Origin of the sequence: Paraburkholderia caffeinilytica (assembly GCF_003368325.1) — a bacterium.
In the GTDB taxonomy this organism is placed as follows: Bacteria; Pseudomonadota; Gammaproteobacteria; order Burkholderiales; family Burkholderiaceae; genus Paraburkholderia; species Paraburkholderia caffeinilytica.
This window is the reverse complement of sequence record NZ_CP031466.1, coordinates 342,467-457,809: the sequence shown is the minus strand read 5'-3', so window position 1 is coordinate 457,809 and position 115,343 is coordinate 342,467. Positions and strand designations below refer to the sequence as shown.

94 protein-coding genes and 3 pseudogenes (2 of these 97 running past the window's edge) are annotated in these 115,343 nt (G+C 60.9%); 43 read left to right on the top strand and 54 right to left on the bottom strand.

Features of this window, described 5'->3' with window-relative positions; genetic code table 11:
- Nucleotides 1-4,827, bottom strand: the 5' end (the start) of a protein-coding gene (locus tag DSC91_RS02115; protein ID WP_115776607.1) for a non-ribosomal peptide synthetase. Its footprint begins 5,250 nt before the window's first position; 4,827 of the gene's 10,077 nt are visible here — the first part of the coding sequence; the start codon lies at nt 4,825-4,827; its stop codon lies off the left edge, out of view.
- Between the two features lie 335 nt (nt 4,828-5,162).
- On the opposite strand from DSC91_RS02115, the gene DSC91_RS02110 reads away from it, so the two are divergent.
- Nucleotides 5,163-6,932: a cyclic peptide export ABC transporter gene (locus DSC91_RS02110; protein ID WP_115776606.1), complete on the top strand. Its 1,770-nt coding sequence runs from the start codon at nt 5,163-5,165 to the stop codon at nt 6,930-6,932.
- A gap of 135 nt (nt 6,933-7,067) precedes the next feature.
- On the opposite strand, the gene DSC91_RS02105 is transcribed toward DSC91_RS02110, so the two are convergent.
- The 7 genes from DSC91_RS02105 to DSC91_RS02075 form a co-directional block, all read right to left on the bottom strand.
- Entirely contained in the window at nt 7,068-8,114 is a 1,047-nt protein-coding gene (locus tag DSC91_RS02105; RefSeq protein ID WP_373291905.1) for an ABC transporter substrate-binding protein, read from the bottom strand.
- Between the two features lie 119 nt (nt 8,115-8,233).
- Nucleotides 8,234-9,073: a siderophore-iron reductase FhuF gene (gene fhuF / locus DSC91_RS02100; RefSeq protein ID WP_115776605.1), complete on the bottom strand. Its 840-nt coding sequence runs from the start codon at nt 9,071-9,073 to the stop codon at nt 8,234-8,236.
- The gene (gene fhuB / locus DSC91_RS02095; RefSeq protein ID WP_115776604.1) at nt 9,073-11,181 is read right to left on the bottom strand and encodes a Fe(3+)-hydroxamate ABC transporter permease FhuB; all 2,109 of its coding nucleotides are present in this window, start codon (nt 11,179-11,181) and stop codon (nt 9,073-9,075) included. Before fhuB ends, fhuF begins: the two co-directional genes overlap by 1 nt.
- A complete protein-coding gene (locus tag DSC91_RS02090) occupies nt 11,178-12,056 on the bottom strand; it encodes an ABC transporter ATP-binding protein (RefSeq protein WP_229758263.1) in 879 nt (292 codons plus the stop codon). Before DSC91_RS02090 ends, fhuB begins: the two co-directional genes overlap by 4 nt.
- Nucleotides 12,053-13,069, bottom strand: coding sequence for a TauD/TfdA family dioxygenase (locus DSC91_RS02085; protein WP_115776603.1), 1,017 nt, complete (start codon nt 13,067-13,069; stop codon nt 12,053-12,055). The genes DSC91_RS02090 and DSC91_RS02085 overlap by 4 nt, the downstream gene beginning before the upstream one ends.
- A gap of 53 nt (nt 13,070-13,122) precedes the next feature.
- Nucleotides 13,123-13,380 carry an MbtH family protein gene (locus DSC91_RS02080; RefSeq protein ID WP_115776602.1) on the bottom strand — a complete coding sequence of 86 codons (258 nt, stop codon included), beginning with the start codon at nt 13,378-13,380 and terminating at the stop codon, nt 13,123-13,125.
- Nucleotides 13,381-13,510: 130 nt separating this feature from the next.
- A complete protein-coding gene (locus DSC91_RS02075) occupies nt 13,511-14,182 on the bottom strand; it encodes an RNA polymerase factor sigma-70 (protein WP_162831315.1) in 672 nt (223 codons plus the stop codon).
- 297 nt (nt 14,183-14,479) lie between these two features.
- On the opposite strand from DSC91_RS02075, the gene DSC91_RS02070 reads away from it, so the two are divergent.
- From DSC91_RS02070 to DSC91_RS02060, 3 genes are all read left to right on the top strand, one after another.
- Entirely contained in the window at nt 14,480-15,640 is a 1,161-nt protein-coding gene (locus DSC91_RS02070; protein WP_115776601.1) for an iron-containing alcohol dehydrogenase, read from the top strand.
- Nucleotides 15,641-15,910: 270 nt separating this feature from the next.
- Entirely contained in the window at nt 15,911-17,749 is a 1,839-nt protein-coding gene (locus DSC91_RS02065; RefSeq protein WP_115776600.1) for a collagen-like triple helix repeat-containing protein, read from the top strand.
- Between the two features lie 82 nt (nt 17,750-17,831).
- A complete protein-coding gene (locus tag DSC91_RS02060) occupies nt 17,832-19,100 on the top strand; it encodes an isoprenylcysteine carboxylmethyltransferase family protein (protein WP_115776599.1) in 1,269 nt (422 codons plus the stop codon).
- Between the two features lie 221 nt (nt 19,101-19,321).
- On the opposite strand, the gene DSC91_RS02055 is transcribed toward DSC91_RS02060, so the two are convergent.
- Nucleotides 19,322-20,149 carry an EAL domain-containing protein gene (locus DSC91_RS02055; RefSeq protein ID WP_244218018.1) on the bottom strand — a complete coding sequence of 276 codons (828 nt, stop codon included), beginning with the start codon at nt 20,147-20,149 and terminating at the stop codon, nt 19,322-19,324.
- Nucleotides 20,150-20,633: 484 nt separating this feature from the next.
- On the opposite strand from DSC91_RS02055, the gene DSC91_RS38635 reads away from it, so the two are divergent.
- Nucleotides 20,634-20,912, top strand: coding sequence for a transposase (locus DSC91_RS38635; protein ID WP_115776597.1), 279 nt, complete (start codon nt 20,634-20,636; stop codon nt 20,910-20,912).
- A gap of 95 nt (nt 20,913-21,007) precedes the next feature.
- On the opposite strand, the gene DSC91_RS02045 is transcribed toward DSC91_RS38635, so the two are convergent.
- The 6 genes from DSC91_RS02045 to DSC91_RS02020 form a co-directional block, all read right to left on the bottom strand.
- Nucleotides 21,008-21,427, bottom strand: coding sequence for a histidine kinase (locus tag DSC91_RS02045; RefSeq protein WP_208645728.1), 420 nt, complete (start codon nt 21,425-21,427; stop codon nt 21,008-21,010).
- A gap of 74 nt (nt 21,428-21,501) precedes the next feature.
- Nucleotides 21,502-22,257, bottom strand: a complete 756-nt coding sequence (locus tag DSC91_RS02040; protein WP_115776596.1) for a COG4705 family protein — start codon at nt 22,255-22,257, stop codon at nt 21,502-21,504.
- 216 nt (nt 22,258-22,473) lie between these two features.
- Nucleotides 22,474-23,172 (bottom strand): response regulator, encoded by a 699-nt coding sequence (locus tag DSC91_RS02035; protein ID WP_115776595.1) that lies wholly within the window; start codon nt 23,170-23,172, stop codon nt 22,474-22,476.
- A gap of 25 nt (nt 23,173-23,197) precedes the next feature.
- On the bottom strand, nt 23,198-24,580 hold the full coding sequence (locus DSC91_RS02030) for a sensor histidine kinase (RefSeq protein ID WP_115776594.1): 1,383 nt from the start codon (nt 24,578-24,580) through the stop codon (nt 23,198-23,200).
- 184 nt (nt 24,581-24,764) lie between these two features.
- Complete coding sequence (locus DSC91_RS02025; RefSeq protein WP_115776593.1) at nt 24,765-26,159, bottom strand: sensor histidine kinase; 1,395 nt, start codon at nt 26,157-26,159, stop codon at nt 24,765-24,767.
- Nucleotides 26,149-26,826 (bottom strand): response regulator, encoded by a 678-nt coding sequence (locus DSC91_RS02020; protein WP_115776592.1) that lies wholly within the window; start codon nt 26,824-26,826, stop codon nt 26,149-26,151. Before DSC91_RS02020 ends, DSC91_RS02025 begins: the two co-directional genes overlap by 11 nt.
- A 283-nt stretch (nt 26,827-27,109) precedes the next feature.
- Between DSC91_RS02020 and DSC91_RS02015 the strand changes: the two genes are divergently transcribed.
- The 5 genes from DSC91_RS02015 to DSC91_RS01995 all read left to right on the top strand — a co-directional run bounded on the left by DSC91_RS02015 (nt 27,110) and on the right by DSC91_RS01995 (nt 32,161).
- Entirely contained in the window at nt 27,110-28,129 is a 1,020-nt protein-coding gene (locus DSC91_RS02015) for an ABC transporter substrate-binding protein (protein ID WP_115776591.1), read from the top strand.
- Nucleotides 28,130-28,197: 68 nt separating this feature from the next.
- Nucleotides 28,198-28,992 carry an ABC transporter ATP-binding protein gene (locus DSC91_RS02010; protein ID WP_054035532.1) on the top strand — a complete coding sequence of 265 codons (795 nt, stop codon included), beginning with the start codon at nt 28,198-28,200 and terminating at the stop codon, nt 28,990-28,992.
- A 17-nt stretch (nt 28,993-29,009) separates the two neighbouring features.
- Complete coding sequence (locus tag DSC91_RS02005) at nt 29,010-29,873, top strand: ABC transporter permease (RefSeq protein ID WP_115776590.1); 864 nt, start codon at nt 29,010-29,012, stop codon at nt 29,871-29,873.
- 218 nt (nt 29,874-30,091) lie between these two features.
- The gene (locus DSC91_RS02000) at nt 30,092-31,666 is read left to right on the top strand and encodes an alkaline phosphatase family protein (RefSeq protein WP_373291952.1); all 1,575 of its coding nucleotides are present in this window, start codon (nt 30,092-30,094) and stop codon (nt 31,664-31,666) included.
- 177 nt (nt 31,667-31,843) lie between these two features.
- Nucleotides 31,844-32,161: a DUF4148 domain-containing protein gene (locus tag DSC91_RS01995; RefSeq protein WP_115776588.1), complete on the top strand. Its 318-nt coding sequence runs from the start codon at nt 31,844-31,846 to the stop codon at nt 32,159-32,161.
- A 308-nt stretch (nt 32,162-32,469) separates the two neighbouring features.
- Here the strand turns inward: DSC91_RS01995 and DSC91_RS01990 are convergent, their stop codons facing one another.
- Both DSC91_RS01990 and DSC91_RS01985 read right to left on the bottom strand, forming a co-directional pair.
- A complete protein-coding gene (locus DSC91_RS01990; protein ID WP_115776587.1) occupies nt 32,470-32,718 on the bottom strand; it encodes a hypothetical protein in 249 nt (82 codons plus the stop codon).
- 134 nt (nt 32,719-32,852) lie between these two features.
- Nucleotides 32,853-33,899: a phytoene/squalene synthase family protein gene (locus DSC91_RS01985; RefSeq protein ID WP_115776586.1), complete on the bottom strand. Its 1,047-nt coding sequence runs from the start codon at nt 33,897-33,899 to the stop codon at nt 32,853-32,855.
- Between the two features lie 392 nt (nt 33,900-34,291).
- On the opposite strand from DSC91_RS01985, the pseudogene DSC91_RS01980 reads away from it, so the two are divergent.
- The 5 genes and pseudogenes from DSC91_RS01980 to DSC91_RS01960 all read left to right on the top strand — a co-directional run.
- Nucleotides 34,292-34,441: pseudogene (locus DSC91_RS01980) on the top strand (ATPase domain-containing protein); the annotation flags it as partial.
- A 33-nt stretch (nt 34,442-34,474) separates the two neighbouring features.
- Nucleotides 34,475-34,825 (top strand): response regulator, encoded by a 351-nt coding sequence (locus DSC91_RS01975; protein WP_115776585.1) that lies wholly within the window; start codon nt 34,475-34,477, stop codon nt 34,823-34,825.
- A gap of 123 nt (nt 34,826-34,948) precedes the next feature.
- The gene (locus DSC91_RS01970; protein ID WP_115776584.1) at nt 34,949-36,382 is read left to right on the top strand and encodes an MFS transporter; all 1,434 of its coding nucleotides are present in this window, start codon (nt 34,949-34,951) and stop codon (nt 36,380-36,382) included.
- A gap of 34 nt (nt 36,383-36,416) precedes the next feature.
- A complete protein-coding gene (locus tag DSC91_RS01965; RefSeq protein WP_115776583.1) occupies nt 36,417-37,616 on the top strand; it encodes a CaiB/BaiF CoA transferase family protein in 1,200 nt (399 codons plus the stop codon).
- A gap of 2 nt (nt 37,617-37,618) precedes the next feature.
- On the top strand, nt 37,619-38,443 hold the full coding sequence (locus DSC91_RS01960; protein ID WP_115776582.1) for a citryl-CoA lyase: 825 nt from the start codon (nt 37,619-37,621) through the stop codon (nt 38,441-38,443).
- Here DSC91_RS01960 and DSC91_RS01955 read toward each other — a convergent pair.
- A complete protein-coding gene (locus DSC91_RS01955) occupies nt 38,431-39,195 on the bottom strand; it encodes an IclR family transcriptional regulator (RefSeq protein ID WP_115776581.1) in 765 nt (254 codons plus the stop codon). The two genes, DSC91_RS01960 and DSC91_RS01955, sit on opposite strands and share 13 nt — an antisense overlap.
- A gap of 538 nt (nt 39,196-39,733) precedes the next feature.
- A complete protein-coding gene (gene bla / locus DSC91_RS01950) occupies nt 39,734-40,669 on the bottom strand; it encodes a class A beta-lactamase (RefSeq protein ID WP_115776580.1) in 936 nt (311 codons plus the stop codon).
- 99 nt (nt 40,670-40,768) lie between these two features.
- Between bla and DSC91_RS01945 the strand changes: the two genes are divergently transcribed.
- Complete coding sequence (locus tag DSC91_RS01945; RefSeq protein ID WP_115776579.1) at nt 40,769-41,647, top strand: LysR family transcriptional regulator; 879 nt, start codon at nt 40,769-40,771, stop codon at nt 41,645-41,647.
- On the opposite strand, the gene DSC91_RS01940 is transcribed toward DSC91_RS01945, so the two are convergent.
- Nucleotides 41,644-41,898: a hypothetical protein gene (locus DSC91_RS01940; protein ID WP_115779644.1), complete on the bottom strand. Its 255-nt coding sequence runs from the start codon at nt 41,896-41,898 to the stop codon at nt 41,644-41,646. The genes DSC91_RS01945 and DSC91_RS01940 overlap by 4 nt on opposite strands.
- Before the next feature lie 67 nt (nt 41,899-41,965).
- A complete protein-coding gene (locus DSC91_RS01935; protein ID WP_115776578.1) occupies nt 41,966-42,469 on the bottom strand; it encodes a lecithin retinol acyltransferase family protein in 504 nt (167 codons plus the stop codon).
- Nucleotides 42,470-42,929: 460 nt separating this feature from the next.
- On the opposite strand from DSC91_RS01935, the gene DSC91_RS01930 reads away from it, so the two are divergent.
- Nucleotides 42,930-43,217 (top strand): hypothetical protein, encoded by a 288-nt coding sequence (locus DSC91_RS01930; RefSeq protein ID WP_093637794.1) that lies wholly within the window; start codon nt 42,930-42,932, stop codon nt 43,215-43,217.
- Between the two features lie 5 nt (nt 43,218-43,222).
- Nucleotides 43,223-43,993, top strand: coding sequence for a PP2C family protein-serine/threonine phosphatase (locus DSC91_RS01925; RefSeq protein ID WP_115776577.1), 771 nt, complete (start codon nt 43,223-43,225; stop codon nt 43,991-43,993).
- A gap of 57 nt (nt 43,994-44,050) precedes the next feature.
- On the opposite strand, the gene pdxR is transcribed toward DSC91_RS01925, so the two are convergent.
- Entirely contained in the window at nt 44,051-45,595 is a 1,545-nt protein-coding gene (pdxR, locus tag DSC91_RS01920) for a MocR-like pyridoxine biosynthesis transcription factor PdxR (protein WP_115776576.1), read from the bottom strand.
- 188 nt (nt 45,596-45,783) lie between these two features.
- Here pdxR and DSC91_RS01915 point away from each other — a divergent pair, with 188 nt between their 5' ends.
- From DSC91_RS01915 to DSC91_RS01880, 8 genes are all read left to right on the top strand, one after another.
- A complete protein-coding gene (locus DSC91_RS01915) occupies nt 45,784-46,536 on the top strand; it encodes an SDR family oxidoreductase (protein WP_115776575.1) in 753 nt (250 codons plus the stop codon).
- A 420-nt stretch (nt 46,537-46,956) separates the two neighbouring features.
- The gene (locus tag DSC91_RS01910) at nt 46,957-47,736 is read left to right on the top strand and encodes an acetoacetate decarboxylase (RefSeq protein ID WP_115776574.1); all 780 of its coding nucleotides are present in this window, start codon (nt 46,957-46,959) and stop codon (nt 47,734-47,736) included.
- Nucleotides 47,737-47,751: 15 nt separating this feature from the next.
- On the top strand, nt 47,752-48,534 hold the full coding sequence (locus tag DSC91_RS01905; RefSeq protein WP_115776573.1) for a 3-hydroxybutyrate dehydrogenase: 783 nt from the start codon (nt 47,752-47,754) through the stop codon (nt 48,532-48,534).
- Nucleotides 48,535-48,544: 10 nt separating this feature from the next.
- On the top strand, nt 48,545-49,816 hold the full coding sequence (locus tag DSC91_RS01900) for a DUF3734 domain-containing protein (protein ID WP_115776572.1): 1,272 nt from the start codon (nt 48,545-48,547) through the stop codon (nt 49,814-49,816).
- Nucleotides 49,817-49,924: 108 nt separating this feature from the next.
- The gene (locus DSC91_RS01895; RefSeq protein WP_162831314.1) at nt 49,925-50,464 is read left to right on the top strand and encodes a carboxymuconolactone decarboxylase family protein; all 540 of its coding nucleotides are present in this window, start codon (nt 49,925-49,927) and stop codon (nt 50,462-50,464) included.
- A 43-nt stretch (nt 50,465-50,507) separates the two neighbouring features.
- Nucleotides 50,508-51,512, top strand: a complete 1,005-nt coding sequence (locus DSC91_RS01890) for a DedA family protein/thiosulfate sulfurtransferase GlpE (protein WP_115776570.1) — start codon at nt 50,508-50,510, stop codon at nt 51,510-51,512.
- Between the two features lie 298 nt (nt 51,513-51,810).
- Nucleotides 51,811-52,836, top strand: a complete 1,026-nt coding sequence (locus DSC91_RS01885; RefSeq protein WP_115776569.1) for a LysR family transcriptional regulator — start codon at nt 51,811-51,813, stop codon at nt 52,834-52,836.
- 168 nt (nt 52,837-53,004) lie between these two features.
- Nucleotides 53,005-53,520, top strand: a complete 516-nt coding sequence (locus tag DSC91_RS01880) for an Ohr family peroxiredoxin (RefSeq protein WP_115776568.1) — start codon at nt 53,005-53,007, stop codon at nt 53,518-53,520.
- A gap of 192 nt (nt 53,521-53,712) precedes the next feature.
- On the opposite strand, the gene DSC91_RS01875 is transcribed toward DSC91_RS01880, so the two are convergent.
- The 5 genes from DSC91_RS01875 to DSC91_RS01855 all read right to left on the bottom strand — a co-directional run bounded on the left by DSC91_RS01875 (nt 53,713) and on the right by DSC91_RS01855 (nt 59,468).
- Nucleotides 53,713-54,324, bottom strand: a complete 612-nt coding sequence (locus DSC91_RS01875) for a YbhB/YbcL family Raf kinase inhibitor-like protein (RefSeq protein WP_115776567.1) — start codon at nt 54,322-54,324, stop codon at nt 53,713-53,715.
- A 31-nt stretch (nt 54,325-54,355) separates the two neighbouring features.
- Nucleotides 54,356-55,906 carry a DHA2 family efflux MFS transporter permease subunit gene (locus DSC91_RS01870; RefSeq protein ID WP_115776566.1) on the bottom strand — a complete coding sequence of 517 codons (1,551 nt, stop codon included), beginning with the start codon at nt 55,904-55,906 and terminating at the stop codon, nt 54,356-54,358.
- A gap of 105 nt (nt 55,907-56,011) precedes the next feature.
- Nucleotides 56,012-57,325: an HlyD/EmrA/EmrK family protein gene (locus DSC91_RS01865; RefSeq protein ID WP_115776565.1), complete on the bottom strand. Its 1,314-nt coding sequence runs from the start codon at nt 57,323-57,325 to the stop codon at nt 56,012-56,014.
- A gap of 34 nt (nt 57,326-57,359) precedes the next feature.
- Nucleotides 57,360-58,877 (bottom strand): efflux transporter outer membrane subunit, encoded by a 1,518-nt coding sequence (locus DSC91_RS01860; protein WP_115776564.1) that lies wholly within the window; start codon nt 58,875-58,877, stop codon nt 57,360-57,362.
- Between the two features lie 90 nt (nt 58,878-58,967).
- Nucleotides 58,968-59,468, bottom strand: a complete 501-nt coding sequence (locus DSC91_RS01855; RefSeq protein ID WP_115776563.1) for a lecithin retinol acyltransferase family protein — start codon at nt 59,466-59,468, stop codon at nt 58,968-58,970.
- Between the two features lie 913 nt (nt 59,469-60,381).
- Here DSC91_RS01855 and DSC91_RS01850 point away from each other — a divergent pair.
- Nucleotides 60,382-60,882, top strand: coding sequence for an Ohr family peroxiredoxin (locus tag DSC91_RS01850; protein ID WP_115776562.1), 501 nt, complete (start codon nt 60,382-60,384; stop codon nt 60,880-60,882).
- A gap of 145 nt (nt 60,883-61,027) precedes the next feature.
- Here DSC91_RS01850 and DSC91_RS01845 read toward each other — a convergent pair whose 3' ends face one another.
- Entirely contained in the window at nt 61,028-62,236 is a 1,209-nt protein-coding gene (locus tag DSC91_RS01845; protein WP_115779643.1) for an NAD(P)/FAD-dependent oxidoreductase, read from the bottom strand.
- Nucleotides 62,237-62,778: 542 nt separating this feature from the next.
- On the opposite strand from DSC91_RS01845, the gene DSC91_RS01840 reads away from it, so the two are divergent.
- Nucleotides 62,779-63,453, top strand: a complete 675-nt coding sequence (locus DSC91_RS01840) for a response regulator transcription factor (protein ID WP_115776561.1) — start codon at nt 62,779-62,781, stop codon at nt 63,451-63,453.
- 42 nt (nt 63,454-63,495) lie between these two features.
- Here DSC91_RS01840 and DSC91_RS01835 read toward each other — a convergent pair whose 3' ends face one another.
- Complete coding sequence (locus DSC91_RS01835) at nt 63,496-63,798, bottom strand: response regulator transcription factor (RefSeq protein WP_308422882.1); 303 nt, start codon at nt 63,796-63,798, stop codon at nt 63,496-63,498.
- An 808-nt stretch (nt 63,799-64,606) separates the two neighbouring features.
- Here DSC91_RS01835 and DSC91_RS01830 point away from each other — a divergent pair.
- The 3 genes from DSC91_RS01830 (at nt 64,607) to DSC91_RS01820 (ending at nt 72,533) form a co-directional block, all read left to right on the top strand.
- On the top strand, nt 64,607-65,644 hold the full coding sequence (locus tag DSC91_RS01830; RefSeq protein WP_115776559.1) for a LysR family transcriptional regulator: 1,038 nt from the start codon (nt 64,607-64,609) through the stop codon (nt 65,642-65,644).
- A gap of 207 nt (nt 65,645-65,851) precedes the next feature.
- A complete protein-coding gene (locus tag DSC91_RS01825) occupies nt 65,852-71,359 on the top strand; it encodes a trifunctional serine/threonine-protein kinase/ATP-binding protein/sensor histidine kinase (RefSeq protein WP_115776558.1) in 5,508 nt (1,835 codons plus the stop codon).
- Between the two features lie 499 nt (nt 71,360-71,858).
- Entirely contained in the window at nt 71,859-72,533 is a 675-nt protein-coding gene (locus DSC91_RS01820; protein WP_115776557.1) for a DedA family protein, read from the top strand.
- Between the two features lie 221 nt (nt 72,534-72,754).
- Here the strand turns inward: DSC91_RS01820 and DSC91_RS01815 are convergent.
- A pseudogene (locus DSC91_RS01815) lies at nt 72,755-73,333 on the bottom strand (flagellar hook-basal body complex protein); the annotation flags it as partial.
- Between the two features lie 54 nt (nt 73,334-73,387).
- Between DSC91_RS01815 and DSC91_RS01810 the strand changes: the two are divergent.
- The gene (locus tag DSC91_RS01810; protein ID WP_229758376.1) at nt 73,388-74,092 is read left to right on the top strand and encodes an aminotransferase-like domain-containing protein; all 705 of its coding nucleotides are present in this window, start codon (nt 73,388-73,390) and stop codon (nt 74,090-74,092) included.
- Nucleotides 74,093-74,294: 202 nt separating this feature from the next.
- On the opposite strand, the gene DSC91_RS01805 is transcribed toward DSC91_RS01810, so the two are convergent.
- The 3 genes from DSC91_RS01805 to DSC91_RS01795 all read right to left on the bottom strand — a co-directional run bounded on the left by DSC91_RS01805 (nt 74,295) and on the right by DSC91_RS01795 (nt 76,325).
- Nucleotides 74,295-74,702, bottom strand: a complete 408-nt coding sequence (locus DSC91_RS01805; protein WP_115776556.1) for a cupin domain-containing protein — start codon at nt 74,700-74,702, stop codon at nt 74,295-74,297.
- Nucleotides 74,703-74,773: 71 nt separating this feature from the next.
- On the bottom strand, nt 74,774-75,253 hold the full coding sequence (locus DSC91_RS01800; protein WP_115776555.1) for a carboxymuconolactone decarboxylase family protein: 480 nt from the start codon (nt 75,251-75,253) through the stop codon (nt 74,774-74,776).
- A gap of 178 nt (nt 75,254-75,431) precedes the next feature.
- Nucleotides 75,432-76,325 (bottom strand): RNA polymerase sigma-70 factor, encoded by an 894-nt coding sequence (locus DSC91_RS01795; protein WP_115776554.1) that lies wholly within the window; start codon nt 76,323-76,325, stop codon nt 75,432-75,434.
- A gap of 435 nt (nt 76,326-76,760) precedes the next feature.
- Here DSC91_RS01795 and DSC91_RS01790 point away from each other — a divergent pair, with 435 nt between their 5' ends.
- Both DSC91_RS01790 and DSC91_RS01785 read left to right on the top strand, forming a co-directional pair.
- Nucleotides 76,761-77,762 carry a bestrophin family protein gene (locus DSC91_RS01790; RefSeq protein ID WP_115776553.1) on the top strand — a complete coding sequence of 334 codons (1,002 nt, stop codon included), beginning with the start codon at nt 76,761-76,763 and terminating at the stop codon, nt 77,760-77,762.
- Nucleotides 77,763-77,912: 150 nt separating this feature from the next.
- The gene (locus DSC91_RS01785; protein WP_115776552.1) at nt 77,913-78,353 is read left to right on the top strand and encodes a GNAT family N-acetyltransferase; all 441 of its coding nucleotides are present in this window, start codon (nt 77,913-77,915) and stop codon (nt 78,351-78,353) included.
- Between the two features lie 16 nt (nt 78,354-78,369).
- On the opposite strand, the gene DSC91_RS01780 is transcribed toward DSC91_RS01785, so the two are convergent.
- From DSC91_RS01780 to DSC91_RS01740, 9 genes are all read right to left on the bottom strand, one after another.
- Nucleotides 78,370-79,728, bottom strand: coding sequence for a sigma-54 interaction domain-containing protein (locus DSC91_RS01780; protein ID WP_115776551.1), 1,359 nt, complete (start codon nt 79,726-79,728; stop codon nt 78,370-78,372).
- A complete protein-coding gene (locus DSC91_RS01775) occupies nt 79,725-82,781 on the bottom strand; it encodes a peptidase domain-containing ABC transporter (protein ID WP_115776550.1) in 3,057 nt (1,018 codons plus the stop codon). The genes DSC91_RS01780 and DSC91_RS01775 overlap by 4 nt, the downstream gene beginning before the upstream one ends.
- A gap of 81 nt (nt 82,782-82,862) precedes the next feature.
- Nucleotides 82,863-83,615: a peptidylprolyl isomerase gene (locus tag DSC91_RS01770; protein ID WP_115776549.1), complete on the bottom strand. Its 753-nt coding sequence runs from the start codon at nt 83,613-83,615 to the stop codon at nt 82,863-82,865.
- Nucleotides 83,616-83,652: 37 nt separating this feature from the next.
- Nucleotides 83,653-85,026, bottom strand: a complete 1,374-nt coding sequence (locus DSC91_RS01765; protein ID WP_115776548.1) for a beta-barrel domain-containing protein — start codon at nt 85,024-85,026, stop codon at nt 83,653-83,655.
- A complete protein-coding gene (locus DSC91_RS01760; protein WP_115776547.1) occupies nt 85,004-87,655 on the bottom strand; it encodes an FHA domain-containing protein in 2,652 nt (883 codons plus the stop codon). Before DSC91_RS01760 ends, DSC91_RS01765 begins: the two co-directional genes overlap by 23 nt.
- A 231-nt stretch (nt 87,656-87,886) precedes the next feature.
- Complete coding sequence (locus tag DSC91_RS01755) at nt 87,887-89,371, bottom strand: efflux transporter outer membrane subunit (protein ID WP_229758383.1); 1,485 nt, start codon at nt 89,369-89,371, stop codon at nt 87,887-87,889.
- A 257-nt stretch (nt 89,372-89,628) separates the two neighbouring features.
- A complete protein-coding gene (locus DSC91_RS01750; RefSeq protein ID WP_115776546.1) occupies nt 89,629-89,913 on the bottom strand; it encodes a hypothetical protein in 285 nt (94 codons plus the stop codon).
- Nucleotides 89,914-90,201: 288 nt separating this feature from the next.
- On the bottom strand, nt 90,202-90,645 hold the full coding sequence (locus DSC91_RS01745; RefSeq protein WP_115776545.1) for a DUF4399 domain-containing protein: 444 nt from the start codon (nt 90,643-90,645) through the stop codon (nt 90,202-90,204).
- 47 nt (nt 90,646-90,692) lie between these two features.
- On the bottom strand, nt 90,693-91,196 hold the full coding sequence (locus DSC91_RS01740; RefSeq protein WP_115776544.1) for a DUF4399 domain-containing protein: 504 nt from the start codon (nt 91,194-91,196) through the stop codon (nt 90,693-90,695).
- Between the two features lie 423 nt (nt 91,197-91,619).
- Here DSC91_RS01740 and DSC91_RS38630 point away from each other — a divergent pair.
- Nucleotides 91,620-92,423: pseudogene (locus tag DSC91_RS38630) on the top strand (caspase family protein); the annotation flags it as partial.
- Nucleotides 92,424-92,921: 498 nt separating this feature from the next.
- Nucleotides 92,922-93,602 (top strand): formylglycine-generating enzyme family protein, encoded by a 681-nt coding sequence (locus DSC91_RS38625; RefSeq protein WP_425272042.1) that lies wholly within the window; start codon nt 92,922-92,924, stop codon nt 93,600-93,602.
- A 123-nt stretch (nt 93,603-93,725) separates the two neighbouring features.
- Here DSC91_RS38625 and DSC91_RS01730 read toward each other — a convergent pair whose 3' ends face one another.
- Nucleotides 93,726-95,957: a serine/threonine protein kinase gene (locus DSC91_RS01730; RefSeq protein WP_115776542.1), complete on the bottom strand. Its 2,232-nt coding sequence runs from the start codon at nt 95,955-95,957 to the stop codon at nt 93,726-93,728.
- Nucleotides 95,958-96,372: 415 nt separating this feature from the next.
- Between DSC91_RS01730 and DSC91_RS01725 the strand changes: the two genes are divergently transcribed.
- The 7 genes from DSC91_RS01725 to DSC91_RS01695 all read left to right on the top strand — a co-directional run bounded on the left by DSC91_RS01725 (nt 96,373) and on the right by DSC91_RS01695 (nt 101,751).
- Nucleotides 96,373-96,654 carry a hypothetical protein gene (locus DSC91_RS01725; protein ID WP_115776541.1) on the top strand — a complete coding sequence of 94 codons (282 nt, stop codon included), beginning with the start codon at nt 96,373-96,375 and terminating at the stop codon, nt 96,652-96,654.
- Nucleotides 96,655-96,742: 88 nt separating this feature from the next.
- Entirely contained in the window at nt 96,743-97,027 is a 285-nt protein-coding gene (locus DSC91_RS01720; RefSeq protein WP_115776540.1) for a hypothetical protein, read from the top strand.
- Between the two features lie 183 nt (nt 97,028-97,210).
- Nucleotides 97,211-97,438, top strand: a complete 228-nt coding sequence (locus DSC91_RS01715; protein WP_115776539.1) for a hypothetical protein — start codon at nt 97,211-97,213, stop codon at nt 97,436-97,438.
- Between the two features lie 486 nt (nt 97,439-97,924).
- Entirely contained in the window at nt 97,925-98,209 is a 285-nt protein-coding gene (locus DSC91_RS01710) for a DUF3303 domain-containing protein (RefSeq protein ID WP_115776538.1), read from the top strand.
- Nucleotides 98,210-98,228: 19 nt separating this feature from the next.
- Nucleotides 98,229-99,869 carry an MFS transporter gene (locus tag DSC91_RS01705; RefSeq protein ID WP_229758377.1) on the top strand — a complete coding sequence of 547 codons (1,641 nt, stop codon included), beginning with the start codon at nt 98,229-98,231 and terminating at the stop codon, nt 99,867-99,869.
- 453 nt (nt 99,870-100,322) lie between these two features.
- Nucleotides 100,323-100,538: a hypothetical protein gene (locus DSC91_RS01700; protein WP_229758378.1), complete on the top strand. Its 216-nt coding sequence runs from the start codon at nt 100,323-100,325 to the stop codon at nt 100,536-100,538.
- A 262-nt stretch (nt 100,539-100,800) separates the two neighbouring features.
- Nucleotides 100,801-101,751 (top strand): glycoside hydrolase family 26 protein, encoded by a 951-nt coding sequence (locus tag DSC91_RS01695; RefSeq protein WP_162831313.1) that lies wholly within the window; start codon nt 100,801-100,803, stop codon nt 101,749-101,751.
- Here the strand turns inward: DSC91_RS01695 and DSC91_RS01690 are convergent.
- The 11 genes from DSC91_RS01690 to DSC91_RS01640 all read right to left on the bottom strand — a co-directional run.
- Nucleotides 101,737-102,837, bottom strand: a complete 1,101-nt coding sequence (locus tag DSC91_RS01690; RefSeq protein ID WP_115776536.1) for a glycosyltransferase — start codon at nt 102,835-102,837, stop codon at nt 101,737-101,739. The genes DSC91_RS01695 and DSC91_RS01690 overlap by 15 nt on opposite strands.
- Nucleotides 102,838-102,845: 8 nt before the next feature.
- Nucleotides 102,846-103,790 (bottom strand): glycosyltransferase, encoded by a 945-nt coding sequence (locus DSC91_RS01685; RefSeq protein ID WP_115776535.1) that lies wholly within the window; start codon nt 103,788-103,790, stop codon nt 102,846-102,848.
- The gene (locus DSC91_RS01680; protein WP_115776534.1) at nt 103,787-105,229 is read right to left on the bottom strand and encodes an oligosaccharide flippase family protein; all 1,443 of its coding nucleotides are present in this window, start codon (nt 105,227-105,229) and stop codon (nt 103,787-103,789) included. Before DSC91_RS01680 ends, DSC91_RS01685 begins: the two co-directional genes overlap by 4 nt.
- 4 nt (nt 105,230-105,233) lie before the next feature.
- Nucleotides 105,234-106,394, bottom strand: a complete 1,161-nt coding sequence (locus DSC91_RS01675) for a glycosyltransferase (RefSeq protein ID WP_115776533.1) — start codon at nt 106,392-106,394, stop codon at nt 105,234-105,236.
- Between the two features lie 11 nt (nt 106,395-106,405).
- On the bottom strand, nt 106,406-107,626 hold the full coding sequence (locus tag DSC91_RS01670) for a hypothetical protein (protein ID WP_162831312.1): 1,221 nt from the start codon (nt 107,624-107,626) through the stop codon (nt 106,406-106,408).
- Between the two features lie 5 nt (nt 107,627-107,631).
- The gene (locus DSC91_RS01665; protein ID WP_115776531.1) at nt 107,632-109,857 is read right to left on the bottom strand and encodes a polysaccharide biosynthesis tyrosine autokinase; all 2,226 of its coding nucleotides are present in this window, start codon (nt 109,855-109,857) and stop codon (nt 107,632-107,634) included.
- A gap of 69 nt (nt 109,858-109,926) precedes the next feature.
- A complete protein-coding gene (locus tag DSC91_RS01660) occupies nt 109,927-110,376 on the bottom strand; it encodes a low molecular weight protein-tyrosine-phosphatase (protein ID WP_115776530.1) in 450 nt (149 codons plus the stop codon).
- A gap of 730 nt (nt 110,377-111,106) precedes the next feature.
- Nucleotides 111,107-112,033: a glycosyltransferase family 4 protein gene (locus DSC91_RS01655; RefSeq protein WP_162831311.1), complete on the bottom strand. Its 927-nt coding sequence runs from the start codon at nt 112,031-112,033 to the stop codon at nt 111,107-111,109.
- Between the two features lie 380 nt (nt 112,034-112,413).
- Complete coding sequence (locus tag DSC91_RS01650; protein WP_229758384.1) at nt 112,414-113,550, bottom strand: polysaccharide biosynthesis/export family protein; 1,137 nt, start codon at nt 113,548-113,550, stop codon at nt 112,414-112,416.
- A gap of 517 nt (nt 113,551-114,067) precedes the next feature.
- The gene (locus DSC91_RS01645) at nt 114,068-114,814 is read right to left on the bottom strand and encodes a carboxypeptidase regulatory-like domain-containing protein (protein ID WP_115776528.1); all 747 of its coding nucleotides are present in this window, start codon (nt 114,812-114,814) and stop codon (nt 114,068-114,070) included.
- 19 nt (nt 114,815-114,833) lie between these two features.
- A protein-coding gene (locus DSC91_RS01640; RefSeq protein ID WP_115776527.1) for a YjbH domain-containing protein crosses the window boundary here: on the bottom strand, nt 114,834-115,343 show its end. Its footprint extends 1,875 nt past the window's final position; only the last 510 of its 2,385 coding nucleotides appear in the window; its start codon lies off the right edge, out of view; the stop codon is at nt 114,834-114,836.

Sequence of the window (115,343 nt, the reverse complement as noted above, 5' to 3'; positions counted from 1 at the left end):
TTCGAGCGCGCGCAGCGCCGCGCTCACCTCGCCGGGTTCGACACGATAGCCGCGAATTTTCACCTGATCGTCCAGACGCCCGAGAAAATCCAGCCGACGATCGGCGCGTAGCCGCACGCGGTCACCTGTCCGATAGAGACGCTCGCCCGGCGCGAACGGATGCGGTACGAAGCGTTCGGCGGTTGCGGCGGCACGGTTCAGATAGCCGCGTGCAAGGCCTGGACCACCCAGATACAGTTCGCCAATCCCGCCCGGAGGCACGCTCGCGCCGTGAGTGTCCAGCACGCATGCGTAGGCATTCGGCAACGGCAGGCCGAGCGGCACCGATTGCGCGGTATGTGCGGTATGTGTGGTTTGGGCCGACTGTGCTGACTGTGCTGATTGCGTTGGTTGTACGGATTGCGCGGCATGGCCCGCTTGCAATGAGCGAACATTTCGTGAGCGCAATGCAGCTTGCGCCGGCGCGGACGTGTCGCAGGTCAATGCGCCGACAGTCGCTTCGGTCGGGCCGTAGTGATTGACGACACGGCACGCCGGTTTCAGAACCGCGATGCGTTCCACAAGCGACCAGGGCAGCGTTTCTCCGCCTGTCACCAACGCGTGCGCGGGCAGCACGTCGGCCGCTTGCTGCGCATCGAGCAGCGCGTGCAGATGGCTCGGCACGATCTTCAATATGCCGACGTCGCGCGTGCGCATCTCATGGGCGAAGCGATCGGGATCGAACGCGCATTGAGCCGGCAGCAGATGCAACGTGCGGCCCGAGCAAAGCGCACCGAATAGCGTCGTATGACCGAGGTCGGCGGCGACCGTCGAGACCATCGCCATCGAAGCTCCGGGGGCAAAGGCGAGTTCGTCGAGCATGCCTTCGACATAGTCGGCCAGTGCGCGATGCGAGATCACGACGCCCTTCGGCGTGCCGGTCGATCCTGATGTGAAGATCAGATAGGCGGCTTGATCCGGCAGCGATGCCGCACGCGGGGCGTTGGCGTTGGCGTTGGCGTTGGCGTTGGCGTTGGCGTTGGCGTTGGCCTTCAGGCTAGCGTCCGATCCGGCATTCGGGTTGGCGCTAACTGCAGCACTCAGCCCTCCGAGCGAAGCGCCCTGCGCAAGTGAATCGAGATCGAGCGTCCTGGCATTGCCCACCGCCAGCGAGGCTTGCGCACCGCCCGCGGTCAGCATCCATTGCGCGCCGCAGGCGTCGACAGCCGCAGCCAACCGCTCGTGCGGCGCCGCCGGATCGAGCGGCACCGCGTAAGCGCCCGACTTCATCACGCCAAGCAGCGCAACCGCGAAGCGTACCGAGCGTTCAATGCATACCGCAACCGGCTGCTCAGCGCCAACGTTGCGTTGCTGCAAGGCCAGCGCAATGCCGTCCGACGCGTCATCGAGTTCGGCGAACGTAAGCCGCGTACCGGCGTCCGCAAGCGCGACGCGATGCGGCGTTGCACTCGCGTGACGCGCGAAAAGCGCGAGCACGCTATCCGCCTCGGGCTGAAGTGCCCGTCCATGTCGCGCCGCGCGATATTCAGCCCCGTCCGCGCAATCGAGTTCGGCAATCGCGCGCTGCGGATCACGCACCGCGTCGGCGACCAGCGCCGCATAACTGTTGAGCCACGCCTGCGCGGTCGCTTCATCGATGCCGTCGAGCGCATAGGCGACCACCAGTTCGATGCCGCGTGGATCGTCGGTGAAATCGAGTGCAAGATCGAAGCGGGCGGCGAGGTCGAGTCCCGGCGACATCCGCACCGACGCGCCCGGCAATTCCGCCGTCAATTCCAGATCGAACTGCTGAGCGAATTTCACCTTGAGCCATTCTTCGCCACGCCGCACGGGCGGCTTGACGGCGTCGAGCACCTGATCGAACGGCACGTCCTGATGCGCAAAGGCATCGAACGCCGAGCGGCGCACGCCGTCGAGCAACGCGGCGAACGATTGGTCTGGTGCGACACGCGCGCGCAACGCAAGCGTGTTGAGGAACAGGCCGACTAGCGGCGCGGTTTCCGCACGTTGCCGATGCGCGATGGGCGCCGCCACCACGACGTCGGTCGCGCCGGTCAGTCGATAAAGCCATGCGTCGAAGGCGGCCAGCAGCACGGTAAAGGGCGACGCCTGCGCGCGCCGCGCCGTGTCGCGCACCGCGGCGGAGATCGTTTGCGGCAGTCGCAATGCAAGCCGGCCACCGCGATAGTCGCGTTGCGGCACGCGCGGCCGGTCGAGTGGCAATAGAAGCGGCTCGGGCCCGGCGCGCAATGCATCGCGCCAATACGCGAGCTGTCGCTCGCCCTCTCCCGCGGCGAGCCAGTCGCGTTGCCATTGCGCATAGTCGGCATATTGGACCGGCAGTGCGGACAATTGCGGCTTGCGTCCAGTGGCGAACGAAGTGTAGGCCGCTTGCAGTTCATCGAAGGCGCAGCGCGAGCTCCAGCCGTCGCTGATCGCATGATGCGTCGTCAACAGGAAGCGCTGCGCGTTGTTGGTCAGCGTGATGAGCGCGGCTCGCACGAGCGGACCATTCGACAGATCGAACGCCGCGCCGACGTGTTGCTCCGTCAACGCTGCGAGCCGCGCTGCGCGCTCGGCTTCGCTGCCGGTGTGCAGATCGAATTCAGCAATCCGCACCGGCAGGTCGGCGTGAATGCGCTGCATAACCACGCCATCGCCGGTTTCGACGAGCGTGGTTCGCCAGGCCTGTTGACGCTCGATCAGGCAATCGAGCGCACGTTGCAGCGTGCCGAGGTCGAGCGCGCCCTGCACGTCCCATTGCACGGCGACGTGGTACGCCGAACCGGCATCCTGAGTCTGTGCGAGGACCCAGAAACGCTGCTGGGCGAACGATGCGGCACGGTCGACGAACGCGGCGGTTGTACGCGGCAGCACCGTGATCTGCTGATGCCGATTGACAGCCGTTTCAGCTTCACTGCTGTCGATCAGCGCCGCGAGCGTCTCGAGCGACGGGTCGTCGAACAAGGCGTCGAGCCGTAGATTCACGCGCCATTCGATCCGGATGGCCGCCTGCAATTGCATCGCCGCGAGCGAATCGCCGCCGCGTGCAAAGAACCGATCCGTGCGGCCAACCGGCGTGGGATCGTTCAGAAGCGTTTGCCAGAGACCCGCGAGGCGCTGCTCGGTGACGGTTTGGGGCGCGACATGATCGGCGGATGTCGCAGCCGGCAATGCCGCCACGGCGTCGCGCAAAGCAGCGCGATCGAGCTTGCCGTTCAACGTATAAGGCAAACGGGTGAAGCGAGCGAAGCGATGCGGCAGCCACGCTTGCGGCAAATGCGCGGCGAGATGGGCTTGCAATGCTGCGTCGCTGAGGGCTTCTTCACTGCGTGCTTCTTCACTGCGTGCTTCTTCACTGAGCACCTCCCCACCGCGAGCTTCTTCGCCAGGTGCTGCATCGCCGTCCATTGCGCCGCCTGGCACCTTGTCGCCCTTCACCTCCTTCAGCACCACACAGGCAATCAATTGCGTCCTGCCGCCGGTTGCCTCGGCCAGCACGCCCGCATCGGCAATCGCCGGATGCGTCAGCAGGCACGCCGCGATCTCAGCGGGTTCCACGCGAACGCCGCGCACTTGCACCTGATCGTCGATGCGGCCGAGATAATCGAACGAGCCGTCCAGGCGTTCGCGTGCGAGGTCGCCAGTGCGATAAATCCGCTCGCCTGGCTCGCCGCTTTCGTCCGGCAGAAAGCGTTCGGCGGTAAGCGCCGCCCGGCCGTGATAGCCACGCGCGAGACACACGCCGCCGAGCAGCAGTTCGCCTGCCTCGCCTTGCTTCGCTCCACCCTCGATTCGAGCCACGCGACGCCCGATCGGCCAGCCGATCGGCAGCGATGCAAAGCCGTTGCTCTCCTCCAACACCGGCGTCGCATCCGGGTCGACCGGCCACAGCATCGGCGAAATCACCGCTTCGGTTGGTCCGTAACCGTTGACGAGCCGGACCGACGGGAACACACGCCGAATCTCGTCGAAGCTGTCCTGCGACATCGCTTCGCCGCCGAACAGCAGCACGCGCAGCGAAGGCGGCACGCCAAGGCGCTCGCAAACGTTCGCGAATTCGCGCAGATAAGCAGGCGGCAGCGTGGTGTTGGTGACGCCTTCACGCAGCATGAAGGCATGCGTGGCTTCCGGCGGGAACGGCGGTGGATCGCTGATCACCACACTGCCGCCCACGGCGAGCGGCACCAGCCATGCTTCGATCGAGACATCGAAATTCACCGAAGCGAAATGCAGCACACGATCGCTGCCGTCGATCGGCAACGACTCAGCAAGCGCGTCGCCGTGCGCGGCGAGCGGCCCGTGCTCGACCGCCACCGCTTTCGGCGTGCCGGTCGAGCCGGACGTGTAGATCATGTAGGCAGCCGCACGCGGATGCACCGGTTCGTCATCGCCGTCGAAACGCGCTGCGTCCGCGTCTGTCAAAGCGTCGTTTGCGACGTCGAAGCACTGCGCGAAACGCGCGCGCATGGCGGCGTCGGCGGACGCATCGACAATGCCGTGAGCGAGACCCGCATCCCGCGCGACCCAGTCGAGGCGCGCGGCGGGATGACGCGGATCGAGCGCGACGAATACGCCGCCCGCCTTCAGCACCGCGAGCAAGGCCACAAACAGATCGCACGACCGCGCGACACATACGCCGACGCGCACCTCCGTCGTGACGCCGGCCTCCCGCAACTGTGCGGCAAGCCGCGCCGCGCGGCTGTCCAGCTCACCTCGCGTCAGCCGCACGGTATGCGGCGTAAACGACGCAAGCGCGGGGGCATCGGGTTCGATGCGCGCCAAAGCGCGGATTCGATGGTGCAACGCAATCGGGAAGCTCGTCATAGGCGTGAAATCCGTTAGAACTGGCCGCGTCGGCCAAGTCGCAGGCCGCAATGGGCCGCTTCATTGGTGTGACGATCCGCGCCTGAAAATCTTTACCGTCACCGTCGATTTATTCGGACTGCATCGCTTTGATGCGACACACAGCGATAGACGGTAAATGTTTGCGGCGGCCGTTCGTCTATCAAGCGAGGGGCGTGTCTTTGCGCCCCGCCGATGTGCCGCCCGCATGCGCTGCTGCATGCACCGTCGCATGCGTTGCTGCATGCACCGCCGCATGCGCCACCGCATGCACCACATTTCCCCGATCCATTGCGACCCACTGCGACCCTCTGCCGATGACCGCTGCCAACGAGCGCTACCACGCGCCACCCACGCCTGCCCCCTCAACCGCCGCTGCCCCCGGCAAACCGGCCATGCGCCTGATCGTGGCGTTGCTCAAGCGCTCGCGCGGCGCCTTCGCGATCGCGCTCACTGCCTGCGTGCTGAACGGCATCGCGAGCGTGCTGCTCGTCGCGACGCTGAGCCGCGCACTGTCGCAACCCGGCGCCGCCGACATGTCGCTCGCCATGCGTTTCGCGTTATGCGCGGTGATCGCGCTCGTCACACGCGTTATCACCGGCGTGCTGTTCGCGCGACTGTCGCAGGACACGATGGCGCAGTTGCGCGAGCACGTCGCGCGGCGGGTCGCCGAGGCCGAACTGCACGACGTCGAGCGGATCGGCGCGGCGCCCGTGCAATCGGTGCTGACCGACGACGCCACCAACGTGTCGATGTTGTTCTTCGCGCTGCCCAATCTCGTGATGCACGGCTCGATCGTGTTCGGCTGCCTCGGCTATCTGGCGTGGCTCTCCTGGCCGGTCTGCCTGCTCGCGGTCGCCGCGATCCTGGTCGGCTCGCTCGGTTATCACGCGGGCGACAAGCGGGCGATTGCCTCGCTCGAAGCCGCCGGCCGCTCGCAGGACAAACTGTTTGGCTACCTCGGCGCGCTCTTCACCGGCGCGAAGGAACTGAAACTGCACCAGGCCCGCTCGCGTCAATTCGTCGACGGTCAGCTCGGTTCGGCGATCGACGAAGTGCGCGACCACCGGCGCCAGGCGTTCAGCGCCTATGCGGTCGGAGTCGGCTGGATCGTGTTCCTGTTCTACGTGTTCCTGGGTGTCGCCGCCTTCTGGCCGGCGCTCGGCGTGCACGCCGACGCGCCGTCCGCGTCGGGCTACGTGGTGGTGTTCCTGTTCATGCTGCTGCCGCTGGACGGCTTGCTGAACAACGTGCCGACGCTGAATGCCGCGCGCGTGTCGCTCGACCGCATCGAAAAAGTGATGAGCGAGTTCGGCGCGCTGCGCACCGCGCCGCCGCCGGATGAAAACGCCTCGCACGCGCCCTACCGGACGCTCACGCTCAGCAACGTCACGCACTCGTATTTCCATGAACGCGACGAACGGATGTTCCGCGTCGGTCCGGTCAATCTGACGTTCAGGCCCGGGGAGCTGGTGTTCATCGTCGGTGGCAACGGCAGCGGCAAGACGACGCTCGCGAAGGTGCTCACGGGTCTCTACGAACCGGAAGGCGGCACGATCGAGCTGGACGGCAAGCCGGTCGGCTTCGCCGAACGCGCCGCGTACCGGCAGCGCTTCACCGCCGTTTTCAACGACTTCCATCTGTTCGACGCGCTGCTGGGCATCGTCGATCCGAACGCCGCGTCGCGCGCGCAAGCCGATGCCCGCGCCAATGCACTGGTTGCGAAGCTGGCGCTCGACCACAAGGTGCAGGTGGTGAACGGCGCCTTCTCGACACGCGCGCTCTCCACCGGACAACGCAAGCGTCTGGCACTGGTCGTCGCGTATCTGGAAGACCGGCCGTTCTATCTGTTCGACGAATGGGCCGCGGACCAGGACCCGCAGTTCAAGGCGGTGTTCTATGAGCAACTGCTGCCGGAATTGCGCTCGCGCGGCAAGACGGTGCTCGTCATCAGCCACGACGATCGCTACTTCCATCTCGCGGATCGCGTGTTGAAGCTGGATAACGGCAGTATCGTCAGTGAGACTTACGGGGCGACGCAGGCTGTTGAAAATGCTGCCGTCGTGGCAAACGGTACAGTGGGATAAGTTGGGCTAGCTGAAATCAACGCCGGGCGTGTTTTACCGCACGCCCGGCGCAGTGGGTTGAACATCCGGCGGACGGCGAGACAGATGAAGTCCTCCGAGTCGCGCCCATGCGCTTGTACCCGCCGTTGTATCCGGCTACTTTCCCGCGGCAGGCACGGGCAGCGAAAGAAGCTTCTCCGTCATCGTATCGGCCATCCGCAGCGCGGACATCGGCCCGCCAAATCCCCAGATATTCCGTTCGACGAGACCCACACGCCCCGCGCTGCGGGCCGGCACGAAACGCCAGATCGGCGAATCGAGTTTGGTGGCGAGCGGCACACCGGGTTCGGTCGCGCTGACGAACAAGACGGTGAGGTTCGGCTTCTTCAACAAATCTTCCGACGTGACATAGGACGTGCCTTCCCGCGTCGGCTCCGCGGGCCACAAGTCGAGACCGAGCGCGTGCGCGACGCCGGCTGCCGTGCTGTTGCCGGTAAATGCCCAGTAACGGTCGGGCAGTCCCAGCTCCTGCAACCATGCAACCTGCTCGCCTCGGCGCCCGGCTTGCGCGAGACGTTGCGCGTCGCGCGCAAAGCCCGCGTCGACCGTGGCCTCGATCGCACGCGCCGCCGTCTCGCGGTCAGTCAGACAGCCGATGGTGCGGAGAATTTTTCGGCCCCAATCGAGTTGGGTCACGCGGGCGCCGTCTTCGGTGAAGTTCGGGCCGTATTTGAACAGCACGGTGGGGGCGATTCGTTCGAGCGCCGCAAAGATCGGCGCATGGCGCAGGCCGACGCCGAGGATCAGATCCGGTTTGGCCGCCGCGATCGCCTCGAGGCTCGGCTCCTGGCGCGTGCCGATATCCGGTACCGAGGCGAGGCGCGCCTCGTCATAACCGATCCACACCGGGTAGTACGCGGGATCCGCCATGCCGACCGGCGTGATGCCGAGCGCGGCGAGGTCTTCGGCAAACATGAATTCGAGCACGACGATGCGCTTCGGCCGCGCGGGCAACGAAGGGCTTGCTTGCGAGACGCTCGGGTTGTCGGCGAGCGATGTGCAGGCCGGCTGCGTTTGCGTGCCAATGCGGATCGCCCTGGCTTCGCCAGTGGCGCTGCTTTCGCCGTTTGCGCGAGTAAGGCCAGTTGCGCTACTTGCGTTGTTCGCGACTGCTGCCTTGATGGCGCGGCTTGCGTGTGTCACGGCCGTTGCATCGTCAGCGCCACCCTGCGCGAACGCATCAGCGTTGGCGAGCAGTGCGACCGCGACCGCCGTGGCGGCACAAATCCGCTTGAGCTGCCGCGCTTTGCTCGCGCGGCGCGTCAACGCGAAGCGTCCTGTAAAGCGATTTCCGCATCGCTCATCGTCAACAGCAAGGGGCAGCGTCCACACAGTCGCGTCTCTCCAGGAATTTCATAACGTACGCAGCACACGCGCCGTGCGCTAAACGGATTCGGTAAGCTCGCGGCGCGCGGTGTGGCAGGACGCACCGGCATGCGCAGAGGATTCGCCTCGCCATCGGCGGCGAGCGGGCCGAAGAGCCAGGCGGCGTCGTCGGTTAGATCGCACTGCGGCGCGCATTGTTCGAACAGATAATCCAGCAGATTGCCGGCGTTGCTCCACAACACGCGCGGCGCGATTTTCGTCATCGCACTGAGCGTCTCGATCACCGCGTTCAGATGATCGACGAGGGGCGCGTAGCGGCATGCCGGCGCTTTTGCAGGCGGTTGCAACGCATCCTGAGGGAAATAGAGCGCAACAGGCAGACCGCCTCGCAACACGACGCGGGTCCTTTCCATCGACAAATCGAGAGGACGGCCCAACACCGCCGCAGCCACAAAACCTGCGGTGGCCGCGAAACCGAAGTAGTACTTGCTCCATTGCGAAAGCAGCGCACGCGCATGCGCTTCGTGCTGGCCGCCGTAGAGCGTGACCATCGCATCGAGCAGGTCGGCGCGGTAGTGCGTCAACTCCGCTACGGCGATGACGGCCGGCTTGCCGGTTTCGTCCGCTGCTAACGTGGGTTCGTCGCCGGCATCAGGCGTGCCGAGCCAGACATGCTCCAGATAGTGCGCGATCGGGTGCGGCGCGAAGTCCGCGAAACACTGCGCGCTCGCCTCGTGACTACTCGCGATCGACGACGCATGACCTCGTTGTCCCATCACCGCTTGCCCCGCTTCTCGCGTCGAGCCTCCACGATCAGCAGCGCAAGCAGATAGGGCGCGCCGATCAACGCGGTCAGCACGCCCGCCGGAATTTCGCGCGGCGCCAGCAGCGTGCGAGCTGCGATATCGGCGACCACCAATACCAGTGCACCGCATGCGGCCGCGAGCCACAGACGCGTGCGATGCGCCCGCGCTCCCAGCATCGACGCAAGATGCGGCGCCATCAAGCCGATAAAGCCCACCGGCCCGACCGCGGCCACCGCGGCGCAGGCCGCCAGCGTCGCCACGGTCAGCACCAGCGGACGCAGCACGCCGATGGGTAAGCCGAGCGCCGCCGCCTGGTCGTCGCCTAATGCAAGGAGATCGAGCGGCCGCGCGAGCAGCGCAAACACGGGTACCGCCAGCACGCACCACGGCAACAGCGTCGTCACTTCGCCCCAACTGCGTCCGTAGGTGCCGCCAACCAGCCACACCACGAAACGCGCGGGTTGCACGCTTTGCTGCGTGATGAGCCACTGCGAAAGCGTGGTCCATAGCGTGCCGATCACGATGCCTGTCAGCGCCACCGCGAGCGGCGCATAGCGGTGCCGTCGATTGAGCAATAGCGTGAGTGCCAACGTGATGCCACCGCCGGCGAGCGAGGCGACAGCCAGCGTCGAATGTCCGGCGAGCGGCCACGCGACGAGCGCCGCGAGCGTGGCGAGGCCCGCGCCTTGCGTCACGCCGAGCACTTCCGGCCCGGCAAGCGGATTGCGCACGATGCTCTGCATCAACACCCCGCTCGCCGCCAGCAAAGCCCCCGCCAGCAACGCGCAGATGAGCCGCGGCAGGCGCAGGTCCAGCAGCATGCGCGCGAGTTCGTCGCGCTGATCGAGCACGGCCAGCCAGCGATGCCAGCCGATCGTGGCCGGGCCGAACGATGCCCCCGCGCAGACGATCAGGATGCCGAACATCGCCAGAATCGTGGCCGTCAGCGGCCACGGCCACGCATCGAGCATCCGCACAAAGCGTGTCCCGGCGCGCACGGCGGGACGATCCTGCCCGGCATGCAGCGCGCCCGACCACGCCGCGCCGCTGCGAATCATCGCCAGCATCAAAGGCGTGCCGACAAAAGCGATCGCCACACCGGTCGACAGCGTCGCGTCGAGATCGAGCGCCTGCACCGCGCTATCGGTAACGAGCACGAGCGCGCCACCCACCAACGCGGACAACGGCACCAGCACGGCCAGACGCGAGGCCTTTGCACTGCGCGCCTGCCGCAACAGATTCGGCGCGATCAAACCGACATACGACAGCGGTCCCGCCACGCTTACCGCCACGCTCGCGAAACCGACTGCCACCACCATCGCCGCGAGCCGCGTCGCGTCGACGCGCACGCCGGCCGCCGCGGCAGCGTCGTCGCCGAGCGCGAGCGGGTCGAGCGGACGGATCACGAACGGCAACGCGATGAGCGGCAACACGAGCCAGGCGGCCGCGATCTTCAGACCCGAGGCGCCAGGCTGATAGAGACTGCCGCTCGCCCACAGCGACACGCCCACAATGCTTTGCTCGAAGAACGCGAGAATCAGCGTGGTGAGCGCGGAGAACAGCAGCATGCACACGCTGCCGGCAAGCACGAGCCGCAACGGCGTCGCGCGCCAGCCGCCCGCCGCGGCGGCCACGCATGCAGCGGCAGCGAGACCGCAGACGAACAGCAGCGGCACCGACGCCACACCCGCCAGCGACGGCACCAGCATCGCGGCGAGCAAGCCGAGTTGCGCGCCACCGGTAATGCCGAGCAGATCGGGGGAAGCCAGCGGATTGCGCGTCAACGACTGGAACAACGTCCCTGCCACAGCAAGGCAGCCGCCTGCGACCAACGCCGCCAGGATGCGTGGCGCGCTCAGGTCGAACAACAGAATGCCGGCGAGTTGCGCCGCATCGCTGCCCGCAGGCGCGGCGAGCCACGTGCGAAAGCCGGGCGCGAGGCGCATGGCGGCCACCACGACGATCAATGCGACGAGCGCGCCGCCGATCATCCCTGCGCGGCTTGTCACCGGTGCACGCCAATCATCGATTGAGGACTCGTGACGGCGCAGGCGTTTGCGCGCTGCGAGCGTCGTCATGCGGCGAGGTCCTTGCTGGTGGATACGGAATCGCTCACTGCTTCATCGTCGGATTCAACGCCGGCACTCTCCACCGCGTCGCCCTCGTAAGCCGGCACGCACATCGGCGCGCCCGTCTGCGGATGTGCGATCTTGAGCATCGGCACGCTGAAGGTTTCGTTCAGATGCTGCGGGTCGAGCATCGCATCGGGCGAGCCGTGGGCGACGATGCGGCCCGCGCGCATCAGCACGATTTCATCGCTGTAGGCGGCCGCCTGGTTCAGGTCGTGCAGCACCCAGACGATCGTCAGACCGCGTTCGCGGTTCAGGCGCCGCAACTCGCGCAGAATATCCAGCTGATGATGGATGTCGAGGTAGGTGGTCGGCTCGTCGAGCAACACGATCGGCGCCTGTTGCGCGAGCGCCATCGCGATCCACGCTCGCTGGCGTTCGCCGCCTGAAAGCGCGGCGACGTCGCGCGCGGCGTCGTCGGCCAGACCGCTGGTGACGAGTGCTTCGTCGATCGCCGCGTGGTCCGCGCGCGACAGTCCGCGCAGCCAGCCACCGTACGCATAGCGGCCATACGCAACCAACTCGCGTACGGTCAGCCCAGACGGAATCTGGTTGAATTGCGCGAGCATCGTCAGCGTGCGCGCCAGGTGGCGTCGCCGGTATGAAGCGAGCGGCTTGCCGTCGACTTCAACGTTGCCGGAGAGCGCCGGCTGCAAACCGGCGAGCGTGCGCAGCATCGTGCTTTTTCCACAGCCGTTCGGTCCGCACAATGCAGTGACGCGGCCGGCCGCGATGGTCAGGTTCAGACCGTGGAGCACGACATGATCGCGGTAGCCGACCGTCAGCGAATGCGCCGCGAGTGCCGCGCCCTGCGTTTTCGTCATTGCGCGGCCGTCCGCTGTTGGCCTTCGCTGTAGCTCTGCGCCATCGCCACAACGACTTTGCGCGGCCCTTCGAACGGATCGCGTGCGTGCGCCGTCAACATGTTGTCGAGCATCAGCACGTCGCCCGTCAGCCATGGGAAGACGACGCGCTGCTGATCGAGCACGCCGCGAATCTCCGCGAGCGCATCGGCTTCGAGCGGCTCGCCGTCGCCGTAATAGACGTTGCGCGGCACGTTTTCAAGCCCGACCGAATCGATCAGCGCGTCCTGCATGTCTTCATCGAGCGACGAGAGGTGGAACAGATTCGCCTGGTTGAACCAGACCATCTCGCCGGTGCGCGGATGGCGCGCCACCGCCTGACAACGCTCGCGCGTACGCAGCAGCAGTTCGCCGTCGTCACTGTCGCGCCATTCGCATTCGATGCCGCGCGTGCGGCAAATCCGCTCGACCACGCCCGGGTCGTCCGAACCGAAGGCCTGTTGCCACGGCAGATCGAGTCCTTGCCCGAAGTTGCGTATGTACAGCAGTTCCCGTTTCGCAAAGCGCGCGACGAGCGCCGGGTCGAGTGTGCGATAGATCGCGCGGCTGTCGGCAATCGGCGTCGCGCCGCCCGAGCGCGCGGCGAGCGCGCAGTGGAACCAGATACGCAGCGGCCATTCGCGCGTGTACGACTGCTCGTTGTGCAAAGGAATCGAGCGGTGCGGCGGATATTCCGTCGACGTGTACACCGCGCCCTCCACCTGGCTGCGCGGCGTCGAGGCGAATTCGTAGCCGATCAACGGATGCCCGAACGACCCGGCAAAGCGTTGGAAGGCATCGATCGAGGCCACGCGAAAGCCGGTGAACAGCACGCCGCCAGTCCGTTCGAGCGTGTCGCCGGCGATCGCATGCAACAGCGTCACCGCCTCTTCCAGTGAAATCTCCGCGCCTGAACGCGGCGAGACGACAGTCGGCAGTCCCGGCTCGATCGACAAGTCGGCGAGCGTGGGCAACGGTATCGAAAGCAGGGTCATGCGAATTCCTCTTGCAGAAGCGATGCGCCCGGAGCGTGTCCGGGCCGGCCCGATTACGCTGCGCGCGCCTTCGCGGCGGCCTCGTCCATGTGGCGGCGCAAGCTGGCCGGACGCATGTCGGTCCACACCGTGTCGATATGCGCCAGGCAGTCGGCCTTCGGGCCGCGCACGCCCACTTCGCGCCAGCCTGCCGGCACGGCGCGGAAGGTCGGCCAGATCGAGTACTGCTCTTCGTCGTTGATGACGACCGTGTAGACGAGATCGTCCGCCTCGCCGGTTGCGGCGGAAGGCGTGTGGTGTGCTTGCGTCATGATGAATGGCTCAGTCGATGAATGGTCAGGATGCCTCAGCAGACCGCTGATGAACGATCCCGGAACAGCGGCGGCGGTCTCTCGCTCGCACGCCGCATCTACTCAATTGACGTTTGATGCGCGCGTTTTTTTACCGCCGACGGGCGCGGCCGCTGCAGAACGCGGGACCGCTCACGCCGCGATTGCGGGCGTCGAGGCAATCGGCGCAATGCTTCTCGGCATCGCGCACCATGAAATGCACCAGCGTTTGCGAGACATCGAGCGCGCGCGCCGTGCTTTGCAGCGTTTCCTCGCGCAAGCGCACCATCTCGAACGCCGCGCGGCTGCGCGCCGGCAGTTGCTCGAGCGCGTTGTAGACGTGCCGCAGCGTGTCGCGCACGAGCAGCGCCGCCTCGGGCGAAGGCTCCGGCGAAGGCACGTGCAGGCCGTCGTCTTCGTCCGCGTGATAGGTGTTTTCGAGGCTCTGGCGGCGGAACGCGTCGATCGATGCATTGCGCACCATGCGGGTCACGTACGCCACAGGTTGCCGCACGGCATCCTGATCCGGAAAGTCGACCAGCTTGATGAAGACGTCATGCACCACGTCCTCCGCGAGACTCGCGCAACCCACGAAGCCGCGTGCCAGATTGACGAGCATCGGCCGGTTGGCGATCAGCACCTCGAGCAGCGTGCTCCTCTCCCAATCGACTGAACGAGAGTGACTGTGCGCCCGCCGCGGACCCGAAGGACAGGCGGCACCGGCGCCAAGAACAGACATCGGTATCGCTGTTGAAGGCTCTCGCCGGATGAGCACCTCAGCCATAGATTCGCTCCGCATTTCTCAAGGAAGAGCGCCAATCTAACGTAAACGCGAATCATTCTCAATCAAGATTTGGAATAACCTTACACTTTCGATAGATTTGTCTGATGAACTGGGTTTGCGCGGGCTGCGTGGCCAACGAGGGGCAGGTGGAAGCAGACGCCGGCGTTGGCAGAGCGAAGCAAACCGATCCGAATCTGGTACAACTGATGGCTGCGATTGTGGAGTCCGGATCCTGAACGTCGACGTACTGAACGTGCTGGAGTAATCAATGGCTAGTGCTGACTCGCAGGTAACACGATGAACGCATTCCGCTTTCAAACCGTGCCGACGATGGTCGTCGAGTTTGGCGCGGCTTGCCGTCTCGGCGCTTTGTTGCGCGCGCAATTTCCTTCGCTCGCACGCCTGTGCGTGGTGACGGATGGCTTTCTTCACAAGAGTGGCCTGCTGAATCCGGCGCTCGCCGATCTCGCGGCGCACGGCTGGGATGCCACCGTGATCGACGACGTGATCGCCGATCCGCCCGAGCACATCGTGCTCGAGGCGACGTCGCGCGCACGCGAGGCCGGCGCGGAGATCGTGCTGGGACTCGGCGGCGGTTCGTCGATGGACGTGGCGAAGCTGATCGCCGTGCTGGCGCCGCAGGATCAACAAGCGCTCGTCGACATGTACGGCGTGAACAAGGTTACGGTGTCGCGCCTGCCGCTCGTGCAGATGCCGACCACCGCGGGCACCGGCTCCGAAGTCACGGCCGTGTCGATCGTGACGGTGGGCGAGGCGAAAAAGATGGGCGTGGTCGCGCCGCAACTGGTCGCCGATCTGGCGATTCTCGACGCGGAGCTCACGCTCGGGCTGCCGGTTGCCACGACCGCGGCAACCGGCATCGACGCGATGGTTCACGCGATCGAGGCGTACACGTCAGCCCATTTGAAAAACCCCGTGTCCGACATGCTGGCGATGAAAGCGCTCGAACTCCTGTCGCGCAATCTGTTGGCTGCATGCGAGAACGGCCAGAACCGCGCGGCGCGCGAAGCGATGCTGCTCGGCGCGGCGTTCGCCGGTCAGGCGTTCGCCAATGCACCGGTGGCCGCGGTGCATGCGCTCGCGTATCCGATCGGTGGCATTTATCACGTCCCGCACGGTCTTTCGAATGCACTCGTGCTGCCGCACGTGCTGCGGTTCAACGCAGAAGCGGCGGCGCATCTGTACGCCGAGCTTGCGGATGTGATCGTGCCGGGCGTGACGGGCAGTGCCGAAAGCAGGACGCTGGCGTTGATCGAACGGCTCGAACAGATGATCGCGGCGACCGCGATTCCGGCTCGATTGCGCGACGTGGGCATCGAGCGTAGCGGACTCGAGCGGATGGCAAGCGACGCAATGTTGCAGACACGGCTTCTGGTGAATAACCCGCGGCAGGTTACTGGGGCCGATGCGTTGGCGATCTACACCGCTGCGTTTTAATTGACGGTATGAGGCGCCGGTGAGAAGGGCGCCGCTGCGCAGTCCGACGGCGGCTCCGCGCCGTTACGCCCGCCGGACACGTTACGTAGCATGCATGTGGAACACGGTGTGGCCGCTTTAAGCGGCGGCGTGTTTTTGTCGCGATAAATTCTTCATATCAATATTTTATCAACTACATATTCGATGAATTGCTGAAATGAAGCCGTAACCCGCGTTTGGCTTGCAACTTGCAGTGTTGCCCACCGCCAATCGTGGTTCAACGGGGAAATCATGCAAAAAATCATCGGTCAGACAGCCATTGCTGTTGCGACATCCGCACTGCTCGCGCTCTATGGATGCGGATCCAGCAATATCGGTACTCACACAAGCGGGCTTGGCGGGAGCGGACTCGGCGGAACGTCGGGGGCTTTGGGGACGTCGGGTTCCGGCACTTCGGGGACGTCGGGCGGCAGTTCGGGGACTTCGGGTAGCTCAGGCGGCTCCAGCAGTTCAGGTACGAGCAGCTCCGGCACCAGCAGCTCGGGCACCAGCAGCTCAGGCACCAGCAGTTCAGGCACCAGCAGTTCAGGCACCAGCAGCTCCGGCACCAGCAGCTCCGGCACCAGCAGTTCAGGCACCAGCAGTTCAGGCACCAGCAGCTCCGGCACCAGCAGCTCCGGCACCAGCAGCTCCGGCACCAGCAGCTCCGGCACCAGCAGCTCCGGCACCAGCAGCTCCGGCACCAGCAGCTCCGGCACCAGCAGCTCCGGCACCAGCAGCTCCGGCACCAGCAGCTCCGGCACCAGCAGCTCCGGCACCAGCAGCTCCGGCACCAGCAGCTCCGGCACCTCCGGCACATCCTCCACGCCTATCGGCAACATCGTCACGCAAGGCAGCAACCTCATCACTGCCGTGGGCACGACCGTCGCCGATACGGGTTCCAAGATCACCGGCACCTCGGTCCCCGGCGTCAATGGCGCAACGACCGCGAATCTCGGCGCTGCAATCACCGATCTCGGCAACGGCGTCAAGGTGCTCGGCAACGGCACGGCCGCAGGTCTGGGCACGCTGGGCAGTTCGACCAATCCGCCTGGACCGACCCTGACCTCCACATCGGGTCTCGTGACCGATGCAGGCGCGGCCGTCAAGGCTGTCGGCGGCGTAGTGAAGAGTCTCGGAACCGGGCCGCTTGCGCCGCTCGCACCGGTCACGTCGACCGTGGGTACGGTTGTCGGCGGCGTGGGTGACGGCGTGATCAAAGTGGGCTCGGGATTGAATTCGGCGCTGACCAGTGCACCGGTTCAACAGCTCGAGACCCAACTGAGCACGCTCATCAACCCGATTACCCTCGTGGCCTCGAATACGACGCAGACCGTCGGCAACACCACGGGTCTCGGCTCGCCGCTCAACAACTCGCTGAGCACCATCGGCAACGGAGTCGATTCGGCCGGTCAGAAAGTGTCCGGCGCGACCGGCGATCAGGTGGGTAAGGACGTTGGCGGCGTAGTGAGTCAGTTGGGCAAGACGGTCACGAGCACGGGCGGACTGCTGACCGGCGCGACGACCAACCCGTTGGCGCCGATCGCCGGCGGGTCGGGCGGGTCGGGCGGATCGGGCGACGGTCTCAGCATCCCGCCGCTGACCGGCCTGATCGGCAACCTCGGCTCGCTCGGTGGGACCGGTAGCACGGGCAACCCGCTCGCGCCGATCACCGGACTTCTCGGCGGCCTGAGCTCGCTCGGTGGCACATCCAGCGCCGGCGCTCCGCTTGCCCCGGTCACCGGAGTTCTCGGCAACCTGGGTTCGCTCGGTGGTACGTCCAGCGCCGGCGGTCCGCTCGCCCCGGTCACGGGTCTCGTCACGACGCTGACCTCGACGCTGGGCGGCGCCGCGGGCCAAAGCTCACCGCTCGCCCCCGTCACGGGCCTCGTCACGACGCTCACTTCGACGCTGACGGGTGCATCATCCGGCAAGGCCTCGCCGCTCGCGCCGGTCACCGGCCTCGTGACCGGCCTGACCGGCAGCGCGGGCAGTGCGGGCAGTGCGGGAAGCGGTTCGAGCGGCACGAATCCGCTGGCGCCGGTGACGAACCTTGTCACCGGATTGCTGGGTGGCGTCGCCGGTAAATAAGCAAGCGGCAATTCGGCACAGCGGCCGGAACTTAAAAAATCAGAAGCCCGGCCGCTATCTATGTCATGACGACGAGGATGACATGAACTCCACTCTGGATAACGTTGCGCACGTAGAAGAGCAGCGGCCGCGTTCGGCGACGCCGTTTTCCGTCGGTCTGCTTGGCATCGCCGTCGGCCTTCTGACGCTCTGGCTGCTGCGCGACAGCACCGCGCTCGACGGCGCGCGCCGCAGCACCGCCGCCTGTCTCGCGATCATCGCCACGATCGCGCTGTACGAGCTGTTTGTCGCTCGCGTCTATTTGCGCCCAAGCGCCGGACTGACCGGCCAGGCGGTTCGGCCGCTCAGCATTGCGCGTGTGGGCATGCGTCTGGCCGCGCTGGCGTCCGTGTATGTCGGCATCGGTTTGTTCTACTGGCTGTTGCCCGAATATCACGGCACGTTCTACACCCCCTTCTGGTCTCTGATCCGTACGCTCGCTCCGTATCTGATCGCGGTCGCGCCGTTTTACTTTGCGTGGATGGACCGGCGTCAGCGCGAAGTCGACGATGCCTATATGGTGTGGGGCCGCCTCGTCTTCCTCGGGCAGCGTCCGGGCAATTGGAAGCCCGTGCGTGAAATGCTGGCCGGATGGATGGTGAAAGCGTTCTTCCTGCCGCTGATGATCACCTATCTGTCCACCGATGCGAACCACATCGGCGCATCGCTTGCGACCGCCATGAACGCGCCGTTCTCGCTTGCGACGTTCAGATTCATGTACGACCTGTCCTTCACGATGGACCTGATGTTCGGCACGGTAGGTTATCTGTGCACGCTGCGCATTCTCGATACCCACGTGCGCAGCGCGGAGCCGACCACGCTCGGCTGGCTGGTTGCGCTTATCTGCTACCAGCCGTTCTGGTCGCTGATCTCGAGCCAGTACATCCACTACGAAGGCTCGATGTTCTGGGACAACTGGCTGATCTCCATGCCCATTGTCCGAATCGTCTGGGGCGCTGCGATCATCGCCCTGGTCTTCTGCTATGCGCTTTCCACGATCGCGTTCGGATTGCGGTTCTCGAACCTGACCCATCGCGGCATCATCACCTCGGGCCCGTATCGCTTCACGAAGCACCCGGCCTACATCACGAAGAATCTCTCGTTCTGGATGGTCTCGGTGCCGTTCGTCGAACCGTTAGGTTGGCAAGTCGCGCTCACGCACTGCTTCGCGCTGACGGCCGTGAATCTGCTGTATTTCATGCGCGCCAAAACCGAGGAGCGGCATTTGATGAACGATCCCGACTATCGCGCCTACGCGGAATGGATCGCGAAGAACGGGCTGTTCGCCAGGATCACACGTGCGTTTCAATGAGATGTTTATGCTACGAACGGCGTCGAACGCATCTTTTGCGACGCACCATTCTTCAATGACGTGACGACGGCGATGAGCCTTCTTGACCACCGGCAAGCGGTTAGCGGTAGAAGCAGACGATAGCGCGATTGGACGCTTTTCCGCGCGCAGCGGGGACTCGCCTCAAGGGCAAGGCGCGCAAAACGTTACGTAACGTCTTGCACCCGGTCTTGCACCCGCGTTCACGGTTCGCTGTGCAGTGCGAGCACGCTGGCCAGCCCGGCCTTCGGGCGCGAGAACAGAAAGCCTTGCATCAGCGTTTGCGGCCATGTGCTCAACCATTGCAACTGTGCTTTGGTCTCGACACCGTTCACCACGGCCCGTATGTCGAGCGCATGAAGCAGATCCAGTAACGCCGACATCACCACGCAGGCGCGAGGATCGCGTGGAACCGCTGCCATCAGCTCAGGCGCGATCGTGACGGTGTCCACATCGAGCGCGCCGAGCAGTGCGAGCGAAGATGCGGCATTGCCCCATTTGCCCATCGAGATACCGGTTCCCGCAAAGCGAAGGCCGGCCGTCAAGGTCCGCAAAGACAGCAGACGTGCCGCATCGGCGCTGTCGGGCACTTCGATTTCAAGCAGATTGCCCGGCACGCCATACGAGCGCGCGATGCGCGTGAGGTCATCGGCAAACGATTCGAGCACGGCCACTCGCGCCGGCACCGTGATCGCGACCGGCAGCAGCGTCATCTTCGACGAGAGGCAGTCGCGCAGTTCACGGCACACGCCGTCGATGACGAACAAGGCCATCTCCCGCGCGACCTGCGGGTGCTCGAGCGGCATCATGAAAATGCCGGGAAGCAGCAGCCCGTAGTCGGGATGCGTCCATCGTGCCTGCGCTTCGAGACGCACCAGCGCGCCGCCCGCCGCGCGATAAGTGCCCTGAAACACGAGATGAAATTCGCCCGCGCGCAGACCCTGGCAGACGCGGCTTTCGAGTTCGTTCAGCGCCATGGGATCGTCGCGCGAGTCGTCCCAATCAGTCTGTTCAGCGCAAGCGTTGCGCATGCCGAACGTCGTTGCGAGCGATACAGGCTTTTCATAGTCGAGCGATAGCATGGCGTAGGCGAAATTATTTAACCCGGCTAACGCATGCACATGTCGTGCCAAGCGTCACGCTCACTGCACACGCTAACGGTGACGCTATCCGATAAGCCCGATGGGACAAGGGCTTACGGCGACACGATCAAACGTATCGAGGCGCAATCCAGATCGCCAGATGGTGGGTTAAACGCGAATGTTACGTAGCGTTCCGCATCGACGTTACGGGGTATCGCAAAGAACGTTGAACGCGCGAATACCACAAGTCGATCGTTTCAAACTTGGAAACTGTTTCATGCATAGCGAATAAGATCGCCAAACAACAAGCGATGAATTGAGGCATCGCACCGCAACAATAAAATTTGACCGAGAAAAAAAGATTTACTAGTATCGGCACCAAACGCAGCATGTAACGACTGCGCATTCCTCACACAGTCATTCAAGGCGGCCGATGCTTCAGATCCCCCTCACCGATGCCGATTGGGCGCGTGTTCAGAGTCTTTTTCCCGTGACTCCGTCCGGTCGTGGGCGACCTCGTCGCAGCGATCGCGAGATCCTGAACGCGATACTCTGGGTACAGCAAACGAAGGAAAAGTGGCACAGGCTGCCGGCGACTTTTCCGCCGCAACAGACTTGTTATCTTCGGTATATGACCTGGAAAAAAACAGGCGTTCTTGACCTTGTGAATGAACGCCTGCCCTTGTGCGACCAGACGCTTTCGACTTGCTGAATCGACGGTAGAAATTGCTTTGCATACCGTATCGATTCAAAGGCGAACAGATGTTTCACGAATGGCCTTTGTGGTCGCTCGCGCCCATCGGCGTGTCAGGCCTTGCCGCTCATTCGATCCATCACCGCCAGTAGATCGGCGAGCGACTGCTTGCATTCCGCTGAGTTCGGCGTGCCGGCGCGCAACGCGCTCAGCGCACGGTCGATCGCTTTGTCGACGGTGTGCCAGTCGGCTGCGGCTCGAGGCTTCAGCGAAGGCTCGGCGTCGTCCCACGCGAGCTCCAGATCCTTGATACGCGCCTTGCCGCCCGCGAGATTGCCTTGGTCGACGAGTACCGCGGTGTCGGCGGCGATCTTGCGGAACGACGCAAGATCGCCGAGCTTCGACGCCTTGACTGGCTCGGCTGCCTCGGCCGACGGAAAACCGATCCTGCCCGCCTCGCGATGCCCGAAGCTGATGGCCGAGATGGCAATGAAAGAAGCGATGACTGCTTTGTTGAGCGTGCGTTGATTCATGATGGTTCTCTTCCGTTTGATCCGATATACGATTGAAAAAGGGCTGCGTCTACGGCTTGTCGAGCGCCGCGCGCTCAAGGTTCACCCGCGGCGATAACGCGCGTGGACCGCTGTTCGACTGCACTCGCGAAGATGACCAGCACGACGATAGCGCTCAGAAAGACCACGCTCGTATTGATCGTGCCGAGGCCGACACCGCCGTACGCGCGCGACTGCGAAAGCAGATCGCCGAACGAGGCGCCCAACGGCCGCGTCAGAATGTAGGCGAGCCAGAAAGTCAGCACCGGATTTCCGCCGACGTAGTAGATCGCGCACACCAATGCGATTAGCGCACCGAATGCCGCAACGCCGATCATGAAGCCGAGTCCCAACGCTTCCGTCGCAAGATCGCCGGCCGCAGTGCCCAATGCGAAGGTGAACAGCACAGCGGCCCAGTAGAAAATCTCCCGCCGCGTCGTGTAGATGGTGTGAATCGACAGTGTCCGCTCACTGCGATACCAGAGCGCGAACACCACGGCCAGGGCAAGCGAAAACGCGATCGTGCTGGCATAGAGACTGATGCCGAGCTTGTCCGTCAGTGCATCGGTGATCTGCGTGCCGACCACGCTGACCAGCACCACGGTCAGCCAGTAAATCCAAGGCACGTACTTGCGCATGCGAAGCTGCAAGGCCAATGCGGCAATCAGCAACGTGAGCATCATCCCGCCGGTGAGCGCAGTGCCGAGCCCCACGTGCACGGCCAGATAGTCCGCGCCGGTTTCGCCGACCGTGGTCGCCATGATCTTGATCGCCCAGAAGACAAGTGTTGCCTCGGGCACTTTGTTGCGCATCTCGGCAACACGATAAGTCGAGGTCGCTAGCAAGCTGGTTCTCCCATCAATAGTCATTAATTCGACGTTATGAGCAGGCGCGTCCGTGCCAACTCGATGCGGCGAATAATGCAATGGGGAACCTTAGGAAAACCTTACGGAAGATGCCGATGCAACCACCGGCGCGCGGCAGCCAAATGGATGATCAATCGGGCGATTCAACACCGCCCCGATGCGCTACAACGCCTCGACAAACCCTTCGCACGGTACTTCTTCGCGCAGAATGTAGCCGAGCCCGCGCAAGGTCATGATCTTCGCGCTGGAACCGGCAAGATGCTTGCGCAAGCGGTGAATGTAAATGTCGATGGCATCGGCGCTGGGTTCGTCGTCGAGCGTGAAGACCTTGTCCATCAACGTGGCCTTCGAGACCGTCTTGCCCTGCTTCAGCATCAGCGTTTCGAGGATGGTGTGTTCGCGCCGCCGTAACGGCAAGGGCTCGTTTTGTAATACGAATTCACGCGAATCGAACAGGTAGCGCAGATCGCCGCAGTCGATCGACTGGCCCTTGTCGCCGGCCGCCTGGCGGCGGATCAGCGCCTTGATGCGCGCCACCAGCTCGCGCGCGTCGAAAGGTTTGACGACGTAGTCGTCGGCGCCGGCCGAGAAACAGGCCACTTTGTCGTCGGTCGAGCCGTTGGCGGTGAGCATCAGCACCGGCACGTTGTCGCGCTTGCGCCGCAGACGCGCCAGCACGTCCTTGCCGCCGATGCCCGGCAGCCGCAGGTCGAGCAGCACCGCGTCGTAGCACTGCACGCCGAGCAGCGTCTCCGCCCGTTCGCCGTCCTGCGCCCAGTCAACCACGAAATTCTCGACCTGCATCAGGTTCATCACCCAGCGCGCGAGGTCAGCGTCGTCTTCAACGAGCAGCAGTTTCATAGGGTTCCCCTGATTTGGCGGCGCATCAGGCCGCCGCCGACCATAGTCGCATCTCGACGGTGGCGACCAGGCCGACACCGTCCTCTCCCGGCTCGAGCGTAACCGTGCCGCCTTGCCGCCGGGCGATCTCGCGCACGATCGGCAGGCCGAGGCCGGTTCCGTCAGCGTGGTTCGACGCGCGATAGAAACGTTCGAACACGCGCGCCCTCGCCTCAGCCTTGATACCCGGCCCGTTGTCGATCACACGCACGATCGCCATGTCGTGACTGCGTTGCGTGTGCACCGTGACGCGGCCGCCGGGTTGCGTATAGCGCAACGCGTTGTCGACGAGATTGGTCACGAGCGCCGCGGTCAGTGCTTCGTCGCCGGTCACGTATAAACCGTCCTCCAGTTCGGCGCCCAGATCGATTTCACGCGACTGCGCGAATGCGATCAACTCCTCCAGCACGCCCGCGATCAATGCGCTCAGATCGACCCGTTCGCGCGTACTGGAGGGCGCAGCGGATTCGGCCTGAGCAAGCAGCAACAGTTTGTTGGTCAAGGTAGTCAGCTTGCGGCTGCTTTTATGCATGCCGGCCAGTGCTTCGCTGAGCGGCGCGTCCCGATTCTCGCGTTGCCGCGCGAACTGGATCTGCGCCACCAGCAGCGCAAGCGGCGTGCGCAACTGATGCGCCGCGTCGGAGATGAATTGCCGCTGGGTTGCAGCCTGCTGTCCCATGCGCGCGATGCACTGATTGATCGCTTCGACGATAGGCTTGAGTTCGACGTGCAAGCGCGCCACGCGTATCGGTTCAAGTTGCGACGCGTTCCGGTCGGCGACGTCGTCTTTCACCTTCATCAAGGGCCGCAATTCGAAGGTCAGCCCGAGATAGACGAACACCATGGCGAGCACCAGCGTGAGCACCTCGCCAAATAGTTGCGGCCGCAGCAGGCGCCACAGCATGGCGTCGCGCGAACCTTCCGTTTTCGCAACCGCGACGACAACTTCCTCGGTACGGCCCGAGTCGTATAGCTGCCGCACGTAAGTCGCCGCGCGCACGGGCCGGCCGTCGTCGAGATGCGTGGAATAGAGCATGGGGACGTCGCTCACGCCGCGCGGCAGCGGCAAGTCGGGACTGCCGGCCAGCAGGCGGCGGCCGCTCGCTTCGACGCGATAGAACACGCTATCCTGTTCCGGCGACTCGAACAGCTCGAGCGCGGCCGGCGGAATCTGGACCGACACGTGGCCGTTATCCCAGTCGATGTCCTCGCCAATGATGCGTATCGACGATAGCAACGCGTTGTCCTGAACCAGGTCGGCCGTGGTCTGCGCGTTGCGATACGAGATCATGCCGGAAATGGAAACGAACGCCGCCAGCGGCAGCAGGAGCCACCACAGCAAGCGTCCGCGCAAACTGCCTGAAAACACGATTCGTCGTTCCTCTCTGCTGGATGTCTCCGCTCTATCCCACGTGTGCGGTGGGCGTTCGATGAATCGCCTGCCCAAATTTTAGGGGTACAAATCCTTCTCCAAGCTTTCGATCACGCGTTTCCTGGGCCGATTGCGGGTTTGTCCCGACTCCTTTCGAGGCCGCCGCTTTGAAGGGATTGATTCAAACGGGCCGAGGTTCTTCGGTCGCCGCACGCGGAAACGAGACGCTCACGTGCACGCCTTTGCCGCCTGCGCCCGGCTTGAGCACGATCTCTCCGTGGTGCGCGTCCGCGATTTCACGCACGATGGCGAGGCCCAGCCCGGTCCCTTCGGTATCTGCCGACGCCCGGAAAAACGGCTCGAACACGCGACCGCGCGACTCGGCGGGAATGCCGGGGCCGTCGTCCAGCACCGCCACGGTGGCCGTACCGGCGTCCGCGCTGACAACCACCGTGACGTGACCGCCACGGCCGGTATAGCGGATCGCGTTCTCCGCGAGGTTGGCGATCAGCGCCTGAAGCAGGCCGCGATGCCCCGCCACCGGCGCGGGACCGTTCAGTTCGGCGCCCAGATCGATGTCCCGGTCCTGCGCGAGCAGCGCCAGATCTTCCACCACTTCCATAGCCAGCGGCACCAGATCCACCGTTTCGACCGCTAGTTGCGTGTTGTCGGCGGCCTCTGCCTGCGCGAGCAACAGTAGCTTGTTGGTAAGTCCGACCATTGAACGATTGCTGCGGTGCATCGCGGCGAGCGCCTCGTCGAGCGCGGGATTCAGGCCGTCCTGCTGGCGCGCGAACTGCAACTGCGTGCCGAGCAGCGTGAGCGGCGTGCGCAACTGGTGCGCGGCGTCGGCGATAAAACGGCGCTGCGCGGCGACCTGCACGCCGAGGCGCGCGATACATTGATTGATCGCTTCGACGATCGGCCGCAATTCCGTATGCAGGCGCTCGACACGAATCGGCTCGAGTTGCATGGGGTCGCGGTCGGCGACGTCTTCCTTCACTTTCATCAGCGGCCGCAATTCGAACGTCAGTCCGATGCAGGCCAGCGCAACCGCCAGCACGATCATCTCGATCTGCCGCACGAGTTGCGGCTGCCACAACTGCTGCGCCATCGCGTCGCGCGAGCGCACCGTCTTGCCCACCGTCACCCGTACGCGGCGGGTCGCGCCGTTGTCGTACATCAGGCGCACGAGGCCGACCGCGCGGACGGGCTGGCCGTGGAGCTGGGTGTCGTAGTGATCGGCCGTGTCGGGCGAGAGCGCCGCGCGCTGCGGAAAGTCCGGCGTACCCGCCAGCAGGCGGCCATCGTCGACCCGAACGCTGTAGAACACCTGATCGCGATAGGGCGAGACGAACACTTCAAGCGCGGCGGGCGGCACGTCCACGCTTAGAAAACCGTCCACCCATTCCACTTCACCGGCGATCATCCGCGCCGACGAGACAAGCTGGTTGTCCTGCACCAGGTCCGCCGTGCGCCGCGCGTTGTCGTACTCGGCCTTGCCGGTGACGAACACATACAACGCGAGCGGCACCAGCAACCACCACAGCAGGCGCATGCGCAGGCTATTGGTCATCTTCTTTCTTGCGCAGCAGATAGCCCAGCCCGCGCAACGTGACGATCGCGGCCGAACTGCCGTCGAGCTTCTTGCGCAGCCGCGAAATGTAGATTTCGACCGCGTCCTCGCTCGGCTCGTCCGCGAGCGTGAAGATCGCGTCGACTAGCGCGGGCTTGGTTACCGTCTTGCCCAAGCGCAGGATCAGCGTTTCGAGCACCGAGCGCTCGCGCGGCGTGACGTTCAGCGGCGCGCCCTTCAGCGTGAACTGGCGCGTATCGATGTCGAACGCGAGATCGCCGCACACGACCTCGCTCGCCTTCGACGGCGACTGGCGGCGGATCGCCACCTTGATTCGCGCGACCAGCTCGCGCACTTCGAAGGGCTTGACCAGGTAGTCGTCCGCGCCGGCGCCGAGCAGCTCCACTTTTTCGTCGATCGAGCCGCTCGCCGTCAGAATCAGCACCGGCGTGGCGTCACCGCGCTGGCGCAAACGGCGCAGCACATTCTTGCCCGACAGCTTCGGCAGATTCAGGTCGAGCAGGATCACGTCGTAGTGATTGGTGCGCAGCAAGCGGTCGGCGGCGTCGCCGTCCTGTACCGCGTCGAGCGCGAACGCCTCCTGCTCCAGCATCTTCGCGAGCCAGTGCGCCAGCGTGGGGTTGTCTTCGATGAGCAGCAGCTTCATAGCGGGAACGGCGAATTGGCTAACGCAATGCGCGGCAAAAGTCAGGACGCCGATTGTGCCGTAAAACAGGGGTTTTGCGCGCGGCTTGCGTGATTTGTGGCCCACGTTATGGGGTTTGCCAGGGGGCGGCCACGCGATTGCGGTGGATTCTCGGGTTAACACCCATGATTTGCCCACAGCACCGAAAGCTGCCAGAAGGTTTCCAATTTCTATAATCGCCGTCATTCATCCAGAAAGCGCCGCATCCGCACATCGCCGCGGCCAAACCTAAGGAGACTGCACCATGCGTACCTTGCGCCAGATTGCCGCTGTGTCAGGTGTTGCGTTCACCCTCGCCGCCGCTTCGGCCGCAGCTCATGCGGAGAAGCTCACGATCATGGTCGGCGGCGCCACCAAGATCATCTATCTGCCGGCCAAGCTCACGGAGCAGCTCGGCTACTTCAAGGACGAAGGCCTCGACGTCGAAATCCTCTCGCAACCGGCCGGCGTGGACGCGGAAAACGAACTGCTGGCGGGCGCGGTGCAAGGCGTGGTGGGCTTCTACGATCACACTATCGACCTGCAAAGCAAGGGCAAGGAAGTCCAGGCGCTGGTGATTTTCGGCCAGGTGCCGGGTGAAGTGGAAATGGTCTCCACCAAGGCCTCGGAAACACTCAAGAGCATGGCCGACGTAAAGGGCAAGACGCTCGGCGTGACCGGCCTCGGCTCGTCGACCAGCTTCCTCACGCAATACCTCGCGCAACGCGCGGGCGTGCCGTCCACGCAATACACGCTGCTGCCGGTCGGCGCGGACAACAGCTTTATCGCCGCCATCAAGCAGAACCGCATCGACGCGGGCATGACCACCGAGCCGACCGTCTCGCAACTGCTGAAGACCGGTGACGCCAAGGTGCTGGTCGATATGCGCACGCTGGAAGGCACGCGCGCCGCACTCGGCGGCACGTATCCGGCTTCGAGCTTCTACGTGCAGCGCGCGTGGGCCGAGTCGCACAAGGACGACGCCGCGAAACTCGCGCACGCGTTCGCGAAGACGCTGAACTTCATCGCGACGCATAGCGCGGAAGATATCGCGGCGAAGATGCCGAAGGACTACTACGGCAATAACAAGGACCTGTACGTCGGCGCGCTGAAGGCGTCGCTGCCGATGTTCACGAAGGACGGCAAGATGCCCGCCGACGGCCCGGACACCGTGCTGAAGGTACTGTCGGCGTTCAATCCTTCGGTGAAGGGTAAGCATATCGACCTCGCCAAGACCTACAGCAACGACTACGTGTCGGCAACGGTCAAGACCGCGGCGAAGTAACGCCCTCGAAGTAACGCCCTCGAAGCACAGCCCCATTAAACATCAAGAGAACTGCGAGGCACCAGCCGATGAATCAACCTCTGTCACGCGATACGCCCGCCATCGAGATGCGCAACGTATCGTGCCGTTTCATCTCTCCGGATGGCAAGGCGACGATCGCATTGCGCGACTTCAGCATGTCGGTGGCGCGCGGCGAGTTCGTCGCGGTTGTCGGCCCGACCGGTTGCGGCAAGTCGACCACACTCAGCATGATCACCGGCTTGCTGAAGCCGACCACCGGCGAAGTGCGCGTGATGGGCGCGCCGGTGGACGGCATCGATCCGCGCATCGGCTTCGTGTTTCAGGCCGACGCCGTGTTTCCGTGGCGCTCGGTGATCGACAACGTGGCGGCCGGTCCGCTGTATCGCGGCCGCTCGAAATCCGCCGCGTACGACGAGGCCAACGAATGGCTGCGCCGCGTGGGCCTCGACAAGTTCGGCAAGCACTATCCGCATCAACTGTCCGGCGGCATGAGAAAGCGCGTGGCGCTGGCGCAAACCTTCATCAACAAGCCGGAAATCCTGCTGATGGACGAGCCCTTCTCGGCGCTCGACATGCAGACCCGCACGCTGATGCAGGACGAGCTGCTGCAACTGTGGGGCGGCGCCGGTTCGGTGGTGTTCGTCACGCACGATCTGGAAGAAGCGATTGCGCTGGCGGATCGCGTGTTCGTGCTGACCGCGCGTCCGGCCACGCTCAAGAAAGTGTACGAAATCGATCTGCCGCGTCCGCGCGTCACGTCGGAGGTTCGCTACGACCCACGCTTTATCGAAATCTCGCGCGACATCTGGCACGACCTGCGCGAAGAAGTGCAGATCGGATAACCCAAGGAACGGCAAACATGTCTACTACCCCTCAACAAACGCTGCCTTCGGGCATCGATCCCGCGTCGCTCGCGCAAGTCGAACGCGTCGCGCAAAAACGCATCCGCCAACGCCATGCGCTGGTGATCACGCTGCGCATTGTCGTGCTGGTGGTCGTGCTCGGCGGATGGGAATTGTCCGCCCGCCTGAAGTGGATCGATCCGTTCTTCTTCTCGATGCCGAGTGCGATCTTCGAACAGATCGTCGACTGGTTCGTGAACGGTACGTCGCAAGGACCGCTCCTGACGCAGGTGTGGGTCACGCTGGAAGAGACCGGGCTCGGCTTCATTATCGGTTCGGTGGCCGGCGTGTTCTGCGGCATCGTGCTCGGCCGCAACAAGCTGCTCTCCGACGTGTTCAGCCTCTACATCAAGATCGCCAATTCGATTCCACGCGTGGTGCTCGGCTCGGTGTTCGTGATTGCGCTCGGTCTCGGCATGGCTTCGAAGGTGGCGCTGGCGGTCGTGATGGTGTTCTTCGTGGTGTTCGCCAACGCGTTCCAGGGCGTGCGTGAGGCGGATCGCTACATGATCGCGAATGCGCAGATTCTGGGTGCGTCGCGCCGTCAGGTGACGACCTCGGTGGTGATTCCGTCGGCGTTGAGCTGGATTCTTGCCAGCTTGCACGTGAGCTTCGGCTTTGCGCTGGTCGGTGCGGTGGTGGGCGAGTTCCTCGGCTCGAAGCAAGGTATCGGTCTGCTGATCTCCACCGCGCAAGGTGCGTTTAACGCAAGCGGCGTGTTCGCGGCGATGATCGTGTTGGCCGTGGTCGCACTGGCTGCGGACTATCTGCTGACCGCGGCCGAACAACGGCTGTTGAAGTGGCGGCCGACGGCGGTTTGAGTCGACTGTCAGGTCGTATCTGGAGAAAGGGCGCCGCGGCGCCCTTTTTTTATTCCTTTTTGTTCCGCCTCGCATTCATTCAGCATAACGGACCGAATACAACATACTTTCGAAGCGGCGCGTTTTGCGCTACGTTTGCAACGCTGGCATCACCTGATCGAGCTGATCACGATAGTACGCACAAAAAATCCATCCAATCCCCTGCAGGAGCGATGAATATGAGTGACGTCCACAACGGCGAAGCGGCGGCAAGCGAGGCAAACACGGCGAATGCGACAACTGCGGCAACCGCGCCGAAGGACCGGATCGAGCATGTCGTTCTGCTGTTGATGGAAAATCACTCCTTCGATCAGATGCTCGGCTGTCTGGACGAAGTGCACACCGGTCTGGATGGAATACGCAACGCCGCGTCGAAGTCCAACGATGACGGCAAGGGCAATACGTTCTTCCCCAAGGCGACCCAGGAGCGGCAGATGCGGCACGATCCGGATCACGGACACGAGGCCGTGCTGGCCCAGATCGCGGGAGAAAACGGCGGCTTCGTTCGATCGTTTGCGAACGACTACCCGAAGAGCACCCTCGCCGCGCGCCAGGACATCATGGGCTATTACCCGCGCGGTTTTCTCCCGGCGTTACACACGCTGGGCGAGCAATTCACCGTCTGCGACAAGTGGTTTTCATCGCTACCCGGCCCAACCTGGCCGAACCGTTATTTCGCGCTGACGGGTACGTCGATGGGCGAGGTGGGAATGCCCGCGGGACTCGATGCGCTCAATCCGCGCTGGTACACCGAGCAGGATCAGGACACGATTTTCGATCGCTTGAACGACGCGGAGAAAACGTGGAAGGTCTACTTCTACGACTTCCCCGCGTCGCTGCTGCTGAAAAACCAGCGTCGAGCGGAAAACCTCGCCCATTACCGGCTGTTCGACACGTTCTTCGAGGATGCAGCCGGTCCCGCGAACGAGTTTCCGGCGTTCGTTCTCATCGAGCCGAAATACTTCGGCGAAGCACAGAACGACGATCATCCGCCGCACAACACCATGAAGGCCGAGAAGCTGATCGCCGATACCTACAATGCGCTGCGTTCCAATCCGGCATTGTGGGAGAGCACACTGTTAGTCATCCTGTACGACGAGCATGGTGGATTCTTCGACCATGTGCCTCCGCCGTCGAACGCAGTGGCGCCCGACGACAACACGGACAGCTTTGACTTCACCCAACTCGGCGTGCGGGTCCCCGCCATTCTCGTTTCTCCATGGTGCGATCGAGGCGTGTGCCATGCGCAATTCGATCATTGCAGCCTCCTGAAATACCTGTGTGACAAGTGGACGCTTGCACCGCTCGGCAATCGCACCCAGGCCGCGGCAAGCATCGGACTGGCGATCCGCTCAGCGGGAATTGCCCGGACCGATACGGCGCCTTTTATCCGCGTGACCAATCAATCGCTGATTGCGGAACACGTGGAGCTGGAAAGGAAGTCGTCGAACGGCAATCAGCACGGACTCCATCATTTCGCGGATTACTTGCACACAGAACTGGATAAATTAGCCGCGGATCTGGTGCTGTCAGCCGCGCACCTCGCGCTGACCGAGACCCGATGGGTTCGGTTAAAGAGCGCACTCGGCTCCGCGATGATGCGTTTTGGGCAGTGGCTCAGCAAAGACTTCTATCAGGTGCGCGATGATCGTGAAGCGCGCACCGGGCAGGCCTTCACGCGACTCGCACAGTCCACGAAGGCCCAGGCGAAGACGCCGCAAGACGCTTCCCCGGTTGCGGCATCGCGCTTGTAGCAAACCGTGCGCGCAAGGGCCCATCAACCAAAGCACGCCTTTTTTATTTCAAATTTCGCAACAAACAATACCTGAATTGATGATTACTCCGGCCAGATCGCAAAACTACAATGCAATCACTGACTGCGAACAAGACTGCTCGTAGCAAGATAAAGACTGAACTGGAGGTAGTTCATCATGAAATCGCTCATTCAAGCCGTTGTTATCGCCGCTGCGCTGGCCGCTCCTGTTGCCTCGTTTGCACAATCCAACCAGCCGGTGACCCGCGCCCAGGTGCGCGCGGAACTGATTCAACTCGAAAAGGCCGGTTACGAGCCGGGCCGCTCCGACCCGTACTACCCAGCTGATCTCCACGCTGCGCAAGCCCGTGTCGCCCAGCAAAACGGCACCGCACAAGCCGCGGAAAGCAGTTACGGCGGTGGGATGAATGGCGCGTCGCAGTCGGGCCGTCCGGTTCCGGCGAACGGTCCGGCGTCGGTTTATTTCGCCAACTAAGCTTTGCCAACCAGGCTGACACGCGAGGCGGCAAGCTCAACAGGCTAGCAATCGGGCTGTTCAGCGGAACAAATCGCAGCGGCTTCGCTGTGTACCCTGATCGACCGCCGCGCGCACAAAATAGTCACGCACCTTGATTCAAACGAACTGGCCCGCGACCGAGTATCCCCGATCGCGGGCCAGTTCTGTATTCGATACCTCCGTCATCGGGCTCCCGATGACTTCGCCTGGACCGTCACGGTCTGGGCGCTTTTTGTTTATGCCGTGCTATGCCTGATCGACCCCTCTGCGGCGCAAGGCTGCTGGCGTCATTCGCGGGCGATCAGATCGCCGACCTGGCCACGGCCCGTAACGAGACAACTCGACAGGAAATTTTCACCCTGGCTGCTCGCCCCGGCGTCGCCGAAACCCTTTTTCATCGCGTTCGACTTGACCAGCTCCGCGCCTTGGTGGCACGTAATTGTCCCCATCTCTCCGGCTTGCGCGCGCATCAGCGCCCTATCCGCCATCAAATAGCCAAGCAACAAGACCACTGCAATATTGAACGCTTGTCTCATGGTTCGTCTCCTCTTTTGAAGAGACTAACGCGAACCATCGATGCAGGATGCTAGGGGTTTCCCGATTGGTGGCCGCTGCGCAATCAGGTTGCGCGCGCAACGATGCGAACGGGTTCATATAACAAAGCCGTTGCTCAAAGACGCGCTTCAATCTGCTTGAGCCGCGTCTCAACCGACTGACGCACCAGCCCATTCGACGGCACCAGGAGCAGCGACGACGCGATGATCCGATACACGTCGTTGCGCCGCACCTTGGAGACTTTTGCGGGATCGAGCCAGGCGTCGTTGTCCACCATCAACAGCAGCGTGTCCAGTCCAATCAGAATCGGCCACAGGCAGGCGAGACGCAAACGCACGGAAAACGCGGGAATCGCCACCGTGTAGTCCAGCGCCTCGCGAAAGTGATCCAGCGCCTTGCGCACGAGTTCGACCATCAGCGGCCGGGCGCGAACGGAGTTGACCGGCTGCAACAGATCTTGCGCGCTTAGGCCATATTGATCGAGCATCGTCTGCGGAAGATAGCAGCGGCCGATCCGCAAATCCTTGCCGCAATCGCGCAGCACGTTGGTGATTTGCAGCGCTTTGCCGAAACGCACGCCGCGGCGCGCCATGGTCTCGGGCCGCTCTTTTAGCGTGCCGGGCATGTGCGCGTAGGTCATGCCTGTCCAGAATTCGCCGACGCAGCCCGCCACCAGATAGGTATAGCGGTCGAGTTCGTCGTACTCGCGCAGCGCGGCGATCTGGCCGGAACGTTCGTCGGGGAAGGTGCGAAGGTCGAATTCCATGCCCTCGGTCAGCGTCGACACGATCGCGCGGACGGCCTTGCGGTCGGACTCGCTCAGTTGCGACAGCACCTCGAGCGCGGGTCCTAGCGATTCGAGCAGAACCTTTTCATCGGACTGGGCCTGTTGGCCCGCCACTTCCGAAGCCATGCGCTGGAACAGCGCGCCGTCGTTCGAGGCGCCGTTGACCTGATCGCGCAGCGACAGCAGCAATGCAAGACGTTGCTCGGGCGAGATCAGCGCGGTGTCCGCAATCGTGTCGGCGGCACGCGCCAGCAGGTACGCGAGGCCGATCGGATCGCGCATCCCGACGGGCAGCACGCGCAGGGTGAGATAGAAGGAGCGTGAAACGCCTTTCAGGAGCGGGCCGAGAATAAAGGCCCGGGTCGGATTCGGCATGGGTGGGATCAGATCAGTATTGGGCAGGAATCAGGCGCTGCCGAATTGTATACGGCGAAGCGCATTTGCCGTGCGAAGGCAATGCCCGTCCATCTCTTACCGTACCCCTTAGTTGCATCGACTTGAAAAAAGCGCCAGCGCGCTCCCTTCGCACCGCCCTCCAAGCCACGTCGCTCCGCTCCCCTCGCGCACGCCGCGCGCCCGCCTCCCGCATGCTGCCCACCCGGAGGTGGCGGCCCCAGACTTGATCCTCCTCGTCGAATGCTCACCCAGGTCTTGCCGCCCACCCGCGGGAACACGAATTGCTGACACAGTTAGATTGAGCAGTACATCGTCCGCCTGATTCCATTTGCACGCCGTCGCTCCTGCGCACTTTGAACGACATTTCGACAATGACTATCCACGAATCCCAGACGTCCTTCCGCTCCGACGTGGAAACAGGTATCCCGGGTTTCGATGAGATTCTGGGCGGCGGTCCGGTCAGCGGCGAGGTCTGTTTGCTGGAAAGCATGGCCGGTGCGGGCAAGACGATCCTGTCGGCCACGCCGACGCCGCGACCCAATGCGTAGACGCCCATGAAAACCATTCTGGTCGTGGACGACGAGTTCGACATTCTCACGGTCCTGCGACTGTTGCTGGAACGGCATAGCTATGCCGTATTGACGGCGTCGAACGGGGCAGCCGCGCTTGAACAGATTGGCAAGACCCGGCCCGACGTCATCGTGTCGGACTGCATGATGCCGGTCATGTCGGGGCTGCAACTATGCGCCGCACTGTACGACGACCTCGATCTGCGCGCGATTCCGATCATCCTGTGCAGCGCGGCTGCGGATATCCCATTGCAACCGAATCCCAGCATCGAATACGTGCGCAAGCCGCTTTCATTCGACGCCCTGCTTGCGATGCTGCAGCGAATGGGGGGTTGACGGCTAGGTAAAACCCCGAATTCCTGGCAGGTGTCACACGGACTAATCTCGGCACATTCATTAAATAGAACGTCGTTCTGTTAGACAGAACGATATGGCACGAGACACTCTCAGGAGGATTCCATGGCAAGCCTGCCGATCGACGCACCCGGCGCGTCGCCCCATTCAAGCGCCGGTGCGCAGGGACTCACGACCGGCATCAACGCGCGCATCGACCGTCTGCCCGCGACGCGCACGGTGTGGATGCTGGTGTTCCTGCTGTCGATCGGCGGCTGGTTCGAGTTCTACGATCTGTTTTTCACGGCCTATGTCGGCCCCGGCCTCGTCAAAAGCGGGCTCTACGCGACAACCACCGCGTCGTTCTTCGGCGTCTCCGGGCTGGGCGCCTTCGTGGCGGCGTCGTTCGCCGGGCTCTTCATCGGCACGTTCTTCCTGGCGGGCATGGCGGACCGCTATGGCCGCCGAACTGTGTTCACCGTCTCGCTGCTGTGGTACTCCGCCGCCACGCTGATCATGGCGCTGCAAACCACCGCGCCGGCCATCAACTTGTGGCGCCTGATCGCGGGCATCGGCGTGGGCGTCGAACTGGTGACGATCGACACCTATGTCAGCGAACTCGTGCCGAAACATCTGCGTGGCCGCGCCTTCGCTTTCGTTCATCTGGTGCAGTACACCGCCGTGCCCTCGGTCGCCCTGCTGGCGTGGTGGCTGGTGCCGCAAACGCCGTTCGGCGTCGGCGGCTGGCGCTGGGTCGTCATCATCGGCGCGCTCGGTGCGGTCGTGGTGTGGGCCATCCGCCGGCGCGTGCCGGAAAGCCCGCGCTGGCTCGCGCAGCAAGGCCGCACCGCCGAAGCGGAACAGGTCATGCAGGCGATCGAAGCGAAAGTCGCGCAGCAATACGGGAAGCCATTGCCCGCCCCTGTCCCGGCAGTCGAGCCGGCCACCACCAAGGCAGCCTTCCGCGAAATCTGGCAACCGCCCTATCGCAAACGCGCGATCACGATGCTCGTGTTCAACCTGTTCCAGGCGATCGGCTTCTACGGTTTTGCGTCATGGGTGCCGACCTTGCTGGTTTCGAAAGGCATAACGATCACGCACAGCCTGATGTACTCGTTCGTTATCGCGGCCTCGAATCCGTTCGGACCGCTGATCGGTATGGCGATCGCCGACCGCATCGAACGCAAGACCTTGATCGTACTGTCGGCACTCGGCATCGCCGTGTTCGGCAGTCTGTTCGCGGTGCAAACTTCGCCCGCCATGCTGATGACGCTCGGTGTGCTGATCACGCTATCCGGCACGCTGCTTTCGGTCGGCTATCACGCGTACCAGACCGAACTGTTCCCCACGCGCTTGCGGGCGCGCGCCGTCGGCTTCGTCTACTCGATGTCGCGTTTATCCGCGATGTTTTCCGGCTTCATGATCGCCTTCGCGCTGCGCCACTTCCAGGTGCCGGGCGTGTTCGCGTTGATCACCGTGTCGATGGTGATGGTGATGGGCGCGATCGGCATCTTCGGACCGCGTACCAACAATCGCAACCTCGACGAAATTTCGCATTGAACGCATTGAACGCATTGAACAAGAGGCTTCAAAGATGACACTGCCGTTGACCGGAGTGCGGGTACTGGATTTATCGAATGTGTTGGCGGGACCGTTTTGCGCCTATCAACTCGCGCTGCTCGGCGCCGAGGTGATCAAGGTCGAGCATCCCGAAGGCGGCGATCTTGCGCGACGCCTGGGCGCCGACAAGGAAGCGTCGATGCGCAACATGGGCGCCTCATTCGTCGCGGTGAATGCGGGCAAGCAGTCCATCACGCTCAATCTGAAGGACCCGCGCGGCAAGGCCATTTTGCGCGAGCTCGTCAAAACCGCGGACGTGCTGGTGGAAAACTTCCGGCCCGGCGTGATGACGCGGCTCGGCCTCGATTTCGACGCGCTGCGCGAGGTCAATCCCAGGCTCGTGTATTGCGCGATTTCCGGCTTCGGCATGGACGGCGAGTTTTCGAAACGCCCGGCCTACGATCAGATCATTCAGGGTATTTCAGGCGTGATGAGCGTGACCGGCGACGCCGACAGCGCGCCGTTGCGCGTCGGCTATCCGGTATCGGACACCGTGGGCGGCCTTACGGCTGCGTTCGGCATCTGCGCTGCGTTGGTCGACGCCCGTGCGAGCGGACACGGCCGCATGCTCGACGTCTCGATGCTGGAAGCCACGCTGGCGACGATGGGCTGGGTCGTGTCGAACTATCTGAACGCCGGCGTCACGCCCGCGCCGATGGGCAACGAAAACTTCACCGCCGCGCCTTCGGGCACCTTCAAAACCGGCAACGGGCCGCTCAATATCGCCGCGAACGAGAACAAGCAGTTCGCGAGTCTCTGCCATCTGATCGGCCGCGCCGATCTGCTCGACGACGCGCGCTTTTCCGAGCGCAACGCGCGCAAGGCGAATCGCGCGGCATTGAAGGCCGAAATCGAAGCGGCGCTGGCCAGCGACAGCGCGACGAACTGGGAAGCCAAATTCTTCGAAGCGGGCGTGCCGGCCGGGCGCGTGATGTCGGTGCCGGAAATTCTCGCGCACCCGCATCTGGAATCGCGCGAGTTCATCCGCGAATTTGCCGGGGATGGCGCCACTGAGCGGCAACGCGTCACCCGTGCGGGATTTCGTCTCTCGGATGCCGACACTGCGCCGGCCACGCCCGCGCCGCTTCTATCGGCTCACACGCGCGAGCATCTCGCCTCGCTCGGCTACGACGACGCACAAATCGACCACCTACGCTCCGAAGGAGTCATCTGAACATGACGCAAGCATTCGACGCCGCCAAGCTCGCCGCCGAGTACTGGAGCACCTCGATCATCGATATTCATCCCGGCTCGATCAAGGTGCGCGGATTCCCGATTCAGGAGTTGATCGGCAACGTCAGCTTCCCGCAGATGATCTGGCTGATGCTGCGCGGTGAACTGCCTGATGTCGCGCAGGCGCGTTTGTTCGAAGCGGCGCTGGTGGCATCGGTGGATCATGGCCCGCATGCCCCTTCGATTGCGATTTCGCGGATGGCGACCAGTTGCGGTTTGCCGCTGAACGGCGCGATGGCCTCGGCCATCAATGCGCTCGACGATGTGCATGGCGGCGCCGGTCAGCAGGCCGTCGAACTGTATGACTCCATCGCCGAACGCATGGAAGCGGGCGCTGCGTTAGAAGAGGCCGTCGAGCACGGTGTCGATGCTTTTACCGCAGAACGCGGCAAGTATTTGCCCGGCTTCGGGCATCGCTTTCATCCGGTCGATCCGCGGGCAATCCGGCTACTTTCCCTCGTGGACGACAGCGTCGAACAGAAAAGTATCAGCGGACGATACGCCGCTATCGCCCGCGGCATTGAAGCCTTGCTCAAGCAGCGCAAGAACAGACCCGTGCCGATGAATATCGACGGCGCCACCGCCGTGATCTACGCGGAACTCGGCTTTGCGCCCGAGCTGGCACGCGGGGTGTTCTGCCTGTCACGCGCGGTCGGCATTCTGTCGCATGCCTGGGAGCAACGCGGACGCAACGAGCGCAACAAAGGTCCGATGCCGCGCCAGATGAACTACACCTACACAGGCAAGCCCGAGCGTCACCTGTCCTGAACCTCGGCCGCGCGCCGCTGCGCGTTGCGCATGGCGCGCGAGTCGCCGCCCAAAGCATCGGTCGCGCGTGTGGCGCAATCGAACAGCGCGCCGAGATTGCCCTCGAGGAACGCCTGATCGATGCGCGAACTCGGGCCCGCGAGCGTCAGCACGCCACGCAAACTCTGGCGCACACCGAATACCGGCATCGAAATCCCGGCCGTCTCCCGATCGCGCTCGCCGATCGACACACAGTAGAAGTCCTCGCGAATCTTCTCGTACGGCTCGCCCGGCATGCCGCCGAAGGCCAGCAATGCAAGGCCGCCCGAGCCGCTTTCCAGCGGCAGCACGTCGCCTTCGCGCACGTGGAATCGCACCGCATGCGTCGAATCCACACGATGCAGGCACACTCGCACCGCTTCGTCGCGCACATAGAAGGACACGCTTTCGCCGCTCGTTTCCGCGAGTTCGCGCATCAACGGCACCAGAATATCGCCGACGTTCAGGCTGCGCTGGTATAACGCGCCGAGCATGAAGGTGGCGGAGCCGAGTTGATAGCGGCCGTCGTCCAGACGCAGCAACAGGCGATGCTGGATCAGCGAGCCCGCGAGCCGCAACAGCGTGCTCTTGTAGAGCCCCGTGCGCGCCGCGAGTTCGGCGAGCGTGAGCGCGACGTCGTCCGGCCTGAAGGCGAACAGAATCGCGCAAGCCCGATCGATGACGGCAACGCCCTCGCTTTCCTTTGAGTTTGATTTGTCCGCAGGCGTTGGCATGAGTTAGCGTCAATAACGTTGCTTCATATCGAAGCTCAAATTTTACGCCATGACGCGGGGCTGTCATACCCGCCAGCAGTTCTTCAAGGGCGAAACGGCCGGGAAACGGGGGCCGAGGTGGAAGAAATTGCGGCCGTCGAAATCAAAGCCTAAGCGGAAAAAGCAAAAAGCCGCGACGCGGCCTAGAAATGAAAATGCCTAAGTCCACGGATAGCCGACCGTCTACTGCTAGTCAGGTATTTATCGTAGCCCTTAGGCAAACGAAAATATGTGCTTCGAAAGGTGTTTTGTCAAATGGCATCAGTGACTTCCGCACGCTGACGCGGACAATAAACTCACCTGATTCAACGCAACGCCATCAGGATCGACACGGCACCAGGGGCCTTGGTGTCGCATGATTCGACTTTCAACCGTAAGCGAAGAACGCAGGCCGATCTTTCTCGCGGTCTGCCCGTTTTCGCGTGGCCCGCTCGCCGCCTTCCAGTAGTCAGCGCGTTTGCACCAGAAATCGCTTCATGTGCTGAACGTGCCCGCACTGTCACACCAACGCCGCCACCAGCGCCCCGACCTTGGCAATCGCCGCATTGCAACGCGCCGTATCGCCACTCGCCTCCGTGAGGTAGGCCGTCACGAGAATCGGCCCGCGTCCCGGCGGCCACAGAATCGCGACGTCGTTTGCCGTGCCATGATCGCCCGTGCCGGTTTTATCGCCGACGCCCCAATCCTTCGGCAGCTTCGCGCGAATCCGTTCGCCACCGGTCTGATTGGCGGCGAGCCAGGCCAGCAACTGGGCGCGCGACGACGAGGACAAACGTTCGCCCAGCAGCAGTTCGCGCAGATTGCCGAGCATGGCGTTGGGCGTGGTGGTGTCGCGCGGATCGCCGGGCGTCGCTTCGTTCAGCGTCGGCTCGTTGCGGTCCAGACGTGTGATCCCGTCGCCGATACTGCGCACGAACGCGGTCAAGGCGGCGGGCCCGCCAAAGCTCGCCAGCAGCAGATTGGCCGCGGTGTTGTCGCTGAGCGTAATCGCTGCCTTGCACAAATCGGCGACGCTCATACCCGCGTCGCCGGTGCGCTCGCGGGTGTGCCGGCTGGTGGCCGGCGAGTACGGCACGAGATCGCCTTTGGAAAACACGACGCGCCGTTCCAGCGCCTCTTGTCCGCGATCCACCCGCGTCAGCACGAAACCCGCCGCCAGCAGTTTGAACGTGCTGCACATCGGAAAACGCTCGTCAGTCCGCAAACCGGCGTGCAATCCGGAAGTCGTGTCGACGATCGAAACACCGAGCCGCCCGCCGCTTTCCGCTTCGATCTGCGCGAGCCGCTGACGCATGGCATCCGCCTTGGCCACGCCGCCGCCCTGCTTTGTAGCGCCAGCCTTCACCACTTTGCCGAACGCGCCGCCACTGCCAACCGCAATCCCAGCTATCGAAACGCCGAGCATCGCGCCCGCGAATTTCCGTCTTGTGATCATCGCCGCTCCTTATGTGAAGCCGCAACTATGGGTTTTTCGGCGCCCGCTGGCAAACGATGATAAGTTAGTCCAACCCCAAGAAAAACTTATGCCTTCGCCATGAGACCGTATCTCCCGTTGAATGCGCTGCGCGCCTTCGAGTCATCGGCGCGACATCTGAGCTTCACGCGCGCCGCACTCGAATTGAACGTCACCCAGGCGGCCGTGAGTCAGCAGGTGAGAACGCTTGAAGAACGGCTGGGCACCGCGCTCTTCAAACGTCTGCCGCGCGGACTGGCCATGACCGACGAAGGTCTCGCGCTGCGCCCTGTCCTCACGGATGCGTTCGATCGCATCGAGGCCGTGCTCAAGCAATTCGACGGCGGCCACTTCCATGAGGTGTTGACGGTCGGCGTGGTGGGCACCTTCGCGGTGGGCTGGTTGATGCCGCGACTCAAGTCGTTTCGCGAGGCGCATCCGTTCGTCGAGTTGCGGCTGCTGACGAACAACAATCTGGTCGACCTCGCCACCGAAGGCCTCGACTTCGCGATTCGTTTCGGCGACGGCACCTGGCCAGGCTCGCTCGCCACCCGGCTGCTCGACGCACCGCTCGCGATTCTGTGCGCACCTGAAATCGCCGGGCGTCTGTCCGACCCGTCTGACCTCGCCAACGAAACCTTGCTGCGCTCCTATCGCGCCGATGACTGGATGAGCTGGTTCACGGCCGCCGGCATCCCGCCTCGGCCGATTCGCGGCCCGGTGTTCGATTCATCGCGGCTCATGGTGGAGGCGGCCATGCAGGGCGCGGGTATCGCACTCGCACCGGCGCTGATGTTCGATCACGAGATCAACACGGGCCGGCTCGCGCGCCCGTTCGAGGTGGAAGTTCATGCCGGCAGCTACTGGCTGACGTGGTTGAAGGGCAAATCGATGACGCCGGCAATGCTGCTGTTCAGTCAGTGGATCGTCAAGGAAGCGACCTCGCGCACACCAGGCTAGCAAGCCGCCGCGCGGCGATGGCCGTTCATGGCGGGCCGCTCGGCTTGCGGCGGAAACACGTTCCACGAACCGTCGTCATGACGGAAGAAGAAGATCGACAGCAGGCCGCCCGGCCGCAGGGCTTCCACGCAGACGTAGCGCTGATGCTGCGACGCGCGATGGCAAAACCGCACGACTCGTGCGGGCATCGACGGGGTCGGCGCAAGCCATTTATCGACGGCCCAGTGCAAGGTCTTTTCTGCGGCAACCATGATGCTCTCCTCGAATCCCTGAATTTCCCGGCTCATTCCCGCTCATTCCCAACCCATGCCCGCTCGCTCACGCGAACCGGACGGCAACCTGACCATGCTTCGTAGCGCGTTCGACAAACGCCTTGACCAGACACACCAGCGTGAGCATGCCGGCACGGGGATGCGTCAGGCAGCAATGCACCTGTTCGCTGCGGCTTTCGCCAAGCAGGCACCACGCGCAGAAGTGCTCGCAGTTGTTCGTCAGCAGGCGATAGTGGTTTTCGCCGAGGCGGGAGCGCGCGCGGCGCACAGCTTCATCGCCGACGTAACGGGCGCTCGGGGTCGGGCGGATCTTCAAAGGATGACCGGCGGCGAAGCGCGTTAATTCCACTTCTTCCACCGGGCCGCGATGCGCCGAGCTCGCAAAACCCGCGTAATGAACGACGCGGCCATTGCCGACGTAAATGCCGTGATGTTCGTAGCCGGGCCGTTGCGTAACGAGGTGCGCGCCGACCGGCAGGTCGATGGTCGACGTTTCATTGCAGCATTCGTCCTGGCTTTCGCTGCTCGTCGGAAGGTTGTTCGTGTTCATGACGGGTCTCGCTTCAATATCCAACACTGTTGCGAGATCTTTTGCATCATCCGGGCCATGTGATGAAAAGCCTTTATTTAAAGGGCTTTCAGGAATGGCGAGGCGTCTTGAGCGCGGCAGGTGTCCGCTACGAGCCGACACAAATCAGGCCGATCTGTTGGCGGACATCGATCATTTGAGGCACTGATTGAACCGCCGGGAGTGTGTTCGCCGAGAGTCCGCGAGTCCGGCCAATGTGTTGGGTCCCGCACCGGTGTGAACGCCCGGGTGTTGGCGGCATCCCGACCTCTTCGCCACCGCACGAACAGGCGCGGCCTGCCCGGGCGCGCGGAATCGCCCGCCGATCAATGCATTGCGAGAAAGCGCCCGCTCGCGCCGCAAATTGGCATAGCACTTGCACCATCACGTTCAATTCCTTTTCAACCGCGCGCCCGACGCACGCGGCCAACCGGAGAACGACATGGCTTCCATCACAGTGAACGATCTCTCGCTGAATCTCGCACTCGACCGCAAAGCGATGGCGGCGATCCGCGGCGGCGGCGGTGCGCCGTGGGTGTACGGCTGGATTCAGCCCTATGTGCGGGAAACGCCGAGCATCGGTCCGGTCGTGAATCTGTACGACATCTCGAACAACTTCTATGCTAACCAGATGATCAACACGTTCCAGTCGGTCGATGTGCGCAACACCGGCGCGAACTCGAACATCAACGTCTCGCCGGATGCACGCAGCAGAAACGACATGGTGTAGCCCTTGTGAACTGTCCGAGCCAATTTCGATGGACGTCGTCCGCGCGCTCCGACGTGGGACGCGTCCGTGAAATCAACGAAGATGCCTGTCTCGCCCAGCCCGAACCCGGGCGCTGGGCCGTCGCCGACGGCATGGGCGGGCACGCGGTCGGCGATCTGGCGAGCCGTCTGGTCATCGACGCGCTCAGCCGGCTCGCGCCGCCGCTCGCCATGAAAGCCGGTATCGCCGACGCGCGGGCCCGGCTGCAAAAAGCCAACCGCCAACTGAGGGACGAGGCAGCACGCCGCCAGGTGCAACGGATCGGCAGCACCGTCGTCGTGCTGCTCGCGTGCGACCGCTTCTGCGCCTACCTATGGGCCGGCGACAGTCGTCTCTATCTGTATCGCGAAGGGCAGTTGCGGCAACTCACGCGCGATCACAGTCAGGTGGAAGAACTCAAGTCGCTCGGCGTGATTACCGACGAAGAGGCGCGGCATCATCCGGCGCAGCACATGATCACGCGCGCGGTCGGCGCAACGGATGTGCTCGAACTCGACGACGATGCGATCGAAGTCGCGGACGGCGACGTTTTCCTGCTATGCAGCGATGGGCTCAGCAACGAAGTCAGCGATGCCGAAATACTGGCGGTGCTGACCTCGGTGGCGTGTGAGCGGGCGTCCGATGAACTGGTCGAACTCGCCATTGCGCACGGCGGCCGTGACAATGTCACCGCAGTGGTGGTGCACGCCGAAGATCCGTATGCGTCCGACAAAACCTTGCTGAACCCCGCGCCTTGAAACACGCACCGGGCACACCCATGCCCACGGGACACATGCTCCGGCTCCACGTCTCACTCAGCCGTCCAGACACGCGCGCAACGTTCGCGCGAGACGACCTGCTTCATCCGCATCGGCAATGTTCGCGAAGCCCATCACGAGGCCGCGCCGCGTGTGCCGCGTGCGGCCATTCGCGTACCAGATCGAAAGCGGCAGCACGGCGAGCCCCGCCTCGCGAGCACGCGCGGCGACGGCGACGTCATCGACCGGGCCATCGGAGCCTTCGGCGAACCGCACGGCAAACTGGATTCCCCCTGGCGGCAGATCGACAATCAGCCGTTCGCCGAACGCCTGCTCCAGTGCGCGCACGATCAGCATGCGCCGCTCGCCATACAACGCACGCATTCGCTTCAGATGCCGCGCAAAATGCCCCTGCCCGATGAAATCCGCCACGGCCGCCTGCAATAGCGTCGGCGATCCGGCGTTCATGCTGCGCGCCACGCGCCCGACGCGCTCGACGGCTCGCTCCGGCACCACCACATACGCAAGCCGCAACCCAGGAAACATCACCTTGCTGAACGTGCCGCAATAGATCACGCGATCGCGCCGGTCGAGGCTCTTTAGAGCCGGTAATGGCCGGCCCAGATAACGGAACTCGCTGTCGTAGTCGTCCTCGACGATCCAGCTGGACGCTTTCTCTGCCCAGTCCAGCAGCGCCATGCGTCTTGCGAGCGAGAGCGTGTGCCCGAGCGGACTCTGATGCGACGGCGTAACCATGGCGAAGCGCGCCTGCGCATCCAGCAGCATGCCGCGCTCGACGTCGATCCCCTCGCGATCCACCGGCACCGGCACGAGCTGCACACCAGTCTCGGCCAGAAAACCACGCGCGAGCAGATAGCCGGGATCTTCGAACCACACGCGATCGTTCGGGCGAGCGAGACTGCGCAAGACGAGTTCGAGCGTCGCACGATAGCCGCCGGTAATGAACACCTGTTCCGGCAAGCAGGTCACGCCGCGGGACAGCCCGAGATACGTGGCGATATGTTCGCGCAGCGGCCGGAAGCCGGCCGGATCCGGGTACGCGAGCATCGCGCGTTCGCCGCTGCGCGCGTGATGCGAAACAAGCCGATTCCATACCTTGACCGGAAACGCGTCGAGCGCGGGCAGCCCTGGTTGCAACGGCCGCGGTTCGCCGCTCATGGTGACGGTCACGGCCTGCTGACGCGGCGCCGCTTCACCGTCGCGCGCGCCAGCCGGCGTCTGCGGCGTGACGGCGCCTTCAGTACCTTGACTACCACGCGCCTCCTGACTGTCTTTCGGCGCACGCGACGCGCGCGTCACCGATGCCGGCAGCGACGGCGATACGAACGTGCCCGCCGCGCCGCGCATCTGCAAATAACCCTCGTCGACGAGGATCGTGTAGGCCAGCTCGACCGTGCCGCGCGCCGTGTTCAGCTGCGTGGCGAGGCCGCGCAGCGCGGGCACGCGATCGCCGGGACGCAGATGCCCTGCGGCGATCGCGGTCCTGAAACGCTCGCAGATCTGCAGATAGACCGGCAACTGCTGCTGCCGGTCGATTTCGATGGTCAATGCGGGAGTCGGTGCGGCAGTCGGCGCGATCATGTCGGTCTCACGGGCAAAGGGAGCGGCAACCGGCATGGACTAGTCGGACCGGCGATTCTTGGCACTTTTGGATAGAACATGATTCTTCCACAATGGCCTCACGCAATGCCACCGCGGCGAACACATTCACGCAACATGAAACCCGCCCGGCGCCCCGCGTTCACTTACTTTCATCTGGAGAATCTGCCATGAAAATCGTCGTAATCGGTGGGTCCGGCCTGATCGGCTCGCGTCTCGTCGCGCTGCTCAGCGAGGCGGGCCATGAGGCGCTCGCCGCGTCGCCGCGCACTGGCGTGAACAGCGTGACGGGCGAAGGCCTGAGCAACGCGCTCGCGGGTGCGGACGTTGTGGTGGATGTGACGAATGCGCCGTCGTGGGAGCCGCAGGCGGTGCTCGACTTCTTCCGCACCTCGGCGCGCAACCTCGGCAAGGCCGAAGTGGCCGCAGGCGTGCGCCATCACGTCGCGCTATCCATCGTCGGCTGCGACCGCACGCCGGAGAACGCGTATTTCACTGCCAAGGTCGCGCAGGAAGAAGTGATCGAAGCGGCAGGCGTGCCGTACACGATCGTGCGCGCGACGCAGTTCATGGAGTTCATCGGCGGTATCGCGGATTTCGGCACGGATGGCGGCACGGTGCGCATCGGCGACGGACTGTTTCAGCCGATCGCCGCAGACGATGTCGCGGCGCTCCTCGCGCAGGTCGCGCTAGCCGCGCCGCTGAACGGCACGGTCGAGATCGCCGGCCCGGACCGCCGGCCGTTCGCGGAGATTGTCGCGCGCTATCTGAAATCGGTAGGCGACGCGCGCCCGGTGGTGACGGATCGCGACGCGCTGTATTACGGCGGCCGTGTCGAGGAACAATCGCTCGTGCCGCTCGGCGACGCGCGGATCGGCCGCGTTAGTCTCGACCAGTGGCTGGCGCTGGCTAAAAAGGGGTGATTGCGGGTTGGTGCGAAACCTGAATCGACATGACTACATGGGCGCCGGTCACTGAAGCTCCTCGGGCACCGGTATAAGGCCCAGCCCGGCGAAGAATCGCATCTCCGCCGTTACTTCCACGGCGGGGGTGAGATCGATTTGTCGTTGATATGCACCTGTCCGCTGTCGTCAATTGTTGTCGCAAAGACAACACGGTGAGCTCCTTTGCAGGGCTACTGCCGCACGACGACCACGCTTACTCTTTGTCCTGACGGTGGCCGCGCACGCTGCCTGATGCGAGCCGGAAAACACGACACTGTAAGAGAAACGCGCAAACGCGCACAGCAAGTCTCCACAGCCTTGCGCGCACGTCATTGGCCGCGGCAGCAACAGCTGTTGCGATGCGTGTTACGCAGCACCTCACCAACCGAGGAACGATCCGTGACAGAAGAAGATATCCGCAACAACGCATTTGCGATGCCCGTACACAACCCGGCGTATCCACGTCCGCCCTTCCGCTTCATCAATCGCGAGTACTTCATCATTTCGTACGAAACGGACATGGATGCGCTTAAGGCCGTCGTTCCGGAACCGCTGACGGTCGACAACGCAATCGTCCACTACGAATTCATCCGCATGCCCGATTCTTCGGGGTTCGGCGACTACACGGAAAGCGGCCAGGTGATCTCGGTGCTGGATGAGGACGGCAATCGCGCCAACTTCACACACGCGATGTATCTCGACGACGAAGGCCCGATCGCAGGCGGCCGCGAAATCTGGGGATTTCCCAAGAAGCTGGCTTCGCCGAAGCTCTGCGTGGACGGCAAGGACACCCTGCTCGGCACGCTCGATTACGGAACGCAGCGCATCGCCACCGGAACGATGGGCTACAAGTATCGCCCGCTCGAGACGGCTGCCGAGCGCCGCAAGCTCGCGGATACGCCCAACTATCTGCTCAAGGTCATTCCGCACGTCGATGGCTCGGTGCGCATTTGCGAACTGGTGCGCTTCTTCCTGCGCGACGTCGATGTGATCGGTGCGTGGGAGGGGCCTGCTGCGCTCGAGCTGCATCCGCATGCACTCGCATCGGTTGCCGATCTGCCGGTTCGCAAGGTGATCGGCGCACGTCACGTCATCGCAAATCTCACGCTCGATGTCGGCGAAGTGGTCTACGACTATCTCGCCCCTGCCGAGTCGTTGAAACTCGCAGTCAACCAGTAAGCTCTCGGAGGACGTATGGCATTGAATGATAAGGTCGCGCTCGTTACGGGTGCAGCAAGCGGTATCGGTGAGCAGTGCGCACGCAAGCTCGCGTCAGACGGTGCGACGGTCGTGATCGCGGATCTGAATCTCACGAACGCTCAAAAGGTCGCTGAAGATATCGTTGCTAACGGCGGTAAAGCAATCGCTGTTGCAATGGACGTAACCAGCGAAGAAGCGGTCAATGCGGGTGTCGCCGAAACGGTGAGCCGGCTGGGCGGCGTCGACGTGCTCGTGTCGAATGCAGGCATCCAGATCGTCAACCGGATCGAGGACTACGCATTTTCCGACTGGAAGAAGATGCTGGCCATTCACCTCGACGGCGCGTTCCTGACGACCAAGGCCGTCATCAAGCATATGTACGCGTCGAACAAAGGTGGCGCGGTGATCTACATGGGCTCGGTGCACTCGCACGAGGCGTCGCAGCTCAAATCGGCGTATGTGACCGCGAAGCACGGGTTGCTCGGTCTCGCCCGGGTTGTCGCGAAAGAAGGCGGCCCGCGCGGCGTGCGCGCCAATGTCGTGTGTCCGGGCTTCGTCAGAACGCCGCTGGTCGACAAGCAGATCCCCGAGCAGGCGAAAGCCCTGGGAATCTCCGAACAGCAGGTTGTGAGGGACGTCATGTTGAAGGACACGGTCGACGGCGAATTCACGTCGCTAGCCGATGTCGCGAACACGGTTGCATTCCTCGCCGGCTTCGAGTCGAGCGCCCTCACCGGACAATCGATTGTGGTCAGCCACGGCTGGTTCATGCAGTAAGGAGACAACCATGTATCCGAGCCAGCGTAACAAGCTGCAGCAGCCCCATCGCATCAAGCTCCCCGCCTATGACGAAATCGGACTCGTGCTGCAGGGCGGCGGCGCCCTGGGCTCATATCAGGCCGGCGTGTATGAAGGAATGGCCGAAGTCGGCGTGGAACCGACGCGAATATCCGGGGTATCCATCGGTGCGTTGAATACGGCGATCATCGCCGGTAATGCGCCTGCGGACCGGGTGGAAGCGCTGCGCGGCTTCTGGAACACGATCAGTCAGCCGGCGGACTTCTTCTCACATATCGGTGCGCATTTTCCAGCGTGGCCGGGGTTTGAAAATATGGGACGCAGGTGGTCGAGCGCATGGGCCGCGACGCGCACGCTGATGGAAGGTCAGGACGGATTCTTCTCCCCGCGCACGCATGTGTCTCTCGCGGGGCTCGCCAGGAAACGTCCAGACCAGGTCAGCTATTACGACACGTCGGCGTTGCGTGAAACGCTTTTGCGGTACGCAAACTTCGACCGCATCAATGACGGAAACATTCGCGTATCCGTTGGGGCGGTCAACGTGCGAACAGGCAATCTCGTCTACTTCGACAATTCGACAATGCGTCTGGCGCCGGAGCATTTCATCGCCTCCGGCGCGCTGCCGCCGGGCTTTCCAGCCGTCGAGATCGATGGAGAGTTCTACTGGGACGGCGGGCTGGTTTCCAACACGCCACTTACCGAGATCATCAAGGAAAGCCAGCATAAGGACACTCTCGTTTTCCAGATCGATCTGTGGAGCTCGCGAGGCAAGCTGCCTGGTGACTTCCTCGACGTCAGCGAGCGCACCAAGGACATTCAATATTCAAGCCGTACGCGAGCGATCACCGCGTTCATGTCGCAGAACCAGAAGCACGCGCAGATGATCAAGGCGCTGCTCGAGCACATTCCCGAAAAGGTGCGGCTTGCGCATCCGTTGTTGCGGGAGGCGCAGAAAACGGCGGATGGCAGTGCGGTGAATGTCGTGCACCTGATCTACAAGAACAAATCGTTCGAGGGGCACTACAAGGACTATGAATTCAGCAAGGATACGATGCGCGAGCATTGGGCGAGTGGTCTGGAGGATATTCGCCGCTCGTTCGGACAACCCGAGTGGTTCGATATCCCGAGCCGCGAAATCGGCTTCGTCACGCGGGACGTGCACCGCTATCGGCAGGAGGTCGACGAAATCGCCGGGCTGGGCAAGCAAGCTTTGCCGCCAGCGAAACGCTCGCCGGAGGAAGAACTGTCTGGCGCAAAGTAGCGCGTATCGACTCCCTCCCTCAGTCGTTCTATTTCTGCTGATCAGGCAAAAATGAACCCAACATCTCTGCCTCGACTGCGCCATGACGCGACGTCATGGCAACCCGGAATGAAAACAGTCCGGTCATATGGCGAGCGCGGCACCGGGGCGTTATATGCATCCTGGGAGTCGTATCAGGGCTTCAGCCGTCTGATGCCGGACGCGGCGGCGTCGCCCAATACCCCGTGTTTTGATGCGACCAATACGCTTGACGAAAGCCTGATCGCGCTTCTTGATTTGCGTGCCTCACAAGTCAATGGTTGTTTGTTGTGCGTTCAACATCATCTGTGCCGTGCCCGTAAGGCAGGGGTGCCTGCGGCGAAAACCGAGAACATTGGCGCATGGCGCTGTGCCGGTGTGTTTTCTCCGTGTGAGAAAGCGGTACTTTTCTGGGCTGAACATCTTGCGGCCAGGGTCCGACAGTCAGTTCCTGACGCAGTGTGGCCGAGCTTGCAAGGCTACTTCAGCAACATACAGATTGCCGCATTGTTTATGTACTGGGGTTGCAGCGAGTTGTGGTCGGGCGGCGGCGTTCTTCGCTCCTGCACCGTCAATCTGACGGCCAGTGTAGGGCGCGCATTGGGCAGCCCAATTCAGGCAGAGCGATGAACGATCTTCAAGACGGGTACGTGAATGCCACAAGGAGAGCACCATGTTGTCCCATGAATTGATCGCACGGTACGGAATGCTAGTCGTATTCCTGAATGTGCTTGGTTCTTCGCTTGGCCTGCCGTTGCCTGTCTTACCGACATTGATCACGGTTGGAGCAGGCACTGCGCTCGCCATACACGCCGCGTCATCGACACTGCTGCATTTCTCGGCGATCCTGGGCTCCGCTGTGATTGGCGGTGTGCTGGGCGATCTGATCTGGTTTCAGGGTGGCAAGCGGTACGGCGAACGCACGCTTCATACCGTTTGCAAACTGTCGCTCTCGCGCGAAACGTGCGTCAGGAAGACCGAGCGCTTCTTTGGGCGCTGGGGAGTCCGCGTGCTGATCGTTGCACGCTTCGTACCTGGCTTGTCGCTCGTTGCCGTGCCGCTGTGCGGCGCAATGGCCGTCAGGTTGCGTTCCTTTGTCCTGCACGATTGCGCCGGCGTTGCGCTGTGGGCATCGGTTGGGCTGGCCATCGGTGCGCTATTCGCGTCACAGATCGATGTGGTTTTCGTACTTATCTCCCATCTTGGCTGGCAGGCGTTGATCGTGATCGGTATCGCACTGGTGTTTTACGTGTTGTATCGATACTGCCGGAGAATCATGCTGGCAAAAGCGCTCGAGAAGGCACGGATCAGCGTGGGCGAATTGCATGCATTGCTCGCGAACAATCCGCGGCCAGTCGTGTTCGATATCCGCTCCGCCGAGCGGCGAATGCTCGATCCGTTTGTCATTCCAGGCGCCGTGTTTGCGGATGAACGGAAACTGCCGCAAATCGTGGAGCGCTATGGAGCGAACCGGACGCTCGTCATCTATTGTTCATGTCCAAACGAAGTCTCCGCGGCGTGGATGGCCAAGCGGTTGCGACTGGCCGGCGTCAAGCTTGCATTGCCACTTACTGGCGGTATCGATGCGTGGCGTGTGGCGGGCTTCGACGTCGAGCCGATAATAGCGATGAACGACGCAGCAATCAGTGGAGAAGAGACAAGACTTTTCGCGCATTGATTACAGCCGTGTCTACAAAGCGCAAGGGCGGCCCACGGGAGGCGCCCCGACTGCGAGGGTCATTCCAGAATGACAAACCGTTAACTGACGTCGAAGCCATCCTCCAGAGGGATGACTTGCCCTGTCATCTATCCGCCGGGTGCTATCACGGCAATGGCCAACTCCCACTCGTTGACCAATCGAGGACCTCGGCTACTCCTCGTGCCGGTGAAGTAAGGCCCTCAGCACGCCCGCACATCCACCGCAAAAAAGCAGCGCACGATGTCACAAATGACAGTGCTGATACGTCTGGCCTAGTATGGACTCCCCGACCCGCGCTCCCATCTCAGTTCTCCCATTACGCTGCCCCGCCGCCAGCGCCGACGATCCCTTTGCAAGCAGATTCGCGACCAGTTACGCAGGCGTCGTTTCCTTTCTGGCCGTTGCCAGCGAAGGCAGCTTTGCCCGTGCGGGCGATCGCCTCGGCATCGGTCGCTCCTCGGTCAGCCGCAACGTACAGAAACTCGAGGCCCAGCTCGACACACGTCTTTTCCTGCGCACAACTCGCAGTACGTCGCTGACGCGCGAGGGCGAACTCTTCTATGAGAACTGTCAGCCGGGTATGGAGCGCATCGCCCAGGCGCTGGAAGACATGCGGGAGCTGCGCAACGGGCCGCCGCGCGGCCATCTGCTCATCGGCTCCACGCCCGGCTTCGGCCGCAAGATTGTCGCGCCGCTGCTGCGAGGTTTTCACACGCAATATCCCGAGATCGCCCTGGAACTGGTACTGAACGATCGCCCCGCCGACTTCACTGCCGATCGCGTCGACGTATCGTTTCGCGATGGACGCATGGAGGACAGCGGAATCGTAGCGCGGCAGCTGATCCCGATGCAGATGATCGTCTGTGCGTCGCCCGCCTATGCAAGGATTCACGGCTTGCCGCGCCATGTCGGTGAACTGGTGGATCATCGCTGCATCAACTTCCGGACGGCGTCCGGCCGCGTCAGGGCGTGGGAATTCAAGGTCGACGGCCTCGCGCAGCGGCACCAGCCTGCCGCGCTACATACGTTCAACGACGCGGATCTGATCTTGCAGGCGGTGCTCGATGGGCTGGGCATCGCGCAGTTACCGGCCTATCTGGTTTGCGATCTGATCGGCAACGGGAAACTCCTCCCTTGCCTCGCGCAGCATGCACCCGAAGACGGTGGCCACTACCTCTGCTATCTGAGCCGCAAGCATCTTCCGGCGCGGATCCGTGTGTTCATCGACTACATGACCGAGCACACGAGAGCACTCGATCTGCAGTGTCTGACGACAATGACGACGTTATCGGCGATCGAATAATGACGCCTCAAACGACGCTGTGTTGACTGATGCTTCTGATGCAACACGGCGAATCCCTCGGCGACCCTACCGCATGACGTAGCGCACGCCTAAGATGCTTCCTGTAAAGACGGCACGCCAATCGCGGCCAGTCCGGTAAAACATTGTCAAGCACATACGAGGCGCGCCATGACAACATTGCGTCCACCGCCGCTGACATTGCTCGATAAGTATTACGGGCAAGACGCGCAAACGCTGTATTCGACCACGGTCACCGTGACCGGCGGCGACGCCGGTCACGGACGCGCGTCGGGCATTGCCCGCTCCGACGACGGCCAGCTCGCAGTCGACTTGCGAATCCCGGAGGCACTAGGCGGCCCCGGCGGCGGCACCAATCCGGAGCAGCTATTCGCGGCGGGTTACGCGGCCTGCTTTCATGGCGCGCTGAGTCTGCTGGCAGCGCGGTCAGGCATTCCGATTCCCGGCGCCTCCGTGGGCGTCACGGTCGACTTCGGCCGCGACCCGATCGACGGTTTGTTCAAGTTGACGGCGCACACCCGCGTCCGTTTGCCCGGTGTCGAGCGCGCCGTCGCCGGGGAACTGGTGCGCAACACGGAACGCTTCTGTCCTTACACCAAGATGGCTCGACACGGAATTGAGAACGTCGTCGCGCTTGTGCCGTCGGACGACGACAGCAACTCATAACGCCGCGTGCTTGATGCCTTGAAGACACCTGGACATGAACAAGGTCGGTTCTGTCGCAATCAGGCCGTCCGCTATGATGAGCGAACGGACCTGAACGATTGAAACTCTCGTTTCCGACTGCGTATGATGCGCCCGCGAGGGGCGCTCTGCCGTCACCGCGACCGGGCACGGCCGGTTGGCTCCGGTCGTAAGTTACCGGCCGTAGTAGGCAGAAAAAGACGCCTTGCCGAGCACCTTGTCACCCAACGCCTTGTTCAGTGCAAAGCCATGCAGGGCGGCGGTACCCGTCTTCGGAATACCCGCCGCGGCGTAGAAATCGTCGACCGACAATGCATACAGCGTGAAGAAATACCGGTGAGGCTTGTCGCCCACCGGCGGACAGGGGCCGCCATAGTTACCGTTGGCGCCAACCGCGCCGGTGTCCTGGAAGTCGTTCATGCCGGGACTGGCGCCGACAGGCAAACGGGACGGATCGTTGCCGACACCTCGCGGCAGTTGCGTAACGGCTGCGGGAATGTTGTAGACGGTCCAGTGCCACCAACCGCTACCGCTCGGCGCATCTGGATCGTATACCTCCAGTGCAAACGACCGCGTCCCCGTCGGTGCATTTTTCCAGACGAGTGCGGGCGACACGTTGCCACCCGTACAACCGAACGCGTTGAGCACGAATTTGTTATCGATCTTGCCGCCAGGAGCAATGTCGGGGCTCGAGAGCTTGAAGTCGGTCGACGGCTGCGCAACGGCCGACGCAGCCAGAAGGATAGACAGGCTGGTGGCGCACAAAAGACGGCAAAGTAGCTTCATTGAAATCCTCGCGTATGTGAAGTGGGCTTACTCAGTGAGCACCCGCCGCCCCAGCGCCGCCCTTGCCGGGCTTGGTGAGCCAGACCAGCGGAACGATCACAATGAAGATCATCGACGAGAGCCAGAAAATATCGTTCAGCGCGAGCATCGCAGCCTGCGCATTCAGCGAGCGTTCGAAAAACGCCGCGGCCTGATCCATGCCGCCGCCAAGCGTCGCGTGGAGGTTCGCGATCGCGCCCATATAGCCGGGGCTGTTCACACTCGACTGTTCGGCGAGTTGCGCATGGTGGAGGATCGTTCGGTCGTTCCAGCCCGTCGAGATCAATGACGTGCCGACGCCGCCTGCGAACACGCGCACGAAGTTGGACAGGCCGGCGGCCGCCGGAATCTTGTCGGGTGACAGCCCAGACAGGACGATCGCGGTAAGCGGCGTAAAAAATAGCGCCATGGGAATGCCTTGCAGCAGCGTCGGCAGCACCAGGGTATAAGGGTCGACGCCCGTCGTGTAGTGCGAGCGCATGAAGAACACGCCTGCAAAGCCGAGGAAGGCCAGCGTCGCGAGCACTCGTGCATCGGACTTCGGCATGATCTTCGCCATTACGGGTGCAAGCAGCACGGCGAAAATCCCTAGCGGCGCGGTGACGAGACCCGCATCCACGGAACGATAGCCGAGATAACCCTGGATCCACTGCGGCAAGATCACGAGGTTCGAGAAGAACACCGCGTAAGCGACCGAAATCGCGATCGTGCCGCCGCGGAAATTGCGTCCCGCGAAGAGGCGAAGATCGACGATCGGGTTCTTCTCCGTGAACTCCCAGATCAGAAAGAACAGGAAGCTGATCGCCGCGACGACCGCAAGAATGCAGATCACGGGAGAGCTGAACCAGTCGAGATCCTTGCCCTTGTCGAGCATGATCTGCAGTGACGCGACCCACACGACGAGTGACATCAGGCCAACCTTGTCGATGGGCAGTTTGCGCGCCGGCGTCTCGCGGTCGCGGTAGATCATCCACGTCACGGCTGCGGCAAACAGACCCACTGGAATGTTGATGTAGAAGATCCACGACCAACTGTAGCTATCGGTGATCCAGCCGCCCAGCGCAGGACCCGCGATCGGCCCGACCGTTGCCGTCATCGCCCACAGCGACAGCGCCGTCGAACTTTTTTCCTTCGGATAGGAGCTGAGCAGAATGGCCTGCGAAAGGGGAATCAGCGGGCCCGCGACGGCGCCCTGCAGTACGCGTGCAGCGAGCAGCACGATCAGATTCGGCGCGACCCCGCACAGCCACGACGAGAACACGAACAGCACGATCGCAGCCACGAACAGCTTGATCTGGCCGACGCGCTGCGTGAGCCAGCCCGTCAGCGGAATCGCGACGGCATTGGCCGCCGAGAACAGCGTGATCACCCAGGTGCCTTCGTCGACGGATACACCGAGGTTACCCGAGATGGTTGGAATCGCAACGTTGGCAATGGATGAATCGAGCACGTTCATGAACGTTGCGAGCGCGACGGCGATTGTCGCGAGAATCAGCTTTCCGCCTGTCAACGGATGCGGTGCAAGTTGCATTGGGGAATTCATCTCGCTTCCAGTCTGAAGTTTTCGACAGGTCCGGCGCATTGATCCGGCCTGTCAGACTATTGAATGAACCAGAACGCGACTGCGCGGCGCGCCCTGGGATGCGATTCAACCTGCTCGCTGTTTAGCACCACTCTTGTCGCTTGCGTCGCGCTTTGCGGAAGGCATCGACACTGCGACGTTGTCCGTGGACGCAATATGCAAACGGACAATGTTCTGCGCGATGATCTTCTCGATCTCGGCGTCTGCCTGCGCGCCGTATTCGGCAAACACATCCGTGCGATACGACGTGTTCATCGCCGCGCCGAGCTGCGGGCCCGTGTCGTCACGCGTATCCACATCGACATCCATCGACAGGCCAATGCGCAGCGGATGCGCTTCGAGTTCCTTCCGATCGAGCTGGATGCGCGCGGGCAAACGCTGGACGATCTTGATCCAGTTGCCCGTCGCGTTCTGCGCCGGCAAACTCGCGAACGCGCTGCCCGTACCCGCCGAAAAGCCGACGACGCGGCCGTGATACTTAACCTTGCCGCCATACACATCGGCCGTCAGCGTGACGGGTTGACCGATGCGCATGCTGCGCAACTGGCTTTCCTTGTAGTTCGCGTCAACCCACACGCCGTCGAGCGGCACGATCGCCATCAACGGCGTGCCCGGCGACACGCGCTGGCCGACCTGCACCGATCGCTTCGCGACATAGCCTGTGACGGGCGCGGGCAACGTGTTGCGCGCATAGGCAAGATACGCATCGCGCACTCTCGACGCGGCGGCTTGCACGTTCGGGTGCTGTTCGATCGTCGTGCGGTCGGTCAACGCCCGGTTGGCTTGTGCCTGTTGACGCGCGGCGTCGAGCGCGGCGCGCGCCGCCGTTACGGTGTCGCGCGCGTGCGCGATGTCTTCGGCCGACACGGCGCCCGTATCGGCGACGGCCTGGCGGCGCCGCAGATCGTCCTGCGCGCGGGCCAGATCGGACTGCTTCTGGGTGACGTTCGCTGCGTAGAAATCGTTGTTCACGTACAGGCTGCTCACCTGCCGCACGGTCTGCCCCAGCGTCGCCTCGGCGTTGCCGAGCGCGACTTTGGCATCGGCGTTGTCGAGCGTGACGACGGGGTCGCCCGCCTTCACGATCTGCGTATCGTCGGCATTCACGGCAACGACGGTGCCTGCCACCTGCGGCGTCAGTTGCACGAGGTTGCCGCTGACGTACGCGTCGTCGGTGGATTCGTGATAGCGCGCATAGGTCATGTAATACGCGCCGTAAGCCGCCGCCGACACCACGACAGCCACGCCGAGCAGCGCGAGCAGCACCTTGCGCTTGCGCGTGTCGGGTTCCGTTGCAACAGAAGCTTTCGTCTGTGCCGCGTCATGTTTCGCGCCCGCCGCCAGGGTCCCCCGGCGCTCCGTTGCATCGATTTCGCTCATTTCAAGTCTCCAGACAGATTCGGTAGGCAGCCGCTCAGCGCGCGGCGACGACAGGCGTGTTGGGTGCGGACGCATCGGCGCGCGGCGCGGCTCCGGCGTTTGCGTCCGACGTGTCGACGAAACCGCCGCCCAGCGCGGCAGCCAGTGCAATCTGCTGATCGACGCGGTTCATGCGCAAATTCGCGACGCTCTGATTGGCGGAAAGCGCGTTGACGTCGGCGTTCAACACGGTCAGTTGATTCGTGAGACCGGCCTTGTATTGCACAAGCGCGAGTTCGGCGGCTTTGCCAGCGGCTTCTTGTGCGGTCTGCGCATCGACAAGCTGCGCATCCGTCGAACGCACGTCGGCGAGTTGCGTTGCGACTTCGCTCAACGCTGTCACGAGCGCCTGGTTGTAGGTCGCGACGGCATAGTCGAAGTCGGCATAGCGGCCCTTCAGTTGCGCACGCAGTTCACCTGCGTCGAAGATCGGCAAGTGGATTGCCGGACCGACCGATGCCGTGCGGCTCGCCGCCGTCAGAAAGCGGCCAAAGCCGAAAGCGTCGAGCCCGATTGCGGCGCTCAGGTTGATGTCGGGATAGAACTCGGCCTTCGCTTCCTTCACGTCGTGCGTCATCGCGTCGACGCGCCAGCGCGCAGCGACGATCTCCGGGCGACGGCTGACGAGATCGGCGGGCAGGTTGTCGGGCAGACGCACTTCGTCACCCGTGCCAAGCGCCGGGCGTGCGATCCGCAGGCCGCGGTCGGGACCCGCGCCGAGCAGCGCGGCGATCTGATAGCGCGTCGTGATGATCTGTCCGTCGAACGATTTCAGCGCAGCGCGGCTCGTTGCAAGATTGGCCTGCGCGGTCTTGCGTTCGACTTCCGTTTCCAGGCCCGCTGCGATTCGGCCCGCCGTGATACGGTCGATCTGCTCGCGCTGCGTGATTTCCTGTTGTGCGATATCGCGCAACGCATACAGACGCGCAAGCTGGTTGTACGTGCGGGCAATCAACGTGGTCAGCGTCAGCTTGACGACTTCCGCGTCGGCCTGGCTTGCCTGAAGCCGCGAGATTGCCGCCTTCAGCGCTTCGCGGTTCTTGCCCCACAGATCGAGATCATAGGAGACGCCCAGCAGGCCCTTGTTCTCCGTCTGCCACGAGCCGCCAAATGGAGGCGGCATGAATGTTGTATTCGAGAACTGTTGACGTGTGAGCGAATAGCTCGCGTCGACGCGCGGCATCGTGCTCGCCCTCGCCGTTTCGCTGTATGCCGATGCAGCCGCAACGCGAGCACGTGCCTGGTCGAGTGTCGGGTTGCCTTTTAACGCTTCGTCGATCAGCGTCTTGAGTTGCGCGTCGCCGAACTGGTCGGCCCAGTTGGCGCCGGGCCAATGACCCTGTTCGGCGGGAAGGCTCTGCTGCGTCGCATACTGTTGTGGGTCGGCCGTTTTCGCGTCGCTGTGGATGCCGGCGTAGTTCACGCACGCCGACAGCACCGCCGCCAACATCGCCGAGACACCCAGCTTCGGCACGCGTGATGCGCGCTGTCCGGTGTGTGACTGAATGCTCATTTTCTGGCCTATCAGATCGTTGAGTAAAAGAGTTCTTCGTAGAGAATCACGGTGCATATTCGGTGCGACCTCGGCGTCACGCAGCGCAATCTAAGCCGCGAATGTCCCGGCGATTCGGCTTCGCGCGGTCACGGAGGGCATGCACTCTCCCCTCGCAAGCGCAAACAACATCTTGATACCTGTCCACGGATTCCTTAAGCACCGGCGCACCTGCTCACTCCGCCCGACGCCTGATACACACCAGGTGCAGAAGTGTTCGCAGTTATTGGTCAGCAACTGATATTGGTCTTCGCCGAGGCGGGACCTGGCTCTCTCCACGGCATCGGTCCCGGTATAAATGGCGTCGGGTTCAGATTGAATTTTTATGCCTTTTCCTGCTGCAAATCCGTGCAATGGAATATATTCAATGGGGCGCCGTTTCGAGGAATGATGAAAGCCGCCATAGTGAATAACTTGTCCATTCCCCGCATAAATTCCGTGGTGTGTATAGCCGTCCCGTTCACTAATAAGATGGGCGCCAATTGCGATAGCGCATCCTGCGGTGGTCAACGCCCGCGAAGTTGCGAGCCAATCAACATAAGGAGTTTCCATGACGAGCCACCCATGTCATATCCGCGATGAGTTCAGTACCACCGGCGGACCTCGTTCATCAACACACCGAAGAGCCAATCACCCGCCTGCGGGCCGAAGGCAAAGCAAGTCCTTCCGAGGAAGCTCTCCTCAGGAACAGTGACCACCTCATCACAGTGGATTTACATTCACCCGCCGCCGACAAATGGGCAGCCAGGAAGATCGAGCGGTGCGGTCGCCATCAAGCACACTCATGCGGACTGCCAATTCAGCTGGATGTCCGCTTTACGAGCCGCATGTTTCAGTTCTCATGCCTCCCTGGTTACGGAAAATCGCGAACTGGGAGGCGGATATCAGACTTCAGAAAATACCGCTGAACGAGACCGCAATTGCAAGCCCGACACTGACCGCAGATAACATGATCCAGCCTGCAAACACCGACAGGGGTCCGAGACGAAACATGACGCTCTCCACTAACGACCTCAACGACCGGCCAACTCAGTCGAGTCGATCGCGATGCCATGTCGGGAATACTAGGCGCCGAGCCCCTACCTTGGTAGATACGCGTCACAACACTCACTGTTGTCTCGTAGACACCAATAGGTATCGCCACGATACTGCGCCCGAAGTCAGCCGGCCGCTAAAGAACCTGAAGTCGATACCGTCGTGCTGATCGGGCTCTTCCAGTGTCGATGGCCGTCCATGCTTTTCCGCATAGGCACGGGATGCGCGGAGTACCATCTGCATGGGAATCAACAGTTTCGACGAGGCGCTCCGGTTTTATCTGACTATTTAGATTGTCGCCAAACTGGAAACACCATGTGTACCTGTACGACCCTACCGTCACCCTCTGCGCCCATCTACCATTGAAGCGGCGTTGCCTCGTAGGCTAACCAGGAATCGGAACGCGCATCACGGACCTCGAGAGTGCCCCATGGACAACAACAAGCTGCAAGCCCCCCCGCTTTCCCTCCTCGACCGATATCGAGGCCGGGATTTTCATCCACTGTACACAACGACTGTCACCGTTTCGGGCGGCGAGACGGGACACGGCCGCGCATCTGGAGTGGCTCGTTCAGACGACGGAAATCTTGTTGTTGAACTGCGGCTGCCCGCTGAGTTCGGTGGACCCGGTAACGGGACCAATCCCGAGCAGCTGTTCGCGGCGGGCTTTGCGGCGTGCTTTCACGGCGCACTGAACCTGCTCGGGAAACGCGCCGCCATGGAGATCAGCGAGGCTGTTGTGGAGGTGCAGGTTTCGTTTGGCCGTGATCCCATGGACGGAGGCTATGCATTGGTCATCGACGTCCGGGTCCGGATGCCTGGCGTTGACCGACGCGTAGCGGAAGAGATGGTTCGAGCTGCCGAGCGCTTGTGCCCGTATGCAAAGATGGCCAGACAAGGGACCGTCAATATCGTGACCGTCGTTGGCTGACGCTGTTGGCTGACGTTGTTAGCTGACCCAACACCCCGCGAGCGGCGGTGGCGTGTGATCGTCTGTTGAAGACGTTCATTGCCACCGTCGCCACACATGGCTGCCCCACCCTGCTCACCGCAACAGCTTTGGTGATGCCTGCCGGTTAGCCGACGGAAGCCTGCGGGTTGCCCGCTGCCAACGCTTCGGTACGGTTCGGCGCGGGCGGGTAGATCCACTGCGTGTTGATCATCTGTTTGCGCGCCTTTCCTTCGGCGTGCGTCAGTTTGATCTGTCGATCCCAGCCTTCCGAGTAAACGGCCCCCCATTCGCCAAGGTCGAGGCAAGTCGCATAGAACGGCTGTCTGTATTCCAGCGTCGGCACACCGATCAGGTCTGCAGCCACGTTGTGCCCGCCGAATTGCCCCATCACGATAGCGTGTTGACAGGACATCAATGCATAGTGCCCGTCATCGTCGCTCCGGGCTCGCGCCACATCACCCGCTACAAACACATCGGGCGCTTCGGCCACACGAAGATCAGGCGTCACCTCGACGCGTCCCAGTGGGTCAAGATGCGAGGAAACTTGCGCGGTCAGTGAGCTGGCACGCATTCCACCGGCCCAGATCACGGTCATGGCTTCGATCCGGGCGCCCGACGCAGTATGAACCCCGCCCGCATCGACCGACACCACGCCAGATCCAAGTACGGCCTCGACGCCCAGCGAGTCAAAGGCTTCAGATACATACGGCCGAGGATTGGGGCCGAGATCCGGACCAATGTCGTTCTGCGATCCGATCACGACGACACGAACCGCCGCGTCAGCGCCAAACAGCTCGCGCATTCGCTTAGGCAATTCAGTTGCGACCTCGATACCGGTAAAGCCACATCCGACAACTGCGACCGTGTTGCGTGCCGGCGAATCCGGCAATTTCACCAGCTCTGCGAAGTGATTGTCGAGCGCTACCGCGTCCTCAATGCGATCGACCGAGAATGCGTACTCCGCCAGACCCGGAACCGGTGGCTTGTTCAACCTGCTGCCACTGGTCAACAGCAAGCGATCATAGGCGAGCGAACGCGTTGACCCGTTGGCTGATACGACATTCACCGTCTTGTCATGAACGGATATCGCTTCGACATTGCCTTCCAGAAAATTCACGCCCACGGCGTCCAGCAGCGGACGCAGCGGTGCGGCCATCCGCTGCGGCTCGCTTTCGTATAGCCGCGGACGGATCTGCAATTCCGGTTTCGGGGAGATCAAGGTGATTTCAACGTCACTGCTCCTTACACCGGCACCATCGAGCACGCGAGCTGCGCCTAGTGCGCCCCACACTCCAGCGAAGCCGGCACCCACTATCAAGATTTTCTGCGACATGATTATTGCCTTCGGTTGGAAAGTTACGAAGTCGACGATAAGCACCGAACTCATAGCAACAGGTGCCTGCTTTGTTCAGCGGCGAGCTCCGGGATGACTGAGCATGGTTCCCGGACTCGGAGAACGATGGTGGCCGCAAGCTCAATCGACAACACGGACATCGCTTGCGCGGCACCGTCAGGGTGGATCGTAGACTCGGACATCGAGGGCCAGTAGCCCCGCGAGCGAACTCACCATGTTGCCCCGACGACAACAATCAACGAATATCTCTTTGCGCATGAGGATCCGCTGCCAGTCCGAAGTCGCCGCTCGAATAGCCAGGAAGAACACCGGTGCGACGTGCAATCGCCAGACGAAACGCATGGCAGTGCAGAAACACTCGTGAGCACGTGGCCGATGGCCGCGTAAAGGGGCATGGATGGACATCGGTACAAAGGACGGATTCACCCGGGCCGGCTCGTTGTTTTGTACGTGGTAGCATGGCCGGCATCATCGGACGCGACGCCGTCGCGTGCACCGCCGGTCGCGAGAAAGGAGGAGAGATGAGTTTGGGGTCGCATTCGACATCGTCCCAAGGCTCAGGCACCCGCAAGGAGCCCGTGGTCTATGTGGTCGACGACGACGAGTCGATTCGCTTCGCCCTCGGCGGTCTGCTGCGCTCAGTCGGGCTACGGGTGGAGACATTCGAATCGTCGCGGGACTTTCTCGCGTTCCCGAAGGGCGACTCCCCGAGTTGCCTGGTTCTCGATGTCAGGCTGCGCGGCGAAAGCGGCCTTGCCGTTCAGGAACAGATTGCGAAGAGCGGCGTGCATATGCCGATCGTCTTCATGACAGGGCATGGCGATATCGCCATGACGGTCAAGGCGATGAAAGCCGGGGCAGTCGATTTCTTCGCGAAGCCGTTTCGCGACCAGGACATGCTGGATGCGGTTACCAATGCGTTGGCGCGCGACAGTGAGCGCCTCGCGGCCGAACAATCGACCGCGGCGGTTCGTGCCGCATACGAATCGCTGACACCGCGCGAGCGGGAAGTCATGGGGTTCGTCGTGGCCGGACTGATGAACAAGCAGATTGCCGCCGAGATGAATCTCAGTGAGATCACCGTGAAGATTCACCGGGGCCAGGCCATGAAAAAGATGGCAGCACGATCCGTCGCTGATCTCGTCAGAAAATCAGAATCGCTGGGCGTCAATCCACAGCCCCCGAAGTCGTCTTGAAAGACGACTTCGGGAGCGCTGTTCCGGCCTGTCGTCGATCCGCTACGGCAGATCCAGCGCGACGCTGAGCCAATGCGCAAAGGTGCTGGCATCAACCGGCTTGTCGAGTACAGCCAGTGCGCCATTCGTCATGGCCTTCGCGTTCAGGTCGGCCGCCGGAAATGCCGTGATGAATATCGTCGGCGGCGCATAGCCGAGTGCCAGTAGGCGGTCGCGCATCTCGACCCCCGACATGCCTGGCATCATGACGTCGGAGATCAGGCATGACGTCTGCGCTATGTAGCCGGATTGCAGAAATTCCTCCGCCGACGCGAACAGGCGTGTATGCCTACCGAACGATCGCACGAGCGTCCCCATCGCAAGGCGGACGGCCTCGTCGTCGTCGACAATTGAAACTATCTGAGCTGAACACAAGACCAGCCTCGACTTTTAGAATAGGGAGTGCACATAGTCAAAACACCGCCACGCTCTGCAAGAATGCCACCGCGCACTTCTACGATACTCAGCGTAATTCTCGTACCGATGACCGAGAATCATACAAACGTGTTAAGGCGCCGCAAGCACATCGCCCGATCCTGCTCGATGGTCGTCGAGACCAGGTGCGGCGTGTGGGTCCGCTGCGACGGCAGCCTCATACTTCAATATGACTGCGTACCGGGCATCGAACCGTGTGACGGGATCGCTCAACATTCGGATCGTCACACGCATGACACAGACAAATGCTCTGTGTGGAGTTGCGAGACTGGCTTATCCATTGCATGTCGGACGATCCGTGCCTGAAGCTCGCCGACACCTTGCAGCGGGTGTCCCTATCCCGCGGGCTATACGTTTGTATGAGTGTTCGAAGCCTATGTAGAGGCAGCGCTACCCGTCCGTAGAATGGTTTTGTGACGACCGCGCGCCTACCCTTGTCTCATGGCCGGAGCGCTCGCAACCCCGCGAGGCGTGACGACCATTCCTGAAGGGAAAAGCCATGTTCAACAGACTGCACAACCGGACCCTGATCGGTGGAAATGCATGCGACGAGTACGCGTTCATAGGTGGCCCGGCAGAAACGTGTATCGGCGAGCAGTGGATCTGCACCGTATTTGCCTGCAATAACGGGTGCAACGCAAAGCCCAAACGAACACGGTGAAGGAAGCGGGAGACATCAATGGATCAATCGGATACATTGCAGCGCGGCCTTCGCGTGGGTTTGCCCAGTAGCGCTGACGCCTTGTCTACCTGTTTCGCGACGAGTTACGCGGGGATCATCGCGTTCATGGCGGTCGCTACGGAGGGAAGCTTCGCCAAAGCCGGGGAACGATTGGGGGTTGGACGCTCGGCTGTCTGTCGAAATGTTCAGAAGCTTGAAATGCAGTTAAGCACGCGCCTGTTTCTCCGAACCACAAGGACAACAAGCCTGACGCAGGAGGGCGAGAGGTTCTTTGAGAACTGCAATCAGGGTGTGACCCATATCGTCGAGGCAATGAACGACATGCTGGATCTCCGCGAAGGTCCGCCTCGCGGCTTGCTTCGCATCAGTTCGACGGTTGGATTTGGACGCAAGGTGGTTGCCCCGCTGCTTTCCCGGTTCTCCAGGGCCTACCCCGATATCGCCGTCGACCTGCGTCTGGATGACAGGCCAGCGGATTTCGCTGCGGAACAGATCGATGTCGCGTTTCGCGACGGGTGCATCGAGGACTCCAGCATCATTGCCAAGCAGTTGATTCCCATGCAGATGGTACTCTGCGCATCCCGCGCCTACGCCGAAGAGCGGGGACTGCCATCGACGTTCGAAGAGCTGGGGCAGCATGACTGTATCAACTTCAGGTTCTCCAGCGGTCGCGTCTTCGAGTGGGAGTTCAAGGTAGAAGGCCATTTGCGAAAGTATCTGCCGGCCGCCAGATTGACTTTCAACGACGCAGACCTGGTGTTGACGGCAGTCCTGGATGGTCGTGGAATCGCCCAGATGCCCGGATATCAGATATGCGATTACATTGCACGCAATGAGCTTGTCATGGCGCTAAGGCAGTATGTGCCGGACGACCGGGGCCACTACATCTGCTATCTTTGCCGACAACACTTGCCGTCACGCATTCGCGTGTTTGTCGATTTCATGACGGAAGAGATTCGGGCGCTCGATCTGAATGACCTGAGCGTGTTCAACGCGGATGACACCGAGACTTCGGCGGGTAAGATGGCGGCGTGAATCCAGCCACACCGAATGGCGCCTCGGTCACCGAGGTGTATCATGCCGGAATTCCTGCACCTGCAGCTTTGGTAATCGATGAGATGCCATGCTGTAAATCGATTTCGGAGCGTACCCCGCGCCGATCATGCGGACGGATGTAGCGTCCAGACCAATGTCGGGTAGCAGTGTGCGGCAGATGAAAGCCTACATTTGTTTCCGGCGCCAATGGGTAACCAACTCCAGACCTTGTGGGACGATGGCGAGCGCGTTTTCTGCCGCGGGCGTCGCCCGGGCAAGGGCGACGGCCAAAACATCCTGCTCGTGCGGCCCGCCGCCGAACATCCACTACCGGCCAGCCTCGATCGCCTCACTCACGAGTTCGGCCTGAAAGACGAACTCGATGACGCATGGGCGGTGCGGCCGCTGGAACTGGTGCGCGAAGGCGGCCAGACCCTGCTGGTGCTCGAGGACCCCGGCGGTGAGCCGCTTGCACGGCTGCTCGGCGCACCCATGGAAATGGGAATTTTTTTACCGCTTGCCGTGAGCATTGCCGCGGCGTTGGGCAAGCTCCACCAGCGCGGCCTTGTCCATAAGGATCTCAAGCCCACTCATATCCTCGTGAACTGCGCCGACACACAGGCGCGGCTCACCGGATTCGGTCTCGCCTCGCGGCTACTACGCGAGCGACAGGCGCCCGGGCCGCCCGAGACCATCGCCGGCACCCTCGCCTACATGGCGCCCGAGCAGACTGGCCGGATGAATCGCTCGATCGATTCGCGCAGCGACCTCTATGCGTTCGGCGTCACGCTCTACCAGATGCTGACCGGCGTGCTGCCATTTACGGCCACCGACCCCATGGAATGGGTACACTGCCATATCGCCAGAAGGCCGGTGCCGCCCAGCGCACGGGTGGAGACCGTCCCTGCTGCGGTCTCCCACATCATCATGAGGCTGCTCGCCAAGACGGCCGAGGAGCGCTACCAGACCGCCGCCGGTGTCGAGCATGATCTGCAGCACTGCCTGGCCGACTGGCAGCGTCAGCGCCACGTCGAGGCATTCCCACAGGCCGAACACGACACGCCTGACCGGTTGCAGATTCCCGAGAAGCTGTACGGGCGGGAGCGCGAAGTCGACACCATGGTCGCCGCGTTCGACCGGATCGTCAGCAGCGGCGCGCCGGAGCTGGTACTCATCTCCGGCTATTCCGGCATCGGCAAATCCTCAGTCGTCAATGAACTGCACAAGGTGCTGGTGCCGCCGCGGGGGCTCTTCGCATCCGGCAAGTTCGACCAGTACAAGCGAGACATTCCCTATTCGACGCTGGTGCAGGCTATTCAAAGCCTGGTACGGCCGCTGCTCGGCAAGAGCGACGCTGAGCTGGCGATCTGGCGCGGTGAGTTTCTGGAGGCGCTGGGCCCGAATGCGCGGCTCATGACCGACCTCATCCCTGAACTGAAGCTTATTGTCGGTGACCAGCCGCCGATCCCGGAGCTTGAACCGCAGCAGGCGCAAAGCCGTTTCCAGCTCGTGTTCCGCCGATTCATCAGCGTATTTGCCCGGGCGGAACATCCACTTGCGCTCTTTCTCGACGATCTGCAGTGGCTCGACGCGGCGACACTCGACCTGCTCGAAGATCTATTGGCCCAGGCGGACGTGCAGTACCTGATGCTGATCGGCGCCTATCGCGACAACGAGGTCGAAGCCGCGCATCCGCTAGCGGTCAAGCTTAAGGCCATCAGGAACGCGGGCGTCAAGATCGATGAAATTGCACTGGCGCCGCTGGCCAGCACGCATGTCAGACAGTTGATCGCGGATGCGCTTCACAGAGAGCCGGAACGCATCGAGCCCCTGGCTCAACTGGTGCATGACAAAACCGCCGGCAATCCGTTCTTCGTGATTCAGTTTCTCTACTCGCTTGCCGAGGAGGGCCTGTTCCACTTCGACCATGACGCGGCGTGCTGGTCCTGGGATCTCGATCGCATTCGCGCCAAGGGTTACACCGACAATGTCGTGGACCTGATGGTTGGCAAGCTGACCCGCCTGCCGGCTGAGACGCAGCAGGCGTTGCAGCAGCTTGCCTGTCTCGGCAACGTCGCCGGGATCACGAATCTTTCGACCGTTCTCGGCATCCCGGAGGCGCAGCTCCACGCGGCGTTGTGGGAGGCGCTCCGTCAGGAGCTGGTCGAGCGCCTGGAGGGATCCTGCGCGTTTGTTCACGACCGGATTCAGGAAGCCGCCTATTCGCTGATCCCCGAAGCCTCGCGCGCCGAGGCCCATTTGCGGATCGGGCGGCTGCTCGCTGCACAGACTCCGCCGGAAAAGCGGGAGGAGGCGATCTTCGAGATCGTGGGTCAGCTCAATCGCGGCGCCGCGCTGATCACCAGGCAGGACGAACGGGAGCAACTGGCGAGTTTCAATCTGCTCGCCGGCCAGCGCGCCAAGGCGTCGATAGCCTATGCCTCGGCGCTCACCTATCTCGCCACCGGTGCGGAACTATTGAACGACGATTGCTGGGAGCGCCGGCATGAACAGATCTTCGCGCTGGAACTGAATCGGGCCGAATGCGAATTTTTGACCGGGCAGTTATCGGTCGCAGACGAGCGCGTCACGGCGCTGTCGAATCGCGCCACGACAACGCTCGAACAAGCCCTCGTCGCGAGCCTGCACATCGATGTCTGCACGACCCTCGATCAAAGCGACCGCGCGATCGCTGTTTGTCTCGCCTTCCTCCGGCGTGTCGGCATCGAGTGGCCGCCCCATCCGACCGACGAGGAGGTGCGGCGCGAGTACGATCGCATCGGGTCGCTGCTTGCAGGCCGGACCATCGAGGAACTCATCGACTTGCCGCCGATGGACGATCCGGCATCCCTCGGGACTGCCGGTGTTCTGAGCAAGGGTTTCTCACCAGCCTTGTATACCGATGCGAACCTGGCTGCCCTCATGAGCTGCAAGGCGGTCAGTCTCAGCCTCGAACGTGGCAACTGTGATGCGTCCTGTTTCTCCTATGTCATGCTCGGCAAGATAGCCGGACCGCGTTTCGGCGACTACCCGACCGGATTCCGACTCGGACAGCTCGGCTACGAACTGGTCGAGCGACGCGGGCTAAAACATCTTGAAGCTAGAACGTACGCCTGCTTTTCCGCTTTCGTCGTGCGCTGGATGAAACACGTGCGGGCTTGCCGTGATCTGCTGCGCCGCGCGTTCGAAGCGGCGAACCGCGTCGGGGACCTCCCGTCCGGGGCCTACGCGTGCAACAATCTGAACTCGGACCTCCTCTTCGCCGGCGAGCCGCTGCCTGAGGTGCAAGGCGAAGCCGAAAATGGCCTCGCGTTCGCCGAGAAGGCGCGGTTCGGTCTTGTCATTGACATCATCACCACGCAACGCTCGCTGATCCGGACTCTCCGGGGACTCACGCCTCAATTTGGCTGCCTTGACGATGAGCGGCTTGATGAACTTCGGATCGAGCGCCGTTTTTCAAAGACTCCGGAACTGGCGATCGCTGCGTGTTGGTACTGGATCCGGAAATTACAGGCACGCTATCTTGCAGGCGACTATTCGGTTGCCATGGATGCCGCATCGAAGGCGCAACCCCTGCTCTGGACCTCATCCTCGTTTTTTGAGGAAGCCGAATATCACTTTTACGGTGCGCTGGCCCACGCCGCGTTGTGCGACTCCGTCCCGGTCGGCGAGCACCCACAGCACCTGGACGCTGTAGCGGCGCATCACAGGCAACTGAAGATCTGGGCGGAGAATTGCCCGGACAATTTCGAGAACCGCGCCGCACTGGTCAGCGCCGAGATTGCCCGCATCGAAGGCCGCGTGATCGACGCCGAGCAGTTCTACGAGCAGGCCATCCGCTCGGCGCAGGAAAGCGGCTTTGTCCATAACGAGGCGCTCGCCAACGAACTCGCGTCCCGCTTTTACGCGGCACGCGGTCTCGAGAAAATTGCCCGTGTGTATTTGCAGGACGCCCGCTACGGCTACCTGCGTTGGGGGGCAGACGGAAAAGTAAAGCAACTCGAGGAGCGGTATCCGTACCTGGCGACGGAAGAGCCCACGCCCGGGCCGACGACCACGATCGCAACGTCCGTCGAACACCTCGACCTCGCGACGGTGATCAAGGTGTCGAAGGCCGCCTCGGGCGACATCGTTCTGGAAAAGCTGATCGACATGATCATGCGTACGGCAATTGAACAGGCGGGCGCGGAACGAGGTCTGCTGGTTCTGTCGGACGGCGGCGAACAACGGATAGCCGCAGAAGCGACGACAGGCGGTGACGCGACCCAGTTGCAGTTGCGCGATGTGCCGGTGAGCTCGGCGATGCTGCCGGAGTCGATCGTCTACCATGTCTTGCGCACCGGGGAGAGCATCTTCATCGACGATGCCGCAGCTGAGTCGTCGTTTTCTGCAGATCCCTATATCCGTGCGCATGGCGGCCGTTCCATTCTGTGCATGCCCCTGGTGAATCAGGCGAAGCTCACGGGCGCGCTCTACCTCGAAAACAATCTGGCAGCCCGCGTGTTCAGCCCGGCCCGGATCGCCGTACTGAAGCTGCTGGCCTCGCAGGCAGCAATTTCGCTGGAAAATGCCCGTTTGTATCGCGACCTCGCAGAACGTGAAGCGAAGATCCGGCGTCTCGTCGACGCCAACATCATCGGAATCATTGTCTGGAATGCCAGCGGAGACATTCTCGAGGCCAATGACGCGTTTCTTCACATGGTGGGATACGAGCGGGACGATCTTGTCTCCGGCCGCGTACGCTGGAGGAATCTGACGCCGCCGGAATTGCATCAAGGCGATGAACAAGCCCTCGCAGAGGCCATGCGGACGGGGCGCGCGCAGCCCTTCGAGAAGGAGTACATCAGAAAGGATGGCAGCCGTGTGCCTGTCATGGTCGGCGCGGCCACTTTCGAGGCGAGCCGGAAGGAAGGCGTCGCCTTCGTGCTCGATCTGACCGAGCGCAAGCAGGCGGAGGAAAAGGTCCACGAGAGCGAGCGGCGCTATCGCGAGGTGCAGACGGCGCTGGCGCACGCGAACCGCGTGGCCACCATGGGACAGCTCACCGCCTCGATCGCTCACGAAGTCAATCAGCCAATCGCCGCGACGGTGACCAACGCCCAGGCTGCGCTGCGGTGGTTGGGCGCACAACCTCCTGACATCGACGAGGTCGGGCAGGTGCTCAGCCGCATCATCAAGGACGCCAATCGGGCGGGAGACGTGCTCGGGCGGATCCGTGGGCTGATCAGGAAGACGCCGCCGCGGAAGGAACCGGTGGACATCAACGAAGCGATCCGCGAGGTGATCGAGCTTACCCGTAGCGAAGCCACAAAGAGTGGCACCTCTGTGCAAACTCAATTCGCCGAAGGTTTGCCGTTCATTGAAGGAGACCGTGTCGAATTGCAACAAGTGCTCCTCAACCTGATCGTCAACGCGATCGAGGCGATGAGCGGTGTCAGCGATGGCGTACGACAATTGCTTATCGGCACGGGGATAGCCGATTCGAACTGCGTGCTCGTGACAGTACGCGATTGGGGACCAGGCTTTGCTCCGCACACTACCGAGAGCGTCTTCGCCCCCTTCTACACCACGAAGCCCACGGGTTTGGGGATGGGGTTGTCGATCTGCCGTTCAATCATCGACGCGCATGGCGGTCGTTTGTGGGCGAGCGCAAACCAACCCAGCGGCGCGGTTGTTCAATTCACCGTGCCCGCCCATCCAGCCTTTCTATCGTGATTGCCACGCGGCGCGAGGACCTCCTGCAGTTGGGGCTTGCGCCGACGTTGGAATGTCCGGGCGCGCGTGCAGACTAGTGTCCGCAGATCGCGTGTGTGGCAAAAAGGCGGCACTGTCCACTGGGTGAAAGCCCTTGAGGCTGCCATCGGGGCTACGGCTCGTTCCAATCGCAACGCAGCGAACCGCACGCGTTCCTTGACCGGCGTGTCAGCGTGCAACGCGCTCAGGAAATACACGTGCGGCCTGTTTGATCACACTCCATGCCAGAAGATTCATGCGAGCCCCCGCTGTCTGTTGCTTTTCCGGCAACACGAAAACCACCGTGCGCAGTCTTCTATACCGAACAAGACACACATACGATATGCGTTCAGATTCACTTCGCGCGCTATCAACGCAAGCGATTTCTGAATCAGCCGGGAAAGGAAACGGATAACCGTCGCGCAGGTCTTCCCGCTCGAGTGCTACGACCACGACGAAATCAATTTCTCAGGATCACACCATGTTTTCCCATGAACTGCTTTCTCGGTATGGCGCGCTCATCGTATTCTTCAGCGTGCTTGCCTCATCGCTCGGCCTGCCGTTTCCTTCCATCACGACGCTAATGACGCTCGGCGCCAGCATCGTTACTGCGAGATATGACCTCGCGCGCACGCTGCTTCACTTCGTCATTCTGCTCGGCGCCGCAGTTTCCGGCGGTGTTCTTGGCGACTTCCTCTGGTTTCAAGGCGGCAAGCGCTACGGCAAACGCGCCCTCCAGCTGATATGCAAACTGTCGTTCACGAGGCAATCGTACATTGCCAGATTCGAGTACTTCTTTTCCCGACGTGGCGCGCGTGCGTTGATGATTGTCCGCTTTGTTCCCGGGCTTTCGCTGATCGCCGTTCCTCTTTGCGGAGCCCTGGCGATCAAAACACGTTCTTTTATCTTGCACGACTGCGCCAGCGTAAGCATATGGGCATGCGCCGGTCTGCTCGCAGGTGCGCTGTTGGCCGACCGACTTGGCGCATTGCTCGCACATCTTCACCAAGCCGGGTGGCAGGTGTGGTTGTTGGGCATCGTCGCTGCGGTTCTCCCTTGCTATGTGTGGCTTGCTCATAGGACTCGCACACGAACCCCGATGGCAGAGCCACCGGGCGCGCCTCTCTGTCCCGCCGGCATCGCGGGCTATTGCTGATCGACGCGAGACCAAATCGACACGAAAACCACATGGCGTCCCTCAGGCGTCGAATACGCCAGACTTATCTGGTCCGATATTCGTAAGGTTTGCATTTTGCCTCTTCACAAGGTACAAGGCTTCGCACAAAACAGCATGCCAGCAACACGTTATCGAATCGTCCATCAACTCATAGGATGACGTATCAACTATATGTTGTTGAGCGTCTGGTCGACCGTCTGCTAAGTCTTGATCGTCTGTGCATTGGCCTGGTAGTCGCGTTGCGCCGTGATCAAATGAACAAGCTCCGCGGTCAAGTCCACGTTCGAGCCTTCGGTCTCACCACCTTGGAGCACCCCATCGTTGGTCGAACCGGGGGTGGAAATTTGAGCAACGCCAGATTCAGACGTCTACGCATACGCGTTGTTTCCAAGATTCACGAGACCATTCGGATTGTCGAAGGTCGCGAGCACCACCTGGCCCAGGGCAAGCGAGGTGCCGTTCGAAAACGAGCCAGTCAATACCCCGTCAGGACCAACGGAGAACGACGCGAGTTGCCCTGAACTATTGCCGTCTGGCTGCAAACTGATTACGCCGTTCTTCCCACCGTACTGGGTCGTACCTGTCAGATCCAGCGACAAGGATTGCGTCGTGGCCCCACCGTCCGCACCGTTAGGGATGGTGAAGCTAAGGCTGGAGGCGCCTGGCGAAGTGAGGCGGCCCGAATTGTCAAACGTGATTGCTACCAGATCGCCTGTTGGGTTCGGACCGACTGGAGTCAATGACAAACCCGAGGTCGCATATACCTCATAAGAACCCGAGTGGTTGATGTGCCCGTTGACCGGGACGGCCTTCGCGTGCAGGAGGGCATACGCATGGCGCCGTCAGCTGTTCTCGCCTACGTCACTCCGTCGCGACAGGCTCCACTGGGCATGCCCTTGTCCGCAGAACGGCGCTCTGCCTTGCTTCGTTGGGCGGCTTCGAGCGAAGCAATCATTTTCGAGGACGACTACGACAGCGAGTACTGCTTTCACTCAAGACCACTTCCAGCGCTCCGGAGCCTGCCGGGCGCGGATTTCCGCGTCGTATTGGCGGGAACATTCAGTAAGCTGATGTTTCCCTCGCTACGGCTTGCCTTTGTCGTATTACCTCCGCGTCTCGTCGAGCCGTTTATCCGGGCGACGTCTGTCACTGACCGAAGTGCCAACGGCTTGACACAGGCCGTCATGGCAGACTTTTTCGGCGACGGACATTTTGATAAGCACGTGCGTCGCATCAGAAAGATCTATGCGACTCGCGCACAGGCGTTCGAACATACGGCTCTGAAACACTGGAAGGGCTTGATCGACGTCCCACTGGCTTCCGCCGGTCTGGACGTCGTGGGTCACCTGTCGCAGCTCGATGAACGCACTGCCGTTCGAAGATTGAAGTCGGCCGGTGTCGACGCGGCGCCGTTGGGCCGATACACGCGGCGCCATAGCGTGGGCCAAGGTCTGGTGATGGGTTTCGCGCCCTTCAATGAGGATGAAATGGACCGGGCCGCGCAACGCATGGCCGTGGCCTTACGCGAGAGCACATGAGCCGCTCAAACGAGGTAAGCTGACGCGTGTAGCCGCCACGTGCGGCAACGTCTGAATGCTTCCATTTCTCTGGGGCGGATGCATCTGGGCCCGCGTTCGCTGCGCAGATCCGCCGACACTGGAATCGCCCCCCGACGATGCAAACACTGATGCCGCCGGCAAGCTAAACGGGCAAAAGCAGAGTGTCGCCACACGAACGTGCTTACTTCTCCGGCACGAGAACAGGCGCACCCTTGTCCTTCAGAAGAAGCACCAGGAACTTCGCGGGTTGGGTCTGGCTCGCGTTGCGCCCGACGGTATGTACATCGTTTGGCCCTTCATAGAAGGTCTGCCCAGGCGTGAGCGTGACCTCCTTGCCGCCCTTGACCTGCATCACGATCGATCCCTCCAGCACATAGACGAAGGCGTCCGCGTAATGCCGATGAACTGGATCGACAGAACCCGGTGGATAGGTCACGGTGATCATCAGCGCTTCCTTGCCGGGATAGTCGTCGAGCGGCTTTGTCATCAGCGGTGTCACGACGGCTTCGGGAGCCGCCGCACAAGCCACGCCGATATGCGCGCCCGCGACGACGAGCATTGCGATTGCGGTGTTCTTGAGTGGAAACATGGTGTGCCTGCCAAATAACGCGTCCCGCACATGCGGGACGAAGGTGGAAAGGATTGGAAGAACCAGACGGTTCAGGCGAGATTCGCCTTATCGAGGCCGAATGCCTTGTCGGCCGAACCCGGCACGGTCCTGAACGCGACGTTCGCGCGATTCCAGGCGTTGATGGACATGACTTCGTACGTCAGGTCAGACAGTTCCTTCTCGGAGAAATGCGTACGGACATGTTCGTAGATATCGTCGGGCACGCCAGGCTCGGCAAGCCTGGTCAACGCTTCGGTCCATGCGAGTGCGGCGCGCTCGCGCGGCGCGAAGAGCGTCGATTCGCGCCAGATCGTCAGATGATGGAGGCGCAGTTCACGCTCGCCATGCAAGCGTGCTTCCTTGACGTGCATGTCGACGCAAAAGCCACAGCCGTTGATCTGCGACGCGCGGATCGAAACGAGATCGCGGATCGATTGTTCGATTGCGCTGTCCTTCAGTTGATTGCTGAATTCGAGGAATTTCTTGAACAGCTCCGGCGATTGCTGAATGTAGTTGATACGCTGTGTCATGGACTTCTCCTGGTGAACACTCGCGCTTGGCGGATGTCGTTAGCGGCAACGCGCCGCACGAAGTCATCGTAGGCCGACGTGGCGTAGCACGGTAGACCCGCAAACGGGAGCACGGTGTTGTCTCCTGGACACCAATCAAATGCAAGCTAGCGCAGGCGGGACGGAGAAATATCAGCGTTCAGGTGTTGCCGTGTGCCGCGGCGATACGCGTCAGCTTATCGGGATTGCGCTGCACGAGAATACGGACGATGCGCGCGCCGTCCGTTTCGAATGACTGCGCCGATTCGAGCTTGCCCTCGACAAATCGCAGCAGCGCCCATTGACCGTTGAGCACCACGCGCGTGACGCGGAGTTCGCTGCCGTAGCGCCGGTACGAAGCGTAGAAAAGCTGTGCGATGCGCCGGCCGCCCACCATCGGTTTCGGGAAGCTCGGCACCTTGCCGCCGCCGTCGCCGTCGCCGTCGCCGATCAGCATCGCGTCTTCGGCCAGCAAGGCATTGATCGCCGTGAAATCGCCGCGCTCCAGCGCCTGCGCGAAGGTCCGCAGCAGGCGGCGATGGGTTTCGCGCGGCACGGCATAGCGTGGCCGTTCTTCGCGTAGTTGCGCTTTGGCGCGGCTGACCAATTGGCGGCACGCGGCCTCCGTCTTGCCGATGGCTTCAGCGACTTCGTCATAGTCCGCGTCGAAGACCTCGCGTAGCAGGAATGCTGCGCGCGCCTCCGGAGTCAGCCGCTCGAGCAGCATCAGAAAGGCCACCGAGACGTCGTCGGCGCGTTCCCTGACCCCTTCTGGCGTAGCCGACGGGTCGGTCATTTCAGGTTCTGGCAACCATATGCCCGAATAATGTTCACGCTGAATTTTTGCCGCGCGAAGACGGTCGATACACAGGCGCGTCGTGACTGCGACGAGCCACGCCTCAACATTCTCGATGGCTTCCCGGGGCGCCGCATACCAGCGCAGCCAGACGTCCTGCACGATATCTTCGGCCTCGGCAATGGACCCCAGCATCCGATAGGCAATTTTGTGCAGCCGAGGGCGAAGCCCATTGAAGGCGCGCGCGTCGTCGTTCATGAACAGATCTCTCCAGCCGTGTGAATATATGAGCGCCAGTCCGACAACTCTCTGACACCAGGCTATTGCCACGCATGGAATTGAGATCGCCGTGTGAGACGTCGTTGGCCGGATGGTCCGAGCATCGTGCGGCGCCGACAATGCGGCGCCGGGATCGAACCCGGCCGTCATCATAGGCATGCCTTGTCCTCAACGGAAGACCAAAAACGGACGCTTCCGTGTTGTCTAAAGAACAACAATCACAACTTGAGTCAACCGTTTAGCATGAAGTCCGGCGGAAGATTTTCGGTCATATGTCACAGAACTCGAGCGTGCAACGTCTTAGGGGAGGAGCGGTCCGGCCGGTGTCAATTGGGCGTGGAACGTGGCGCCGGGTGCGCACGTTGTCCGCGTCCTTTTTTCATTACTCACCTGCTGTAGCCTGAGACACACAAAATGCACCTTGGAAAATCCTATAAGCTATTGGAGTTTTTGATCTGGACTCGACGACAAATCTACGGACTTCTCGTTTGCGGTTCCGTGCCGGTCGTTCTATACAAATTTTTTGCTCTTACATGGCTGTCGGTACCTCTGACGATCGTAGTTCTGCTCGGAACCGCGACGTCGTTTATCGTTGGCTTCAAAAACGTTCAGACATACAACAGGGCGATGGACGCCCTCGACATCTGGATTGACATATTGAGCAGAAGCCGTCGCTGGGGCCAAATTGCACGCGATCTTGTCAAAGACGAAGACATTTCCCGAAAACTGGTGTATCGGCACCTTGCCTGGCTGACCGCGCTGCGATATGAGCTACGTCGACCCCGTATCTGGGAAAGCACGAGCAAGCGTTCCAACGCTGAATATCGTCGGTTCTATCGTGTGCCGGAGTGGGAAAGAGACATTAGCGAAGTATTGCCGGAATATCTGTCTCCCTCGGAAACAGCGCAAGCGCTTTCCTCCACTTCTGTCGCAACATTCGTGCTGAGCCTGCAAGGCGCTTCGCTCAAGATGCTTCACATTGCGGGGCACCTGAATTCAAGCTTCTACATGGAGCTTCAACGGGCTGTGGGGGACTTCATCGATCTCCAGTCAAGATCGGAACGTTTCAAGAATTTCCCCTATCCACGCCAATATGCAACGGTCAGTTCTTTATTCGTGAGGTTCTTCTGTTTGCTCTTCCCATTCGGGCTGCTTCACGAATTCGATAAGCTGAATGATGGAGTGAGTGGCTTCATGCATGGCAACATGGTATGGCTGGTGGTGCCATGCAGCGTCGCAGTATCGTGGATGTATACGTCGCTCGAGCAGGTTGGGGAAAGCACCGAGAACCCGTTTGAAGGCGGCGCAAATGACGTTCCCATTTCAACGCTGTGCAGCATCATAGAGCGCGATCTGAAGGAGATGCTCGGAGAACATGCGGGCGATCCATCCAGCCAGCCGATCATCGCGCTATAGGGAGTCCGTTGTCCTTGCGTGGCGGCTGCGTCGAATTCGGCTAGCGACACACCGCACCCGCCTGATGGCTTGGTCGAGTCGCATATTCTTGGCTCTATCGACCGGGCCGTGCGCCAGGTATCGTGAGCGTCGTTCCTCATGGAGACGCACATGCCCGCCTCGCTTCGCTTCATTCACCTCGACACGCCCGATTCGCTTCTGCCCGCATTCGACCTCATGCGCCAGTTGCGCCCGCATCTGACGGACGCGCACTCGTTCGCCGCGCTGGTGGCCAGACAGCATGTGGAGGGCTATCGCCTGCTCGCTGCGTCCGACGCGGGCCGCGTCGTCGGCCTCGCCGGTTATCGCACATTGACCAGCCTGCTGTACGGCCGCTTCGTCTACGTCGACGATCTGGTCGTGGATAGCAGGCTGCAGCGTGGAGGCATCGGCGCGCAACTGCTCGACGCGGTCCGACAGATTGCGCGCGAAGCCGGCTGCGCGCAATTCGTGCTCGACACGGGTCTGCACATGGCACTTGCGCAACGCTTCTATTTCCGCAATGGGCTGCTCGCGCGAGGCATGCACTTCGTCGAACCACTCGATCAATGACATCGAGCACCCAGCCTCAATTATCGCCATCTTCTTCATCGTGCTCATCAGCCCCGTTTCTGCCCGTGGGCGGCGCATTGCGATTGCGAAAATCCTTCGAATGCAGACCATGCTTCTTCAGAAGCATTTGCAGATGCGAGCGGTTCATGTCGATGCGTCGCGCCAATTCCGCGACCGTGCCGCTCACCTCGCGCAGGCCACGCTCCAGGAAAGCCTTTTCCGCGTCGTCGCTGGCGGCGCGCTTCGCGTCGCTTAGCGACATCAGATTCGCCACGCTGATCGGCTCCTGCCCCGTCGCAGTGACCGCGTTGGCCAAAGCCTCGGCCGAGCCGGGCGCGGCCGGCCGCATATCCAGCGGCAGATGCTCGACATCCGCCATGTCGCCGGCCAGACACGACACGCGATACATCACGTTGCGCAGTTCACGAATATTGCCTGGGTACGCATAGTTCAGCAGGAAGTCCCGCAGTCTCGGCGTCAATCTGACGGGCCTGCGCTTTAGCGTGCCGGCGGCCTCGTCACCGAACCACGCAATCAGCAGCGGTATCTCATCGCGCCTCTCGCGCAGCGGCGGCAACGTGACATGAATCACGCTAAGACGGTAGAACAGGTCCTCGCGGAACTTGCCCTCTTCGCTGAGCTGCCGCAGATTGCGATTGGTCGCCGCGACGATGCGCGTATCGACGGCAATCGTTTCATCGGAACCCACGCGCTGAATCTCGTGCGCTTCCAGCACGCGCAGCAGCTTCACCTGACCGGCCAGCGGCAACTCGCCGATTTCGTCGAGAAAGATCGTGCCGGTATGCGCACTTTCGAATTTCCCCTTGCGGTCATTCGAAGCCCCCGTGAACGCGCCCTTGCGGTGACCGAACAATTCAGACTCCAGCAGATTGTCCGGAATCGCGCCGCAATTCACGGAGATAAACGGTTTGTCGGCGCGTGAACCGTTCGCGTGAATCACTTTCGCCATCAGCTCCTTGCCGGTGCCGCTCTCGCCGTCGATCAACACCGGCAAATCGGTCGGCGCCGCCTTCTCGGCGATTTCGAGCGATTCGAGCAAGCGCGGATTGTCGCCGAACGTCCCTTCGAAAATGAAGCTGCGCTCGATCAATGCCTTTCTGCGCGCACCACGCGATTGATCGGCCGGCGCCGCGGGCTCTGCAGCCGTCGCGGCCTGCACGAAGCGCTCCTTGTGCGAGAGCTGCATGACCTCGTCGCGCAGCGAAGTGGCTTGCCGGAGCAGCTTGTCGATGTCGGCGCGTTCGAGCCGGGACGACCAGCGCAGCGTCGAGCGCAAAATCTCGATGCGCTCGATCAAGCCTGCGTATGAAATCGCCGGACTGGACTCTTCTACCTGGTCGAGTATCTTCATCATGCACTCAACTGTTTCTGGACCAGCTGGTAGTACATGCCGCCGCGCTGGATCAGTTCATCGTGACGGCCCTGTTCGACAATCGCCCCTTCGTACAGCACCAGAATCTTGTCCGCGCGCATGATGGTGCTGAGCCGGTGCGCAATGATCACCGCCGTCCGGCCTTTCAGAATATCGTGCATGTTGCCGAGAATATTGCTTTCCGATTGCGAGTCCAGCGCCGAGGTCGCTTCGTCGAAAACCAGCAGACGCGGATCGTGATAGAGCGCCCGCGCGATGCACAGCCGCTGGATCTGTCCGCCGGACAGGCCAATGCCGCGTTCGCCGACAATCTGCTCGTAGCCGAGCGGCATCTTGCTGATGAACGCGTGCGCGTCGGCCATTTTCGCGACCTCTTCGATGCGGCGCCGCTCGGGCGCGTCGTCGCCGCTGGCGATGTTCTCGGCAATCGTGCCGGAAAACAGCAGATTGCTCTGCATCACATAACCGATTTGCGCGCGGTAATAGGCCTTGTCGACCACGCCGAGGTCATAGCCGTCGATGGTCATCTTGCCCTCGGTCGGTGCGTAGAAGCCGACCAGCAACTTGGCGAGCGTGGTCTTGCCGGAACCGCTGCGGCCCACAATCGCCACCAGTTCGCCGGGCTTGATGTCGAAGCTGATGTTTTCCAGCACATACGCCGAGTCGTTCTCGCCGTAGCGGAAATAGACGCCGCTCAGGCTGATCTCGCCTTGCAGTTCAGGCAGCATCACGCGCGAAGGCAAGTCCTGCGGATTCTGTTCCGGCTCGATATCAAGCACGTCGCCGAGGCGCTCCATCGCCACGCCCGCGTCATTCAACATGCTCCATAAACCGACCAGTCCCATCAGCGGGCCCAGCACGCTGCCCATGAACGCATTGAATGCAATCAACTGACCGATGGTCATTTCGCGCGCCAGCACCAGATTCGCCCCGACCCACAGGATGGCGATCGTCGTCGCCGCATTCAGCAACTGGCTGCCGAGTCCAACGAGAATGTTGAAGGCATGCGCGCGATACTGCACTTCAAGCGCCTTCGCGTACTTCTTCTCCCAGCGCAAGCGCACCGGCCGTTCGATGCCCATGCCCTTGACGGTCTCGACACCGGCAAGCGCTTCCATCAGAAACGACTTCGATTCGGTCGAGGCGGTGAACACCTCGCGCGCATAGTTCTTGATCTTCGGCGTGGCGAGCGCGGTCAACGCCATGATCGGGATCACGAACGCGATCAATACCAGCGTCATCTTCACGTTGTAGACGAACATGATCGTGAAGTAGATGAACACCATCAGCAGATTCAACGCGGTGGTCACCGTGGATTCGGTGAGAAAGGCACGGATCGTCTGGTTCTCCTGGAAGCGCGCGAAGATATCGCCGGTTTTTCGTTTGGCAAAAAACGAGAACGGCAGGGACATGGTGTGCTTGAAGAATTGCGACATCATCGCGAAGTCCATGTTGCGCACCATGAAATTCGCCAGATACGCGCGAATCGACGACATCAACTGCGAAAACACATTGGCGATGATCAGGCCACCGATCAGCAGATGCAGCAGGCTGACATTTTGATGCACGATCACGCCGTCGAGAATGTTCTGAATGATGAGCGGTGGAATCACGCCGAGCACCTGAATCACGAAGGTGGCAAGAAACAGGTGGCCAAGAATCTTCTTGTACGGCCTGAGGTAGCCGACAAAGCGTATCCACGGTGAACGCGCGGCCGACATCTGCAACAGATTCGGACCGCCGGTAAAGAGCAGACATGTGCCGCTCCAGCCGCGCTCGAAATCCTCAACCGTCATTTTCCGGAAACCGATTGCCGGATCGGCGACCCACACGTAGTCCTTCGAAAGCCCGTACACCACGACATAGTGGTAGCCCTCCCAATGCACGATGAAGGGCAGATCGAAGCCGCGCAAGGAATCGAATGTGCATTGCACGCCACGCGCGGTGAAGCCGAGCGATTCGCCCGCGCGCGCGAGACTGTCGAGCGTGGCGCCTTGCGTCGTGACGTTGGCGAGTTCGCGCAGTTTGCCGAGCGTCATCGGGATGCTGTAGTGGCGGCAGACCATGGCGAGGCACGCAGCGCCGCAATCCATTTCCTCAGCTTGTTCGACCAGTGCAAAGCGCTTGATGACCTTTTCACCGAATTCGGGTTTGGTCTGCAAGTCGAGCATCAAGGGCAATTTGCGCCGCTGTTCGAGACGCTTTTGCCGCTGCAATTCACGGTCGCCGTAACGAATCCGCTCATCCAGAACTTCGCGCAGCTTAGGATTGCGCTCCAGAATGAAATGGACGGTTCGCTCCGGAATCACCAGCAGCCGCGTATCGGTCGTGGCCACCACCGACGCCATTTGCTCCTGCCGCATCAAACACGCCTTCTCGCCGAAGATCTCGCCTTCGCCCAGCGTCGCCAGCGTGTAGTCGTGGCCTTCCTCATGACGGACGATGCGCACGCCGCCTTGCCGCACCACATAGAGCCGCCGGTCGTCACGCCCGTCCTGCTTGAGAATTTCCTTGCCGGCGGCCACCCGCTTCACGCCGACGCTGCGCACATATTCTTCGAGTTCCGCCTTGTTGAGCTTGCCGCGCAGATCGAACAGCTGCGCCACGAAACCGCCGGCCGAACTGATCGCCACATAGCTCGCGATAAATGCCAACGCGGCCTGATTGCCGGCGATCACCGGCTCGATCGCGGCGCGGGGAATGAACAGCAATTCGGTTTTCGCCGACGCCCGCACCGACGCCTCGTGCACATACGCGCGCAACATCGCAATGTCGGCGAAAATCTCGCCGGTCTTGCGCACGCCCATGCTGGTTTCCTTGCCGTGCTCCTCGGTGAAGATACGCACCGAGCCCGAACGAACCACATAAAGACCGTCAGCCGTCTCGCCCGCCGAGCACACCGTTTCGCCGAACGAATAGAAGCGTGCCTGCGCGTATTCGGCAAGACGCTCGATCTCGTCGCGCGAGAATGGCGAGAGAATTTCCACCGAGGTGAGAAACTCGGCAGCGGAGGGCGCGGTCTGGGGGGCATCCATGGGCTTGCGGACCTCGGTTCGGCTGTGCGGTACGTTGCGTTCCTTTGTTGCGATGCGAAATGCGAAACGTGAATCGCGCGGCTAGCGTGCTTCGATCACATGCTCCTGCGCGCGCGCGATCAACCAGCTCTCACGCAGCAGCCGTCTCACTTCCGAGGCGACATCCGCGTCGAGCGCCGCCGGATATTTCGCCGTCACGGCGAAGATCTCGAAGCACGAGCGATCCGCCGATGGAAACGGCCCAAGCAGATCGCCCACCGCTGCATTGAAAATCTTCGCCTCGATGTCCGGCTTCAACGATCCGCGCAACACTTTGCCGATCACGCCGCCGGCTTCGCGCGTATCCGCGATCGAATGTTCGCGCGCCATGTCGGCGAAGCTGTCGGGATCGTCGTGCAGATACGAGATCATTTCCTTCGCCTTGCCCTCGCTATCGAGCACGATGTGGCTTACCTCGATCGCATCGAACTTCGGCGAATTCAGCGCGAAGTAATCCTTGATCGCCGCCTCGTTGCCGACCACGTCGAGCATCTTCTCCTGATACAGGCCGTCGGTAATGAAGGCCTCGAATTCGTCGAGGCTCACGCCGAGCGCATCGAGGTACTGATTCATATCCGTCGCGCGATGCAGGCCGCGAACGCGGCGGAACTGGTCGGCGCGCTGCTGGATTTCGTCGGCGGTGACGGCCATGCCCTGTTTCCTGGCCGCATGCACCGTGAGCTTGTCGCGCACGATCTGCTCGATCAGGCTATCGAACTGGCCGGTCAGTTTCAGAAGACGAATGAACTCGGCAACGTCCACGACTTCGTCATCGATTCGCACTATCGCGGTCATGGCATCCGCTCCTTTAATTGACGTGTAATCGGCGCGCTCATCCCGCCACCTGCCTGAATGGATCGAGCCCCAGGTCGATCAGCCGCCGCTCGCGCACTACGATCTCGGCGCTCGCCGTCATGCCGTAGCGCAGCGGATAGCGGGTGTCGGCAATCTGGTAGTAGTTCTTCTCGAGCGTGACTCGGCCTTCGTACACCGGCTGCTTGTCCTGCAAGGACGGCTTGGTGGCCGGTGAAATATAGGCGAGCGTGCCGCTGATCAGCCCATAGCGCTGATACGGGAACGCGTTGAACTTCAGCTTCACCGGCTGGCCCTCATGCAGAAAAGCACGATCGTGTTCGGCGATTTCGATCTTCAGCACGGGCTTCGCGTCTTTTGGCGCGATACCGCCGAGCGGCGCGTTCGCCTGGATCTTGTCGCCCCGCTGCGTGGAGGTCACGTCGGTGATGACGCCGGAGACCGGCGCGAGGATCAGCAGGAAGTTGTCCTTGTCGATGTTCTCGAAACGGATCCGCGCGGCGGCTTCGGCCACGAGGCGTGCGGTCTGCAGTTGCAGGCGCAGTTTGTCTTCGGCGTCGGTGATGTCGCGGACGGCCGAGTCGTACTGGAGTTGCAGATCGGTAGTCTGCTGGCCGCTGGTTTCGAGTTGCGCATTGGCCTGCGCGTATTCGTGGCTCAGGCGGAAATCCAGTTCCGCGAGTTTCGATTGCGCGACGCGGTAGGCATTGTCCGCTTCCATCGCGGCGGTGCGCTTCTGTTCGACCTGCAATTCGGCGATACCGCCGCCGCCTGGCTGCGCGAACAGCCGCGAGTAACGGTCCAGTTCCTGACGGGCCGCTTCACGCGTGCGCCGTGCGTTGTCGAGCACGCTGCGCGCTTCGTCGAGTTCGGCCTTCTGGCCCTCGGCGAGCTTGGTTGTGCCCTCGGAGACGCGATTTTCGTGCAGGCGCGCTTCCACTTCCATCTGCGCCTTCAGCGCCGCCGCCTTGCGCTCCATCAGCGCCTTCTTCTCAGGGAACTGCTTCCAGTCGCGCTCGGCGTCTTCGAGCTTGAGTTGCGCCTGCAACGCGTTGCTCGCCGCCTCGATCGCGCCGCGCGCATTCAGCCGCGCCAGGACGTCGCCCTTCGATACCGGCTGCCCCTCGGCGATGTACAGATCGGCGAGCTCGCCGTCGATCGGCGCATAGATGCGGCGCACTTCGGATTCCGGCGAGAGCGTGCCTTGCGCGCTGACGATCACATCCGCGCGCCCCACGAACGACCACAGCAAGCCGGCCACCACCAGCGCGACCATCGCCCAGATCACCGCGCGAGCGATCCGCACCGGCTCGGCGGTCAGGATCGCGATGCCTTCGACGCTGTGATCCTCCAGCGCCTCCGACAACGGCCTAGGGTGATTGTCGCGCTTCACTCTGCTCCCCTCCGATCAACGCCAGCTTCGCCTTCAGGAGTCCCGGGTCCAGCACCATGCGCAACTCGGTCAGCGAGCGGCGCTGCAGATCCGCTTCGGCCTGAATATCCGCGAGCAGACGGTCGAAGTCGGCGGGATGGTCCGCCTTCAGTTGCGTGTAGATGCGCATGCCCTGTTGCGCGGCGGACTGCGCATCGGCAAGCAGACGCGCCTCGCTGCGAAAGCCGGGTGAAATCCCCGCCTCCAGGCGCTGCGTGCCGCCGATGGAACCGCTCGCCCGATATTGTTTCCACAGGCTTTGCGCGCGCAGCATCAGGTCCTGAGCGCGAGCCAGCGCTTTGTCATGCAGGGCGGCGACGTCTTTCTGAATCGATTGCACGAGCCATACGTCGGCTGCCGGATCGAGGCTGGCGTAGAACGACAGCAGGCGCTCGTCATAATCCTTGCCGCCACGGGTCTTCTGCAAATCGGCGAACTGGTCCAGCAGCGCTTTCTTGTGCGCCAGTTCCGCGGCGATCACGTCGGACCACGGCCCGGCAGGCATGGCCTGCAAATCCGCCAGCGCCTGCTGGGTGTCGCCGCGCTGCCAGGCAGCGGTCGCCGCGTCATGACGCTGGATGACGTCCGCCGACGGGAGCCGGCTCGCGGACAATTGCTGAAACTGCGCCTGAAATGGCGGGGTGGCGAAACGCACCGTCTTCATCAAGGCGAGCAATGGCGTCAGTTGCCGGCTGAGCGCGGCGTTCAGCACCTCGGTGTAGTGGTGCAGATCTTCCCGCACGCGATCGAGGCCGGCGAGACGCGGGTAGCGCTGCGCATAGTCGTCGAGGACAGCAGGCAGCGCATCGGGTTTATCGCGCTCCAGTTCGCTGCGAATGGTGCCGTTCAGGCGGTCGATGGCGGCGAGATACACCGAGTCGTCGCTCTCCAGTTTGCGCAGATGGCTCAGCGCCTGCGCGTAAGGCTCCGCAAAAATGGGCACATACGAGGCGATGCGGTCGAGCGCGCGCTGATGGCTCCTGGCGTCGTCGTCCCAACGTTGCAGCAGGCCGCCGATGGTCGCCTCGTCGGCGTACATGCGGATCGGCGCATCCACCCCGCCTCGCCCCGCCACGAAGCGCTCGAGGTCCCCCACCCATTGCAATTCGCCCACCAGAGCGGTGGCATCCACATTGTTCGCGCTCAACGTTCTCATCTCCTTGAGCTGCGTGTCGGCCTGGTCGAACTGCGCCTTCTGCAGCGCGTCCAGCCAGCCGGGGAGTTTCGCCTTCAGCAGCGCTTCGCTCGCCAGCGCGCTGACTTTCGTGTCGGCGGGATGCTTCGCCAGATAGCCGTTTGCCGCTGTCACGGCGCTGGTGTAATCGCCGCTCGCCAGCAGGTTCCTCAACTCGCGCTCCGACGACCCGCGCAGGTAGAGTGTCAGCGCGACGGCCACCAGAATGGCGAAGGCCGCGCCGCTCCACCACATGGCGCGACGCGACAGGGTGTGATCGCCACCCGCAAAGGCCTTGCCGAGTTCTTCCGCGAGCAGACGCCAACGCTGTGGCCGGCCCTTCGCTGTGTTCGTTCCGTGCGCGCCGTTCGAGCTTTGTTTGCCTTGCGCGCCGTTTGCGCCATGCGTACCGTTGGCTCTGTTTGTGCCGCTCGTGCCGCTCGTGGCGCTCGCGCCGTTCTTACCGCTCGTGCCATGCGCACCGCCCGCCGGTGTGTCGCGCCTCGCATGCGCGGGTGCGGCCGGCGCCGCCTCGTTGACTTCATCCTCGCGCTGTAACCCGGGGTCCACGCAAAAGATATCGAGGAACGAATGCGCGGCGGCCACGAACGTGGTCTTGTCGGCATCGGCCGCTTCGTCGGCAGTGGGATTGAGGAATAGCTGGGTCACGGTCGGCTCGACTTCAGGGGGTTTTTGCAACGTCACCCTGTAGACGAAGTGGTCGCCGCCAAATGCAAGGACGTCCCCCTCCACAAGCGGCAGTGCGGTTTCGTCGAGCCGCTTTCCGCCGACGAATGTGCCGTTCGTGCTGCCGAGATCTTCGAGGTAGAGTTCACCGCCCTTCAGAAAGATATGGGCATGACGCCGCGAGATGTAGTTGACCTGATGCGGATAGCGATCCTTGTAGCGCGAGAAGACCTCGTCCGCCTTGCTGATGAGAAAGGGGAATGCCTGCACGTCGATCGGCTGAAGCTCGAGGTCGTCGCGCTGCGGCACCAGCAGCAGGCCGGGCGTGCTCGCCGCGCGTGCGGCGACGACCCGTGCCCGCGGCTCGATACCCACCCGATAGCAGAGCTCGCCGCCGAAGCACAGTTCGTCGCCGGCCCGCACCCGCGCGGGCGCTTGCCGCACCGCGTTGCCGTTGAGCGTCGTGCCGTTCTTGCTGCCGAGGTCGGCAACGTAGGCGGCGCCGTGTTCCATGAAAATCCTCGCATGGCGGCGCGACAGGCGGGCAATGCGTTCGGCGGGATAGTCGGTAAATGGCGCCTCGGTTCGGCCTATCGCGAACAGGCTGTCGACGATCCGGATCGCGTCGAGTGCGGGACGCTGCGCGGACGCAACCGGCGACAGCACCACGTCGAACGTGGCGTCCAGTGTCGCGCGCATCTCAGCAATCGGAGCTTCGCCGGCGGTCATTTTATCTGGATCACTAATCGTTTACCCGCTGCGACGGGAGCACAACAGAAACGGAAATAGGAACTTCGGCGAATGACGGCTGTTGTTCTGGTGAGCCGGGCGTAACCCAACTCCTTACAAATTTTAAGTCACGCATGGCAAGTGTCAATTTTCAGATCGTCGGTTGTAAGAGCCATTCATGCGTCGTATGCAGCCGCGATGCGCCACACACGCACCACGCTCCGGATTAGCTCAGTGTTCCTTTACTTCCGCCTGCACATCCACGCTCGGCCAACCGCCGCCCAGCGCCTTGTAAAGCAACACCGTGTCGGACAGAATCAGCTGATGATTGGCGAGCAGTTCCTGTTGCGCTTCCAGCAAGGTCCGTTCAGTTTCGAAAACTTCCAGTTGCGACACCAGGCCCAGACGCAATTGCGACTCGATCTGCTCGGCGACGGTTTGCAAACGCGACACCTCCTGCTGTAATTCCACACGCTGCGCCTTGTGCGAATTCAGATTGACCAGCGCGTTCTCCACTTCCTCGAATGCGCCCATGACGGCTACCCGATACTGCTGCTCGGCAACCGTCGATTGCGCTTGCGTGACTTTCACATGCGCACGCACGCCAGGATCGAGCAGCGGGATGTTGATGCTGGGCATGAATCCGTAGGTGAACGACTTCAGCAGATCGGTCAGTGCAAAACTCGCCGTGCCGCCGTGGCCGGTGAGGTTGATGGTCGGCAATTGCGCGAGCTTGGCCTGGCCGACCAGATCGTAGGCTTCCAGCACTCTGAACTCGGCGGCCACCACATCGGGGCGCCGTGCAAGGAGCTGCGCGGGCAAGCCTTCCGGCACTACGGGCAGTTGCACGCGTTGCTGCAAATGCCCTTTGGGCAACTGGAACTCGCCCGCCGGCACGCCGAGCAGCGTGCACAACGCGTTGTTCGCGACATCGCGCGAGCGGCGCAGTTCGAGCAGCTGATTCGTTAGACGGTTGATCTCGGCCTGCTGACGCAACACCTGGGTTTGCGGAATGAGGCCATTGCGGCGCTGACCATCGTAGATGGCGAGAATCTGCCGGTTCGTGACCAGCGTTTGCTGCTGCTGTTCGATCTGGTCGTCGAATTGCAGGATCTGGAAGTAGGTGCTCGAGACGTTCGCCACCAGTTCCAGATAACCGGCGCGCCAATCCGCTTCGCTTGCGTGGAACTCGGCTTTTTGCGCCTGCACGCCCTTCTCCACTTTGCCCCAGATATCGATGTCCCAGCTCACCTGCGTCGCGACGTTGTACTGCTTGGAAAACGTCTGGCCCGTAGTCTTCTGGAAGTCGGCGCCGCCGCCGAGATCCATGGTCGGCAACGCACCGGCTTTGGCCTCGCCGATCTGCGTGCCGGCCACGTCGATACGCGCGGCCAGCACCTTGATATCGAAGTTGCCTGCGATCGCTTTCGCGATCAGCGTGTCCAGATACGGATCGTGGAAGCCCTTCCACCAGTCCTGCTCAATGGTGGCGGACGCCGATACCGGCGAGCCTTTCTGATCCGACCACGACGCCTTGGCGGGCGTATCGGGCCGCTTGTAGGCGGGCATGCTGACGTCGACACACGCGCTCAGCGACAGTGCGCAGACCGTTGCGACGCAGAGTCCGCGCAGCGCCGCGGCCGTGCGGCTCGCACTCGCCAGCCCACGGTCCTGACAACGCCGCGCCGCGGCATTGAAAAAGCGCTGACGAACCATTGAATCAAGCAACGCTGACACGATTTTCTCCGATGACGCCGGCTACGTTGCACGAGGAGAACGCGCTTTTTTAAGTAAAGCATGTCCTGCCGCGCTTCACCATCGAAGCAGTGCAGGAAGGTCGGCGCGGGGATCGAGCGGTGACGCTGGGGTCGTGTGGAAAGAACGATTGGATGCGAAATCTTTTTGACGCGCCGCGGTTTCCCGGGCGACGCGTCCCGCGGAGGCCTGAGAGCCTCCGCGGCGGCCTGCGCCGTTCAATACACGTTGATGTTGTTGCTCGAGCTCACATGCGGGTCGATCGTGGTGGTGACACCAGCGACGAACGCTGCGTTGTTGCCGTTGGCGCTCTGGATGTTCATTTCGTTGCTGATCAACTGCGTGGCGGTGACGTTCTTGCTGTTGTTCGGTGCGACCACCGGGCTGAAGTTGAAATACGACGTGCTGGGGTAACCGTAGCCGTAGCCGCCGCGCACGGCGCTCATCGCCTTGCTGTCGAGTTGTTCGGTGATGGACAGGTCTTTGATCATCAGCGTGTTCATGGTAAATCTCCTGGAAGGGAACATCACAGTCTTGCGGTTGGGATCGAGCATCTTGTCTGCTCGAGTGTCACTAATGCATGGGCTGTGCCAGCTTTGCTTTCCGATCCTAAGAAATCTTTCGAACGGCCGTAGATAAAGGATTTCGGGGATGATCCGCCGCCCGGTGCAGCGCGACGGCGACGATGCGGCCGGTTGGAGCTGATGGATTGCAGCCAACAACGCCGCCGGATATGTTGGCTATGACGTGACACTGAAACGAGCCAGCCACGTTGTCGTGTCGAACCCGTGTCAGCGCGCAATCACGGTGATCTTCTTCGAATACACCGGCGGGTTGTGCGGTATATGCATGTCGTCGCCCATCAGCAGCTGCAGCGTGTGCTTGCCGGGCGGCAGTTGAATCGTCGTTTCCGTTTCGCCCGCGCCGAAATGCAGATGGTTGCGGTCATTTGGAATTTCCTGGTCCATCGGCGGCAGGTCGGTGTCGATCAGCAGATGATGGTGCCCGGTGTTTGGATACTTGACGCCCTTCGGCGCCACGCCCATATAGCGCAGGCCGAACCACACCCGAAAAGGCTTGTTGGCCGGCACGACCTGGCCGTCGTTCGGATAGCCGATATAGAGGTGCGCGCCGGCCGGCGACGGTGTCATGCCGGCTGTAGCGAGATTCGGCGAGGCCAGTGACGCCAATGTCACAAGTGCCACGAGCGCCGCGAGCGCGATGATCTTGTACATGTTGGTCTCTCCGTCCTGGCGGACCCGCTTTGAATGAACGGGACGCGCTAGTCTTTTAGCACGGTGATGGTGATCTTCTTCGAATACACGGGCGGCACATGCGGCACGTGGTTGTGGTCGCCGAGAATGAGTTGCAAGGTGTGCTTGCCCGGCGGCAACTCGATGCGCGCGTCGGTCTCACCCGCACCGAAATGCAGGTGATTGCGGTCCGACGGAATTTCCTGGTCGAGCGGCGGCAGGTCGGTGTCGATCAGCAGATGGTGATGACCGGTGTTCGGAATCGCCACGCCCTTCGGGCATACGCCCATGTTGCGCAGCCCCATGCGCACCCACAGCTTGCCGCCGTGAATCACCGTGCCATCCGACGGCCAGATGATGTATTCCTCGGCGCCAGGCGGCGAAGGCGTTTGTTCGGCAAACGCGGACGCAGATAGTGACGCGATACCGAGCAGGAGCAAAAGCGTGGCGCGCCAGGCCGTACAGAGCGCGGTACGCGTCGCCTTCGTTCCATGACGTATGTCGAGCACGCCGAGTGTGAGGGTTCTTCGCATTGCGCACTCTCCCGAAGAATGGTCATCGCCGCCACGGCTGAGCAAAGCGCGGACCGGACGCTCCGGCTGGATGTCGCGGGCGCTCGCGTCGTTTCACGCGGGTCCGCGCGGCGGGTTCGCGTCGCGGGTTTACGTTGCGGGTATACGTTGATGAGCCGCTACCTTATTAAAACGGGCGTACTGCCCTACTTTGTGAATTAGCTTAGGACGTAACTTGCCAAAAAGATACGCCACACTCGTTAACCGTATAACGCATTGACGATGCGCCGACCGTTGTGACGCGCAAACCGCGTGCTATCGTTGTTCATAGGTTGTCGATGGAGAGTCGAGCATCGATGTTGCGACCGCTCCACGCCAACGGCTGATGCCGGCGTCGCGGTCGTCGAAACCCTATGTTCTGTCCGGAACAAACAGGATACGAATATGTGGCGAATATTCCTGCTGGTGTGCATGGTCGGGGCAATTCAGGCGCATTGGGGCAGTGCTTATGCCGCGACGCAGCGTGACGGCGCGGAGCATGGCGCTGCCGCGACGCGTTCGACGGCGACCTCCCTCGTGCCGCTCGCACAGCAACCGGACACTCCGCAACCGGCGCGCATCGCGCTGGTGATCGGCAATGGCGCATACGGCGATCATGCAGGCCCGCTTGCCGACAATGCACCGCGCGACGCTGAAGCCATGCGCGATGCGCTGCGTGCGCGCGGCTTCGACGTCATCATGCGCACCGATGCGACGCCGCGGCAAATGCGGCAAGCCATCGGCGAATTCCACCGTCGCCTGCAGGAAGGCGGCGTCGGACTGTTCTATTTCGCGGGACACGGCATTCAAATCGGCCGGCAGACGCTGCTCGTGCCCGCCGGCCTCGACGCATCCGCGCCAGCCCGGTTGGTCAGCGAGGGGGGCGATCTGGATAGCGTATTGCAGGCGATGCGCGCATCGCGTGCAGGCGCACTCAATCTCGTGATTCTCGATGCGTGCCTGAACAACCCGTTCTCCTATGAGGTATCGATCGATACGGGCAGCTTGCCTGCGAATACCGTGGTCGCCTACGCAACAGCGCCGGGCCGCTTTGCAGCGGACGGCATGCGGCACGGCATTTATACGGGCGCATTGCTGCGCGAGCTCAACGAGGCTTCTTCATCACAGGCGCTTGTTGGCGTGTTGCAACGCGCCGCGACGAGGGTTAGCGCGCTTACCGGCGGGGAACAAACGCCGTGGATCGCCTCTTCGCTTGCCAATGACGCGAGCCCGAGCCGACCGGTATCTCGCAGCGCTAGCACGGCACACCTGCTCGCCGCGAGCGACGACACAATTGTCGCGCTGCACAGTAGAGGCATTCTGCCGAAGGACAGCAGCGAGCAATATGAAATTACCTTCTGGGACTCCATCAAGGACAGTAACTACCCAAGCGATTACGAGGCCTATTTGAAGGCCTATCCGAACGGCCGCTTCGCCACGCTTGCCCATGCACGCATCGACCGGTTGCGCGCTGCGGCGGCGGCAAGTGCGCCATCCGCATTGCCGCCGGTTGCACCATCGCCACCCGCCGCACGGCCGGCCGCACCGTCCAGCGCCGCGCCGCAAGATCACCCGCGAGCCGCCACGCCGGCGCCAACTGCACCGACCGCCTCACCCGCAGCCCCTTCCGCACCGGCAGTCGCGCAGAAGCCCGCGGCGCATCCGCCAAGCGCCGGCGAAAGCCGCGATTGCGCCACCTGCCCAATCATGATCGCCTTGCCTGCAGGCGCGTTCTCGATGGGCAGCAGCACCGACGACCCCTCCGAAAAGCCGGTCCATCACGTGACCATCGGTGCACCGTTTGCAATCGGCAAATACGAAGTGACCGTCGAGCAATGGAATGCATGCGCCGCCGCGAACGCCTGTCAAAAGCTGACGCCCGAAAGCAATACAAATAAAGCTGCGCCGGCACGCGATCTCAGTTGGGACGACGCGCAACAGTACGTCAAGTGGCTGAGCAAAACGACCGGCAAACCGTACCGCTTGCCTACCGAGGCCGAATGGGAATACGCGGACCGCGGTGGCACCACGACGGCATACTGGTGGGGCGACCAGATGCGCAAGGGCAACGCCAATTGCAAGGACTGCGGCGACCCGTGGCACAAGGAAGGACCCGAAACCGCCGGCTCGTTCGCCCCGAATCCGGTCGGCCTGTATGACATGAACGGCAGCGTTTGGGAATGGGTCGCCGATTGCTGGCACAACTCCTACCAGGGCGCGCCCACCGACGGCCACGCATGGGACAGCCCCAGCTGCGAGATGCGGGTCATTCGCGGCGGCTCGTGGCGCGAAGGCGCGGGTTATATGCTGAGCGCGACGCGCTTCAAGTACAGCGCGAGCGTGCGCCAGTCGCAGGATGGCTTCAGGGTGGTCAAGGATCTTAAGTGAAGCGGGGGCTGCAAGGGGGCCGCCGAACAGCGCACGCTTACCAGGCCATGCGTTTGCCAGGCCATGCGTGCTTTCGGTCCTGCGAGCGCTTCAGCGGCGTTGCGGGCGAACCTGGCGAATCGCTCAAGGCGTGTGCGGCCTCGTCGTGATCGGCGCGAAATCGGCGACGATATGATCCTGACCGTATTTGCCGGCGAGCTGCGCAAGCCGCGCATCCAGCGCGCGCAGATAATCCGCGCGTGATTCGCTTTCCGGCCGAGGCTTGTCGAATAGCTGCGCCGGCGTAATCAGCAGCACCACCATCTCCGATCCAAACGGTTTCGAAATGATCCAGTCGCCCGCGCTTCCGATCGTGGCCGCATAGTGCGGCGGCGCCTGATTGTCCTTCGCACGCGGACTCGGCACCATGTGCACGACGCTGCCGTCGAGCTGGTAGTAGTCGAGATTCACGTACGAGTCGTAAGCGGGCGTGGTGACGTCCACCACCAGCGGTTCGCCTTCGCTCAACAAGCCACCGGGTGGCCGCACATGCAGCGACGCAACGTGGCCCGCTTGCCAGTTGTGGGTCCAGTAGGGGGCGAGCGCCTTGACCGTGTCGCATTTGTCGTCGGCAAGCGGCTCGACCTGGAGCGTCAGCGTGTCGACGCCCGGCAATGCGCTCAGCGTGTCCTTCAGATGCGCAGCGCCGTAGCGTTGCGAGACATAGCCGCGCACCGTCAACGAGTGGTCTTGTGTCGACGCGGACAGCGCCGAACACGGCACCTGCGCCAAAACCGGCGCGACGGCGGCTAAGGTCAACGCGGGTTGAGGCGCGGGTGGCGCAGCAGGTGGCGCTGGCGAGGGCGCCGCGGGTGCCACGGTGGTTGGCGCGGCGGTTAGCGCTGTGGTGGTCTTGGCAGATGAGCTGGAAGACGGGCCGGTAGATGACCCTGCGGCCGGCCTTGCGGCGCCTCCGGCGACCGGTCCGGCCGTTGTGGACGACTCAGGCGCATTCGTCGCTGCTGAAGCCGCTTGATCCGTTGACGCCTCCGAAGCCGCAGCAGCCGGCTGCGTGCCACTCTGGCGATTCGGCGCCGACCGCAAGGCAAACACGCCGACTACCGCCGCACACACCACCGCGAAACTTGCGAATCCCACCTTGACCAAGGTACCCGACTTCTCCGCGCGCGCTTCGTTGTCGAACTCCGCGATGAAACGCACGACACTCGGCATGCGCGTGTCGCGATCGAACGAGAGCGCGGCCCGCAACGCGCGCCACTGCTTCGCATCGAGATTGGCCGGACGCTGCGGCTTGAAGTCCGCATTGCGAGCCTGCGTCGCCGACAAACGGTCGAACGGATGATGACCCGTCAATAGCTCGTAGGTAATGCAGCCGAGCGCGTAGATGTCATCGCGTGGGTCCGGCTCGCGATGCTCGATCATCTCCGGACTCGCATAGGCCGGGGTCAACGCGCCGAGGCTCCCGGGATCGAAGACGGTTGCATCGCTCTCCTCCTCCGGCCGCTGGAACACACGGGCGATGCCGAAGTCGATCACCTTCACTTCGGCATTCGTCGTGAGAAAGACGTTCGCGGGCTTGAAATCGCAATGCACGAAGCCGTGCTCATGCGCATAGGCGAGCGCATTGCACATGCCGCGCACAATCGGCAGCGCGGCGCGAACCGGCATTCCCTTGTAGCCCGGCGTGCGTAGTAGCTGGCTCAGCGGCTTGCCGGTCAGGTACTCCATCGTCAGGTAGACGATTGGCCCGTCCCGGTCGAAGTCGTACACCGTGATGATGTTGCGGTGCGCGAGCACCTGCGCCTTGCGCGCCTCGCGTTGCAGTGCGACGAGCGAATTCGGGTTGCCGCGGAACTGGACGTTGAGCACCTTGATCGCGAGATACGGCTTGCGATCCGACGCTTCGAGCTTGCGCAAGTCGAGCGCCTTGTACACCGTACCCATCCCGCCCACGCCCAGACATTCCTCGAGCACGAAACGGTTGTTCAACGTGTCGCCGGTGCCTTTGATCTGATCATGTCCCGGCGCGCCGGCGGCACTCGCCGCGCCCGCCGGGCTTGCGGCGTTGGCCGCACTGGCAGAGCGCGCCGACGGTATCTCGACGGTGGTCTGCATGCCGGTCTCGTCGCCACCGGCCGCCACGTTCGAAACGCGCAGCTGTTCGATGCGCCGCCGCACTTCGGCGTAGAGATCGTCCGGCAAGGGGGTTTCGCGATGCGCCGCGCCGAGCATCTCCAACAGCTGCGTGCGATCGAGTCCATCGGTCGTCAACGTGCTGTCGAGCTGAGCGACGAACTCGTCGCGTGACAGCTCGCCGCTCTGATAGTCGCGAATCACATGCGCAAGGCTAGCCATTTGTGCGAAGCGCCCCCGCTGCCGTTGGGCCGGACCGCATGCGACCGGAGCCTTTCGGGCTGATAGAAAACCTGTCGTAACCCGTTACATGTGCCGCTTCGATACTAGCTCCCGACCCGCTCTTTCGCAAACCAGGATTGCCCCGCTGCGTGTACACCCGGCGAGTGTCTTGCGACAGCCAACAGAATCCGATGCGTTGTTGGGCGCGTGCCGTCAGGCGACAGTCGCCCTCCAGTGGCTGCGCTACGGTCCCGACACGGCACCGTGACGCGAAATCCTTGTGCATCAAGCCTTCGACAACTTTCTTAGGATGCACGAATGAAACTGGCACAGCCCATGCATTAGTGACACTCGAGCAGACAAGATGCTCGATCCCAACCGCAAGACTGTGATGTTCCCTTCCAGGAGATTTACCATGAACACGCTGATGATCAAAGACCTGTCCATCACCGAACAACTCGACAGCAAGGCCATGAGCGCCGTGCGCGGCGGCTACGGCTACGGTTACCCCAGCACGTCGTATTTCAACTTCAGCCCGGTGGTCGCACCGAACAACAGCAAGAACGTTACCGCCACGCAGTTGATCAGCAACGAAATGAACATCCAGAACGCCAACGGCAACAACGTCGCGTTCGCTGCCGGCCTCACTTCGACGATCAACCCCTGCGTCACGTCGAGCAACAACATCAACGTTTAAAGCCTGATTCGGCGAAGCGGAAAAGCCCTCGGCAATTTCCGCTTCGCTCCGATCACGCCCGTCTTCCGCGCACCTTTGGAGAATCACCATGTCATCCCTCATGATTCGCGATCTGTCCCGCACCCGCGAGCTCGACCGCCGCGCAATGTCGGCGGTGACCGGCGGCACCGGCAGCAGCGTGCCCGGCCTGCCCTCGGTGGCCGGCCTTGGCGGCATCGCCAATGTCAACGTCTCCGTCAACCAGAACCTCAGCCAGATACAAACCGTCAATGTGGCTGCCCTCAACAACATCGGCGTGATCGGCGCAGGCTTCGTACCGTTGAATCTGAACGTCAGCCCGTCGCTGTGGGGCGCCAATTACGCCAACGTTTAACGGCGTGCAGTAGCGAAGGACCGGGGGCTTCCCTACTGCTGCCTGCCCGTAACCCGCAGGCGAGCCCAAAGCAGATTGCCTATACTGATAGTGCGACGAGACCTCAGCACACTTGAAGACACACCCGGGCGGCGACTGGAAAATCGCACCGGCCGCCGGCTCGATCGCTTCCCTGGAGCCGCCATGGCAAAGCTCGTTATCAAAGACCTCAGCGACAGCGTCGAACTCGACCGCCAGGCGATGGCCGCCATTGTCGGCGGCGCACGAATCGGTGCGCGCGCGAGCATCGCCGTGCAAGTGATGCCGGGATCCGCACGCGTCGTCGACTATCCGCCGGGTTTTCCCGCAGCGCATCAGGCCATTGCCGATGTTTCCGTTGCCGGGGGGCCGCGCAATTCGTTGCGTAGCTAGGGCTTTGATCAGACATTCGCAGCAACGGCACGCGCTTAACGCGCGTGCCGTTTGCGTTTGAACCATCGGCGTTTGTTCGGCTTGCCATTCGCTTGCGTGCCGGTGGTGCCGGCACACTGCATGACGCGCCTCGAACCAGATCGATACCGACATCTTCGACAACCGTTTTAAAGGGTCCTTCTTGTAGGACGCACGAGATGCCCGCAATTGGAAAAAAACGCCGCCGCCACGCTTTCCCGGCAGCTGGCGCGATGTGCGATCGACCTGGTGAATGTCCGCACGCGCCGACGTTAGAGAGCATGTACTCACCTATTATGCTTAGGACGCCACGTGGTTTTGTTCCGTTCGCCGATGGCTTGCGCTATCCGGACAGCAACCTGGCGAAGATGTGTTTGCGGCGCGAAGCATGGAAAAGCGTCACATAGCACGACCAGCGACAATGGCACGCCACGAGCCGGCATCGCCAAATCATATTGGAGACATGCAATGAAATTCATCGTGCAATGGGCCGGCCTGCCGACTGCGGAAAATTCCGTCATCGAACGCTTCATGAAAACCGGCGGCCAGGCGCCTGAAGGTGTCAAATTACTGGGCCGCTGGCACGCGATCGGCGGATTGCATGGCTTTGCGGTCGTCGAGGCCGAAGATACGCGCGGACTGTCGGCGCTGGCGCTCGAATGGGGCGATCTGCTGACGATGAGCATCTTCCCAGCGGCGACGGACGAAGACCTCGGCGCGGCATTGGGCGCACATCAGGCCGCGCGCAAGTGAGTGTGCAAGCTGAACGAACATGACGCCCAGCCTCGACACACCGCTGCCCAGCGGACAACTGCTGCCGTTTCGCAAGTCGCTACTGGCGATGCTTGGCATTGCCTTCGTCTCGATGCTGGTGGCGCTCGATCAAACCATCGTCGGCACCGCACTGCCGCGCATCGTCGCCGATCTCAAGGGCTTCGATCTGTATGCATGGGTTGCGACTGCGTACATGCTGGCTTCGGTGATCACCATTCCGATCTTCGGACGGCTGGGCGATCTGTTCGGTCGCAAGCCGTTTCTGATCGCCGCGATTCTGCTGTTTACCGGCGCGTCGGTATTGTGCGGGTTCGCCACCAGCATGCTGTTGCTAGTGATTTCGCGCGGTTTGCAGGGGATAGGCGGCGGCATTCTGATCGGCACGGTGTTCGCCACGGTCGCCGACCTGTTCCCCAATCCCAAGCTGCGACTGCGCTGGCTCGTGTTCGTCACGTCCGCGTTCGCGGTCGCCAATATGTTCGGGCCGACGCTTGGCGGCATGCTCACACAATACGGCGGCTGGCGGCTGGTGTTTTTCGTCAACGTGCCAGTTGGCCTCGTGTCGCTGCTGTTTGTGCTGCGTTTTTTGCCGCATCTACGTCACCTGCGACACAAAGGCCCCGTGCGGCTCGACTGGCTCGGCGCGTTTGTGGTCGCGGTCACGTTCGGCTCCCTGCAATTGCTGATTGAGTTGTTTCCGAAGTACGGCGTCGACACGATAACGATCGTGCTGGCCGTCGTTGCCGCGAGTTTTGCAATGACGCTGTGGCTATGGGAACGGAGAATGAAGTATCCGATCATTCCTGTGGATATGCTGATGGACCGTAAGCTGTCCGCGCTCTTCGCGATGTCGGTGCTTGGCGGTTTCGCGCTGTTTTCGCTGGTGTTTTATGTGCCGTTGTTGTTTCAGGGCGGCTACGCAATGTCCGCGCACGACTCGGGCATGTTAATCACACCGCTGCTGCTCGGCACGACGGTCGGCAGCGTAGTGAATAATCGTATCGTCACACGGATTCGCCGCGCGAACGGGATTATGTATGTCGGGTTTGCGCTGTCAGCGCTGGCGTGTCTGAGCGTGATCGTGCTCAGAGGTACCGAGCCGCATCTGGTGTGGATGTCGTGCATGGGCATCAGCGGCCTCGGGCTCGGTTTAGTGGCGACCAGTCTGACTGTCTGTTCGCAGCAGATCGTCGCGCGCGATCAGCTCGGTGCGGCAACGGCGTTGCTGCAATCGCTGCGTACCTTTGGCGGGATGCTGGGCACGGTGATGACCGGTGCGTTGCTCGGGCATCTCTATACGCAGGGAGTGCATCGCTCGCTGGCTTCGTATCAGGCGACGCAATGGTTCAAGTCGTTTGCGAGTCCCGAACTGCTGGTGGACCGCGCGGAGCAGGCGGCGTTGATCAACCGTCTGGTGAGCGCCGGGCATGCGGGGGACGCGATGATGAATTCTGCACGGGATGCATTAGTGCAGTCGATTCATATTGGGATTCTGGTGGCGGGGGCGGCGGCGTTGATTGGGTTGTGTCTTGCGTGGTTTGTGCCGCCGGTAAAGATTAGTTATTCGGAGGCGGAGTGGGGAGTAGATGGAGGGGCGGCGCAAGCGGATGCGCTTTCGTCGCAAGGCAAGGCGCTATAGACCGCGTCGGGGTTGGCGGGGCCAGGATGTCGCTAACTTGCCAGTACTCTCCCGATATCCGGATAGTGGTGCGCGCAACAAATACGCCTAACGCCGCCGGGCGCCTTGCTTTCGACGGCCCTCTGTTTTGCCGCCTGCATCTCGAGGTTTGGAGACACTAACTTGCGCCGTTTGACACGCTTCACGTCGATGCGAATTCGCGAGTAAAGCCCCCCTCTTCCTGAGTCTCAGCAAGCTACCTTCTGAAATCCTTTACGATCGAAATAGGCCATAAATAAAGGCGCATTCGACGCACTGCTCGAATGAACGGTCACCATAAGGCTTGACCGGATATTTGCGATTTCTTACCATAGGCATTGCCGCTTGCGCACCTACTATCAGATCGTTTTCACCCAAGCGCGCCCATATAAAGCAAGGCCAAAACTAAACAACGAGGTCTTCCGGGGTTCTTGCATGACAATGGATGAAGACATCGCGCACGTGGCGCGTGTAATGGCGCCGTCGCTGCGCGCCTTTCGTGGTGAACCTGTGTTGCCACCAGCCTATTGGCGAAAGCGGCTACAACGCATACAGGATGAATTTCGCCTCACCGAATTGCAGACGTTTCAGATCGAGCGTTTGCTGGGGGAGTTGGATCGGTTTGAGGCGGAGAGGGGAAGACGGGCATAGGCGCGTACTTCCAGCGCTCGCACACATAGATTGTCCAACCATGCCGCCGGGACCATCGCTAGTTTGATCACCGGTCAGGTCTCTGGCCGATCGAACCGGATCAAGATATCTCCATCACCACTACTGTGGCGCCGGTATCGGAAACGAATCTGCGCTTGGCGCCGGTCGTACAGGTACGTGGAATTTGGCGTATTTGAAGCTACGGCGTGACGCTCGCTAAGCATGCCACGCCCCCATCACACTACCGAACAGGAACGTAACCTTGAAACCTTCGATGCCGATAAATTTCCGTGTCCTTGCGCTGGCTTCAGCCTTGCTTTGCTTTTCGTCACACGCAACGGCGACAGCCTTAGGTCTGCATACTGGACATGACGACTCAATCGCCCAATATGATCAGTTCGGTGGATGGCTGGGGAAGCAAGTTCTATATCGGATAGCCTTTGCCGACGACGCATCGTGGCAAACCATTTCATCTCCCTACTTTTTGAAAGCAACCGCCGAGTGGCTATCTTCCGATCCAAATAGAGTGGAGACCATCAGCATTCCGTTGTTGCCCAAGCAACGGGGGGACGCCAACCTGGATGCAATCGCAGCGGGACAACACGACGATACCTTCCGCAAGCTCGCCCACAATCTTGGATCGACTCACAACCCCGCACGCATTGTCGTTCGGCTAGGTTGGGAAATGAACGGCACCTGGTTTGCATGGTCTGCTGTCGACAATCCGGGGTCTTATATAAACGCCTTCAGGCACGTAGTGTCTGTCATGCACAGAGAAGCGCCGCAATTGCGATTCGAGTGGAACGTCGCCAGCTCAGGCGCACCCAATTTTGACTGGTCCAACGCATATCCAGGTGACGACGCCGTCGACGTAATCTCAATGGATGTGTACGACCAGTACAACAGTGGATGGTCGGATATCCTCGGTCGCCCCGGTGGCTTGCGAGCATTTCGCTCTTTTGCACAAGCGCATCATAAGCCTGAGGCCTATACAGAATGGAGCGTGTCAACGTCCAAACACGGCCACGGCGATGCGCCCACCTTCATAGAGAATATGCATGCATGGTTCAATGTGCCTGGGGCAAATGTACTGTATCAAGCATACTGGAACACCAACGCCGGAGGCCCTGACGCAGCGATTTCCGGACCTTCTGCGGTCAATGTTCCTCGCTCCTCGCTTAAGTACAGAACTCTGTTTTCAAGTGGACACTGATTGGCGCCTGATCGCCTTTTTCGACGTACCCAATCGTTCGACGTAATGAAGCCATCTTTTCGCGAAAGCTTCGGTCGAAAATACGTGAGCGGCGCTTTGAGCCCGCTCTCCACATCGCTGTCGCAACTCATCATTTTCGGCCAGTTCGCATAACGCCATAGCCAACTGACGACGATCACCTGACGGAACCAGTTTTGCAACCGCCCCCATTGCATACAGTTCCACGGGCCCCGATGAGTAGTCAAACGAGACAATCGGAGTGCCGTGAGCTGCCGCCTCGCAAACAGCTAGTGAAAATCCCTCGTATTTCGAAACGGAACAGAATATCGATCCACTGGAATAGATTTCGCTTTTGTTTTCCCGATACCCAGGCAAAAAAACACACTCCCTTAAGCCTTTCTCTAGAATCAAGGTCTCCAGCAAGGGCCTCTGCTCACCTTCTCCATAGATTATCAAACTCCAATCCTTCAATTTATCCCGAACACTCACCCAGGTTTCGACAAGTTCACCAAAATTCTTTTGTGCGCTCAATCTGCCTACCGCAATAACCACCTTAGGACGCGATTGATTAAAAATTTTCTCAGAACACGACACCATATTATAAATTACAGATACGTTGTCTACATTATTTCGAATAAATAGTTCGCGATCCCGCTCAGTCAGCACTACAATTCCGTCGAGCCATCGATATAGCCAGTTGCGGAGAAACATCCGCAGCGACTTGTGACGGTCCTCCTCGTAACGCAGATGCTGGACCTCAATGCAAATGGGGCCACCAACGAGTGGTGGTAAAGCCCAATACCGGAAGAAATTATTTCCAATCAAAGCATCGATGTCTTTTAATTCACGCCGGATAAAATCTGAAATATTTAGACGCGTTCTGATTTTTTCAAAAACCGATACTGGACGGCGCAGGTTCAAGTGGACAACGTCGACACCTTTTGTCAGACGGAGATCGTGCTCACTCGAAAATAGACTCAGGACTGCCACATCGTGACACCCAGACAAAGCAGTGGTAATATCGAGAGCCACTTGTTCAGCGCCGCCTTTAAATCCTATATCCGGAACCGCGACTATAATTTTCACCTGGTCTCCTAGCGAAGTACAAAGCGAAATGCTTTACGTGCGGGACCATGAACGTGCATCCGTCTCGCCCATATAGCCAGTCGACTGCGCAGCCTTCTCGGATAAAATGCTGAGAATGCAACGGTCAATTCGCCTGCCTCCTCAACAAGCGGAGGGAAGACAAATTCCGTTCTCTCGCTCATTTGAGTCCGGTAACGCCGCGATTTTTCAAAATGCTCACCGCTCCCATCCATTCCACTATTTTTTACCAGTGACGACGAAGGATACAAGGTTAATCCATCTCCAGATATAAACCGCGCAAAATCAAAACGAATCGCCCAGGATTCGGACTCACCCTCTACCTGGTTGATCAGCATATCAAGCATATCGCGTCCCGCGCGACAAAACTCCAGGCGCCGAGATCGATCCTTTATAAATAGCGCGTATTCTCCGACATTCCAATCTACAGATTGCCATCTATCCCGCCACGTGGCCCAACCCCACGAGCAGATTCTCGGAATAAAAAAACCATTACCGAAACGCTCCCGCCCTTCAACCGGAGGAGAATAACCAGATATAGAAAAGACTTTATTATTATTTACATACTCATGCAATGCACCATGCATGTAAACCAAAAAGCCAGGTGAAACTTCAACATCATCCTCGATAACAATGACGGATTCATAGAATGACAAGGCGTAGCCAACCCCTCGAATTACTGAATTACCCAGTCCACAATTCTCGCTCGAAGCGAACACTTTCACGCTTCGAAAGCCTTGCGCATTTTGCGCTATATCGCGAACCTCATTCACTGGATTTTGTTCGCTCTCGCTTCGAGGGCCATCGCAAAATATCAACAAATCTATTTCACTTGCACCGTGAGCGGACCGCAGTGCCCATAACGTCGCTTCAAGATGCCGAGGGCGGTTATATGCGAACACAACAACAGGAACGTTTCCCCCAATCTTATTCATACAGCGCTCCTTTTAAATAAGATTCGTCGATCTCCCGAAGTTACGCTCGTCACAGCGATGACGGCACACATAAATATTAATACACACACAGCGTCAATCCAGTATATTTCAAACGCCGATTCGAGCCAAAGCAGAGACAGACCAATGACGTAGTACGACAACGCAGGGATTATTATAATAACCACCACCTCGCAAACCGACACCCGAGATTTCCATCTATAAATAGTCAGATAGCCCAAGACAGCAACAACCAAATAGCTGACTATTGCGCTGATTAACATTACATAGACTCCGCTCGGCGAAGTCATCAGCATCACAGTCGTCTGCACGATAAGCTGGACAAGCGTCCACCAGAAATCCGCAAGCGGAGCACCCGTACTTTGAAGATATGCCGAGATGGCACCCCCGGCAAATGTGCGAACCGACCAGAGCACAGCGAATAAAATCAGCCAGTCCGTGTGATTTATAAATTTCGATCCAAATATAAACCTCGTTAATGGTTCTGAAGCTAACGCCAAAGAAACAAAAAAACCTATATAAACGGCGTTGGACCAGCAAATTAAATTATTCGGTGTAAGCCGGGATTTTTCGGATGCCCCGCCTCTGTGACTCGCGAAAAACGGCATAGTCAACCTCCGCACCACAGGTGCAACGAAAGCGACCGCCTGAATAACCAGTTGCTTCATCGAAGAATAAATGCCGAATGTCTCTAGAGGCATGGCCGCCGCGACGATCAGTTCGTCAGCTTTGGCCGCCAACGTATTCGAAACCTGGCCGAGCATCTGCGCCACCGCATACGACACTATGACTCCACGCCTTCCGGCTGAACGTTCCTGGCCTCGTGGTGCTATCAACAAAGCAAGAGCGGTCTCATGCAAGAGCAACAATCTGACAACCTGCGACACGTAGAATCCGGCTATCACGGACACCACTGCATGTTCAAACAACGCCATGAAGACAGTTGTCGCCACACCGCACACTTTCCCGGCGAACTCAGCAAATGCCAGACGCTCGATATGCAGCTCCCGAACTGCGATGCCTTGAACCGGGCCGCTTATCACGGTCAATGGCATCGCAGGCGCAATCCACAGCAATGCATTTCCGATATCCGAGGCGCCGAAACAATATCGAGCCAAGCACGCACCAACGAGACTAATCACGACCGTTGCAGATATAAATATCGGCAGCACCGTCCGAACATCCAGCACCGTAAATTTCATATCCCTCTTATCTTGAATTACAAAGCTTTGCAGGCCGAAATCCGAAAATACGGTGGCGATGGCCACGATGATGAGGTTGATAGACACAATACCTAACGATGCTGCAGAAAAGGAGCGCGCAATAACACTGATCTGCAAGAGCTGAAGAACCGCCATTAAAATCGATGAAATCAGCTGCGCGCCGCCCTTTTTTACGATTGAAGACAACCTGATTTCCATGTCATCAGCCTTGAACAACCTGCGCCGTCAAAATTTTCTCGACGTATTTGACGAGAGACCTCCCTCCGCGACTACGTTTGAACAAGTCACGGTTTGCATCTTTTGGAATTGCCACGGCTAGCTCCTCGAGGCGAAGCGGATCATTCAAGCACTCCACCCAATCCGCCTTACTCTCCACTACCACAATGGCTTCATCTTTTTCAAATGGAATCCCCCTTAATGCCTGTGGAGTAGCAATTAACGAGCGTCCATTGTAAATTGCTTCCGCGACTTTGATATTTACGCCCGCCCCAAGTCTAATTGGCGCTATAAATATAGGCGAGATTCCCCACGCCTCGTCCCGATTTTCAAGGAATCCGTGTGTTTTGACTCGTAAGTTGGACCGACTCCAGCGATGCGAGCCATGGCCGACCAAATGGAACGTAACGTCATTATCTAATAGGCCGAGAATTTCATTCACAAACCAATTAACAGCTTCGATGTTCGGCCACCAATTCATGTTTCCAATGAAGACGATATCCTTGCCGGCTCGGGAAGAATCCCGCACCTTCGCCGGCTGATAGTCAAAGGACGGCAACAGTGTAAACCTGCTAGCAATGCTGCTTTCAGCGGCTGCCGATTCATCGGCAGAGAGAAAAATTACATTTTTTATTCTCTCATACGACCTGGATTGGAATTTAGCAAGTCTGGCTACATCGGATGCAAACATATTTCGCCCCAGTCGCCATTTCAATCCGCGACCCCGACTCGTGTGGAGCTTAACCTCATCGTTATGCTGTATTAAAATAGTTCTGGTTTTATCACTTATCATCCTTGAATAAATCGACGTTTCCAGATGATCAAAAATAACGAGATCAGCCCTTCCTGCAACAGCAGCAAGTTTGATCCGACGTGCCGCATCAAACGACAGAAAGTATAGTGCCTTCGCAGGCAAACCCGATACCATCGCGCCTAAAAATGCCGCGATAATTCTCAATTTTTTCCACTTAATCTGTTTTTCATGAACGTACACAGTCTGAACATCCATGAAAGCCCCTTTTAATATATCTACAACACTTCTCGTATATACGGAGCCACCATTCGCACCAGTCTCATCTTTAACGTGAGAGATGACAATCAATCGAGCGGAAGAGCACAGGAGCTCGTCACAATTACCTGATTTCATTATTCCCTCGATCAAATTGAGGCCGTAAGATCGCGCCGAACCAGACGCTTTTTTCGAACGGTACTCACATTAAAAAAATAAATAAGCATCACGGAAATTGGCTGAAGAAGCGCACCGGACAACACAAAATGCGTCAATACAAGAGCTGTCACAAGCGGCAACGAACCGACAGACAATGTTATGCAGGCGGCTATAGCCAGAAGTAGTGGAAGGCCGCCGAGCAAGCCATATTCGATTATTGCCTTCGGTATTGCCGAATAGTTGACCAGCGAGTCACCTGCACTTCCCAATCGGTCAGAGGAACCGGCACCATATCCCGCAATCAAGCTACTAGTGGTTCTCGTTGAGTATCGTGCCATTCGGGTAAACGGCTCGATAAACCTTGCAGATGCACTCGTATCAGAAGTGCCAAACTCGGCTACCCGGACCATTACCTCCGGCCGCATAATAACGGTTCCAACAAGAACGACAATTGCTGCCACCGTTAGAGCAATCACCTTTAAACTTTTTATATTTTTTATCAAGATGAAAGGTGTCACTGCAACAAGTAGCATCAAACCTGTCCCTGAAAATGTCACCAAAAGACCCAGCAAGAGTGTCGATAAAACCCACAACCTTCTCCAGAAACTCAGCTCGATAACAATCGCCAAAGCAACAAACTGGGAAAGAAACGACGCCTCGAGAAATACAAATGCATTCGACTTATACAAGTCTCCGCCATATGAAACTGGATAACTGGCTAAATAACCCTGCATTATTACTGCGTCAGGCAAATTCCCGATTGGATCCGTGTAGGGAATGTGCAAAATTAGCTGACTGAAATACTGCCATATTCCAACAATAGAAAATAACACCATTAGAAAAACAAAGTATCGCGCCACTTCGCGCGTATTCTCGCGCGTTACAGATCGTGTAGCGCCCATCGTCAGTGGGAGGTATAAGGCGAGCAAGTACAGCAACGAACTAATAGATGTTTTTCCGTAGGTACTCAACGAGCACAGCAAGATCAAGCCGAACGAAACCCAAAGAACGATTGCATTGAGTTTGTGCGGCACCGTTAATCCATCAATCGTGAGCCATAGGACCGTCGCCCAGTACAGCAGAAACGCTACCGGAAGCTGGGTGGCGCCAAGAGGAATGGCAAATCGCTGCGTCAGAATCGCCAAGGTCATCATCAGACACAGTGCCCGGACAGACCGTCCCACTCCAAGGGGTTTTATCTTGATCGCCATGACAGCTATTTCCCGTATGTGTATTCCGCGTGGCGATAGCCGCCATACGCGGACCCATAGCCGTACTTGCCGAGCGCTGGATTGACTCCGTTGAACACCACGCCTTTCGCGTACACACCGACCTGGGCTAGGCGCTTCGCAGACTCGCCTAGTTCAGCCACTTTCGTGGATCCCGCCAGCGCCACCAAAAAAGTAGCTCCGCAATGCGGCGCCAGTACCGCGGCATCCGCCACCGCCAGTACAGGAGGCGTATCGATAATCACAAGGTCATATTTCGAAGACAGGCTATTTATCAGGCCGACCAGACGCCCCGAGTGAAATATTTCACCAGGGTTGGTCGAAACAGCGCCGGCGGAAATGAACTCCAAACCTGGTACATCTGTCCGTTGGATCGCCGTACCCTCATCGACAACACCCGCTAACAATTCTGCAAATCCTGCAGAGCGACCTAAGCCTAGATAGCGATGAATATGTCCCTTCCGGACGTCAGCGTCGATAAGAAGAATTTTCCGACCAGATAGTGCAAGAACGGCAGCACAGTTTGCAGAGACAAACGACTTTCCCACGCCGGGTAGAGAGCCCGTAAACATCACCCGATTATTCGTTGACTCGACCATCGAAAATTGCAATGCGGTCCTGAAGCTACGAAGACTTTCAATGGCGGGATCGTTTGGAAACTGCACGGCAAGTAGTGTCGTCTTTCCACCGGCTGATCCAATTCTTCGATCAATGCGCCGCTGCTCCGTACTGATCGGCACCGTCGCATACACGTTGATACCCAGAATGCGCTCAATGTCGCGTGAATCGCTAACACCGCCAAATAGCCGGCTTCTCACCAGAGCGACTGCGAAGCCGACAAAGAGCCCCCCTAGGAACGCCAGCGGAATGATGACAATCGCGCGCGGCCATATCGGCTTTTCCGGAACTGGAGCGGCATCGACAAGCCTCACACTACCGACTTTGCCGGCCTTCACCAATTTCAATTGCTGGAGGTTGTCCTGAAGTGTTAAGTAGAGTTCCTGATTCACCTGCACGTCACGCGTATCACGCAATACGTTTTGCTCGATAAGCGGCCGCTGCTTGATCTGAGCGTCGATATCTTTCGAACGGGTTTCAAGTGCGGCAATTTGCGCATCGAGCGCTTGCATAGCCGGGTGAGTCGTGGCGAATCGCGAGCCGAGGTCAGTTCGCTTTTGTCGAAGCGCCGTCAACTGAGTCTCCACCTCTACCGACTGCTGCAACACGAGCCCAGCTTCGTCACCTAGATTGACCGTACTGAGATGCTGGCGCGTTTTGTTATATTTATCCTCCGATTGGCGGAGTTTTTCGGCGAGCAGTGGGAGTTGAACATCCAGAAAATCGATTGATCGCTGCGCCTCTTCGGTCTTCCGCAGCACGTTTTGTTTCACGTACTGTGCGCCGATCTCGTTCATGACACGGCTAACAAGTTCCGGGTCAGTTCCGTCGTAGGTCGCAGAGAGTACATCGGAGTCCTTGCCCTTTTGTGTGATATCCAGCTTTTCCTGGAGACGCGTGATCGTTTCCAGGCGAGACGAACGCGTCAAGTCAAATTGCGCACCCTTCCCACCATCAAGCGCCATCACCCGGAGGACAATTGGACCAGACGATGTCTGTACATTCAACGTTTCGCCTACCACGCCGGTAGCCGGACCATCAAGGTCAGCGCCTGACAATTCAAATCGCCCGTTGCCCAATACTTCGATTCGAAAGAGATCATCTTCCATGACGCGTGGAACATCGAACGTACTGACATCGATTGATTCAGCGCCCCAGACAAATCCTCCAATGCCAAACAGACCAGGCTCTGACATTTTTTTGTTGTGGCCTGCAATCCATTTCCCGACAATTGGAAAATATCGTGGATTTGCGTTTATAAACAAGTGCAGTTTGTCCACCGCAGCCGAGACCACCAACCGCGATCCCAATAGCTGGATCTCAGCATCTGCCGATGACTTCATGTCAAGCAAAGGGGCTATATTTGCAAGTAGACCGTTACTCGTCGAACTCGTGCCATCTTCAATCTGCACCATGACGTCTGCGCGGTAGATTGGGGAGCGAAGAAACGAGTAAAGCCCACCGAGGAGCAAAAAAACTCCAACAATTGCAGATATCCAATAACGATTTTCTATCACGACATCGACCACCGCTGACAGATCGAGTGCGTCAGAATCGTCCTCGTGAGACCGAAAATCCTGGGCTAGATTATTCATTTTTATCTTTCACCATTCTTGTGATTTCACCGACGTCGTTATGAGCAAAAGCACGTCGATGCGAACTGCTCACCGCGCCATTTCCAGGTATTCGATGTACTGGGCCCATCGCTCAACGGAAGCGTCAATAAGATTGAGAGACCGTTCAAACGCCTTCTGCCCCTTCTTATAGGGGTCTGGTATATCGAGGTTTTCATGATGACCGAGCTTGTATACCCTTCCAGTTAGTACCGGAGAGTGCCGCTCGATTGCACTCTTTTGCTCGTTATCCATAACAAGGATCAGATCTGCTGTTGAACATAGCCAACCGTTCAATTGCTGTGCCCTATGCGGCGAAATATCGATCTTTCGTGTGCGAAGCAATTCGATTGCAATCCTGTCCGCGGGCTGCCCGATCAAAGCTTGCAATCCTGCCGACTTCACACTGATACGCGGCAATGCATCCCTCAACACTCCTGCCGCCATAGGACTGCGACATATGTTTCCGGTGCAAACGACCAAGATGCTAGAGATGTTCATGCTTATGAATTCGTCGAAGATCGCCTGGTTGCGGCCGCATAACGTTGAAGAATCATTCGCCACACTGCAGACTAGAGATGGCCCCGAGACACAAGTCTCCCGAGGTGGCAGATCTCCGGCGCCCTTTTTGCGTGGAAGAATTGTTGTACTGCCCGTTACTTAACGACTGCGACAGACTGACGCCTGCTTCCCCTAAATCTGCACCGCTCATTGCCGCGGTAGTTGATCGAGGGTTTCTCCCTCCTCCCGTGAAGCCAGTGCGCATCTCCAGGCCGCTGACCAGATCGTCTGTAAGCAGTGAGTTCCGGTCCTGGCTGTTACGACTAGAAATGTTTGAACGTGGAGATGTCCGATCCGATCGCGTAGTGCCAGACGAGCGCGGCGCGAGCAGTTGCTCCGGAGAAGCCCTGCGGTTCATCGAACGTGGCGTTGACGATCCGTCAGCCGGATGCACTGCTGTACCTGAGGACGACACCAATGGATCGATCGGTAACAACGTTTTCGCTATCGCGGGCTCAATGCCGGCAGCGGAGAAAAGCGCCAGAGCTAATATCAAGCCACCAATTTTTGAGGTCATAGGAACAGCGCTCCCCGATGGATACTACCGGTTCAATGGCATTCAAATAGGTCGGCTCGGGAGGCAAATTTCCTCTAACCGGCCGTTGTCGCCGCCGATCTCTAGCTCGATACTCCGCGGCACCAATGATCCGAAATCGCTCTGCGACACAACCTAGCGACTTACCGCACCCGGAGACGAATACGTCAGTCGGGCTCGCCCCACTTCTAAAGCCGTAAAAACATGTTCCCGAAACCGCTCGCGCAGCAGTGTCGGATCATGGTTCCTGGCAACGTAGCTCTTGGCCTGTTCGGACAAACGCTCTCCCAACACGCTATCCAGATTCAAGCGAAATATTTGATCTGCAATCTCCCGCGCAGTCTCGGCAATCAATAGATCTCGTTCGTGCACGACGGAAAGCCCTTCAACCCCCAATCCATTCGTGATGACAGGGATTCCCATGGCCATAGCATCTAATATCTTCGTCTTGACTCCGGTGCCTTCCGCAATGGGCAAAAGTGCAATCGAGCAGCGCTGTACGACTTCCGAGAGATCAGAGATGAATCCGTGCATCGTCACACGATTGCATCCGCTCGCCGCCTCGATCGCTCGGGCGTCGTATTCACCGACAACGTGAACGTGAATATCCAATCCCTGGTCAAGTACGATCGGCATAATCTCGCGAACTATAAATTTCAAGGAGGCGAGATTCTGGGATGTGTGCAGATTTCCAATGAAGAAACATTGAACTAATTTCTCAGCATGACCGGTCATTCTCCAATCGTAGGCGGATGCTATGGCTGCCTGCGGATTTGCGTACACCCTCGCATTTGTGCCGTCACCGCGAAGCTGACTCGCCTCAGTTTCAGAGGTCAGAAAAGTCACATCGAACCGATTTGGCGTACTTATCTCACGCCTCGCCATCATTCTTCGCTCTCGCTCCAAAATCAGTCTTCTCAAGAGAGGCTCAACCACCAACAACGACTTCGGAGTTCGCTTCGAAAATGTCCCGAATACCGTCTGCTTGCATCCATTGACCAGAAACTGGCGATAACGCTCAGATAGAAGATCATCAAGATCGAGCACTTTCGGCACGTCCATGTCTTCACAGTACTGTCCAGTTCGCAACATGTCAGCTATGACAACGCTGATTCCGCTGGACACTAGTCTGCGCACAGCAGAACGCGTCCGTCTTGAGAAGAACAAATTCTCCTGTAACGAATGCAGGCGACGAGTAAGTATGTTGGTAAAAACCTCCAGAGCCCCGGGAAGCTGGACTAACTTAACGGACTTGCAACCCAATGCGAGGATGCTAGCCACGTCCGGTTTTTCGTCGCTCCGACAAAAAATCACCACATGAAGGTCATACTCCGGCGCGAGAAATTCAATGCTTTGCGCTATAAGCCGTTCTCGACCTCCCCTAGCGGGATACGGTGGTCGTGATGCGAGATATAGAGCACTCAGCTTTAGATTTTTCGAGATCATTTCGTCACGACCGCTGCCGTCAGACCTGCATTGATGGCCGGCAAGAGCAGACTGAGCACTCTGCTAAAGCGAACCAAGCCGTTTCCGTCCACATACACCACATCCTTCGGTTGTAGTTCGAACTGGTTGGCTAACAGCATCGACACCGGCGAACGGGCATTCAAGTGAAACACCTGTGGCCTGGTTTCGAGAGAACCTCGAATTACGTAGAGCTGCGCTGCGTCGGCACTGCTAGTGTTTAGACTCCCAGCCTGCGACAGTGCGTCACTCAAGGTAAGCTTGCCGCTCTTCATAGGGACCGCGGTCAATGGCTTATTGACCTCGCCCATGACGAAGACGCCGTTGTCGTCACGCGATACCACCCGAAGCAGATCGCCATTCTTCAGTAGAACTTTGGAGGGGTTTTGATCGCTATCGAGCATTCGAGACAGATTCAAAGAGTAAGAGACCCCGTCGCGGACGAGAATCATTCGGCTTTGGTCGGCAGACGAACTGAAACCGCCGGCTCGATTTATTGCCTCGTACAGCGACATCGGAATATCGTTTATAGGAACTGCGCCCGGTGTGTGTACCTCCCCGTCGACAAATACTTGCTTCGCCCGGAAGGAAGCGACTCGGACGGTGACTTGCGGTTTGATGAAAACCTTTGCGAGTTCGTTATAGACCAGCTGTTGGACTTCATCGGTACGGCGTCCTTCTACATGGATACTTCCGGCGTACGGAATTTGAATGTTGCCGTTGTCATCTACCAGGAAACCTTGGACCGGGTCGTATGGTCGAGAATTCGTTTGAGGCTGCGTACCAAGCGCCGCAGCAAGCTCGGGGTGGTCCCACACGGTTATTTGCAGGACATCTCCGACGCCCAGCGTGTACGGACTCGGTTTCACCATTAAGGCGCGAACATGGTCGACGCTCGCCTGCGCAGTTGTATCGCGCATTTTTTCTATCAAGGATGCGTCAATATCAGTTATGGGAATCTGTAGCTCCGCTGGCTGAGCAGCATCGTCGGCGCTGGATACAGGTAGGGCCGCGGAAGACGTCATGCGCATCCCCGGAGCAACGGCGCAGGCAGATAACAATGCGGTCGCCATCACTGTAGTCAACACGGAGGCAGCGCGGCCGACCCATCGCATTCCGTTGCCGCTCCAATTCCCCAGCGAAACTGTCATTGCATTCACCTCGTTTTACGTTCGTTTTTTTACTTTTGGCGGTTGAGCTGCCATTTACCAAAAAGCCCATTCCGTTTTGCATGCGGCGTCGTCAACGAGTTCACAGTTCACTTGATCGGACGATCGAACGCCCAATCAATACGAGCATTTCCGCAGCAATCTTTAAAGCACCAAATATGCCAACAGTTAGGCAAAGGATCCGGAAGAAAAACTGCTGCGACATTCCTTAAGAATGCTGCGTTTTCTGCATTTGAATCGATGGCGCGCCGAAGACAGCTCTTCGAATTTGGTGACAGCGACTGTCTCGTAACGTAACGTCTCGCCGTAACACGTAGCCTTCTTCTCACCCCTTGATCACCCCGCGCACCATCTATCAGCAACGTTCATTAACCATCGCATTTAACTGCCGCTTGACGTCGGACCGCGAGTCAAACCACGATCCGACTTTGAGGTGTATCTACAAGCCAATTGCGCAGACGCCCTACTTCGTCACCGTCCCCGTCCCCCCACTCCCCCCCGTTCCACCCGTCGTCCCACTCGTCGACCCACTACTCCCACTCCCGATCGGCGCCGCCGCCCCAGCCGCCTGCGCAGCGGAAGCCAACGAAGCCGCCGGCTGCCCATTACTCGTAATCGCCCCGGCCGCCAGCAACGCATCGAGATCCGCGTCCGCCCCAGGCGCCCCCGGCGTAAACGAAACCGTCAGGAACGACGAAGAAGAAAGCGTGATCCCATACGTGTTCTTAATCAGCGTCGCGACAGCCGCCTGCGCACTCGCAATCACCGTGCTGTTCGACAACGCGCTCTGATACGACGCGTTGGACGTGATCCCCGAAAGCAACCCGCTAACCGTCGTACCCAATTGCCCCGCCAGGTAGTCCAGCAACAATTCCGTCAGCGGTGTCACGTTGTAGGTACCCGTGCCGGCTGCAAACGAATGGATCGTGACCGCGCCACCGGTCGCCGTAATCGCGCAAGGACCGTCAAAGGCAAACGTGGCCGAGTAAGCACCGTTCGAATTTGCCGTTGCACTACCCGAACCGTTCTTGCAAGTCAGCGTGATGCTTGCGTTAGCCAGCGCTGCGCCGACAGCAGCCGTACCACCCACCGTCCCGACCGGCGAGCCGCCGCTACTGGTCCCGCCACCGCATGCAACCAGCGCACTGGTCGCAAGCACTATCGATCCGAACTGCAGCGTGCGCAGCGTCGCGCCATTTAGAAGCTTCATCGCCTACCTCCAAAGAAAGTCATTCACAATCGACCGGCGTCAACGCCCGTCCGTCGCTTACACCCTGCAAACCGTTTCCACAGACGCCGTGTGAAAGCACAGCACCCGTCGACACAGCAGGCACGCTCGCTTGCGGCTTCGGCTTCGTTCCGTCACTACCAGGCCGTCCGTAACGCAGATACGCATCACGCATCCGGTAAAGCTGGGTCGAGAAGTACTCACCGCTAAAGCGGCCCTGATTCAGCAAGTACTGCTGCGTGCTATACGGGAAGGTCATGTTTTCCGCCGCATTGGCCGTCAAGTAATTCGTCGATCCCACCCGCGTGCGGAAATCGAGCCCAAACTCTTCAGAGCCGTACACCTGACTGATCCCCGGCTTCATCCCTTGACGCAATGTCAACGGGAAACTGATCGCGGCGCCCACAAAGGTGCCCTGACCGCTGTGCTCGCCGTGCACGCTCACCGATACGTCGTCGAACCAGCGCGTCAGCGTCGCGACCGGTCCTTTGTCTCCTCCCACAAAGCGCGC

Coding starts and splice junctions, on each gene's coding strand:
- DSC91_RS02090 (WP_229758263.1), bottom strand. CDS start 12,056: ATGACGAAAACGCAGGGCGCGGCACTCGCGGCGCATTCGCTGACGGTC.
- DSC91_RS01825 (WP_115776558.1), top strand. CDS start 65,852: ATGGGTAACCAACTCCAGACCTTGTGGGACGATGGCGAGCGCGTTTTC.
- DSC91_RS01645 (WP_115776528.1), bottom strand. CDS start 114,814: ATGAAGCTTCTAAATGGCGCGACGCTGCGCACGCTGCAGTTCGGATCG.
- DSC91_RS01995 (WP_115776588.1), top strand. CDS start 31,844: ATGAAATCGCTCATTCAAGCCGTTGTTATCGCCGCTGCGCTGGCCGCT.
- DSC91_RS01730 (WP_115776542.1), bottom strand. CDS start 95,957: ATGGCTAGCCTTGCGCATGTGATTCGCGACTATCAGAGCGGCGAGCTG.
- DSC91_RS01795 (WP_115776554.1), bottom strand. CDS start 76,325: ATGAACGACGACGCGCGCGCCTTCAATGGGCTTCGCCCTCGGCTGCAC.
- DSC91_RS01850 (WP_115776562.1), top strand. CDS start 60,382: ATGGACAACAACAAGCTGCAAGCCCCCCCGCTTTCCCTCCTCGACCGA.
- DSC91_RS01845 (WP_115779643.1), bottom strand. CDS start 62,236: ATGTCGCAGAAAATCTTGATAGTGGGTGCCGGCTTCGCTGGAGTGTGG.
- DSC91_RS01810 (WP_229758376.1), top strand. CDS start 73,388: ATGGCGCCGTCAGCTGTTCTCGCCTACGTCACTCCGTCGCGACAGGCT.
- DSC91_RS01820 (WP_115776557.1), top strand. CDS start 71,859: ATGTTTTCCCATGAACTGCTTTCTCGGTATGGCGCGCTCATCGTATTC.
- DSC91_RS01975 (WP_115776585.1), top strand. CDS start 34,475: ATGAAAACCATTCTGGTCGTGGACGACGAGTTCGACATTCTCACGGTC.
- DSC91_RS01790 (WP_115776553.1), top strand. CDS start 76,761: ATGCACCTTGGAAAATCCTATAAGCTATTGGAGTTTTTGATCTGGACT.
- DSC91_RS01780 (WP_115776551.1), bottom strand. CDS start 79,728: ATGATGAAGATACTCGACCAGGTAGAAGAGTCCAGTCCGGCGATTTCA.
- DSC91_RS01725 (WP_115776541.1), top strand. CDS start 96,373: ATGAACACGCTGATGATCAAAGACCTGTCCATCACCGAACAACTCGAC.
- DSC91_RS02085 (WP_115776603.1), bottom strand. CDS start 13,069: ATGACCCTGCTTTCGATACCGTTGCCCACGCTCGCCGACTTGTCGATC.
- DSC91_RS01990 (WP_115776587.1), bottom strand. CDS start 32,718: ATGAGACAAGCGTTCAATATTGCAGTGGTCTTGTTGCTTGGCTATTTG.
- DSC91_RS01970 (WP_115776584.1), top strand. CDS start 34,949: ATGGCAAGCCTGCCGATCGACGCACCCGGCGCGTCGCCCCATTCAAGC.
- DSC91_RS01895 (WP_162831314.1), top strand. CDS start 49,925: ATGAAAACAGTCCGGTCATATGGCGAGCGCGGCACCGGGGCGTTATAT.
- DSC91_RS01955 (WP_115776581.1), bottom strand. CDS start 39,195: ATGCCAACGCCTGCGGACAAATCAAACTCAAAGGAAAGCGAGGGCGTT.
- DSC91_RS01935 (WP_115776578.1), bottom strand. CDS start 42,469: ATGAACACGAACAACCTTCCGACGAGCAGCGAAAGCCAGGACGAATGC.
- DSC91_RS02080 (WP_115776602.1), bottom strand. CDS start 13,380: ATGACGCAAGCACACCACACGCCTTCCGCCGCAACCGGCGAGGCGGAC.
- DSC91_RS01860 (WP_115776564.1), bottom strand. CDS start 58,877: ATGAGCATTCAGTCACACACCGGACAGCGCGCATCACGCGTGCCGAAG.
- DSC91_RS01855 (WP_115776563.1), bottom strand. CDS start 59,468: ATGGAAACTCCTTATGTTGATTGGCTCGCAACTTCGCGGGCGTTGACC.
- DSC91_RS02005 (WP_115776590.1), top strand. CDS start 29,010: ATGTCTACTACCCCTCAACAAACGCTGCCTTCGGGCATCGATCCCGCG.
- DSC91_RS01900 (WP_115776572.1), top strand. CDS start 48,545: ATGTATCCGAGCCAGCGTAACAAGCTGCAGCAGCCCCATCGCATCAAG.
- DSC91_RS01710 (WP_115776538.1), top strand. CDS start 97,925: ATGAAATTCATCGTGCAATGGGCCGGCCTGCCGACTGCGGAAAATTCC.
- bla (WP_115776580.1), bottom strand. CDS start 40,669: ATGATCACAAGACGGAAATTCGCGGGCGCGATGCTCGGCGTTTCGATA.
- fhuB (WP_115776604.1), bottom strand. CDS start 11,181: ATGACGACGCTCGCAGCGCGCAAACGCCTGCGCCGTCACGAGTCCTCA.
- DSC91_RS02060 (WP_115776599.1), top strand. CDS start 17,832: ATGAACTCCACTCTGGATAACGTTGCGCACGTAGAAGAGCAGCGGCCG.
- DSC91_RS02000 (WP_373291952.1), top strand. CDS start 30,092: ATGAGTGACGTCCACAACGGCGAAGCGGCGGCAAGCGAGGCAAACACG.
- DSC91_RS02065 (WP_115776600.1), top strand. CDS start 15,911: ATGCAAAAAATCATCGGTCAGACAGCCATTGCTGTTGCGACATCCGCA.
- DSC91_RS01945 (WP_115776579.1), top strand. CDS start 40,769: ATGAGACCGTATCTCCCGTTGAATGCGCTGCGCGCCTTCGAGTCATCG.
- DSC91_RS01805 (WP_115776556.1), bottom strand. CDS start 74,702: ATGTTTCCACTCAAGAACACCGCAATCGCAATGCTCGTCGTCGCGGGC.
- DSC91_RS01700 (WP_229758378.1), top strand. CDS start 100,323: ATGACAATGGATGAAGACATCGCGCACGTGGCGCGTGTAATGGCGCCG.
- DSC91_RS01745 (WP_115776545.1), bottom strand. CDS start 90,645: ATGTACAAGATCATCGCGCTCGCGGCGCTCGTGGCACTTGTGACATTG.
- DSC91_RS01915 (WP_115776575.1), top strand. CDS start 45,784: ATGAAAATCGTCGTAATCGGTGGGTCCGGCCTGATCGGCTCGCGTCTC.
- DSC91_RS02040 (WP_115776596.1), bottom strand. CDS start 22,257: ATGCGCAACAAAGTGCCCGAGGCAACACTTGTCTTCTGGGCGATCAAG.
- DSC91_RS01905 (WP_115776573.1), top strand. CDS start 47,752: ATGGCATTGAATGATAAGGTCGCGCTCGTTACGGGTGCAGCAAGCGGT.
- DSC91_RS01685 (WP_115776535.1), bottom strand. CDS start 103,790: ATGAATAAGATTGGGGGAAACGTTCCTGTTGTTGTGTTCGCATATAAC.
- DSC91_RS01740 (WP_115776544.1), bottom strand. CDS start 91,196: ATGCGAAGAACCCTCACACTCGGCGTGCTCGACATACGTCATGGAACG.
- DSC91_RS02055 (WP_244218018.1), bottom strand. CDS start 20,149: ATGCGCAACGCTTGCGCTGAACAGACTGATTGGGACGACTCGCGCGAC.
- DSC91_RS01940 (WP_115779644.1), bottom strand. CDS start 41,898: ATGGTTGCCGCAGAAAAGACCTTGCACTGGGCCGTCGATAAATGGCTT.
- DSC91_RS01680 (WP_115776534.1), bottom strand. CDS start 105,229: ATGGAAATCAGGTTGTCTTCAATCGTAAAAAAGGGCGGCGCGCAGCTG.
- DSC91_RS01800 (WP_115776555.1), bottom strand. CDS start 75,253: ATGACACAGCGTATCAACTACATTCAGCAATCGCCGGAGCTGTTCAAG.
- DSC91_RS01650 (WP_229758384.1), bottom strand. CDS start 113,550: ATGCGATGGGTCGGCCGCGCTGCCTCCGTGTTGACTACAGTGATGGCG.
- fhuF (WP_115776605.1), bottom strand. CDS start 9,073: ATGGGACAACGAGGTCATGCGTCGTCGATCGCGAGTAGTCACGAGGCG.
- DSC91_RS01965 (WP_115776583.1), top strand. CDS start 36,417: ATGACACTGCCGTTGACCGGAGTGCGGGTACTGGATTTATCGAATGTG.
- DSC91_RS01720 (WP_115776540.1), top strand. CDS start 96,743: ATGTCATCCCTCATGATTCGCGATCTGTCCCGCACCCGCGAGCTCGAC.
- DSC91_RS38635 (WP_115776597.1), top strand. CDS start 20,634: ATGCTTCAGATCCCCCTCACCGATGCCGATTGGGCGCGTGTTCAGAGT.
- DSC91_RS01870 (WP_115776566.1), bottom strand. CDS start 55,906: ATGAATTCCCCAATGCAACTTGCACCGCATCCGTTGACAGGCGGAAAG.
- DSC91_RS02010 (WP_054035532.1), top strand. CDS start 28,198: ATGAATCAACCTCTGTCACGCGATACGCCCGCCATCGAGATGCGCAAC.
- DSC91_RS01830 (WP_115776559.1), top strand. CDS start 64,607: ATGGATCAATCGGATACATTGCAGCGCGGCCTTCGCGTGGGTTTGCCC.
- DSC91_RS02110 (WP_115776606.1), top strand. CDS start 5,163: ATGACCGCTGCCAACGAGCGCTACCACGCGCCACCCACGCCTGCCCCC.
- DSC91_RS01785 (WP_115776552.1), top strand. CDS start 77,913: ATGCCCGCCTCGCTTCGCTTCATTCACCTCGACACGCCCGATTCGCTT.
- DSC91_RS02020 (WP_115776592.1), bottom strand. CDS start 26,826: ATGAAGCTGCTGCTCATCGAAGACAACCCCACGCTGGCGCACTGGCTC.
- DSC91_RS02075 (WP_162831315.1), bottom strand. CDS start 14,182: ATGGCTGAGGTGCTCATCCGGCGAGAGCCTTCAACAGCGATACCGATG.
- DSC91_RS01960 (WP_115776582.1), top strand. CDS start 37,619: ATGACGCAAGCATTCGACGCCGCCAAGCTCGCCGCCGAGTACTGGAGC.
- DSC91_RS02025 (WP_115776593.1), bottom strand. CDS start 26,159: ATGACCAATAGCCTGCGCATGCGCCTGCTGTGGTGGTTGCTGGTGCCG.
- DSC91_RS38625 (WP_425272042.1), top strand. CDS start 92,922: ATGATCGCCTTGCCTGCAGGCGCGTTCTCGATGGGCAGCAGCACCGAC.
- DSC91_RS01865 (WP_115776565.1), bottom strand. CDS start 57,325: ATGAGCGAAATCGATGCAACGGAGCGCCGGGGGACCCTGGCGGCGGGC.
- DSC91_RS01890 (WP_115776570.1), top strand. CDS start 50,508: ATGTTGTCCCATGAATTGATCGCACGGTACGGAATGCTAGTCGTATTC.
- DSC91_RS01715 (WP_115776539.1), top strand. CDS start 97,211: ATGGCAAAGCTCGTTATCAAAGACCTCAGCGACAGCGTCGAACTCGAC.
- DSC91_RS01875 (WP_115776567.1), bottom strand. CDS start 54,324: ATGAAGCTACTTTGCCGTCTTTTGTGCGCCACCAGCCTGTCTATCCTT.
- DSC91_RS01930 (WP_093637794.1), top strand. CDS start 42,930: ATGGCTTCCATCACAGTGAACGATCTCTCGCTGAATCTCGCACTCGAC.
- DSC91_RS02045 (WP_208645728.1), bottom strand. CDS start 21,427: ATGAATCAACGCACGCTCAACAAAGCAGTCATCGCTTCTTTCATTGCC.
- DSC91_RS01840 (WP_115776561.1), top strand. CDS start 62,779: ATGAGTTTGGGGTCGCATTCGACATCGTCCCAAGGCTCAGGCACCCGC.
- DSC91_RS01985 (WP_115776586.1), bottom strand. CDS start 33,899: ATGCCGAATCCGACCCGGGCCTTTATTCTCGGCCCGCTCCTGAAAGGC.
- DSC91_RS01770 (WP_115776549.1), bottom strand. CDS start 83,615: ATGACCGCGATAGTGCGAATCGATGACGAAGTCGTGGACGTTGCCGAG.
- DSC91_RS01885 (WP_115776569.1), top strand. CDS start 51,811: ATGGACTCCCCGACCCGCGCTCCCATCTCAGTTCTCCCATTACGCTGC.
- DSC91_RS01670 (WP_162831312.1), bottom strand. CDS start 107,626: ATGGCGATCAAGATAAAACCCCTTGGAGTGGGACGGTCTGTCCGGGCA.
- DSC91_RS01755 (WP_229758383.1), bottom strand. CDS start 89,371: ATGGTTCGTCAGCGCTTTTTCAATGCCGCGGCGCGGCGTTGTCAGGAC.
- DSC91_RS02070 (WP_115776601.1), top strand. CDS start 14,480: ATGAACGCATTCCGCTTTCAAACCGTGCCGACGATGGTCGTCGAGTTT.
- DSC91_RS01705 (WP_229758377.1), top strand. CDS start 98,229: ATGACGCCCAGCCTCGACACACCGCTGCCCAGCGGACAACTGCTGCCG.
- DSC91_RS01775 (WP_115776550.1), bottom strand. CDS start 82,781: ATGGATGCCCCCCAGACCGCGCCCTCCGCTGCCGAGTTTCTCACCTCG.
- DSC91_RS01760 (WP_115776547.1), bottom strand. CDS start 87,655: ATGACCGCCGGCGAAGCTCCGATTGCTGAGATGCGCGCGACACTGGAC.
- DSC91_RS01880 (WP_115776568.1), top strand. CDS start 53,005: ATGACAACATTGCGTCCACCGCCGCTGACATTGCTCGATAAGTATTAC.
- DSC91_RS02015 (WP_115776591.1), top strand. CDS start 27,110: ATGCGTACCTTGCGCCAGATTGCCGCTGTGTCAGGTGTTGCGTTCACC.
- DSC91_RS01665 (WP_115776531.1), bottom strand. CDS start 109,857: ATGAATAATCTAGCCCAGGATTTTCGGTCTCACGAGGACGATTCTGAC.
- DSC91_RS01655 (WP_162831311.1), bottom strand. CDS start 112,033: ATGGACGTGCCGAAAGTGCTCGATCTTGATGATCTTCTATCTGAGCGT.
- DSC91_RS01675 (WP_115776533.1), bottom strand. CDS start 106,394: ATGAAATCAGGTAATTGTGACGAGCTCCTGTGCTCTTCCGCTCGATTG.
- DSC91_RS01750 (WP_115776546.1), bottom strand. CDS start 89,913: ATGAACACGCTGATGATCAAAGACCTGTCCATCACCGAACAACTCGAC.
- pdxR (WP_115776576.1), bottom strand. CDS start 45,595: ATGATCGCGCCGACTGCCGCACCGACTCCCGCATTGACCATCGAAATC.
- DSC91_RS01660 (WP_115776530.1), bottom strand. CDS start 110,376: ATGAACATCTCTAGCATCTTGGTCGTTTGCACCGGAAACATATGTCGC.
- DSC91_RS02035 (WP_115776595.1), bottom strand. CDS start 23,172: ATGAAACTGCTGCTCGTTGAAGACGACGCTGACCTCGCGCGCTGGGTG.